The 115,343-nt window shown below is 45.6% G+C and carries 96 protein-coding genes (2 of these 96 running past the window's edge); 67 read left to right on the top strand and 29 right to left on the bottom strand.

The window, feature by feature from the left end; genetic code table 11:
• From V6W81_RS04870 to V6W81_RS04890, 5 genes are all read left to right on the top strand, one after another.
• Positions 1 to 385: the 3' portion of a cache domain-containing sensor histidine kinase gene (locus tag V6W81_RS04870; protein WP_338541848.1), read on the top strand. 1,484 nt of this gene lie to the left of the window's left edge; 385 of the gene's 1,869 nt are visible here — the last part of the coding sequence; the start codon falls outside the window, past its left edge; it ends in the stop codon at positions 383 to 385.
• 5 nt (positions 386 to 390) lie between these two features.
• Positions 391 to 1,491, top strand: coding sequence for a response regulator (locus tag V6W81_RS04875; protein ID WP_338541849.1), 1,101 nt, complete (start codon positions 391 to 393; stop codon positions 1,489 to 1,491).
• A gap of 311 nt (positions 1,492 to 1,802) precedes the next feature.
• Positions 1,803 to 2,678, top strand: a complete 876-nt coding sequence (locus V6W81_RS04880) for an ABC transporter permease (protein WP_338543941.1) — start codon at positions 1,803 to 1,805, stop codon at positions 2,676 to 2,678.
• A 19-nt stretch (positions 2,679 to 2,697) separates the two neighbouring features.
• Positions 2,698 to 3,567 (top strand): carbohydrate ABC transporter permease, encoded by an 870-nt coding sequence (locus tag V6W81_RS04885; protein ID WP_056694637.1) that lies wholly within the window; start codon positions 2,698 to 2,700, stop codon positions 3,565 to 3,567.
• 58 nt (positions 3,568 to 3,625) lie between these two features.
• The gene (locus V6W81_RS04890) at positions 3,626 to 5,281 is read left to right on the top strand and encodes an extracellular solute-binding protein (protein ID WP_338541850.1); all 1,656 of its coding nucleotides are present in this window, start codon (positions 3,626 to 3,628) and stop codon (positions 5,279 to 5,281) included.
• 318 nt (positions 5,282 to 5,599) lie between these two features.
• Here V6W81_RS04890 and V6W81_RS04895 read toward each other — a convergent pair whose 3' ends face one another.
• Positions 5,600 to 6,439 (bottom strand): hypothetical protein, encoded by an 840-nt coding sequence (locus tag V6W81_RS04895; protein WP_338541851.1) that lies wholly within the window; start codon positions 6,437 to 6,439, stop codon positions 5,600 to 5,602.
• Positions 6,440 to 6,781: 342 nt separating this feature from the next.
• Here V6W81_RS04895 and V6W81_RS04900 point away from each other — a divergent pair, with 342 nt between their 5' ends.
• The 5 genes from V6W81_RS04900 to V6W81_RS04920 all read left to right on the top strand — a co-directional run bounded on the left by V6W81_RS04900 (position 6,782) and on the right by V6W81_RS04920 (position 14,148).
• Positions 6,782 to 7,885 (top strand): CotH kinase family protein, encoded by a 1,104-nt coding sequence (locus tag V6W81_RS04900; RefSeq protein ID WP_338541852.1) that lies wholly within the window; start codon positions 6,782 to 6,784, stop codon positions 7,883 to 7,885.
• 246 nt (positions 7,886 to 8,131) lie between these two features.
• On the top strand, positions 8,132 to 9,937 hold the full coding sequence (locus tag V6W81_RS04905) for an ABC transporter ATP-binding protein (RefSeq protein WP_338541853.1): 1,806 nt from the start codon (positions 8,132 to 8,134) through the stop codon (positions 9,935 to 9,937).
• Entirely contained in the window at positions 9,918 to 11,756 is a 1,839-nt protein-coding gene (locus V6W81_RS04910; RefSeq protein WP_338541854.1) for an ABC transporter ATP-binding protein, read from the top strand. The genes V6W81_RS04905 and V6W81_RS04910 overlap by 20 nt, the downstream gene beginning before the upstream one ends.
• Positions 11,757 to 12,184: 428 nt before the next feature.
• The gene (locus tag V6W81_RS04915; RefSeq protein WP_338541855.1) at positions 12,185 to 12,607 is read left to right on the top strand and encodes a MarR family winged helix-turn-helix transcriptional regulator; all 423 of its coding nucleotides are present in this window, start codon (positions 12,185 to 12,187) and stop codon (positions 12,605 to 12,607) included.
• Positions 12,608 to 12,840: 233 nt separating this feature from the next.
• Complete coding sequence (locus tag V6W81_RS04920) at positions 12,841 to 14,148, top strand: MATE family efflux transporter (RefSeq protein ID WP_338543942.1); 1,308 nt, start codon at positions 12,841 to 12,843, stop codon at positions 14,146 to 14,148.
• Positions 14,149 to 14,322: 174 nt separating this feature from the next.
• On the opposite strand, the gene V6W81_RS04925 is transcribed toward V6W81_RS04920, so the two are convergent.
• The 7 genes from V6W81_RS04925 to V6W81_RS04955 all read right to left on the bottom strand — a co-directional run bounded on the left by V6W81_RS04925 (position 14,323) and on the right by V6W81_RS04955 (position 23,115).
• Positions 14,323 to 15,633, bottom strand: coding sequence for a Gfo/Idh/MocA family protein (locus tag V6W81_RS04925; RefSeq protein WP_338541856.1), 1,311 nt, complete (start codon positions 15,631 to 15,633; stop codon positions 14,323 to 14,325).
• A 26-nt stretch (positions 15,634 to 15,659) separates the two neighbouring features.
• Positions 15,660 to 16,490, bottom strand: a complete 831-nt coding sequence (locus tag V6W81_RS04930) for a glycoside hydrolase family 43 protein (protein ID WP_338541857.1) — start codon at positions 16,488 to 16,490, stop codon at positions 15,660 to 15,662.
• Between the two features lie 18 nt (positions 16,491 to 16,508).
• Positions 16,509 to 17,342, bottom strand: a complete 834-nt coding sequence (locus tag V6W81_RS04935; RefSeq protein WP_338541858.1) for a carbohydrate ABC transporter permease — start codon at positions 17,340 to 17,342, stop codon at positions 16,509 to 16,511.
• A complete protein-coding gene (locus V6W81_RS04940; RefSeq protein WP_338541859.1) occupies positions 17,343 to 18,287 on the bottom strand; it encodes a carbohydrate ABC transporter permease in 945 nt (314 codons plus the stop codon).
• A 75-nt stretch (positions 18,288 to 18,362) separates the two neighbouring features.
• The gene (locus V6W81_RS04945; protein ID WP_338541860.1) at positions 18,363 to 19,670 is read right to left on the bottom strand and encodes an ABC transporter substrate-binding protein; all 1,308 of its coding nucleotides are present in this window, start codon (positions 19,668 to 19,670) and stop codon (positions 18,363 to 18,365) included.
• A gap of 129 nt (positions 19,671 to 19,799) precedes the next feature.
• Positions 19,800 to 21,365 (bottom strand): response regulator, encoded by a 1,566-nt coding sequence (locus V6W81_RS04950; protein ID WP_338541861.1) that lies wholly within the window; start codon positions 21,363 to 21,365, stop codon positions 19,800 to 19,802.
• 13 nt (positions 21,366 to 21,378) lie between these two features.
• Positions 21,379 to 23,115, bottom strand: a complete 1,737-nt coding sequence (locus V6W81_RS04955; RefSeq protein ID WP_338541862.1) for a cache domain-containing sensor histidine kinase — start codon at positions 23,113 to 23,115, stop codon at positions 21,379 to 21,381.
• A gap of 278 nt (positions 23,116 to 23,393) precedes the next feature.
• Between V6W81_RS04955 and V6W81_RS04960 the strand changes: the two genes are divergently transcribed.
• Positions 23,394 to 23,708: a hypothetical protein gene (locus tag V6W81_RS04960; RefSeq protein WP_338541863.1), complete on the top strand. Its 315-nt coding sequence runs from the start codon at positions 23,394 to 23,396 to the stop codon at positions 23,706 to 23,708.
• A gap of 156 nt (positions 23,709 to 23,864) precedes the next feature.
• On the opposite strand, the gene V6W81_RS04965 is transcribed toward V6W81_RS04960, so the two are convergent.
• Positions 23,865 to 25,613: a bifunctional metallophosphatase/5'-nucleotidase gene (locus V6W81_RS04965; protein WP_338541865.1), complete on the bottom strand. Its 1,749-nt coding sequence runs from the start codon at positions 25,611 to 25,613 to the stop codon at positions 23,865 to 23,867.
• A gap of 284 nt (positions 25,614 to 25,897) precedes the next feature.
• On the opposite strand from V6W81_RS04965, the gene V6W81_RS04970 reads away from it, so the two are divergent.
• The 6 genes from V6W81_RS04970 (at position 25,898) to V6W81_RS04995 (ending at position 30,856) form a co-directional block, all read left to right on the top strand.
• The gene (locus V6W81_RS04970) at positions 25,898 to 26,884 is read left to right on the top strand and encodes a phosphate/phosphite/phosphonate ABC transporter substrate-binding protein (protein ID WP_307217421.1); all 987 of its coding nucleotides are present in this window, start codon (positions 25,898 to 25,900) and stop codon (positions 26,882 to 26,884) included.
• Between the two features lie 195 nt (positions 26,885 to 27,079).
• A complete protein-coding gene (phnC, locus tag V6W81_RS04975) occupies positions 27,080 to 27,877 on the top strand; it encodes a phosphonate ABC transporter ATP-binding protein (protein ID WP_338541868.1) in 798 nt (265 codons plus the stop codon).
• Complete coding sequence (gene phnE / locus V6W81_RS04980) at positions 27,874 to 28,731, top strand: phosphonate ABC transporter, permease protein PhnE (protein WP_338541869.1); 858 nt, start codon at positions 27,874 to 27,876, stop codon at positions 28,729 to 28,731. Before phnC ends, phnE (V6W81_RS04980) begins: the two co-directional genes overlap by 4 nt.
• Positions 28,728 to 29,534: a phosphonate ABC transporter, permease protein PhnE gene (gene phnE / locus V6W81_RS04985; protein ID WP_145049409.1), complete on the top strand. Its 807-nt coding sequence runs from the start codon at positions 28,728 to 28,730 to the stop codon at positions 29,532 to 29,534. Before phnE (V6W81_RS04980) ends, phnE (V6W81_RS04985) begins: the two co-directional genes overlap by 4 nt.
• 603 nt (positions 29,535 to 30,137) lie before the next feature.
• Positions 30,138 to 30,557, top strand: coding sequence for a hypothetical protein (locus V6W81_RS04990; protein ID WP_338541870.1), 420 nt, complete (start codon positions 30,138 to 30,140; stop codon positions 30,555 to 30,557).
• A 38-nt stretch (positions 30,558 to 30,595) separates the two neighbouring features.
• Positions 30,596 to 30,856: a hypothetical protein gene (locus V6W81_RS04995; protein ID WP_338541872.1), complete on the top strand. Its 261-nt coding sequence runs from the start codon at positions 30,596 to 30,598 to the stop codon at positions 30,854 to 30,856.
• 124 nt (positions 30,857 to 30,980) lie between these two features.
• Here V6W81_RS04995 and V6W81_RS05000 read toward each other — a convergent pair whose 3' ends face one another.
• Both V6W81_RS05000 and V6W81_RS05005 read right to left on the bottom strand, forming a co-directional pair.
• Positions 30,981 to 33,731 (bottom strand): chitinase N-terminal domain-containing protein, encoded by a 2,751-nt coding sequence (locus V6W81_RS05000; RefSeq protein WP_338543943.1) that lies wholly within the window; start codon positions 33,729 to 33,731, stop codon positions 30,981 to 30,983.
• A gap of 262 nt (positions 33,732 to 33,993) precedes the next feature.
• Positions 33,994 to 34,470 (bottom strand): RNA polymerase sigma factor, encoded by a 477-nt coding sequence (locus V6W81_RS05005; RefSeq protein ID WP_145049419.1) that lies wholly within the window; start codon positions 34,468 to 34,470, stop codon positions 33,994 to 33,996.
• 211 nt (positions 34,471 to 34,681) lie between these two features.
• Here V6W81_RS05005 and V6W81_RS05010 point away from each other — a divergent pair, with 211 nt between their 5' ends.
• The 8 genes from V6W81_RS05010 to V6W81_RS05045 all read left to right on the top strand — a co-directional run bounded on the left by V6W81_RS05010 (position 34,682) and on the right by V6W81_RS05045 (position 47,737).
• Positions 34,682 to 35,395, top strand: coding sequence for a response regulator transcription factor (locus tag V6W81_RS05010; protein WP_145049421.1), 714 nt, complete (start codon positions 34,682 to 34,684; stop codon positions 35,393 to 35,395).
• On the top strand, positions 35,392 to 36,858 hold the full coding sequence (locus tag V6W81_RS05015; RefSeq protein ID WP_338541873.1) for a sensor histidine kinase: 1,467 nt from the start codon (positions 35,392 to 35,394) through the stop codon (positions 36,856 to 36,858). The genes V6W81_RS05010 and V6W81_RS05015 overlap by 4 nt, the downstream gene beginning before the upstream one ends.
• Positions 36,855 to 38,012 (top strand): hypothetical protein, encoded by a 1,158-nt coding sequence (locus V6W81_RS05020; RefSeq protein ID WP_338541874.1) that lies wholly within the window; start codon positions 36,855 to 36,857, stop codon positions 38,010 to 38,012. Before V6W81_RS05015 ends, V6W81_RS05020 begins: the two co-directional genes overlap by 4 nt.
• A gap of 467 nt (positions 38,013 to 38,479) precedes the next feature.
• Positions 38,480 to 39,154, top strand: a complete 675-nt coding sequence (locus V6W81_RS05025) for an ABC transporter ATP-binding protein (protein ID WP_056694589.1) — start codon at positions 38,480 to 38,482, stop codon at positions 39,152 to 39,154.
• Between the two features lie 26 nt (positions 39,155 to 39,180).
• Positions 39,181 to 40,548, top strand: coding sequence for an ABC transporter permease (locus tag V6W81_RS05030; RefSeq protein ID WP_338541875.1), 1,368 nt, complete (start codon positions 39,181 to 39,183; stop codon positions 40,546 to 40,548).
• Between the two features lie 64 nt (positions 40,549 to 40,612).
• Positions 40,613 to 41,689 carry an efflux RND transporter periplasmic adaptor subunit gene (locus tag V6W81_RS05035; RefSeq protein ID WP_338541876.1) on the top strand — a complete coding sequence of 359 codons (1,077 nt, stop codon included), beginning with the start codon at positions 40,613 to 40,615 and terminating at the stop codon, positions 41,687 to 41,689.
• A gap of 814 nt (positions 41,690 to 42,503) precedes the next feature.
• Entirely contained in the window at positions 42,504 to 44,951 is a 2,448-nt protein-coding gene (locus V6W81_RS05040) for a glycoside hydrolase family 6 protein (RefSeq protein WP_338541877.1), read from the top strand.
• Between the two features lie 449 nt (positions 44,952 to 45,400).
• The gene (locus V6W81_RS05045; protein ID WP_338543944.1) at positions 45,401 to 47,737 is read left to right on the top strand and encodes a rhamnogalacturonan lyase; all 2,337 of its coding nucleotides are present in this window, start codon (positions 45,401 to 45,403) and stop codon (positions 47,735 to 47,737) included.
• Positions 47,738 to 47,860: 123 nt separating this feature from the next.
• On the opposite strand, the gene V6W81_RS05050 is transcribed toward V6W81_RS05045, so the two are convergent.
• Complete coding sequence (locus V6W81_RS05050; protein WP_338541878.1) at positions 47,861 to 48,505, bottom strand: histidine phosphatase family protein; 645 nt, start codon at positions 48,503 to 48,505, stop codon at positions 47,861 to 47,863.
• A gap of 453 nt (positions 48,506 to 48,958) precedes the next feature.
• On the opposite strand from V6W81_RS05050, the gene V6W81_RS05055 reads away from it, so the two are divergent.
• The 8 genes from V6W81_RS05055 to V6W81_RS05090 all read left to right on the top strand — a co-directional run bounded on the left by V6W81_RS05055 (position 48,959) and on the right by V6W81_RS05090 (position 56,167).
• Positions 48,959 to 49,972 (top strand): AraC family transcriptional regulator, encoded by a 1,014-nt coding sequence (locus V6W81_RS05055; protein ID WP_338543945.1) that lies wholly within the window; start codon positions 48,959 to 48,961, stop codon positions 49,970 to 49,972.
• A gap of 186 nt (positions 49,973 to 50,158) precedes the next feature.
• Complete coding sequence (locus V6W81_RS05060; RefSeq protein ID WP_338541879.1) at positions 50,159 to 51,664, top strand: alpha-glucosidase/alpha-galactosidase; 1,506 nt, start codon at positions 50,159 to 50,161, stop codon at positions 51,662 to 51,664.
• Between the two features lie 322 nt (positions 51,665 to 51,986).
• On the top strand, positions 51,987 to 52,346 hold the full coding sequence (locus V6W81_RS05065) for a PadR family transcriptional regulator (protein ID WP_338541880.1): 360 nt from the start codon (positions 51,987 to 51,989) through the stop codon (positions 52,344 to 52,346).
• A 2-nt stretch (positions 52,347 to 52,348) separates the two neighbouring features.
• Positions 52,349 to 53,047 carry a permease prefix domain 1-containing protein gene (locus tag V6W81_RS05070; protein ID WP_338541882.1) on the top strand — a complete coding sequence of 233 codons (699 nt, stop codon included), beginning with the start codon at positions 52,349 to 52,351 and terminating at the stop codon, positions 53,045 to 53,047.
• Positions 53,044 to 53,598 carry a DUF4825 domain-containing protein gene (locus tag V6W81_RS05075; protein ID WP_338541883.1) on the top strand — a complete coding sequence of 185 codons (555 nt, stop codon included), beginning with the start codon at positions 53,044 to 53,046 and terminating at the stop codon, positions 53,596 to 53,598. The genes V6W81_RS05070 and V6W81_RS05075 overlap by 4 nt, the downstream gene beginning before the upstream one ends.
• 132 nt (positions 53,599 to 53,730) lie before the next feature.
• A complete protein-coding gene (locus V6W81_RS05080; protein ID WP_056694555.1) occupies positions 53,731 to 54,501 on the top strand; it encodes an amino acid ABC transporter substrate-binding protein in 771 nt (256 codons plus the stop codon).
• Between the two features lie 141 nt (positions 54,502 to 54,642).
• Positions 54,643 to 55,302, top strand: a complete 660-nt coding sequence (locus tag V6W81_RS05085) for an amino acid ABC transporter permease (protein WP_338541885.1) — start codon at positions 54,643 to 54,645, stop codon at positions 55,300 to 55,302.
• Positions 55,303 to 55,411: 109 nt separating this feature from the next.
• Positions 55,412 to 56,167, top strand: coding sequence for an amino acid ABC transporter ATP-binding protein (locus V6W81_RS05090; protein ID WP_338541886.1), 756 nt, complete (start codon positions 55,412 to 55,414; stop codon positions 56,165 to 56,167).
• A 135-nt stretch (positions 56,168 to 56,302) separates the two neighbouring features.
• On the opposite strand, the gene V6W81_RS05095 is transcribed toward V6W81_RS05090, so the two are convergent.
• Positions 56,303 to 56,854, bottom strand: coding sequence for a hypothetical protein (locus tag V6W81_RS05095; protein WP_338541888.1), 552 nt, complete (start codon positions 56,852 to 56,854; stop codon positions 56,303 to 56,305).
• Between the two features lie 270 nt (positions 56,855 to 57,124).
• Here V6W81_RS05095 and V6W81_RS05100 point away from each other — a divergent pair, with 270 nt between their 5' ends.
• On the top strand, positions 57,125 to 57,790 hold the full coding sequence (locus tag V6W81_RS05100) for a DUF6709 family protein (protein WP_338541890.1): 666 nt from the start codon (positions 57,125 to 57,127) through the stop codon (positions 57,788 to 57,790).
• 221 nt (positions 57,791 to 58,011) lie between these two features.
• Entirely contained in the window at positions 58,012 to 58,389 is a 378-nt protein-coding gene (locus tag V6W81_RS05105) for a DUF4190 domain-containing protein (RefSeq protein ID WP_397350572.1), read from the top strand.
• Positions 58,390 to 58,663: 274 nt separating this feature from the next.
• On the opposite strand, the gene V6W81_RS05110 is transcribed toward V6W81_RS05105, so the two are convergent.
• Both V6W81_RS05110 and V6W81_RS05115 read right to left on the bottom strand, forming a co-directional pair.
• A complete protein-coding gene (locus V6W81_RS05110) occupies positions 58,664 to 60,850 on the bottom strand; it encodes a YhgE/Pip domain-containing protein (protein WP_338541892.1) in 2,187 nt (728 codons plus the stop codon).
• 74 nt (positions 60,851 to 60,924) lie between these two features.
• A complete protein-coding gene (locus V6W81_RS05115; RefSeq protein ID WP_338541893.1) occupies positions 60,925 to 61,503 on the bottom strand; it encodes a TetR/AcrR family transcriptional regulator in 579 nt (192 codons plus the stop codon).
• Positions 61,504 to 61,817: 314 nt separating this feature from the next.
• Between V6W81_RS05115 and V6W81_RS05120 the strand changes: the two genes are divergently transcribed.
• Both V6W81_RS05120 and V6W81_RS05125 read left to right on the top strand, forming a co-directional pair.
• Complete coding sequence (locus V6W81_RS05120; protein WP_338541895.1) at positions 61,818 to 62,339, top strand: hypothetical protein; 522 nt, start codon at positions 61,818 to 61,820, stop codon at positions 62,337 to 62,339.
• Between the two features lie 173 nt (positions 62,340 to 62,512).
• Positions 62,513 to 64,138 carry a WG repeat-containing protein gene (locus V6W81_RS05125; RefSeq protein WP_338541896.1) on the top strand — a complete coding sequence of 542 codons (1,626 nt, stop codon included), beginning with the start codon at positions 62,513 to 62,515 and terminating at the stop codon, positions 64,136 to 64,138.
• 278 nt (positions 64,139 to 64,416) lie between these two features.
• On the opposite strand, the gene V6W81_RS05130 is transcribed toward V6W81_RS05125, so the two are convergent.
• Positions 64,417 to 66,153, bottom strand: coding sequence for a methyl-accepting chemotaxis protein (locus V6W81_RS05130; RefSeq protein ID WP_338543946.1), 1,737 nt, complete (start codon positions 66,151 to 66,153; stop codon positions 64,417 to 64,419).
• A 490-nt stretch (positions 66,154 to 66,643) separates the two neighbouring features.
• Between V6W81_RS05130 and V6W81_RS05135 the strand changes: the two genes are divergently transcribed.
• A complete protein-coding gene (locus V6W81_RS05135) occupies positions 66,644 to 68,656 on the top strand; it encodes a CotH kinase family protein (protein WP_338541897.1) in 2,013 nt (670 codons plus the stop codon).
• Positions 68,657 to 69,030: 374 nt separating this feature from the next.
• Positions 69,031 to 70,719 (top strand): methyl-accepting chemotaxis protein, encoded by a 1,689-nt coding sequence (locus V6W81_RS05140; protein WP_338541898.1) that lies wholly within the window; start codon positions 69,031 to 69,033, stop codon positions 70,717 to 70,719.
• Between the two features lie 405 nt (positions 70,720 to 71,124).
• Here the strand turns inward: V6W81_RS05140 and V6W81_RS05145 are convergent, their stop codons facing one another.
• Positions 71,125 to 71,325 (bottom strand): cold-shock protein, encoded by a 201-nt coding sequence (locus V6W81_RS05145; RefSeq protein WP_056694522.1) that lies wholly within the window; start codon positions 71,323 to 71,325, stop codon positions 71,125 to 71,127.
• A 286-nt stretch (positions 71,326 to 71,611) separates the two neighbouring features.
• Between V6W81_RS05145 and V6W81_RS05150 the strand changes: the two genes are divergently transcribed.
• The 6 genes from V6W81_RS05150 to mglC all read left to right on the top strand — a co-directional run bounded on the left by V6W81_RS05150 (position 71,612) and on the right by mglC (position 80,212).
• A complete protein-coding gene (locus V6W81_RS05150; protein ID WP_338541900.1) occupies positions 71,612 to 73,258 on the top strand; it encodes a response regulator in 1,647 nt (548 codons plus the stop codon).
• The gene (locus V6W81_RS05155; RefSeq protein WP_338541902.1) at positions 73,255 to 75,066 is read left to right on the top strand and encodes a cache domain-containing sensor histidine kinase; all 1,812 of its coding nucleotides are present in this window, start codon (positions 73,255 to 73,257) and stop codon (positions 75,064 to 75,066) included. The genes V6W81_RS05150 and V6W81_RS05155 overlap by 4 nt, the downstream gene beginning before the upstream one ends.
• A gap of 1 nt (position 75,067) precedes the next feature.
• Entirely contained in the window at positions 75,068 to 76,177 is a 1,110-nt protein-coding gene (locus V6W81_RS05160; RefSeq protein WP_338541903.1) for a substrate-binding domain-containing protein, read from the top strand.
• Between the two features lie 354 nt (positions 76,178 to 76,531).
• A complete protein-coding gene (locus V6W81_RS05165) occupies positions 76,532 to 77,593 on the top strand; it encodes a galactose ABC transporter substrate-binding protein (protein WP_338541905.1) in 1,062 nt (353 codons plus the stop codon).
• A 78-nt stretch (positions 77,594 to 77,671) separates the two neighbouring features.
• Complete coding sequence (locus tag V6W81_RS05170; RefSeq protein WP_338541907.1) at positions 77,672 to 79,177, top strand: sugar ABC transporter ATP-binding protein; 1,506 nt, start codon at positions 77,672 to 77,674, stop codon at positions 79,175 to 79,177.
• 15 nt (positions 79,178 to 79,192) lie between these two features.
• A complete protein-coding gene (gene mglC / locus V6W81_RS05175; RefSeq protein WP_145049483.1) occupies positions 79,193 to 80,212 on the top strand; it encodes a galactose/methyl galactoside ABC transporter permease MglC in 1,020 nt (339 codons plus the stop codon).
• Between the two features lie 63 nt (positions 80,213 to 80,275).
• Here mglC and V6W81_RS05180 read toward each other — a convergent pair whose 3' ends face one another.
• Positions 80,276 to 80,599, bottom strand: coding sequence for a hypothetical protein (locus tag V6W81_RS05180; RefSeq protein ID WP_338541908.1), 324 nt, complete (start codon positions 80,597 to 80,599; stop codon positions 80,276 to 80,278).
• 258 nt (positions 80,600 to 80,857) lie between these two features.
• On the opposite strand from V6W81_RS05180, the gene V6W81_RS05185 reads away from it, so the two are divergent.
• Positions 80,858 to 82,429, top strand: coding sequence for a sensor histidine kinase (locus tag V6W81_RS05185; RefSeq protein WP_338541909.1), 1,572 nt, complete (start codon positions 80,858 to 80,860; stop codon positions 82,427 to 82,429).
• Between the two features lie 79 nt (positions 82,430 to 82,508).
• Here the strand turns inward: V6W81_RS05185 and V6W81_RS05190 are convergent, their stop codons facing one another.
• From V6W81_RS05190 to V6W81_RS05200, 3 genes are all read right to left on the bottom strand, one after another.
• On the bottom strand, positions 82,509 to 84,335 hold the full coding sequence (locus V6W81_RS05190) for an ABC transporter ATP-binding protein (protein WP_338541911.1): 1,827 nt from the start codon (positions 84,333 to 84,335) through the stop codon (positions 82,509 to 82,511).
• Complete coding sequence (locus V6W81_RS05195) at positions 84,328 to 86,079, bottom strand: ABC transporter ATP-binding protein (protein ID WP_338541913.1); 1,752 nt, start codon at positions 86,077 to 86,079, stop codon at positions 84,328 to 84,330. The genes V6W81_RS05190 and V6W81_RS05195 overlap by 8 nt, the downstream gene beginning before the upstream one ends.
• 64 nt (positions 86,080 to 86,143) lie before the next feature.
• Positions 86,144 to 86,578, bottom strand: coding sequence for a MarR family winged helix-turn-helix transcriptional regulator (locus V6W81_RS05200; protein ID WP_056694501.1), 435 nt, complete (start codon positions 86,576 to 86,578; stop codon positions 86,144 to 86,146).
• Between the two features lie 300 nt (positions 86,579 to 86,878).
• On the opposite strand from V6W81_RS05200, the gene V6W81_RS05205 reads away from it, so the two are divergent.
• The 6 genes from V6W81_RS05205 (at position 86,879) to V6W81_RS05230 (ending at position 91,683) form a co-directional block, all read left to right on the top strand.
• A complete protein-coding gene (locus V6W81_RS05205) occupies positions 86,879 to 87,751 on the top strand; it encodes an NUDIX hydrolase (protein WP_338543947.1) in 873 nt (290 codons plus the stop codon).
• Positions 87,752 to 87,801: 50 nt separating this feature from the next.
• On the top strand, positions 87,802 to 88,293 hold the full coding sequence (locus tag V6W81_RS05210) for an NADAR family protein (protein ID WP_056694496.1): 492 nt from the start codon (positions 87,802 to 87,804) through the stop codon (positions 88,291 to 88,293).
• A complete protein-coding gene (locus V6W81_RS05215; protein ID WP_338541916.1) occupies positions 88,286 to 89,230 on the top strand; it encodes a TIGR02452 family protein in 945 nt (314 codons plus the stop codon). The genes V6W81_RS05210 and V6W81_RS05215 overlap by 8 nt, the downstream gene beginning before the upstream one ends.
• A gap of 42 nt (positions 89,231 to 89,272) precedes the next feature.
• Positions 89,273 to 89,680: a macro domain-containing protein gene (locus V6W81_RS05220; RefSeq protein ID WP_338541917.1), complete on the top strand. Its 408-nt coding sequence runs from the start codon at positions 89,273 to 89,275 to the stop codon at positions 89,678 to 89,680.
• A 299-nt stretch (positions 89,681 to 89,979) separates the two neighbouring features.
• The gene (locus V6W81_RS05225) at positions 89,980 to 90,981 is read left to right on the top strand and encodes a Gfo/Idh/MocA family protein (RefSeq protein WP_338541918.1); all 1,002 of its coding nucleotides are present in this window, start codon (positions 89,980 to 89,982) and stop codon (positions 90,979 to 90,981) included.
• 72 nt (positions 90,982 to 91,053) lie between these two features.
• Positions 91,054 to 91,683 carry a pyroglutamyl-peptidase I gene (locus V6W81_RS05230; RefSeq protein ID WP_338541919.1) on the top strand — a complete coding sequence of 210 codons (630 nt, stop codon included), beginning with the start codon at positions 91,054 to 91,056 and terminating at the stop codon, positions 91,681 to 91,683.
• A 201-nt stretch (positions 91,684 to 91,884) separates the two neighbouring features.
• Here the strand turns inward: V6W81_RS05230 and V6W81_RS05235 are convergent, their stop codons facing one another.
• Entirely contained in the window at positions 91,885 to 92,727 is an 843-nt protein-coding gene (locus V6W81_RS05235) for a 1,4-dihydroxy-6-naphthoate synthase (RefSeq protein WP_056694485.1), read from the bottom strand.
• The gene (locus V6W81_RS05240) at positions 92,724 to 93,596 is read right to left on the bottom strand and encodes a futalosine hydrolase (RefSeq protein WP_430701336.1); all 873 of its coding nucleotides are present in this window, start codon (positions 93,594 to 93,596) and stop codon (positions 92,724 to 92,726) included. Before V6W81_RS05240 ends, V6W81_RS05235 begins: the two co-directional genes overlap by 4 nt.
• A 318-nt stretch (positions 93,597 to 93,914) precedes the next feature.
• Between V6W81_RS05240 and V6W81_RS05245 the strand changes: the two genes are divergently transcribed.
• The 4 genes from V6W81_RS05245 to V6W81_RS05260 all read left to right on the top strand — a co-directional run bounded on the left by V6W81_RS05245 (position 93,915) and on the right by V6W81_RS05260 (position 98,787).
• On the top strand, positions 93,915 to 94,304 hold the full coding sequence (locus V6W81_RS05245; protein WP_056694484.1) for a GntR family transcriptional regulator: 390 nt from the start codon (positions 93,915 to 93,917) through the stop codon (positions 94,302 to 94,304).
• Positions 94,297 to 95,199 carry an ABC transporter ATP-binding protein gene (locus tag V6W81_RS05250; RefSeq protein WP_145049497.1) on the top strand — a complete coding sequence of 301 codons (903 nt, stop codon included), beginning with the start codon at positions 94,297 to 94,299 and terminating at the stop codon, positions 95,197 to 95,199. The genes V6W81_RS05245 and V6W81_RS05250 overlap by 8 nt, the downstream gene beginning before the upstream one ends.
• Positions 95,174 to 97,201 carry a hypothetical protein gene (locus V6W81_RS05255; RefSeq protein WP_338541922.1) on the top strand — a complete coding sequence of 676 codons (2,028 nt, stop codon included), beginning with the start codon at positions 95,174 to 95,176 and terminating at the stop codon, positions 97,199 to 97,201. Before V6W81_RS05250 ends, V6W81_RS05255 begins: the two co-directional genes overlap by 26 nt.
• A gap of 668 nt (positions 97,202 to 97,869) precedes the next feature.
• Complete coding sequence (locus V6W81_RS05260) at positions 97,870 to 98,787, top strand: hypothetical protein (protein WP_338541924.1); 918 nt, start codon at positions 97,870 to 97,872, stop codon at positions 98,785 to 98,787.
• Between the two features lie 357 nt (positions 98,788 to 99,144).
• Here V6W81_RS05260 and V6W81_RS05265 read toward each other — a convergent pair whose 3' ends face one another.
• The gene (locus tag V6W81_RS05265; RefSeq protein ID WP_338541926.1) at positions 99,145 to 100,338 is read right to left on the bottom strand and encodes a MalY/PatB family protein; all 1,194 of its coding nucleotides are present in this window, start codon (positions 100,336 to 100,338) and stop codon (positions 99,145 to 99,147) included.
• Positions 100,339 to 100,749: 411 nt separating this feature from the next.
• On the opposite strand from V6W81_RS05265, the gene V6W81_RS05270 reads away from it, so the two are divergent.
• On the top strand, positions 100,750 to 101,436 hold the full coding sequence (locus tag V6W81_RS05270) for a stalk domain-containing protein (RefSeq protein ID WP_338541927.1): 687 nt from the start codon (positions 100,750 to 100,752) through the stop codon (positions 101,434 to 101,436).
• Between the two features lie 315 nt (positions 101,437 to 101,751).
• Here the strand turns inward: V6W81_RS05270 and V6W81_RS05275 are convergent, their stop codons facing one another.
• The 3 genes from V6W81_RS05275 to V6W81_RS05285 form a co-directional block, all read right to left on the bottom strand.
• Complete coding sequence (locus tag V6W81_RS05275) at positions 101,752 to 102,615, bottom strand: IS3 family transposase (RefSeq protein WP_338543928.1); 864 nt, start codon at positions 102,613 to 102,615, stop codon at positions 101,752 to 101,754.
• Positions 102,616 to 102,626: 11 nt separating this feature from the next.
• Positions 102,627 to 102,944 (bottom strand): transposase, encoded by a 318-nt coding sequence (locus V6W81_RS05280; RefSeq protein WP_111270792.1) that lies wholly within the window; start codon positions 102,942 to 102,944, stop codon positions 102,627 to 102,629.
• Between the two features lie 450 nt (positions 102,945 to 103,394).
• Positions 103,395 to 105,398, bottom strand: a complete 2,004-nt coding sequence (locus V6W81_RS05285) for a S9 family peptidase (protein WP_338541929.1) — start codon at positions 105,396 to 105,398, stop codon at positions 103,395 to 103,397.
• 317 nt (positions 105,399 to 105,715) lie between these two features.
• On the opposite strand from V6W81_RS05285, the gene V6W81_RS05290 reads away from it, so the two are divergent.
• The 8 genes from V6W81_RS05290 (at position 105,716) to V6W81_RS05325 (ending at position 111,329) form a co-directional block, all read left to right on the top strand.
• The gene (locus tag V6W81_RS05290) at positions 105,716 to 106,279 is read left to right on the top strand and encodes an STM3941 family protein (protein WP_056694466.1); all 564 of its coding nucleotides are present in this window, start codon (positions 105,716 to 105,718) and stop codon (positions 106,277 to 106,279) included.
• A 37-nt stretch (positions 106,280 to 106,316) separates the two neighbouring features.
• Positions 106,317 to 107,183 (top strand): aldo/keto reductase, encoded by an 867-nt coding sequence (locus tag V6W81_RS05295; RefSeq protein WP_338541931.1) that lies wholly within the window; start codon positions 106,317 to 106,319, stop codon positions 107,181 to 107,183.
• A 230-nt stretch (positions 107,184 to 107,413) separates the two neighbouring features.
• The gene (locus V6W81_RS05300; RefSeq protein ID WP_145049513.1) at positions 107,414 to 107,827 is read left to right on the top strand and encodes a GntR family transcriptional regulator; all 414 of its coding nucleotides are present in this window, start codon (positions 107,414 to 107,416) and stop codon (positions 107,825 to 107,827) included.
• Positions 107,820 to 108,518 carry an ABC transporter ATP-binding protein gene (locus tag V6W81_RS05305; RefSeq protein ID WP_338541932.1) on the top strand — a complete coding sequence of 233 codons (699 nt, stop codon included), beginning with the start codon at positions 107,820 to 107,822 and terminating at the stop codon, positions 108,516 to 108,518. The genes V6W81_RS05300 and V6W81_RS05305 overlap by 8 nt, the downstream gene beginning before the upstream one ends.
• Positions 108,515 to 109,255 (top strand): hypothetical protein, encoded by a 741-nt coding sequence (locus tag V6W81_RS05310; RefSeq protein ID WP_338541933.1) that lies wholly within the window; start codon positions 108,515 to 108,517, stop codon positions 109,253 to 109,255. The genes V6W81_RS05305 and V6W81_RS05310 overlap by 4 nt, the downstream gene beginning before the upstream one ends.
• 162 nt (positions 109,256 to 109,417) lie before the next feature.
• Positions 109,418 to 109,909 (top strand): hypothetical protein, encoded by a 492-nt coding sequence (locus V6W81_RS05315; protein WP_145049518.1) that lies wholly within the window; start codon positions 109,418 to 109,420, stop codon positions 109,907 to 109,909.
• Positions 109,910 to 110,136: 227 nt separating this feature from the next.
• Positions 110,137 to 110,454 (top strand): transposase, encoded by a 318-nt coding sequence (locus tag V6W81_RS05320; RefSeq protein ID WP_111270792.1) that lies wholly within the window; start codon positions 110,137 to 110,139, stop codon positions 110,452 to 110,454.
• Positions 110,455 to 110,465: 11 nt separating this feature from the next.
• Positions 110,466 to 111,329, top strand: a complete 864-nt coding sequence (locus tag V6W81_RS05325) for an IS3 family transposase (RefSeq protein WP_338543928.1) — start codon at positions 110,466 to 110,468, stop codon at positions 111,327 to 111,329.
• Positions 111,330 to 111,682: 353 nt separating this feature from the next.
• On the opposite strand, the gene V6W81_RS05330 is transcribed toward V6W81_RS05325, so the two are convergent.
• Entirely contained in the window at positions 111,683 to 112,537 is an 855-nt protein-coding gene (locus V6W81_RS05330) for a WYL domain-containing protein (protein ID WP_338541935.1), read from the bottom strand.
• A complete protein-coding gene (locus V6W81_RS05335; RefSeq protein WP_338541937.1) occupies positions 112,485 to 113,840 on the bottom strand; it encodes a helix-turn-helix transcriptional regulator in 1,356 nt (451 codons plus the stop codon). Before V6W81_RS05335 ends, V6W81_RS05330 begins: the two co-directional genes overlap by 53 nt.
• Before the next feature lie 324 nt (positions 113,841 to 114,164).
• On the opposite strand from V6W81_RS05335, the gene V6W81_RS05340 reads away from it, so the two are divergent.
• Positions 114,165 to 114,956 carry a nucleotidyltransferase domain-containing protein gene (locus tag V6W81_RS05340; protein ID WP_310145706.1) on the top strand — a complete coding sequence of 264 codons (792 nt, stop codon included), beginning with the start codon at positions 114,165 to 114,167 and terminating at the stop codon, positions 114,954 to 114,956.
• A gap of 74 nt (positions 114,957 to 115,030) precedes the next feature.
• Positions 115,031 to 115,343, top strand: the start of a protein-coding gene (locus V6W81_RS05345) for a 3' terminal RNA ribose 2'-O-methyltransferase Hen1 (RefSeq protein ID WP_338541939.1). The gene runs 1,145 nt beyond the window's last position; 313 of the gene's 1,458 nt are visible here — the first part of the coding sequence; the start codon lies at positions 115,031 to 115,033; its stop codon lies off the right edge, out of view.

Raw genomic sequence — 115,343 nt, forward strand, 5'->3', positions numbered from 1 at the left:
CTTGCTGCTTCAACCGATCGTGGAGAATGTGTTTGTTCATGCCTTTGCAGACAAGAGAGATAACCGTCATCTGGATATTCGTTGCTCATACCAAGATGGACAAGACGCGGTACCAGACATGCTTATCATAGAAGTCTCAGATAATGGCTGCGGCATGAACACATCGGTGATGGAACGCATTATGGAACCTATGGCACCTGCAGATGAGGGGCGTGAACATATAGGCATGCAGAGCGTTCTTCGAAGAATTGAACTGATTCATGGCGAGCCCTATGGTGTGCAGATCGAGTCGGAGTTAGATGAAGGTACGCTTGTACGGCTTCGTTTGCCTTATCAGTTGGGTGATAATTCCCATTCGGAACATTCAGATAACAGAGAGGAGTAGGTGCTGTGAATGGACGTTTGCTTGTAGTGGATGATGAAACGTTATTTCGTCAAGGACTGATCCATCTGATTCGTAACAATCCTCTTGGCTGGGAAGTTGTTGGGGAAGCAGCAGATGGAGAAGAAGCAATACAAGTTGTAGATAACTGCACACCTGATCTGATTATTACGGATATCAACATGCCTATAATGGACGGTCTGGACTTGGCTGAACGTATACACGAGAGTGGACGCGACATCATGATTATTATTTTGACTGGGTATCGGGAATTCGAATATGCGCAGCGTGCCATTCGTTACGGTGCGATCGAATTTTTGCTGAAGCCGTTTTCCCTCGACGAAGCATGTCAGGTGCTGCGTAAGGCACATGAACGATATCGCCAGAAACAGTCCGACAATCGGATCAGGGCACAGTATAGTCAGGTCAACCGAACGGAAAGACTGAGAGAGGAACTGACCTCACTATTGCTCCACCATCAATTCGCAGCGATCATTCAACGTATAGATGGACTCTTGGAACAAGCGTCCCAAATGACTTTGCCACGTGCCAAAGAAGAGGTACATATGCTGATGAAGGTGATGACAGAATTGCTGGCACAGCAGCTTCAACTCCAGGAATCCAGTAGCACGGAGCAATTTGGTCCAGAGCCACTGCTATGGGTTCATCACGTACCGGAAGTCATCGCCTGGGCTCGCTGCAAGAGTGAAGAGTGGTTGGATATGCTGAAACGGCTAACTCAGGAACATCAGGATCATGTTATTACACGAGTGATGCAGTATGTGGAGATGAATTATTTCAGAAGTTGCACGCTGCAATCAGTCTCCACGCATGTTCATGTGACACCCAATTATTTAAGTCATTTGTTCAAAAAAGAGACCGGCCAAGGCTTTAGCCAATATGTTAGCAGACGCCGAATTGAGAAAGCTAAGCTGCTGCTTCACCGCACCCGGCAGAGCATGGCGGATATTGCGGAACAGACGGGGTTTGATAATTCCAGTTATTTCACGACGGTATTCAAACAAATGACAGGTGTCTCACCTCGCGAATACCGCAAGCAAAAAGGTGAACAGGTAGACAAGCAAACAGGCGGAATACCCCATAAGTAGCCTGTAATATACAGTCTGCTTCATCTAATGTATATCGTTTCGAACGAAAACCGCTCCCTTAGCGGCACATATCAAGGATGACCCCATCAGGCCATGTGGGGTTATTTTTGTGTAGAAATTTAAAAAAGAATCGTTAAATATCGAATGTTTACGCTTACATTTTTATCTAAAATACAACTATAGTACATCAGCAGTTGAAGGGAGTGATGCAAATGAAGGGGGAACTGACCGCAGGTTCGCCATCTGGTTTCCAACCACCGGACGATGAAATAAAGCAGCGCATTCGGCAGCAACGGCTGCGACGATTCAAGATGAATATTCCGTTAATCGTAATGTTTGTTCCGGTAATTTTGTTCTATCTGACCTTTCGTTATGCACCCATCGGGGGATTGGTCATGGCCTTCAAGGATTATAATTTTTACGACGGTCTATGGAATAGTCCATGGGTGGGCTTGCAGCATTTCCAGACACTGTTCAGTGATCCACGTACGGTGGAGATTATTCGTAACACCTTGTTCCTCAGTTTATTAAGCATCATTATTGGATTCCCCATTCCGATTATTCTAGCTATTATGCTGAATGAAGTGCGGAACATGGCTTTCAAGCGGACAGTACAGACGGTGGTCTATATGCCGCATTTCTTCTCTTGGGTCATTATTGCGATGATGATCATGACGGTATTCTCCTTGGAGAATGGCATCGTGAACCGCTGGGTCGAAGCCTGGACCGGAGAACCTTATCCGTTTATGTATAACAAGGGTTCATGGATTGCCGTGTTCGTCGGATCTGGCATCTGGAAAGACATGGGCTTTAATGCCATCATTTTTCTCGCAGCACTAACGACTATTGATCCAAGCCAATATGAGGCTGCGCAGATGGATGGAGCCAGTAAGCTACGTCAGATCTGGCATGTGACCATTCCGGGCATCCGCTCCACGATTATCCTCCTGCTGATCTTGTCGATGGGACGGGTGATGGAGGTTGGATTCGACCAAGTGTATATGCTTCAGAACTCGAATGTCAACGAGATTGCGGATGTAATCAGTACGTATATATACCGCACCGGTCTTCAGGGAGCTCAATTCAGTCTGACGACAGCAATGGGGCTATTCGAGTCACTAGTCGCCTTTATCCTCATTTTCAGCGCGAACTATATTGCACGTCGATTTAACGAAGGTTTGTGGTAGGGAGGGGAACAGAAGCGGCATGAGAAAAACTAGAGGAGAAAAAGTCTTTTATCTAATCAATTATGTATTGTTGTCATTGGTAGCGATTAGCTGCATCCTGCCTCTACTGAATATCGTCGCCTTATCGTTCAGTGATGCAAGAGCCGTCGTGTCTGGTCAGGTAGGATTATGGCCGGTTGATTTTACCTGGTTCTCCTATCATAGCTTGATTACGGGAACGCCCATTCTGAATGCATTTTGGAACAGTGTTGAGATTACGTTGATTGGCACCGGGCTCAGTATGGCTGTAACCATTATGGCGGCTTATCCGCTGTCACGCAGACACTTTTATCACAGACGCTTTTTTACGATGGCGATGGTGTTTACGATGATTTTTAACGGTGGACTCATTCCAACGTATCTGGTTGTGCAGAATCTCGGTCTCGTGAACAGTTATGGCGCACTCTGGTTACCGGGTCTTGTGAGCACGTATAACATGTTGATCATGCGATCTTATTTTGAAAATCTGCCAGGGGAAGTGGACGAGGCTGCACGCATCGACGGTTGTGGAGAGCTTGGGCTCTTGTTCCGAATCGTGCTGCCGTTATCCAAACCGTTGCTGGCGACGATTGCTCTCTTTTATGGCGTAGGCTATTGGAACTCATTCATGAGCGTGATGATTTATATCAATGATACGTCGAAATACAACATGACCGTGCTTGTCCAAAACATGATTATGTCCAATCTGAATGTACAGGATTTTACCGATCCAACGATGATTTCGAACCTGACTCCAGAAGGTATCCGAGCAGCCGCTGTCATCGTGATGGTCATACCTATTCTGGCGGTATATCCATTCTTGCAGAAGTACTTTGTCAAAGGGGTCATGCTGGGCTCCATTAAAGGTTAGCAAGGCTGTTGGTCACATTGCATCCGTTCATAATATAGGGAGAAAGAGGGTCTTATCTATGGCATTAACGATGAAGGCATGGATGAAGTCGAGTCTCGTTCTGGGGTTAATTGGCGGGTTATTGGCTGGATGTTCTGGGGGAGGCTCAGGTGAACAGGCAGAGGGGGAGAATAGCAGGGGGAACATCACGTCAACGATCTATGATCGTGGAGCCGTCCCTAGCGGTATGGGTACGATTGAAGATAATATGTGGTCGAAGTGGATTAATGAGAACGGCCCGGCAAATGTAAAATACACGGCAGTTCCCCGCTGGGAATCCCAATCCAAGCTGAATGTATTATTTGCTTCTGGCAGCGCGCCCGACCTTATTTTTGAATTTGGTACACCTGTCCGTAATACTCTGTTCAATCAGAAGCAGCTTATGCCGCTAGATGAGTTGATTGAGAATTCGAGTGTGGAATACAAGGCGTTAATGGAGAAATATCCCCCGCTGAAGAAGGCAGGCATTAAAAGTGATGGTAAGTTATATGAAGTGGGGCGAATGAACGAGGTGTTTCCACTGGTGAGCTTTTTCATTCGAGAAGATTGGCTGGAGAAGCTAAATCTGGAGGTGCCGACCAATGAGGAGGAGATGCTCGCAGTTGCCAAAGCTTTTACGGAGAATGATCCGGACGGCAACGGCGTCGACGACACCTACGGTATTGGTGGATTTCAGTTCGGCGATACGGCAGGTCTGTTCCGGTATATGTACAATGCCAACTTTGTAAACATGGAGGATGGAGAGGTTGTGGTTGGCCCTAACCATTTGAAGGAAGCAACTTCATTCAAACGTGCGCTGTATGAAGCAGGTGTAGTGGACAAAGACCTTCTGACCGATAAGGATGGTGCGAAGGCGAAGCAGGATTTCTTGAATGGCAAAATCGGCATGTATGCCGCCATGACATCCGATTATACGGGGTTTGCAGCCAAGGAACTGGATACATTAATGCAGAATGTTCCTGAGGCAAAATTGAAGGTTATCCCTTTACCATCTACGTCGGTAGGGCAGTATACGATGGTGTGGAACAACCCGGTTCAGATGACCGCAGCCATCAATGCTCGTGCCAAAAATCCCGAAGCGGCCATGCAGTATATTGATTTTCTAACCAAAACAGAAAACGGTCGCACCTTCAAAAACGGATTTGAAGGCACGCATTATACATTGAACGATCAAGGCTGTCCGCGAATTTTGGATGAGGAAAAATACAAACAAGAGGTCAGCTGGGCTGGCGATTATGCTATGCTGTACAGTCGTCTTGAGGAAGGCAAGTGCGGGTATACGGAAATGTTGTTCAGTGAAGAGATTCCATCGCAGAAGGAAGGACTACGTCTCTTCAAGGAAGCACGGGAGGTCTATATGACGGATCTTCCTGTGGGAGAAGGTGTTACCCATTCGGAGCATATGCCGCAATTGCCGAAGGAACTCCAAGTGAAGTTTACAAATGTGAGCACAGCCATCAATGATATATACACTCGTTCCATTATTGGTGGCAGTAAGTATACGGTGGAACAGGCTGCGACGGAAGCGCAGCAGAAGTGGGAGCAAGGAGGCGGCTCGGAGATTGAAGCGTGGTACAAAGACTGGTGGAGTAAGGAAAAGGACAATGTACTAGTGTGGGAAGACTTCTATGAAATCTATGAACAGCAACAGGCAGATTTTGAGAAATCAGAGTAAAAGTACAGTACAGTCTGGACAACATGCCAGACAAGCTTGAAAACGTAAACATACTAGTTGATTTTAATAGGAGCTTAGCTCGAACCAGAACAAGACCTGTTCTGGTTCTTTATATTGATCCGAGATGGAGTATGTGTTGCCTAGTTTACGAACATTTAGGCAGATCATTCCCGTTCATGAAGTGTCATATGTAGTGTAGTATTCATATGTTATTTGTAGATATCTCCCAGAGGGAGAAGAATAGGCGGTGCTTTAAGAACCACCTTAGCATTCTCCCATGTAAACTGGCAGATAACGTTAAGTTTTTGCAGTAGGAATTTATTTTCTACGTCCAGAGACATACCCGATCGATTTATGCCCGGAAGATTTATGCGGATGTTTGTCGCAGCATTTGTGCCCCGAAGATTTATGCGGATGTTTGTCGCAGCATTTATGCCCGGAAGATTTGTGTGGATGCTTGTCACAGCACTTGTGCCCGGAAGATTTATGCGGATGCTTGTCACAGCACTTGTGCCCCGAAGATTTGTGTGGATGTTTGTCACAGCATTTGTGTCCCGGAGATTTGTGTGGATGTTTGTCACAGCATTTGTGCCCAGAAGATTTATGCGGATGCTTGTCGCAGCATTTGTGCCCGGAAGATTTGTGTGGCTGTTTGCCACAGGACTTATGTCCCGAAGATTTATGCCCACTGGATTTGTCAGGGTGTGATGTTGTTCCGCTAGATTTATGTCCGGTAGACGTATGACCGCCACGAACCACGCAGATTGTTTTGACATGATAGATTGGGATTCGAATAACTTCCTGACGGTCGGTTGTAATAATGATCTGACTTTGGTTGACCTCAGCGAGAATGCCCTCAACCTCATCACGGCAGCCCAGATTAATCTGCACACGACGGAAACGAAGTGCTTGTAAGACCTCCATGAAGGAATTGGATGGGATAGGATTACTCAATGGCGTGCTGCTACCGCTGGAACGTCCTGTGTCAGTGATGCTTTTGATATTTAAACCATTTACATAGACGAATCCTTTCTTACAGATCAGTACCATGTAATCACTCCGTGCATCAACCACCTTACCTTGAACAGCTTCAGCACCCCGATTAACTTTAACCTCTCGTCCGATTAAACCTCTCACTCCCTGACCATTAATAGACATTGCACTTACCCCTTCCATCACATAAGTTCAGAACAACTGAAATGACTGATGATTGATGTTGTCTTACTCTCTTAATCTGCATTCAAGTTTATCTGTAATGTAATCATATGTTTCGTGTTTCATAGAGGGTCTAGCCAATCAACCATTTGGTTATGAATTTGGCTATCATCTATTAGATTATTTGTATATTTATAGAGAAGGATCAGGTGTGAATTGAGCTGTGGTCATACAATCTGCAGGAGAGTGCTGTAGCGATTCAGCATAAATTCTTCATGATGTGTAGTTTGGAAATGTGCACCTGCCCGTTCGGTTAACTGTGTGTTTGCATAGGATGCAGGAAGAATGGGATTGAACGACAATCGACAGTCTTCTGAAAGGCGGATGAACATGGGGTTACCTGTTTACCGGATCACCATATCTTCTAACGAATACCAGCAACTAACATCCAATATATGGTCAGAACAATTTGTGAAAGGCTCTATGCAGATGGATGGCAAGCAGATACCGATCCGGATTCGTTATCGGGGAGGGCATACACGCGGTTATGCCAAAAAATCATTTGAGATTCGCACAGCTAGTCGAACGTATCACTTTAATGCAGAGTACGATGATCCTTCGCTCATTCGCAATGCGCTGTCTTTTCGCTTTTTTGAGTCGATCCGGGTGCCTGCGCCATCTACCAAGCACTGCGTTTTATACTTGAACGGACAGCTTCTGGGGGTATACCTAAGAATTGAAGGTGTGAAATCTTTCTTTTTTCGCCAACGGAAAATTCCTGTACGTAGTATCTTTTACGCCATTAACGATCATGCGGGATTTGCAATCCCTTCGGACTCTTCGTCAACCGATACGAGAACGAATCTCTTGTCTGGCTACAGCCTGATCCGTGGCAAGGAAGTGGATAAGGCGAGGCTGCGTATGTTTATCCAACAATTGAATGCAAAGTCCAGATTGGATCTACTTCGATTTTTGCAGACAAGGATGGATACAGACAATTACCTGCGCTGGTTATGCGGGGCTGTATTTACAGGGAACTACGATGGGTTCGATCAGAATTATACGTGGTATGAGAAAACGAAAACTCGCAAATATGGCATTCTTCCATGGGATTATGAAGGAACCTGGGGAAGAGATTGTTATGGTGTTCAAGTGGATGCCAGTCTTGTTCGGATTCAAGGGTATAATAAACTGACCGGGAAAATGTTAGCTTTTCGCCGCTTTCGCGAGCAATATAAAAAACTGATGCGTCATCATCTGAAGACGGCTTTTACAGAGCAGAAGATCATGCCGATCGTGAATCGACTATATCATGAAATCTCCAATGAGGTTGAGCAAGACCCTTATATGAAATGGCCTATGGATGTGTTTGCTGGTGAACCCGAGAGAATTCGTACCTACGTGGCAGAACGCCGGGAATATCTCCATGAGAAGCTACATCAGTTGTGAGCATCCAACAGCTTGGGAAGGGCATACCTTCCTTTTTTTTGCGTTAAAAAAGAGGGGAAGACTATTTCTTGCAGAAAAGTAGGGTAATAAGAATAGAAGCAGGATTGTAAAATACGTTATAATAACCATATATGTACATAGAAAATGATTACATAGTGGGCAAAGTGGAGAGAACAACATGTCTAAGGGAGGCTCTGAACTAGAGTAAAATATACGTTTAGAGCGCTCCGAGCCGGAGGAATGCTTATGATCAAGCTGTTGTACTACTTGAAGAAATACCGAGTCGCCGCCATTGCTGCCCTGGTCATGATGTTGATTGAGCTTGCAGTGGAGCTGGCTCAGCCGTATCTCATCTCGAAGATTATCGATAACGGCATTCAGGAAGGCGATCTGTCCGTCGTCTGGTTATGGGGCGGAGTGCTCGTGGCGAGTGCGGTTGTTGCTTTTGCTGCCGGAATTGCCAGTTCGTTTTTTGCATCCCATGCGAGCTTGGGATTCGGATACGATCTGCGGGAGAAGCTGTATGATAAAGTGCAAGCGTTCTCTTACGCCGTGTTCAATCGTTTCGCCACCTCATCGCTCATTACTCGCTTAACAGGGGATGTTACCCAGGTTCAGGATACCGTTTTCATGAGTCTGCGCTTCATGACACGTGTCCCTCTGGTCGTGATTGGTAGCATGATTATGGCCGTCGTTGTGAATCCGCGATTGGGTCTGCTGCTGGTCGTGATGGTGCCTGTGTTGCTTATTGTCGTGGTCTGGATGATCAAAAAGGCAGCGCTGCTGTTCCGCAATGTGCAGCGCAGGCTGGATGCCGTCAACGGAGTCATCCAGGAGAATCTGACAGGCATTCGGCTGATCCGTGTCTTCGTACGGATGGGCCATGAGATTGAACGCTTTGCCGGCTTCAGCGGCAAGCTAATGAAAGGCACGATCTCCGCGCTACGCTTAACGGAGACGACGATGCCGTTTATGCTGCTCATGATGAACGGCTGCATTATCGCTGTACTATGGTTTGGGCGAGCTGATATTAACTCGGGCAGTGCAACGGTGGGTGAAGTGGTAGCTGTCATTAACTACCTGCTTCGTACCATTGGGGCAATGTCTGCACTATCGTGGATTCTCGTGACGTTCTCCCGAGCAAGCGCTTCAGCGCAGCGGTTGAATGAAGTCTTTGAAACTGAGGACGATTCAGAATCGGCTCAGAAGTCAGCGAATTTATTTTCTACAGAATCAGGACGGTCTGCATCATCAGTAGAACAAGGTACATCCATATTGACTCCAAAACAGCAGTCGATACAAGGTGCGGTTGAGTTCAAGAATGTTGGCTTTCATTATCCGAACAGTGATATTACGGTACTTGAAAATATCTCGTTCTCTGCCCGCCAAGGTGAGCGCATTGCCATTATGGGAGCGACAGGCTCAGGCAAGTCTTCACTCGTACAGTTAATTCCAAGGCTCTACACGGAGGACACAGGTCAGATCCGGATTGACGGTACCAACGCAGAACGTCTGGATACCTCGTTGCTGCGAGGGGCAATCGGTTATGTTCCACAGGAGGTTGTCCTATTCACAGGCTCTGTGCGCGATAACATCGCTTGGGGCCGAGAGGATGCTACGCTGGCTGAGATTCAAGAAGCCGCTAAGCGTGCTCAGATTCATGAAACGATTGAGAAATTGCCGAATGGTTATGATACACAGTTAGGTCAACGCGGCGTTAACCTGTCGGGTGGACAGAAGCAACGTTTATCCATTGCAAGGGCATTAATTCGTCGTCCAAGTATTTTGATTCTGGATGACAGTACAAGTGCACTGGATGTGGCAACCGAAGCAAGGTTATTGGATGCACTGGAGGAACTATCGTGCACAACCTTTATCATTACACAGAAGATTAGCTCCACAACCTCGGCCGATCTAATTCTGCTACTGGATGATGGACGGCTGATCGGGCAAGGTAAACATGAGGATCTGATGGATTCATCGGAATTGTACCGTCGCATCTATCAATCACAATATGGGGAGGGCACGCCGCATGTTCAAAGCATTCATTGAACCCTTCCGTCAACCGCCACCACCGCTTGATCCTGCAACGCTCAAAGGCGGCGGCTCTAAGCCGAAGGCAAGAGCGAAGAATTGGTCAGGTACATTGGGGCGGATCTGGACGTATCTTGCACGCCGCAAAGTGAAGCTCTCACTGGTGCTGCTGATGGTATTTGCAAGCTCAGCACTTGCGCTACTTGGGCCATATATGGTGGGCGTCGCAGTAGATAGCTTTATGGATGGAGAATCAACCAGCGCTAGCTGGACCAGGTTCCTGCTTGGACTGGTTGCGGTGTATGTATTGTTCTCCCTAACATCTTGGCTGCAAAACATTTGGATGATCGAAATCGCACAGGAGACGGTATATCGTATGCGGTATGACCTGTTCTCCCACCTGCACAAATTGCCTATTCCATTCTTCGGCAAGCGCCAGCAGGGTGAGATTATGAGCCGGGTTACGAATGATATCGAGAATGTTAGCGGTACATTGAACAGCTCGGCCATTCAGATTTTCTCAAGTATATTAACGCTACTGGGAACGTTTGGTGTCATGCTCTGGCTGAGTCCATTGCTGACCTTACTTACATTTATCGTTGTGCCGCTTATGGCTCTTGGCATGCGCTGGATTACGCGTCGAACAGGGCCACTCTTCAAGGAGCGGCAGCGTAATTTGGGTGAACTGAATGGATATATTGAAGAGACGTTATCTGGTCAGCGCATCATTAAAGCATTTTCACAAGAGGAACGGGTCATTCGGGGGTTCGAGGAGCGAAATACTCGAATCCGGATTTCCGGCTTCTGGGCGCAGACCATCTCTGGTTTTATACCGAAGCTGATGAACGGACTCAACAACCTGAGCTTCGCCATTGTAGCAGGGATCGGCGGTATCTTGGCGATTCAGGGTACGGTTACGGTGGGGATCATCATCATTTTCGTCGAATATGCTCGTCAATTCACACGTCCGCTGAACGATCTTGCGAATCAGTGGAATACGTTATTGTCGGCAATAGCCGGAGCGGAGCGTGTATTTGAAGTGCTGGATGAAGATGAAGAAGCGAAGGATGAGGGTGCAGCGGTATCGCTTGAGAAGGTAGAGGGAGCGGTGCGCTTTGACCGGGTCTCCTTTGGATACGATGAAGGTCGTGACATTTTGCATGAAATTAGCTTTGAAGCGAAGCCTGGAGAGATGATTGCATTAGTGGGTCCAACTGGGGCAGGCAAAACCACGCTAATTCAGCTATTGTCCCGATTCTATGATCCAACTGCGGGTACGCTGACAGTGGATGGACGGGATCTCACAACCATTCGCCGAGAGAATCTGCGTTCGCATATGGCATTTGTTCTTCAGGATTCATTCCTATTTCAAGGGACGATTCGGGAAAATATCCGCTTCGGCCGTCTGGATGCATCAGACGAAGAGGTGGAGATTGCCTCCAAACTAGCCAATGCGCATTCCTTTATTATGCGAATGAAGGGTGGTTATGACAAAGTGCTTCAGGCCGATGGCAGCGGCATCAGTCAAGGGCAGAAGCAACTGCTTGCCATCGCCCGCGCGATTCTGGCCGACCCGTCCATTCTTGTGTTAGATGAGGCGACAAGTAGTATTGATACCGTTACGGAGATCAAAATTCAGGAAGGGCTGCAACGTCTTATGCAGGGGCGGACCAGCTTTGTCATTGCTCACAGGCTGAACACGATCCGCCAAGCCGACCGGATTCTAGTGCTGAAGGATGGGCATCTGCTAGAACAAGGCTCGCATGACGTCTTGCTGGAACAAGGCGGCTTCTACAGCGAGCTGTATTACAGTCAGCTACGCAAGAAAGCACAGTGATGGCTGGGTGAGTCATTAGCATTCTCGGATGTGGCTCTTCGGTACCACAGGTGCTGAGCGAGATAAATTCATGACCAGGTAAGAGCAACTGAATATAAGAGGAGAGGATATACAGAAAAACGGACATTTATAGGGGTGTCCGTTTTTGCGTGAATTGTATGATGTACTTTGTTGTTATGATACTACCTGACAGGCAGTGCCTGCTTCATGAGAAGGGTGGTTGGACAGCGACTTAATTACATCGATGAGCTGTTGAACTTGACCTTGTCATGTTGTTTACACTCAGGTAGCCATGTCATGAGTAGTGCAGCATTCACGTGATGTAATAAATACGATGCTTGACAGTAAATCCACGTGGATGTATATTTAGCCTACGAACACTTAGACGTCTAACTTTAAGGTGTCATACAAAAGGGAGGAGAGTACTCTTGCGGAAAGATACACCGTATTCGGATCTATTTCAAACGATTGGGATCAAGATCAAGCGCAAAGCCGATGATCAAGTGAACGAGTTAGGGCTTAATGCTCAACAAGGTCGAATCATCGGATATATCTATGAACATCAGGATAACGGATTGATTCAGAAAAACCTAGCTGAGGCATTCAACCGGCGGGATGCAACGATTACAAGTATGCTGAAAGGCTTGGAGAAGAACGGATATATCGAGCGTAAGATTCCTTCGGATAATGAGCGGCAGAAGAACTTATACGTCTTGCCTAAGGGTGAGCAAGTCATTCATGATGTAGCCGAGATGTTTGCCAAGGTGGAGCACGAGATTGTGGCAAGCTTGACGGAAGATGAACAGGCAACATTGATGCAGTTATTGACGAAGGTTAATCAGAACCTCTAAGACGGCTGATGTACTGAGCAGGATTAACTGCTCATATCTAAATAGTTAGAAATCAAACAGTTCATGTTCTACTGATCAGTTTACCAATGTTGGTTGGTAATGAGCGATATTTATTTTTTTGTTCAAAAACTTAGAAGTCTAATTGTTATAACTAAAAGAGAGGCGGAATTCCGTTGAAAGAAAAACATTCAAACTCCTATTATCTGAGCACAGCCCCTGTCCACAAATCCATTATGTATCTGTCTATTCCTATGATGTTGGGCATGTCTGCAGGAACGTTGTATAACCTCATCAATGCTTTTTTCATTGGTCTAGTTCATGATACAGGCATGTTCAGTGCCATTACTCTCGGCTTACCGATTTTTACTGTCTTAATGGCGTTTGGTAATATGTTTGGGGTCGGTGGCGGCACCTTCATTACCCGCCTAACGGCTACGGGTGAAGGGGAGAAAGCGAAGAAGGTTGCAGGTTACTCGCTTTACTTCAGCTTAGCGGCTGGTCTATTCATTGCCCTCATCTCTTGGTTGTTCATCACCCCGATTGTTCATGGGCTTGGCGCCAATCAGGCTGTATATGCATACACGAGTCAGTACGCCATGACCTTATTGGCAGGTGGAGCGATTGTCATCGTGAACTTTGCACTGGAACAGTTGGTTCGGTCAGAAGGTGCATCGAAGGAATCGATGTATGGCATGTTCATTAGCATAATAGCCAGCATCCTATTGGATGTTCTATTTATTCTTATCTTCGATTGGCATGTATTCGGTGCTGCGCTGTCCATCGTATTGGCGAATGCTTGCTCAGCAGCCTATTATACCTGGTATTTATCATATCGCAGTGAGAATCTTAGAGGCTTCTTAAAGCACTGGAAGCTGAACCTGCAAGATCAGTTAGAGGTCTATAAAATTGGCGTATCCGAACTGCTGCAAACGTCATTCCTGATCGTATCGACTCTGCTGTTGAACCACTATGCCATGACATTTGGTGATCATATTGTCGCTGGCTTCGGTATTGCGCTACGGATTGTGCAGTTGCCTGAGTTTCTAACGATGGGGATCTTCATGGGAATTATTCCGCTCGTGGCGCATAATTTTGCAAGTGGGGATTTTGCTCGATTAAAAGCAACGTATAAACAGGCGACGCTGTATATTGCAGGGATCGCGGTGATTTTTATCGGCATCGTATATGTATTTAAGGAACAAGTCATCCGCCTGTTCTCATCTGATTCATCCGTGCTTGAGGCTGGAACCGCTATCCTGATCGCGATGCTGATCTCAGCGCTGTTCACCGGGCTTACTGGACTGTTTACCGGTATTTTCAAAGCTGCTGGAGAAGGGATTCCAACCAATGTGATGGCAATCTGCCAAGGAACCTTGTTCATTCCAGTCATCATTATTTTCCATCAGTACTTTGGTCTTACAGGTGTGATCTGGTCTATGACCATAACTGAAATCGTCACAAGCGTTCTAGGGCTGATCCTATTTGTATTCCATTACAGACGTATTAGTCAAAAAAACAATCGGCTTGTAGTCAATGCTTAAACTTAGCTTAGGCTGAATATAAGAGCGGGTCGGAGGGGTTACGTCCCGCTGTTCCGCTTTCTTTCTATCGACTCATTCCTATAAAAAGGGATTCGCTAAGTAGAAAAAGTGACGCTCTACATGGCGAATCCTTATTATAAATAGCTTATCAGATGAATGAATTTCATAATCTATTCAACTTTTTGTTACCTGAGCTTGTTCCTTATGAAATTTACTGTTTTGTCCCATAAGTAACTCATCGATCCGCACCAACCTATTTTCTGCATTTGACCGCCACATCGCTTCGCCCGCGGCAATAGAGTATGCGCCGGCTTCGGAACCTGCAAGGATGCTGTATTCTCGATGTTGTTTAGAAGATCCGAATAGATCGTTAAGTAAAACGGGATCACCGCCACCATGCCCTCCTTCGCCACGGACGACATGAATGATTTCTTTAGCTCCAAACAATGGGTAATAATCAATGGTCTGTTGTGGAATCGGAAAGGGAACACGGCTCGGTTCATGATATTCGGTACTTTCGATCCGACCTTTCGTACCATTAATGGCTAACCGGTAACCTTCATAAGGCGCAGAGAAATTAATCGAGTAACTCAGGAGTGCACCTTGGTTGTATTTAATAGAAGCAGTATAGGTATCTTCAATCTCAATATCGGAATCGAAAATACACGCGTCTGTTCTATAGTCCGTATATTTAGGCTTCTTATTATCTTCCACACGCAGATGATCGTCTTTTACATTGGCTGCGGACCAACGCATAACATATGCGCAGTCTTCACGAACATCACATGTATCACAATGACGTCCATCCACACGAGCAGGATTGTACTCCGAACGATCGCCATAATAATGAAGAGCACCAAACGCAAATACTTCCTCAGGTTGCTGATCGAGCCACCAATTAACCAGATCAAGGTGATGAGTAGATTTATGGACAGATAGGCCACCCGAGATATCACGATATCTGTTCCAGCGGCGGAAATAGCTTGAGCCGTGGAACGTATCTACATACCAATTAAGGTCAACTGAGGTAACTCGGCCGAGCTTACCATCCTGAATCATTTCTTTAATCCGACGATGGATCGGGTTGTAGCGATAGTTGAACATTACCGTTACTTTGCCCTTACTAAGCATTTCAGCTTCCATTACTTTTGTTGCATCTGCGGCTGTAGTCACCATCGGCTTCTCAGAAAGCACGTTGATGTCTCGTTTGAGACCAGCAAGAATGTAATCCATATGCGTATCATCTCTGCTGGTTACAATAATAGTGTCCGCGTCTGTTTCATCCAGCATCAGGTCAAACGATTCCGGGCTGTAAGTAGGAATATCGTTCAACTCTGGAAACTGAGATTTAGCTATATCAAAGCGTAAGGGATCACTGTCTAGGAGTGCAACAATCTGATGTCCCTTGGCATAAGTAGTGAGTAAAGGTTCAATAAACATGATTAGTGCACGGTTGCTAACGCCGCATAGCGCATATTTTTTCATTTAGGAACGCCTTCTTTCTGGCATATTTAATTCAAACGTAGAACAGAGGCATGTCTAATTCTGGTAGGCAGCTGGATGCTGGATGTGGATAGAATTTCCCACTTCTCCAGATCATTAGAAGCAAACGCCGCGTAATATCCTTCATGAAAACCATCCGCCAGCATAATCCATTTCCAGGGTAACTTCGAATTTGCAGGTAGTTCATAGACCGTTGGACCTTCCATAAGCGGTGGCGTTAGCATGGAAGAGAGAGAACCGAATACGGCTTTATCTGATGTCATCTTCATTATGCAAGAACGGATCGCTTTGAATTCCGTACCAGGCTTATTTTGACCTCGCTCGTCCTTAAACAACAGCAGGTATTCATCGTCTACCGATAGTACTGAAGCGTCAATAACATTAAAACCTGGGTCAAAGAACAGAGCTGCTTCAGTAAAGGATGTAAAGTCACTTGTTGTAGTGGACCAAATGCGGTGATTCCGTGAACCAGGCTGCGTGGTTGAGGACCAAATGATCCGATAAACGTCATGCACTGAATCATAAAAAGCCTCAGGAGCCCATACATTCTGTGTATCGGGGACATGCTCCATCAATGGGATAAGCCGCAGATCTTCCCAGTTAATTAAATCTGTGCTTGTGGCATAGCCAATACTAAGACTTTCCCACCCATCCGTCCAAAGAAGATGAAATCGACCGTGCTTGTCTTGAAGCAGAAATGGATCTCGAATTTGCCTGCTTCCTACAGAAGAAGTTAAGATAGCACAGCCGTTATTTCGTTCTGTCCACATCACACCGTCTGGACTTTCAGCGAGAAAAAAATCCTCCGCGTCTTCCTTAAAGTAACTAAGCAAATACATCAAATTCGCCCCTTTTTTCTATTTAATACCGCTCGTAGCTACGCCTTCAACGAAGTGTTTTTGTGCGATGAAGAAGATTATTACAGGAGGAATGATGGCCACAATTGACATGGCAAACAAGGAGCCCCAATTAATCTGGGCAGCGTTATCCACAAACATTTGTAAAGCCAACGGAACAGTATATTTGCGTACCTCGTTTAAATAAAGCAGTTGATCGAAGTAATCGTCCCAGCTCCACAAAAAAGAAAAAATACCCATGGTATAGAGCACTGGTTTGCAGTTGGGAAGCAGAATACTATAGAATGTGCGGAACAAACCACAGCCGTCCATTAATGCAGCCTCATCTAGCTCACGTGGTAGACCTTTTAGAAACTGGATCATCAGATAAACAAAAAAGGCATTACTAGCTAAGAAGTAGGGTAAGACCAAAGGCAGGATGGTATTGATCCAACCTAGATCAGAAAACATGACATAACGAGGGATGAGTAACACCTGTGTGGGCAACATTAACGTACCGAGTAGAAGCGCAAACCAGAGACCCTTCAATGGAAAATTCATTCGTGCAAACGGAAAAGCAACGAGTGAACTGGAGAGGATACAGCCAATGACTGATAATATTGAAATCGTCAGCGAGTTGATAACGAATTGACCAAAGGTGTAGCCGGGAACCGCATTCCAACCTTCTAAATAGTTACTGAACTGGAATTGCGACGGCCAAAGACTGGTTGCTGTGAAAATTTCGTTATTCGCTTTAAAGCTACCGAGCAGAAGCCATATAACGGGGTAGATCATTGTGAGAGACATCAGGATCAATAACATATTCTTACCGATAACGGCAGGTTTAAAATTCATTCATTTTGCACTTCCTTTCGTATCATTTTCATAGTAAACCCAGCGTTTGGACGTTATGAATATGATGGCTGTCACAACTGCAATCAGTATAAGTAGACTCCATGAGACTGCTGAGGCGTAACCCATACGTTGTTGTTTAAAAGCAAGGTCATAAATATACAAGACAGAAAACAGCGTCTCGTCCATTGGACCACCTTTAGTGATGATGTAACCTTGAGTAAAGACCTGAAAAGAGCTTATAGTCTGTAAAATCAAATTAAATAATAGAATAGGTGAAATCATGGGAAGCGTAATTTTGAAGAAGCGGGATATGGAACTGGCACCATCAATTTCAGCAGCTTCATAGAGGTCTCCAGGCACATTTTTTAGACCAGCCAGGAAAATAACCATTGATGATCCGAACTGCCATACTACAAGTAGGATCAGCACATACAGAGCGTAATCCGGTTGTCCAAGCCACTCTTTACCGGTTATGCCAATTAAACTTAGAAAGCTGTTGAACAGACCATCTAACCCAAAAATATTGCGCCACATGACAGCTACAGCAACACTTCCACCAATAAGTGAAGGCAGATAAAAGAGAGTTCTGTAGATTGACATGCCCAGGGAAGCTTTATACAGCAGAATAGCGACAAACAGTGCCATCGCAAGTTTTAAGGGGACACTCAGCACGACATATGTCAACGTTACTTCAATGGATTTCAGAAAACGTTCATCCTGAAACATCTGTACATAATTTTGCAGACCAATAAAGGTAGAGCTTCGTAGTGTGCTTTCCGTCAACGATAAGTAGAACGAATTAACGAACGGCCAAAGCGTCAGTCCAAAAAAACCGATGAGCCAGGGTAACAAAAATAAGTAGGCAGCCCATGTTTTATTTTTGTTGTTAGATGCATTTTTTCTTTTTTTTATCGGTAGCACCGAAGAAGAGTGCGTGTTTTCCATTGATTCCTACTCCTCTCTAAAGTAAATAAAAGTGGAACGGGAAGGCGGATATCATCCGCTTCCCGAATCCTTTTATTACTTGCTGCCAAAGGCAGCGTTCACTTGATCCATCAATTTTTTGGCACCTTCGTCAACGCTAATTTTGCCAAACGCAATCTCCTGTCCAACTTTCTCGATCAGGCCCTTCCAATTCAGAATCTGAGGTCCGTTCGGTGGGGAAGGTATGGTGACTCCATCGAGCTTGTTAAGCTCTTGAATTAACATGATATTTTTTTCATCGCCCTCAGACAGCTCTGACGTAGATAGCAAAGCTTGCTGCTGTTCTTCAGTAGGGAGGACACCACGAGTTGTTTTCAAGACTTTCGCTGCGTCGGTATCATGAATGAAAAAATTCAGAAATTTCGCAGCTTCCTCGGGGTGTTTAGTTCCTGCACTAATAGACAGTACTTGGCTTGGTCCAGGCATTAATGTTCGTCCAGTCGAAGCACTCTGTGGCATCATGACCATATCTAGTGTATTATTCGTTTGGCTTTGGAAGCGGCTAAATGAGCTAGATGCAATCGGTACGAAAGCGGCTTTACCTTTCACAATTAGGGAATTAGCAGAGTCGTCAGAAGTAGCAGATATATCGGGTGGAGCTACGGCATTTACTGAGCGTAGTTCAGCCCAATATTGATAATAGGCTTTAATTTGATCTTCGTTGAACGTGTAGGACGTAGTGTCGTTTGGAAAGGAGTCGGGTGCGTCGAGCGCCGTTATTCCAAAAGCTTTGAATACATCAAAAGCAACGGAAGAGTCAACCGCTCCGTAAACTTTGCCCCCCGATTTCTCGTAAACCTCTTTAAATTTGGTTGCTAAGTCGTCCCATGTATACGGAGGTGTTGGTGGCTCAATGCCCAGACTATCGAGTAATGTTTTATCATATAGGTAAGCGTCTGTAGCAAGGCCGATGTATGCACCGACTGTTTTTCCTTCCATAGCAACAGATTCCAGAACGGATTCGTTCAGACCTGTCTTGTCCAATACATTATCCAAAGGTAATAAAGCCTCAATTCCAAGTCTGTTGTTGATGTCTCCTCCCGTTTGAAATAAATCAGGGGCACTATTGCCTGCAACCTGAGCCTGAAGCTTGGATTCATAACCATCATAGCCTGAATATTCGGGCAATATTTTGATACCAGGGTTCTTTTCCTCGAAAATCTTAATCGCTTCAAGCGTAGCAGTATGTCGGTCTTCCGATCCCCACCACGCAAAGCGAAGTTCTACTGTTTCAGAGCTGTCATTGTTACTGCTTCCGGCATTTTCTGTGCTGTTGTTCGAACAAGCAGACAACATGATTAATGCGAAGGACAGAACAGCAATGAGGCTTTTTTTCCAATACATATGATTGACCTCCCGTTGAGTGAAGTTCTTAACTACAAGTATTAATTTATAATAAAGCGCTTTCAGAATGTAGGTAACAGAACAACTAAAATGATCATGATTCAACAGAAAAATGGTTTTTATAAGAATTTATTTGAATTGAGATGGTTTGACTCCAGTATATTCTTTAAATAGTTTGCTAAAATAATGAGCACTTTTGTATCCTACCTGCTGTGATACTTCATAAACTCGATTACCAGGAATGCTTAGTAATTTTTTGGCCTTTTCCATTCGCTCTTGGGTTAGATATTCGGAAAAACTAATTCCTACGCGTTCTTTGAAGATAGCTCCTAAATAGTTGGGTGTAAGAAATACCATGTGAGCGAGTTCCTCCAATCGAATTTCAGAGTCCAAATTTTTGTCAATGTAATCAAGACACATACGAATGGCTTGACGATTTTTTTTGTCAGCAGATCCAGTAAGAGAGCCCGCAATCTGTTTATATAGTGATTTAATCTGAGGAAAGACATCTTCCGAGTGACGAGATTTTTGAATTTTTTGGATCGTCTCCGTGTAACTAGTTTCCCAAAATTCGTCCGTTCGATTATGTTCATACTGGATTACAGATAATAGCATAATTAATTCATTGCTTAGCTTATGGAGATAGCCTGCCGGATACAAGGTCTGCGACTTTTCATATTTGGATTGAAGTTGATCCAGATAATGTTCTACTGATTCTATGTTACGGGCAGATAGAGCATTAAACAGTCTTTGACGTTCTTTAGGTGGAAATAATGTTTGGTTATTCTCCAATGGTTCTTCCCACTCATCCGTAGGCGTATTGACTGAGAGGAGATTCAGTCTCATGGCTTCTCTAGCTTCAAGGAACGACTTGGGGATCTGATAAGCAACAGTGCACATCTTGCCCAACGCAAATTTAACTGAAATGTGATGCTTAATCTGTATCTGATGGCTAACCTCATTCAAAACCGACTCAAGTTGGTAGATCGCATTGGTCTCGGAAAAGCTCATAATTACAATGATACCTCGGGTATTATATAGAAAACCGACAGGATCACCACAGATTTCAACTGCATTGCAGACTTCTTCACGAATGATGTGCATGTCTGGGGCGGTAATCAGAGCGGGCCAAACATAGCCAATCAAAGTTTGATAACAAGCGGCATTCATAGGTACGCCAATGAATTCCATAAGCTCTGGCTCATAGCTCCCGTTTAACAGGCTGTATAGTAATTGATCCTGCATAAGAGGCAGGCTTTCCTTTAATTTTTTCTCTACCTGCGCGGTCGCAGTGATTTTTTCCTTTTCATCCACAATTGCTCTAGTCAACTGTTCAAGAACTTTAGTAATTGAATCCAGTTCGACTGGTTTAAGGAGATATTCAAAAACCCCGTAAGTAATTGCCGTCTTGGCAAATTGAAACTCATCATGTCCAGTAAGTACGACAATTTTGCACGGGTAATTTAAGGATTTAATCGCTTCAATGAGCCCAAAACCATCCATAATCGGCATTTTTATATCAGTGATTACAATATCAACCTGCGCTATAGAAGTAGTGAGTATATCAATAGCTTCTTTTCCATTGTTTGCGTATCCAATAATATTCATTCCGTAATGATTCCAGTCTACTGCGTCCCTTAATCCTTCCAGGACAAAGTCCTCATCATCTACAAGAAGTATGTTCAGTACATTCATTGTGTGTCCTCCTCTAGTTGTTCAAAATTTTACGAGGCAGTTTAATTTGTACAAGAGTACCTTGCTCTACAGCTAAATACCTTAAACCGTATAACGAGCCATAATGAAGTCGAATTCGTTCATTAACATTATGAATGCCGTATCCGACAGAACCAAAACCCTGATTTAGGGCATTATTTAACTTCTCGGTATCTACGCCAACCCCATCATCTCTAATTAGAAAAATAAGTTCATCGTCACAGCATTTACCGCTAACCTCAATTTGTCCCGCTCCTTTAGTGCTTGCGAGTCCGTGAACAAAGCAATTTTCAACCAATGGCTGAAGAATGATTTTGAGTGTCTCACATGTTAGTATGTCAGGATCAATATCTTGAATATAGGTGAAACGCCCGCTATATTTGTGTTGCATAATATAAATGTAGGCATCCAGTTGGGAAAGCTCATGGGCTACTGTTGTCAGTTCCATGCCTTTGTTAAGACTTAATCTGAAAAATTGCCCTAAACTTGCTGTCATTTTGCTAATCTCCGGTGCTTTGTGACGAATGGCCATCCAATTGATCGCATCTAAAGTATTGTACAAAAAGTGCGGATTAATTTGAGATTGGAGGGCTCGAAGTTCCATCTCCCGAAGCTGTTTTTGCTCTCGCTTACTATCTTCCATTAATTCGTGGATTTTGGATGACATGTTTAAAAATTTCTCATTTAATTGTCCAATTTCGTTTCTATAATTAGAATCTACTTCAATATTGAAGTTACCCTGACCAACCTTATTCATTTGCCGAATTAACCGTTTAAGTGGCAGAGTAAGCGATCTTGAGAACATTACCGCACCAAATACAGCTAGGATAAAACAGCCAGCAGCAACAAGTAGTAATTGAATAAAGAGGGTAGACATCCCTTCAACGACGTCGGTATAAGGTTTAAAGTGGATCATTCGCCAGTTGAAATCATTGGTAGAACTGAAAACGCTTAAATATTTTTGATTATCTAAATGCGTGATGGTATATCCCTGGCTCTGATTGGAGAAGGAGACCACATTATCTTGCGTTGCTGAGTCTGAAAGCTTTGCACCAGAAGTATCATAGATCTCATTGTTATCATCTGCGAAATATAATAAATCTCCATTGGAGGCACTGCCTCTGGCTAAGTCATGGAAGCTACTAAAGTACAAATTAATAAAAACATAGCCTAGCCGTTCTTCACCATTAGTGATTTCGTGGAAATAAGTTAAAATGTTAGATCCTGTTTTATCGCTTCGCATGTCATTGGCTCGGGGTGGAATAAAGCCTTCTTTGCGAGAAGAGACGTAAGACCAAAAGGGCTTCTCAATAGCTCTGCTTAATTCATAAAAACCATTCGGATTAGAGTAATTGTATATTCCAAGCTGGTCGGTTACTATGATAATTTCACTGATATCATTCCTTGAGTAGGCTGCGTTGGATAATATGCGTGAAGCGGTTTCATTATTGCGGATTTGTTGATACATATCAGCATGTTTAGCGTTGGAGAGCATTGAAGTGATCTCTGGATTAATAACGATGGATAGAGCAGTTGCCCGAATCGAAGTCATTCGTTGGTTTAACTGTGAATTTGTCTGCTCTAGCTCCGATAGTGTAGATTCACTAAGCTTGGAGGATATTAGTTTGGAAGTAGAGTAGTAAACCACGAGGCTAAGCAATGACATTAAAGTCAAAATAAGCAGACTAAACATAACGACCAAGGTAGGTTGAAGTTTTCGCGTCTTGAACATCAGGATTCCCCCCTTTTCAACAAATGTGGATTGTGATGAATTGGATTATAGAATAGCATTCTCGCATGAAGAAATCCATTAATAATGGATTTAATTGTATTTTGTTGTTTTAAATGTAAAAAAATAATAACAAATGCGCTCTCTCTAAATCAAATGAAATAGGTTAATTTGGAAGGGCTAAACATGACGGTATGTAATAAAGTGGATATAATAGAGTTTATTCACAAACCTCGTACACTCGTATAAGGGAAGATAGGTTATGGAGGTCCGCTGGAACATTGAAAAATTCAACAATTGCAACATGGCTTTTTTTATTTAATGGCTTGTACTTATTAACATTATTAGCGTATCCAATCGTGCTGATGATGAGCGTGTTTATGTTTGATGCCCCAACTTCATATGACTATGCATCGAACTATGCTGCCGTTTCTTTACTGATGTCTTATCCGATTGCTGTATTAGGATCACTATCATGTTGGGGATTCTATCATAAACGGAAGTATAAGTGGGCCATCGCTATGGCTAATCTGTTGTTGGTATGGGTTGCTTTGTTTATACTCGTGCTCATTGTGAACAGTATTTTACCTTTTTAGAGGTCCAGGCGAATGACTGGCAGATCATAAAATAAAATAGCCTATGAGAGATTCTGAATGGAGAACCTTTCATAGGCTATTTTATTTGGTAGAGGTTTTTCTAACCTCGGAATAATCTTTGTAATCGTTTCAGATGAAGTTAAGACCTGTTCACTTCTAGCTAATGACCTTCCAATTATTCGCCGGCTGCACCGTCAACGGTTGATGTCTACGAATGTAATCCTCCACCAATGTAGCCATATCCGTGGCGCCTTCATGCAGCACCTTTTTACCTGGATACATAGCATAATCGCCTCCACCTGCTGCACGGTAACTATTCATCACCACAGAAAATGTGCTATCCATCGCAATCGGTGCACCATTGCGCTCTAGCTTCACGACTCGATTCCCTACAGGCTGAGAGATATCCAGCTCGTATTCAATGCCTGCCCACATATCATAATTGTAATGCTGTGGTTTAGGTTCGATGTAGGCCGGATTAACGATAACCTTTCCTGAGGAATCCAGTTCGAAGTAGCGCGCGCTTTGCTCCAACGCTTCTCGAATATCCTGACCACTCAGCTCTAGTACGGTAAGCGTATTAGGATAGATGAAATTCGATAACACATCACGAACCGTGATCTGACTTCCGAATCCGCGAGCTTCTTCACTAAGCATCGCCGTATTCGAGAGCTGTGCTCCCGTTGCTTCCATCTGTACCTGGTGCACAAAATCAATGAATGGATGTGCTTGAAGCCGGAGCGTTGTCGCATCGGAGATTGACAAGTCACCAGATACCTCACCAATCGGTTGATCTAACCAGGATTGAGCCTGAGTCTCCAGTTCATCCGTAAGTCTCATGACCACATCATCGGGTTCCAGGTCTTGTTGTTCATCCAAGCGTAGCAGCTTAGCCTGTTTATCTGTAATCTGCCATGCTCCATCTGGATTTTGCTGTAATTGAACCGATACATGCCCTATACCACTTCCACTGAATCCAGGCTGAATGACGGTTACACCATGGATTACTGTAGCGAGCTGGCGATGCTGATGTCCTGTGAGAAGTACATCAATACCTTCGATATCTCGACAGACCGCATACCCTTGATTCTCTCCAGTCAACCGTTCAGCTGGCTCACCGGTCTCTAGATCACTTTCGAATCCACCGTGATAACTAACCACAAGCACATCTGGCTTCTCCACTTCGCGAATGTAATTAACCCATGCACGGATGGTCTCTAACGCATCAAGGAACTGTAATCCTTCAATATTTTTGGGATGTTCCCAGTTCGGGATGTAGTGTGTAGTCGCACCTAATAAAGCAATTCTGACACCCGAAGACAACGTCTTAACGAGATACGGAGGGCCAAATGCAGGAATGCCAGCTTCCAATGGTGCGATGGGACGATTCCGGTCTTCGGAATCTGTTCCGTATGAATGAACCACAGTGGAGTCATCCCCATACGTCATGTAGCGCGGCTGTTCCCCTGCAGCATCTTGCTCGCTTTCTAGTAATCTTTCATGATCTTCTTGCGGACGAGTCCGCACAATGTTAGCCGATAACCATGGGAATGTGGAGCCTTCAACGGCTCCAGAGAGCAGCTCCTGCCCATAATTGAACTCGTGATTTCCCATGACTGCCGCATCATAGCCGAGTTCATTCAACACAGTAATGAAAGGATGAACTTCACGTTTGGATACGTTGGCAGCCGCGTAGGAGGCCAGGGGCGAGCCTTGTAGCAAGTCACCATTATCTACTAGCAGTAGTTCAGGCGAGCGTTCACGTTCCTTCCGAATGAGTGTAGCTAGCATAGCAAGCCCGGCTGGGCGATAGGCATTGGTGTTGTAATGAATCGGACGGATGGCTCCATGCAGATCACTGGTAAACAAAATATCGAAGGTTGTCGTCGGTTGAGTAGGTTTCATTTTACAATCTCCTCTAATATATAAGTTTATATATATGGAATGACCCCAAAAATGGAACGATAGAAAGAATGGAAGAAATAGATGCATGCCTGATATTCGCGCCATTTCCATGCTTTTCTTCTCCAATTCTCATCCATAATGAGCCTATTCTAACAGATGAAATCGTCCCTGACAGCATGACAAGAAACTTTACAAAACTCCAAATTTCGTTTCACATGGCGCAAATATTTGCCAATTATAGTAGACAAGTATTGAAAAATAGAAATTCTTTGGAGGGTGTTCGTTTGAAGAAGTCCGCTTTATTTTTACCATTGTTGATTTTGGTTCTGTTTCTGAGTGCATGTGGGTCTAATGCTACGACAGGTTCGTCTAACGGGGCTGATACGAGTTCGAATGCGTCCGGTACGTCTACTGAAACGGCAGAAACAGAAAAAGAAGCCGAAGGTTATGTACCAACAGAACTAACGGTTCAATTCGTTCCTTCCCAGAATGCAGACACGCTTGAAGCTAAAGCAAAACCGCTCGAGAAGTTGCTTGGTGACAAACTGGGTATTCCGGTAAAAGTCAGCGTATCCACAGACTACAACACAATTATTGAAGCAATGGCTTCCAACAAAGTAGACGTAGGTTTCTTGCCTCCAACAGCATATGTACTTGCTAAAGAAAAAGGCGCAGCTCAAGTTATTTTGCAAGCTCAACGTTTTGGCGTAAATGATGAGACAGGTGCTCCAACAGAGGAATTGGCTGATTCCTATAAATCCATGTTTATCGTGAAGAAAGATTCACCGATCCAAACGATTGAAGATCTCAAAGGTAAGAAAATTGCTTACCAAAACGTAACGTCTTCCGCTGGTTATGTATGGCCTGCAGGTTTGTTGCTCGACAATGGCATTGACCCATTGAAAGATGTAAGTCCTGTAACATTGAAAGGTCATGACCAAGGTGTTATTGCTGTACTGAACGGTGATGTTGATGCAGCAGCAATTTTCCAAGATGCTCGTAACACTGTAGCTAAAGACTACCCAACGGTATTTGAAGATACACGTGTACTGGCGTTCACTGAGCCAATTCCTAACGATACCATTGCTGTTCGTACAGATATGAATGCAGATTGGACTGCGAAGATCAAACAAGCTTTCATCGATATCGGTAAAGACACAGAAGGCCACCAAATCATTAAAGAAATCTATACGCATGAAGGTTATGTAGAGTCCGATGATAGCAAGTTCGAGATCGTTCGTCAGTATGGCGAAAAAGTAAAAGGCGAGTAATTGTAGCTCAGAAGTGCTACAACTCTAGAAGTCGTTTTACAATCTTGTTGCTTCACGTATCTCTCTTGATGGGACTAGCTATATCGGTTCAGAGTGGGCAGGCCAGTTCAGCGTGATCTACGCTGCGCTGGCTTGTGCCATTATAGCAAGGCTTCGATCGGTATGATCATTACAAATGAAAGAAGGATTATTGCGATGATTGAGCTTCATAACGTCACCAAAACGTATGCAAACGGCACAAAAGGCCTGGATAATATTAATCTGAAGTTTGAACAAGGCGAATTTATTGCGGTCGTTGGTCTGTCTGGAGCAGGGAAATCAACCCTCCTACGTTCCATTAATCGACTGCACGATATTAGTGAAGGTGAGATCAAGATCAACGGAAGTTCGATTACGAAGGCACAGGGCAAACGCCTGCGTATGATCAGACGTGATATCGGTATGATCTTCCAGAGTTTTAACCTGGTGAAACGCTCCAGTGTACTTCGTAATGTGCTCTGTGGACGTGTCGGATATCATTCGACGATGCGTACCATCCTGGGTCGTTTTCCAAAAGAGGATGTTGAATTGGCGTTCACTGCGTTGGAACGGGTTAACATCTCGGAGAAAGCTTACTCCCGTGCAGATCAGTTGTCTGGTGGACAACAACAGCGTGTAGCGATTGCTCGTGTACTTGCCCAAGAAGCTAAAATCATTCTGGCCGATGAGCCAGTCGCATCACTAGATCCACTTACAACAAAGCAGGTTATGGATGACCTGAAGCACATTAATCAGGAGCTAGGCATTACAACCATCGTTAATCTTCACTTTATCGACCTGGCGAGAGAGTATGCGACCCGGATCGTGGGATTGCGGGCAGGTAAAGTTGTATTCGACGGTCCGGTGGAAGAGGCAACGGATGAGCGATTCGCTGAGATTTACGGCAGACCGATTCTAGCTGACGAATTGCTCGATAAGCAGGCGGTGCCTGAGCAGGGAGAAGTTCTGGTATGAAGGGGCAAACCAATGTTTCACTTCAAAATTCAGGCAAGCCAGGCATAGGCAAGGAGCCTGGTTCCAGCCCAAGTCAGGTCGTTAAGCGTCCCAAACCGCCTGGACGGACGAAGCATCTGCTCACGCTGGTCATTATTTTGCTTCTTCTCTGGGCGAGTGCGAAGCAGACCGATGCTAGCTTTACGGAGCTATTTGAAGGCTTCCCGAACATGCTGGATCTGCTAAAGGACATGTTTCCGCCTCGCTGGAGTTATTTTGATAATATCGTTCAAGGTATGCTGGAGACCATTCGTATGGCTCTAATTGGTACAACTATTGGTGCGATCATTGCCATTCCGGTGGCAATTATCTGCGCGGGTAACCTGATGCCTAGCCGGTGGATTTACTACCCAGCACGTTTTGTACTTAACCTGATTCGGACAGTGCCGGATCTGTTGCTTGCTGCTTTGTTTGTCGCGGTGTTTGGCCTAGGGCCGATTCCGGGTATCCTGGCACTGGCTGTGTTCTCCGTAGGTTTAATTGCCAAGCTCACCTATGAGACGCTGGAAACGATTGATCGAGGACCGCTGGAGGCAATGACTGCTGTCGGTATGAACCGTATTCAGCTCATTGTGTATGGCGTTGTGCCACAATTGGCCGCTCAATTCACATCCTATGTCTTGTATGCCTTTGAGATTAATGTACGTGCTGCAGCCATTCTGGGATTGGTGGGAGCCGGAGGTATTGGACTTTATTATGAAGCTACACTTGGATTCCTGGAGTATGACAAAACCAGCGTAATCATTCTATTTACCCTTGCTATTGTTCTGATTATTGATTATGTAAGTACTAAGCTGCGGGAGAAATTGCTATGATGAAAAATGAAACAAGCCGCATCCGGCCGAAACCACGGAAGAACCCGCTTCGCTGGGTTATTGTTATCCTGCTGATTCTGGTATATGCCTGGGCTCTTGCCGGTGTACCGTTTACCGGGTTTAAGGAAACCGCTGGACAGATCATGAAGGCTATTATCGCAGGTATATTCTCACCAGACTGGAACTTCGTTTATCTACCTGAAGGGGAAGACTTACTGCGCGGATTGCTGGATACACTCGCCATCTCCGTACTGGGTACGGTGATCTCAGCTGTATTGTGTATTCCGTTTGCCTTCTGGTCTGCACGTAATATGAGTGGACATCGCTCAATCTCAGGTGCAGGCAAAATGGTACTTAGCTTCATTCGTACGTTTCCTGAGATTATCATGGCCTTGATGTTTATCAAGGCTGTAGGCCCTGGATCGTTCGCAGGGGTACTTGCCCTTGGTTTACACTCCATCGGAATGCTCGGTAAATTGTACGCGGATGAAGTTGAAAATATTGACTACGGTCCGTCTGAGGCGTTGCTTGCTTCTGGAGCTAGTCGCATGCAACAGTTGTGGTTTGCCATCTTGCCGCAGGTCATGCCTGGATTCTTGAACTATACCCTGTATCGCTTCGAGATTAACGTACGGTCTGCGACCATCTTGGGTGTCATTGGGGCCGGGGGGATTGGAACACCGCTGATTTTTGCACTGAGCACCCGGAACTGGCCGCGTGTAGGTATTATCCTGCTGGGAATTATTGTGATGATTACGATCATTGACTTGATCTCGGGATATATTCGGAAGAAGCTGGTGTAATGTGGAGAAGATTATTAAGTGCTAGTATGGATACAGCGCTTAGTGGTCTTCTTTTTTTGTTTGTATCTAGGACGTGATGATGTGCTATCACTTGGTGTTAACGAATCGGAGAGACCTTATTTAGCCGGTTTACGGCGAATGAAGATGGTAACGAATCTGAGAAGCGTTATATTACGAAATGCCACGGTCTAGACCTAATTCTTGCACCCAAAAGGCATATTAACGTGTCAACGATTTGTTAGCATTTCCTGAAAGCAGTTTTCCGCCGAATAAGGCCGACTGAGTTCGTTAGAGAGGTGCGTGATCCAACGTAGTGACTTCAATCGTCAAATGTTGCTTCTCCAGAGATTTTCAGACACCTTTCTTTAGAGTCTTTTCAGACACCTCCAAGTAGAGAATATGATTGAATATTACGGGTGAGAGATTGTATCACGGAGTTTATGCTCATTTTATTATGCAAATTGTGGTATGATTTCTTAATAAATACATGTTCCAATAAGATGGTTCTGATTCTCACCTTTTTAGTGAGAACCTCACTTGGAGGCCACGGAGCTTTCAATTACGAAGAGAATGTTACATTCATGGGAAGATGGGAGGGAATTAATGAGAACTGCGAACATTTTAATCATAATTTTGCTGACATTTGTTACAGGCTGTACAGAGCAGAATCAGCGTATTAGTCCAAACGAGTTTCTACATCAATTCCAAACCTCACTTGAAGAGCAGGGGCTGGAGGTTGAGGTCATGGAGCCTTCATCCAGTGTTGATATGCAGGGTCTGATTCCTCAACAATTCAGTATTTCTTACAATGGGGAGGACAGTGACACCGTATTTATTTTTTTCACGGATTCTATCGAACAAGCAAGGCAAGCGCTGGTAAAAGCGAACTTTACCGTCTCGCTAATAACCAAGGTCGGTGAATATACCAAAAATAATGTCATTATTATTCAATTCGCACATGACGGTAACCTCGATAAGTATCGTTCACAGATTTACACAGCGATATCTAGTGATGAAGAGTGAATAAAAATTAAGGAGAAAGAAGAAAGAAGGTGAAACACATGGAGACATTTACTATCGTCTGGATAGTGTTTGTAATAGCCATATTACTATATCGAATGATTTTTCAGAAGTTTAAGGAGCATAACAGAGAGAATATCGGACTTAGTGCAATCCTGATTATTTTCACGTGGAGTAACTATTCCTCAATACAGATGAACCAGATCGTATTCTTTGCTATTATTGCCATCGCTGCGTATTCTGCTGTAGTGAACGGCATGCTGTTAACCAGAAAGATCAATGAGCCGGAGCGCTTGTCATGAACAAATGAATTGATGAATTAACGAATCAAAGAATTCGTGTAAAAAAAACCGAATCCAGGTAGCTCAACATGGGGATTGACCCCATCCAGGCTACTCGTGGTTTCGGTTTTTTAATTTACTTTTATTAGCTTGCCAATGGTAGAGCTGCTTTACTCACTTGAACCGTAATGGTCTCAGTGCTTGTTACGCCTGCTGCATTGATCAGTTCCGCACGGTACGTGTACGTTCCGTTGGCACGACCAGACAGATCGGTTACAGCACGCTGAGATGCTGGTGTTGCAGCCTTCAATTCCTGTGTATCGATAAGTACATCATTTTCATAAAGGCGGTATTCTGTAGCATTTGTACCCCACCAGAGATTCATCGTTACGCTGTAAATGCCATCGCCATCCCAGTTATCTTGGGAAAGAGTAGCTTTACCTGGTGCTGCATTGGTTACTTGTACCGTCAGCTCGTCACTACGTGTCGTGCCTTTGCTGTTGGTCAGCTCGGCTACATACGTATATGTGCCATTAGCTTTGTCAGTGATTGCTGTTTTGGTTGATTGCGCTTGTGGTGTAGCTTCAGTTAACTTTTGAGTGTCAACAAGTACGCCGTTCTCATACAATTTGTATTCCGAACCATTGTCGCCCCACCACAGATTCATCGTTACGTTATAAGAACCGCCGAACAGCCCTGTTGTATAGCCGTTATCAGAAGAAAGCACCGGTTTACCCGGTGCTCCCACAGCTGGAGTGGAAGGCACTTCGCCTCCACCTTGTTCTTCGGCAGCAACAAAATCGTTCAAGCTTCTAGGCTTCAGTTGATATACATCTCTGAAAATAGCCGATACACCTGTGATATCAATCTTGTCTCCCGCAGCATAAGGGAAGGAAGTTTCAGTTACACCTGTACGTGTATCCACGCGCACATGTGTAGTTGTTCCGTCAGCAGCTACCGCATCGAATTCAAATGATCCAGCAGGCGTAGCGCTAATGATATTTTGAACCGTTACATCTTTCAACTGTACGAGTTGACCTTGGTTACCGTCATTAATGGTTGTAACGAGAGCCGGAGCAGGAACAGAGGCAGTACCGGTTTTCTCAATAGCTACAACATCGGTAAGCTCAAATTCGCTGTTATAGATCGTTGTTGGTGCAGTAACTTTCACTTTGTCGCCAACTTGGAAGCCACTAATATGTTGGAATACATAGATTCCAGCTGTCTCATCTTGAAGATAGAAGGCTTGTCCGCCAAATGCACCCGGCTGAGTTGTAACTACACCTTCAATGGTTACCGTTGAGCCAACTGCTTTGGTACGAGCTTCAGCAACCGTAATTGTTGCTGGGATTGGTCCTTCTTCCTCTGGAAGCGGAACGGCTGGTACATTACCTACAGTCACTGCATTTGTAATCAAGTTGCTGCCGTTCAAGCGTAGGCGCAAGCTTGCATTGCCGTTTGTACCTGGTTTGATGCGAACGTTAAGGTCTTTGATTGCACGACCTTTGCTGTCAGAAGTTACGCTAAATGCAGAACTATAACCGTACGATGTCGGCCATGTGCCGCTGTCATTTTGAATCATAGCTACTTGGGTTCCACCAGTCAGATAGATCCCTGCGCTATAGCCTGATACCGTTGTATTTGGAGGCATGTTCTCTACTACAACACGCACCTGGAAGTCTTCTGCATTAGGAAGTGTATCCTGTTTCACGAAGCTATAGGAAGCATTCGCACTAGATGCAGGTCCGCCGTAAGACCCAGCTTTGAACGTGGAGCGATCATACCACTTGTACCCAGCAGCAGGTGCCGCCCAAGGTTCAGCTTGTGGCTCTGTAGAAGCCGCTGGTTCTTCAAATGGCAACAGGGCAGTAGCGTTATCCAGCTCCAGTCCAGCCACTTCTGTCAGACTAGTATAGTTTTCTTGCGTCGCGAGCCAGTTCACTGTGTTCACAAGCAATACCGCATCGTCAGCTTCTTTGAAGCCGTCATAGGTAGTTTTGCGTGTGCCTGTCTCTTCACGCAAGTATTTAGGCGATGCATCTTCCACTGGGGAAGAGTCACCGATGAAGGCAGCTTTACCTGCACCCAGCTTGGATACAGCCACGTAAGGACCTTCTTCAATGCCACCACCGTTGTAGACACCTTGGTCAACAGCATTGTTCCATTTGGCATTGGTTTTTGGCAGATACACGATACCCTTCGCAAGCGTTGGGTCTGTGATTGCCAGTGTGGAACCCGCGTGCATAGCTACGGATGATACACCTTCCGTGATGCCAAAGGCTTGATCAGCCGGAACGATAATGTTCGCGTCAATATCGCCTAATGCGTTGTAGCGGAAACGGATACCGAAGTTTTCGGACAACCAGTCTGTGCTCGTTACATTCTGCATAGCCTCGGAGTTACGTTCCTCCGTGCTCATGCCTTTGATTGGATCTTCAAATGCCCCACGGCGATAACCGTTAATGGCTTCTGAACCGTCCCAGCGGTTTTTGTTACGATCGGCATTGTAATGATCTCCGATGAAGAAGATACTGCCGCCTTGCTCTACATATTGTTTCATTGCTGCTTGTTCCGAAGTTTTGAAAGGAATCTGAGGTTCTGCAATTACGAATACGTTATACTCTTTCAGATCCTCATAGGTAAATGGGGTTGTCTTGCGCAGTTCCTTTACGTAATATCCATCATTCGCTAACGCATTTCCGAAGTCCGAGAAACCACCATCGATTACCCAATCTGCGGCTCCAGCCGTCTGACCGTGTGAGTTGTCGAACAATACCTTTTTGCCAGCATTTTCGTTAACGACCTTTGCCTGAATGAACGGTGCCGGATCTGTCGGTCCTTCCGCATGTACCGATGCATCTCCGTTCCATAATCCAATCTGTAGCGGCAAAGCCATGGACAATGCCAGGAGTGATTTTAACCAAACTCCCCGCAAACCTGTCAATTTACCCAACCAAATCCCTCCCAAAAATTAGTTGATTCATAAGTTCGTCCATATTCTACCACACCAAAATCTAACATAGTCATATCAAAATGTAAAAATTAACTCGATATTTGTAAAATTGGGTATTATGACATATTCATATAGGCCTTAGGTATATATAATGCCATCTCCGTGTGCTACAATATGTTCATTTTCGTAATAAAAAAGCCATCTCCTAAGAGATGACTTTAGCTCGAATTCGATTGACCGCATGGAAGACAGAGGATTTAATCATGCCTTCACTGCGGTTGACCAGCTCCGCCGTTTCTTTAATGGAATATCCATGGATCAGGCGCAGCTCTAATATTTTACGATGCTCGGTATTGTTAATATGGGAGACAAGATCGTTTACACCTTCATTGATTTCTAAATTTGGTGTGTCTACATGGTGTGTGGGTACCTCTAGTCGGCTGTCACGCCGTAATGTGCGAGTACGTCTGCGGAAGCTATCCATTGCTAGATTACGAGCAATACGCTTGAGATAGTAGAGAAGTCGATCTTCAGGTATGGGATCAGTAACCTTCATGAGCCGAATGAAGCACTCCTGAGCTAGATCCTCGGCATCCTGCGGTTGTTTGAGGATATGTGATAGATACCTTGTAATTTCTGATTTATAGTTGACGTAAGCGTCATTTATCTGTGTGTTGTTCATATGATGTGAATCCCCCTTGGATACAGATCAGGCTTGATTCCGGTCTGGTTACTCTTGCTTATGATGCAAGTATATCGGGCGGTTGTTTCCAAACCGTTCAGAGTTGTATCGGAGTTGTAACATTTCTCGCATTCCTCTGTTCAAGGAGCCAATTTGCGATACAAAATATAAGTAGAAGAAATTCATAGAGCAGGGAGATTACGAGAGGACCATGAGACAAAAAGAGATTTTGATTATTGAGGATGAGGAATCCATTCGAGATATTTTATCGTATTCATTGCGCAAAGAAGGATTTGAGATGAAGGAAGCCGCTTCTGGCAAAGAAGGCCTAGAACTGCTTCGTCAATCGAAGCCCGATCTGATCCTGCTGGATCTGATGCTGCCGGATATGAGCGGGTTTGATGTGTGCAGACAGCTATCTGTGAATTCCAAAATTCCTGTAATCATGATTACAGCGAAGTCCGATATGTTAGATAAGGTGCTCGGCATGGAGCTTGGAGCAGATGATTATATTACTAAACCTTTTGATATCCGTGAGGTTGTTGCACGTATTCGAGCCATCTTTCGCCGGATCGACCTGATTAGTGAGACGCTGGAGAATCAGTCTTATGAGGTTGTAAGGTTAGGCAAACATATCGAGATCCGTAAGGATGAGCGTGAAGTGTGGAAGGACGGGGAACGTGCAGGTCTAACGAATAAAGAATACGATCTGCTGTTATTTCTAGTGAACCATCACCGCAAGGTGCATACACGCTCTGAGCTGCTGGACAAGGTATGGGGGTTTGAATTCGCTGGAGATACCCGAACGGTGGACATTCATGTACAACGAATCCGTAAGAAGCTCGATAGCGGAGCACAAGGAATATCGATGATTGAAACGGTATTTGGCGTAGGATACAAATTGAATATTCAGGTGCAGACATGAAGTGGACGATTCAGTTCAAAATGGTCGTGTTATTCTCAGCAATCGTGTTCATCGGATTCGCTGCTCTCTTGATTCTCTCAAGCAAGGTAGCTGAGGAGAATATGTACCGAGAAGTGCATGAGGATATCGTTCAATCGAAAAAAAACCTAGATATTGCGCTGAATCAGTATTTCTTGATTCATAATAAACGAATGAGCAAGGATACTCTCGAAGCTGGAAGCCGCGAGCTTGCAGAGCAGATCGGTTCTGCGGTTGGCGGAACGATTACAGTATACCGTCCTGATGCGTCGTTATATAGCGCCGCGAACAGCGGGGTTGACGTTGTTAAGCGGACTGACATTCCTGATGTGGAGCAAGCTATGCAGTCTAAGATTGCATACACAACAGTGGTGGATCAAGGTCAAGTGACTGCAAGTTTGTCTTTTCCGATTCAATCAGGTCAGCAAGTGATTGGCATTGTGCAATTGGAGAAGGATTATACCGATCTGTATAAGCGGAACCTCCGTTTCCAAAATACGATTAAGCTATTTGCGGCGGCTATTTTCGTATTTATATTTATCGCATCGATCTTTATTTCCCGGAAAATCACGCAACCGATCCGTGTACTGACGAAACGGTCTGCTGAAGTGGCGCAAGGAAGTCTCCATGCAGATATTCAGATTACTACGAAGGATGAGATTGGTGAGCTTGCCTCAAGCTTTACGGTCATGATTGATCGAGTTCGAGAGCAGATTGATGTCATTGAGCGAGAACGGGACGAAGTGAAACAAGTGCAGGCACGAAGCAAAGTTTTTTTTGATAATGTAACGCATGAATTAAAAACGCCTTTAACGACGATTCTGGGATATGCCCAGATCTTGCGGGATAATGGATTTACGGATCAGGCTTTTTTCGATAAAGGCATGAATTATATCATCAAAGAAAGCCGCCGTCTCAATACGATGGTTGCCGATATTCTGGAGGTGTCTGTGTCATCAGCAGTCATTCAGGCGTACCGGTTCGAGCGCATCGAAGTATCCGATATTATTCGCGAAGCTTGTGAGGACATGTCCATCAAGGCAGGCAAGTACAACATTGGTATCCACTATGAACTGGAGGAAGAGCTCTACCTTCACGGGGATCGCGACAAGCTCAAGGAGGTATTTCTCAACGTTCTGGATAATTCGGTGAAGTACAGCGATGTGAATTCGATTATCGAGGTACAGTCCTCTCGTGCAGGCGACAGTATCGATATTGTCATTCGCGATCAGGGAGAGGGAATTGGTGCGGAAGCGCTCCAGTATGTATTCGAGCCTTTCTATCAGGATAAAGGGATTAATCGCACGGAAAAAGGAAGCGCTGGACTCGGATTATCCATTGTGAAAAACATCGTTGAGCGTCATGGGGGAACAGTAGAGATGAAGAGCATCATACATGAAGGGACACAAGTGCATATCCGTCTTCCGGGGGAAAGGAACGCATGAGGCCTTCAGGATTTTGGCGTAATCAGCGTGATAGATTGATGCTGTTCGGGCTGTTGATTGTATTTGCCTGTGGCATCTTCGGTATCGGCAGTCTGTTTAGCATCGGGAACCTTAAGCCCAGAACGGTAATTCTGCCGAGTGAGCAATTCAATAGTGCCCTGGCACCACCTCCGAGCAGTACTATTCAGATTGAATCTGCAACGAAGATTCCGAATGACTTTGGGATTTATGATTTTGACGTGGTGGATCGTAATACGTTGGTCGTTAATGGTCCGGAGAAGTCCTATACTGGCTTGAAATTGTCTCTCTTATCTCTGGATGATAATAAGGTGAAGGATATTGGCGGCAATACGGATTATGGCGTTTTCCTAAGTCCAGATCGGAAGCAGTTAGTCTATTCACAGTACCGTTCAGGTCAGGTTCAGCGCACTACATTTGGCTATGATCTGAGTACTGGGGAGCGTAGCAAGTTCGGACAGGATAACTCGTACTACAGAACGTTTGTGGGAAACAGCACCTATATTGGTCAGGATGAGCTTGCCTTTAGCCAGATGAATACGAGTACAGGTAAGGCTCGTGTGATATACACTCATCAGGAACTGATGTCCGTGCTCAAGGATGCGAGTGATGTGAAGAATGCAAGTGACACGTTTATCGTGATGGATGTATTCGAAGTGAGTCCGGATTTGAAGCAAGCCTATATCCTCGTTATGCTCAAAGACAGCTTCGCCATCTATCGTATTTCTCTTGAAGATGATCATGAAGTAACCATGGTTATGAAAATGAAAGACATTCAGCAATTTAGGCTGTTGAAAAATGGGGATATGATTGTCCAAGGCGAGGACAACAACGTACAGGGATTGTATCGGTACACCGCAGAGCAAGGTCAATTGCATCTGTTGTTAAAGGGGACGTATTGGAACTTCGATCTGGATGCAGATGAATCCCGTCTAGCCTACGTCATCCCGATGGATAATCAGAACAATGAAGTGCACATCGCTTATCTGAATGATAATGAATTAAGCTCGGATACGGTAATCTACCGTAATATTGAGAACTTTATGAAGCTGAAGTGGAATGATGATGAACTATTCGTAGTAGGCAGCTCGTTAGACAAAAGCGAGTTATATCGGTTTAGCTTCCGGGCTTGGTAGTGTTGAGGGGAATTTGTATGGCCTTGTTCTGCACAGTGGTGGTTGTAGCCACCCTGCGGACAAGGTCTTTTTTGTGTCATATTTTACAACTTAGATACAACTATGGAAGGCTAAGATACATCTCCACCCTATAATTTAAAGGAAGTTCAAAAATTCGCTGCTATATGAATTAAACGAAACCTTTACACCAGAACGGAGAGGACAGAAATAACATGGAGAAGCGGAGCGTTCGCCTGAAAGCTTTCTACAAGAAAGCTACATCGGAAGCATAAGCTATCCCCGGATTTTCCCTTTGAAAAAAGGGAATCAAAAAAATCTGGGGATAAGAGCGATCGGAAAGTTATTCTGTCATCGGAGTGGTAAGTGTAAGTATTCTTTAGTTCAACGTATACGGTACTGAAAACCGACTTTTTGAACATGTACTATAGTCATACATAATCAGCAGCTTGAAAGGAAGACAAGAAGGAATGCTACGAGTTGAACATTTATCCCACTCGTTCCGCAACGCACAGGGAAGCGTGCCGGTGCTTCAAGATATTAATCTGACGATTGGGAAAGGCAAGATGGTTGCTCTGCTAGGCAGCTCAGGTTCAGGAAAGTCCACGCTACTTAATCTAATGGCTGGGCTGATGAAGCCAGATCAAGGCAAAATTCTCATCGCCGATCAGGATATTGTTCGCTTCGGCGAGAATCGTCTGGCGGAGTTCCGGCGCAGCCATATCGGTTTTATTTTTCAATCGTATGAGCTGTTATCCAATCTTACGATTCGGGAAAATGTGGAGCTGCCGCTGGTGTTTATGGGCGTGAGTCCCTCCAAACGTAAGGTCAAAGCGCTACAGTTGCTGGAGCAGGTGGGCTTGGGTGAGAAAGTTAATCTGTTCCCTTCCCAATTATCTGGTGGTCAACAACAACGGGTCAGTATTGCACGCTCCCTCATTACTGAGCCGTCGGTTATTTTCGCGGATGAGCCTACAGGGAATTTGGATACGGAGACGGAGGAAGAGATTATTGCGATTTTGCAGAAGCTTAATCGGGAGATGAACACGACCTTTGTCATTGTGACGCATGAAGCAGAAGTGGCTGAGCAGATGCAGGTTGTACTTACGCTACATAAGGGTGTGTTGGTTGAAGAAACGGCATGAGAAGCTTGAGGTAGAGGAGAGAAATTGTGAGATTACTGGATGTATTACGTATGGCCTGGGGACAGATCATTCGTAGGAAGATGGTAACGCTGCTCTGCATGATCGGTCTGTCCATTGGCTCGGCGGCAATGATTATTGCGCTTAGTGTAGGACAATCCGTACAGACCTTTAGCGAGCAAACGTTAAATGCCAATTATAAGATGGATGAGATTACGATTTCGCCTAATGAAGGTATTCGTACCGGCAGCGGTAGTGGAGGGCAGAAGTCTAATTTTGAACGGGGAGCTCTGACCTTAGAGAAGATTGAGATTATTCAAAGACTTCCGCATGTGGTTGCTGTCGCACCGATGTTGAAGATGGACACATTAGAAATGGTTCTGCCAGACGGACGCAGCACTTATGTTGAAGTCATTGGAACGGAGCTTGAAGCACTGCGAGGATTCGGATACACCTATTCGCAAGGACGCGGGGCAGAGGATGGAAGAATTGCCGTGACGAGTTATGGGGCTGCGTTTGGATTGGTGGATCCCAAGGTAACTCAGAAGTTAATCGAACAATTGAATGCCGATCCGTATAATAACGATCTCTTGCAGCAGTACACGGAGATGTCAGCGAAGCAAGATCAATTAGTACAGCAGCGGGTTCAGTTTCGCTATGAAGATTATACGAATCCAGGCAAAACCAAACTGAGCGGTTCTGTGACCGTGTCTGGAGAATTGACGAAGCCTTCTAATATGGATGATTTTACTGCCCAAAATGATAAAAAAGTATATTTGCCACTGGATACAGTTCGTGCATTGCAGGATGAACTAGGCATACAACAGACAGATCGTTCGGCTGCTAAGCGTCTTAACTCGGCTCTAGTCAAGGTGGAGAATAAGCGCTATGTTTCTCAGGTTGAGGAACAGATCAAAAAACTGACATTAAATACACAGAGTAATCTGTTTCAAGAGGAAGCCATGTCGAGTCAGCTAGCGATGTATCAAAAGGCAGCTATGGGCATTGGCGGTTTTATTATGCTGCTGGCTTCCCTATCCATTATTGTAGCTATGATCATGTCTACGCATCAGCGTCGCAAACAGATCGGTGTCATGAAGGTGCTCGGTGCGAATCTATGGCAGATTCGCCAGATGTTTATTATTGAAGCAGCGATACTTGGACTGATGGGTGGTGTTGCTGGTGTCGGTATTGCCTTTGCTGCCCTGGATGGGGTGAATAGTTTGCTGGCAAGCCAAATGGCAGATCAACAGAACGGGCCAATGACGGTCATTATCGAGCAGTCTGCTCTGCCGCTAGGCATCGTTTTTGCTGTGCTGGTTGGGGTTGTTTCCGGTATCTATCCAGCCATTAGTGCTTCCCGAACGAATGCACTGAGCGTTATCAAATCGATGTAATACACAGCTTGTACAAGGAGAGAGAAACTCCCCAAACTTTATCAGCGAAAGGGAATATGGGCACATGAAGAAATGGTTTAAAATCATCATCACAATCGTACTATTAGCAGGCGTTGGCTACTGGTTATATGAGAAGTACAAGCCTAAACCGGAGTTGCCGGTAGAGATTCCACCGCCAATTACATTTGACGTAACACAGGAAACGATGACGCAGACCATTCAGGTAAAAGGAAAATCCGTGTACACCGACCAGACGGATGTATTTGCTCCTTATGCTTCGAGCATCAAGCAATGGCATGTGAAGAGTGGAGATCAGGTAAAGAAGGGAGATATTCTGTTCACATTAGATACGACAGCGCAACAAACAGAAGTTCAGCAACTGGAAAGCGATCTGGAAAAAGCTCGGTTAGATTATGAACTTAATCAGGTTAGTGTTGAGCAAGCAGGGATGACGGAAACGCTTGGTGTAACTGAGGAAGAACGCAAGAAGGCTTTTGTTGAACGGGAGGGCAAACGTCTGACAAGCGAGTTGAGTCAGAAAGCATTACTTCTCAAGGAGCAGGAGATACAGAAGAAGAAAGAGGAGATGAGTAAAGCCGTTGTCTATGCTTCCGCGTCTGGTATATTCCAGATGAATGACGAGGACAGCAAAACACGTGCAGTGACAGAGGGACAAGTGATCGGGTCTATTACGAACACCAGTAAACTGAAGTTTATGACGATTGTTGGAGAAGAAGAGATGTTCCGGCTCAAGGTCGGGATGCCCGTTCAGGTACGAATGACAGCGCAGAAAGATCTCGAATTTACGGGGAAGGTAAGCAAAGTGTCCAAATTTGCACGCAAGAGTACGGATACAGATCTGAAACAAGCTTCCCAATTCGATGTGGTGATTGACCTGAAGCCAGACGCAAAAATGTTTGGCGGGGTAAGTCTTGAGGGGGATATTGAGACAACGCGTAAAGACAAAGCCACGGTTGTATCCAGCATAGCCGTTATGCGTGATCAGACGGAGCCTTATGTGTTACTCGACAAAGGAAATGGACAGACCGAGCCACTGACGATTAAAGCCGGGATGGAGTCAGGTGACAAAACAGAGGTGCTTAGCGGTTTAAAACCGGGAGATGTTGTAGTCATCCCTTAGGCAGGTTGCTTGCTATTAGACAGGGAGTGTTCCAATGAGAGGTTCATTGTGGCAAAATAGGTCATGATGAGCCTTTTATTGGCTCTGGGAAAGGGATTCTCGAATTCCTGCCAAATTTATGGAAAAAAATATAAATAATTTTAGTTAATTCAATTTACAGTAATATTTACATGTCGTATAATCGAGCTATGAGGAGGTGAACACGCGATGGGAGGTTTGCAGGCGATGCGCCTTTTTTATAACCTCAATAAGTAAGCGCTTACTAAAATGAAGTAGGCACGTTTGTTCGTCAGGCGTCACACCATTTCATCTTCGTTTCTGTTACACACACACAATCAACATCACCCACATGATTACCACATGATCCGACCCCACACATCCTTAGTTACCCACAATTCCAGTCATTCCGACCTACGACCTACACCGTCACTTATCTTATGTTTTGAGTTGGTATGTCCTTCGTTCCTTGGCTATTGTCTTGGTTATTGTTCAACATGAATGAATCCCGCATGGAGGTGTTATTTCAGCTCATCCGAACGTTCTCTACGTGCTATGCACCATGCTAACACAGAGGATCAAAAAATGAGTATAAACCAAATTTGAACAGGTTCAACTAAATTTTTTACAGGCTAATGGAGAGGACAGAAATAACGTGAAGAAGCGAAGTGGTCGCCTTTATCACCGGATTTTCCCTTTAGAAAAGGGAATCAAAAAAATCTGGGGATAACAGCGATCGGAAGGTTATTCTGTCATCGAAATGGTCAGTGTAAATCTTCTTTAGTTGAACAAATCTAACTAAAGGAAAGGTGGAACTATGAAGACTAAATTGAAAGCTAAATCGAGAGGTAAGAACGCGCTGCGCAAAGGTGTAAAACAAATGCTGGCAGCTACGCTGCTGGCGGCGGGCATATTCCCTGGGATGTCTTCGGGTATAGCTCAGGCGGCAGAGGCGCGTGTGGACAACCCGTTTGTTGGAGCAACGGCTTATCTGAATCAGGATTATTCCGCTCTCGTGGATACGTCCATTGCGCTCACCAATGATGCAACGCTAAAAGCGAAGATGGAAACTGTAAAATCATACCCAACGGCTGTCTGGATCGACCGCATTGCTGCCATCTACGGTGGTACGGATAATGCGGGGCGCAAAAGCATCGAGCAGCATCTGGATGCAGTCCTTGCTCAGAAGCAACCTGGCGTACCTATAACGGCATCTTTTGTTATCTATAACCTACCAGGTCGGGATTGTCACGCCCTTGCATCTAACGGAGAACTTCCCCTAACACAGGCTGCACTACAGACATATAAGACGGATTACATTGATGTCATTGCAGATATCTTCGCAGATCCGAAATATCAGGATATTCGAATTGTTGCGATCATTGAACCGGATAGCCTGCCGAACCTTGTAACGAACCTGAGTACACCAGCCTGTGCTCAAGCGAGCTCAACAGGTATCTATGAAGATGGCATCAAATATGCGCTGGACAAGCTGCATGCCGTTCCAAACGTATACAATTATCTGGATATCGGGCACTCCGGCTGGCTTGGATGGGATACCAACCGTGCACCTGCCATCGCTCTGTACACTAGTGTAGTACAAGATACAGCAGCAGGTCTGCAAAGTGCCGATGGTTTCATCACGAATACAGCTAATACGACCCCTCTGCATGAACCAAATCTGCCTAATCCGGATCTGAACATTGGTGGACAACCGATTCGATCCTCCAGTTTCTATGAATGGAACCCGTACTTTGATGAGACGGACTTCACTGCAGCGCTCTATTCTGGATTCGTCCAAGCAGGATGGCCGACCAGCACAGGCTTCCTCATTGATACCAGCCGTAACGGATGGGGCGGGGTGAACCGTCCAACATCGGCTACAGGCAGCAATATTAATGGCTACGTAAATTCTGGACGGATCGATCGTCGTGATCACCGAGGCAACTGGTGTAATAACAGTGGCGCAGGCATAGGGGAAGCACCTAAAGCTGCTCCAGGTCCGGCACATCTGGATGCCTATGTATGGGTGAAACCTCCAGGTGAATCGGATGGCTCCAGCTCCGAAATTCCGAATAATGAAGGCAAAGGCTTCGACCGGATGTGTGATCCTACCTTCATCACGCGGGATGGCGTATTAACAGGTGCACTACCTAATGCTCCAGTATCGGGTCACTGGTTCCATGATCAATTCGTAACCTTGGTGAAAAATTCATTCCCAGTTCTGCCTTCAAGTAATGGTGGAGGCAACCCTCCGGGAGGTGGTGACACAGCTCCGGCAGCGCCAACCGCATTGACTGCTTCTGCGGGTAACGCTCAGGTGTCATTGACTTGGACAGCTTCTGCAGGTGCAACGAGTTATAGTGTGAAGCGTGCGCTAAGTCCTTCTGGACCGTTCACTACCATTGCAGCAAATGTAAGTGTAACATCGTTCAACAATACTGGTTTGATCAACGGCACAACGTATTATTATGTTGTGACCGCCAAGAATGCAGTAGGTGAAAGTGTTAATTCTACGACAGCTACAGCTACTCCGGTAGCGGGTGTGACAACGCCAGCAGCACCGACAGCATTAACTGCAACGGCAGGCAACGCACAAGTTAACCTGACGTGGACGGCCTCGGCAGGAGCGACAAGCTACAATGTGAAACGCGCAACAAGTGCAGCAGGTCCATTCACTACCATTGCGGCCAATGTGAGCGGATCCTCGTTCACCAACACAGGGCTGACGAATGGCACAACGTATCATTATGTAGTATCCGCTGTGAATACAGCAGGTGAAAGTGTTAATTCTGCTGCGGCTTCCGCTACACCTCAGAGTGTAGTTGTGCCAACGAGTGATCTCGTATTGCAATATCGTGCAGGGGATACGAATGCAACAGATAGCCAGATCAAGCCATATTTTAATATCAAAAACGTGGGTACAACCGCTGTGAACTTGAGTGATCTGAAGATCCGTTATTACTTCTCAAAAGAAGGTACAGCCGCGATGGATTCCGCGATTGACTGGGCACAGATCGGTGCATCCAACATTCAACGCACCTTCACGGATTCCTATGTGGAGCTCAGCTTCACATCAGGAGCTGGAAGCATCCAGCCTGGCGGACAATCCGGAGAGATTCAACTTCGGATGTATAAGACGGATTGGTCGAGCTTTGACGAGTCTAACGATTATTCCTTCGATCCTACCAAAACATCGTATCAGGACTGGAGCAAGGTAACGCTCTATCAAGGTGGAAACCTGGTATGGGGAATCGAGCCTTAAGAGATTGTTGAAAAAAGAAAATCCATCTTTATGAACACGCACTTGAACAGCTGTTTTAATCAGGGTAACCGCAATTCTCCGAATGTTGGAGGATTGCGGTTTTCTCTATGTCATACTGGAACGGTCAATACATATGTCCAACTCATTGGTAACAAACACTGAATATTGATCATTTTCAACGGATAATTACCTATGGTGGAAACGGGAGGATGTCTATAATAGTACCCGATGGCAGGATCTTACTGCTCCTGACTGCTGAGATCGAAGGGGGACAGTGCTGAATTAAGTCAGATAAGGGCTAGGTTGATCCGATTTATTGTAAGCGCAATCATTTCTTTGGCGTCACTATTCTGTCTTAAGGAGAGTGAAGGTGGATGAACTCAGAAACAACAACGCAGGTGCAACAGAGAGCAGCTTCTCGGCAATATGGTAATCGTAAAAAAACGGGGATGCCACTCGCAGCAAAGGTGCTCTCTTCTGCACTTAGTGTGGCATTGCTCTTTGCAGGAACAGCCGGAATCGGTGGGGCAACCGCCGCTGCAAACGGAGCAGGTTCAGCAGAGGTAGGTCTGCAATCCAGTAAGGGAGGCGGGCATGTGAAGGACATTCAACTGGAATACTTGGATCGCGGTCTCGTGGCGGCATCGACTTCGGAAGGTGTTTTTCTCAGTTGGCGTTTGCTTGGAGATGAAGCTACCGGTTACAGTGACCAAGGACTGACAGGCACTAATTTCAACGTATATCGGGATGGGAAGAAAATCGCTACCGTTACGGACAGCACCAACTATGTAGATAAGTCGGGCAAAGCTTCTTCTCGTTATGAAGTTGCCGCAGTTAATGCGAAGGGCAAAGAGAGTAAACGCAGTTCATCGGTCAAACCTTGGGCGAACGGTTATGTTGATCTACCTTTGCAAAAACCAGCTGATGGTGTTACTCCTGCTGGAGAAAAATACACGTACTCGGCTAATGATATGAGCGTTGGTGATGTAGACGGGGACGGGCAGTATGAGTTTTTTGTGAAATGGGATCCTTCCAACTCCAAGGACGTATCCCAAAAAGGGTATACAGGTAATACTTACGTAGATTGTTACACGCTCGATGGACAGTTGTTATACCGAATCGACCTTGGGGTCAACATTCGTTCAGGTGCCCATTATACACAGATGCTGGTTTATGATTTTGATGGAGATGGCAAGGCTGAATTGATGTTCAAGACGGCGCCGGGTACCAAAATCGTGAAGTATAACAAAAAAGGAAAAGTAACTTCCGAGAAATATATTACGTTACCTAAAGAGGATCGCAAAGCAGGATACTCCCATGAGGATGACTACCGCATGAGTGCAACGGACTACTACAACCATGTTGTAGATATGTTCAAGAACTGGCACAAGCACGAAGAAGTGGTCAAGGGTAACTGGCCTGCTACGTTGGAAGAAGCATTTGGTATAGAGAAGAAGTATAACTATCCGCTGTCTGAAGCAGATGCAAAGAGTCTAGCTGACTACTTCATCGATGTGTATGCGCCAAGCCGTAGTGACCGTAATGAGCTGCGCAAATTTGAAGGATTCGTGGTGGATGGACCTGAGTATGTGACGGTGTTCGAAGGGAAATCGGGCAAAGAGCTGGAAACGATCCCTTATGAACCGGAACGTCACGATGATGGTCTGATGTGGGGAGATTATGCGATGAACCGCATCGAACCGGCAAACCGCGTAGACCGCTTCCTGGCAGGCGTGGCGTATCTGGATGGGAAGAAGCCTTCCGCGATCTTCGCGCGTGGGTATTATACTCGCACCACGATGGTTGCTTATAACTGGGATGGCAAGAAGCTCAAACGTGAGTGGAAGGTAGATAGTGGCTGGACGCCAATGAAAAATCCATTCAATGATGGACCTCATGGCGTAGACGGTACAGATCCAACGTACGGTGAAATAACGACGCAAGGTGCGCACTATTTCAGTGTGGCTGATGTGGACGGGGATGGCAAACAAGAGATTGTATACGGCTCTGTTACGATAGATCATGACGGTAGCGTGCTGTATAACTCGAAGGATGTCATGCCTGCTGAAAGTGCAGCGCCAGGAACAATAGCACGATTGGGACACGGCGATGCTCTGCATGTAGCAGACATTGACCCGGATCGTCCAGGGCTTGAGATCTTCATGGTACATGAGGGTGGACCATGGGCTCCGTATGGGTATTCTCTGCGTGATGCGAAGACTGGCGAAGTGATCTATGGTGGCTACACTGGTAAAGACACAGGACGCGGAATGATTGGGGATGTTGATCCAACCCGCCGTGGACTGGAGACGTGGGCAGTGGGATTGTGGACAGCCCAAGGTGAGAAAATAAGTGACACAGCACCAGGTACGAATATGAACATTCGCTGGGCTGGAGATATGACGACACAGATCGTGGATGGCGCTATCGATGTCACGCCTACCATTAAAGATTGGAAGCGGGGTACGTTACTAACCGCAACTGGGACGTTGACCAATAACTACACCAAGGGTACACCTGGTCTGGTGGCAGATATTTTCGGAGATTGGCGAGAAGAGATGCTGGTGAGAACAGCGGACAGCTCTGCCATCCGTATCTACTTGAGCACCGAGGAGACGGATCGGAAGCTGTACACGCTCATGCATGATCCAATGTATCGCGTAGGTATTGCTGGACAGAATAGCGGATACAACCAGCCTTCCTATCCATCCTTCTATATGGCTTCGGATATAGACTGGTCGAAAGTGCCACTGCCTAAATTCCATACGGGTAAGGGCGGTAAGTAAGCTGAACCACAAGTGAATCCGGATTAACGGTAGTACCATTGGAGAAGGCTCTGACAGAGTCCTGTGGTTAAACACATGGGGCAGTCAGAGCTTTTTCGTATGATCAGGTTTTATAATTGCTGTTCAATTCTTCTGCTCTTGCTCGCGAACAATATTGGAATGTAAATGCTGCACAGAGGCGAGATCCTTAAGCACAACCTGTCCCTGCTCATAGGCAAGTGTAGTGATGGAGCATTCGGGGATGAGTGTATGTTGTACAGCAACGAAATCAGGAACCCATGTGTGAAGCTCTTGCGTGGGAAGGGTGTGAACGAGGAAATCCGTAATTAACCCGCCATGTGTGACAAGGATATAATGATTAGTCGTAGTCTGCTCAGGTTCAGACAGCGCTAACTCAGATAGAAAATGGGCTAAACGTTCCCCAGCCTGTCTGGCTGAGTCGCCTACGGGTGGGATATAGTCCGGTTCACGCGTACAACGATTCCACATCTCGACGAATTGTTCGAAGGTCTGGTCAGGGGCATCTCCCCAATTGGCACGCTCACGGAGTCGTTGATCCTTCTCTACAGGAATTGCAGTAGCAAGACTGATGTAATTAGCCGTATCCATTGCTCTTCGAAGCGGGCTGGAGAAAATACGGGCATTCGGCAATTTTTTGAAATATTCCGCGGTCTGTTCAGCTTGAACCATACCCATCTCCGTAAGTCCTACATCTCCTATATACTGTTCCTTGATTCCATGTCTAACAAGATAAATCATCATGCTCATGATCACAGACCTCCTAGATAATTTAAATATGGAGTTACTTTTTCTCATTGAAGAGTAGTTTTTGCATCTATCTAATTAGATTATCATCTAATTAAACAATATTATATCAGTTTTTAATTAAGCTACATAGATTGAACTAGACATTTACACTTTAACGGAGAGGACAGATAAAACCTGAAAAAGCGGAGCGTTTGCCTGAAAGCTTTCTGAAAGAAAGCTACATCGGAAGCACAAGCTATCCCCGGATTTTCACCTTTGGAAAAGGGAATTCGAAAAATCTGGGGATAACAGCGATTGGAAGGTTGTTCTGTCATCGGAGTGGACTGTGTAAATATATGTAGTTCAATCTATATAGGTAGTTTAATTTACGCAAGGGCTATTGGTACAATAGGGGAAGTGAGGATTACTGCAGCGAGGAAGGTGTGCAGAATGGAACAAGAGCAAGACGTACCTATGACAGGCAGTTTGTTTCAGGAGCAATTACGAAGCGAGAACTGTGAACCTCGTTTCTATGCCTATTATTATAAGCAGTGGAATAACTACCGGATGAATTATCATGATCATGATTCTACGGAAATTATGTACATTATCTCGGGAATGTGTCGTGTGGATGTGCAGATGCCAGATGGGAGCGAGGAGCAGACCCTGTTGAAAAAAGGTCAGTTCATCCTGATCGATGCCGGTGTCCCGCACCGCTTGTTAGTCGAGGATGGTGCTGCTTGTCGCATGCTGAATGTTGAATTTGGCTTTGCCATCTCTGCATCGTCGGCATTGGGTCAATCTTCTATTCGCCAATTGGCGCTGGAAGAAGAAGAGGTTCAGCAATTCCTTCAGCATGCTTGTGCCTATCTGGTACTGCCTGACCCCGAAGAGGTGTATTACATTATGAAAAGCCTCGTATTAGAGCTGGATCAGCGCGGATTATCAGAGCAAGGGCGAAGCTTCCAGCCGATGAGGGTGATCCCTCAGGAAGAACGGTGGGAGCATCGAGAGGCACGAAACTTGAAAGCGCTGGATCAAGGCATACTGGTGCGTACCCTGTTTATTCAACTGTTGATTCGCGTTGCGCGTCTGCGTGGGGAGATGAGTCGGAGTGCCTCGGATCAGACGGAGCTGTATGTGAAACGAACGGTGGAATTCATGCATCAGAACATGGATCGTAGCATTCAGATGAAGGATATTGCGGCGGCTGTGAATTTACATCCAGGATATCTGCATCGTATTTTCCGTCAGCACACGCAGCGAACACCAACGGATTATCTGACGATGCTTCGAATGGAGAAGGCTAAGATGCTGCTGCAACAGACCGATATTCCTATATCCGAAATTTCCGATTATGTCGGCGTAGGAAGCAGGCAGTATTTTCATATGTTATTCAAAAAGTATACATCACTTACTCCCGTAGCCTTTCGTTCTTCCAAAGACCGTCATGTCAGTCACTACCCAATACATTCAATGGAAGAATAAAGCGACATGCAGAGCTTGCGGACAATCTTCAAAGGTTAGGATTTTTGACAACCTCAACCTGAAACAAGTCATGATTTTGATAACGCTTCCTTCACCGCCGTTGTTACAATGATTTCACGAAGTACATCCACATGAGATGAGATCATGACCGAAGCACATATTTCGGATCACGGGGAGGAATTAGCAATGTCTTTTAAAGTGGCATTTATCGGAGCGGGAAGTATTGGGTTTACACGAGGGCTGTTGCGAGATTTGTTAACTGTTCCAGAGTTCCGCGATATTGAGATCGCGTTCTGTGATATTAATCAGCATAACCTGGACATGGTTACAGAGCTATGTCAGCGGGACATTCGTGAGAATGGACTGAATATTACAATCCGGCCAACGACAGATCGCAGAGAAGCGCTCAAGGATGCAAAGTATGTGCTCTGCACCATTCGTGTAGGTGGACTGGAGGCTTTTGCAACCGATGTGGATATCCCGCTCAAATATGGCGTTGACCAATGTGTAGGCGATACGCTCTGTGCTGGTGGCATCATGTATGGGCAACGTGGGATCGCCGAGATGCTGGACATATGTAAGGATATTCGTGAGCACAGTGCACCAGATGTATTGCTCTTGAACTACTCCAACCCGATGGCGATGTTAACTTGGGCATGTAATAAGTATGGCGGCGTGCGTACGATTGGATTGTGTCATGGTGTGCAGCACGGGCATCATCAGATTGCGGAAGCATTTGGACTGCAAAAGAGTGAAGTCGATATTATCTGTGCCGGAATTAATCATCAGACTTGGTACATTCAGGCCTCTCATGAGGGACGGGATCTCACGGGCGATCTGCTTGAAGCTTTCGAGAAGCATCCAGAGTTTAGCCGTACGGAGAAAGTACGAATTGATATGTTACGCCGGTTTGGCTACTATAGCACGGAATCGAATGGTCATCTTAGTGAGTATGTGCCTTGGTATCGCAAGCGTCCTGAAGAGATCACAGACTGGATTGATCTAGGTAACTGGATTAATGGTGAGACGGGCGGATACTTGCGTGTATGTACAGAGGGAAGAAATTGGTTTGAGACAGATTTCCCGAACTGGATGAAGGATGAGCCGATGCGGTTTGTTCCGGAAAAGCGTGGGGAGGAACATGGTTCCTATATTATCGAAGGACTTGAGACAGGGCGGGTGTATCGTGGACACTTTAACACCGTGAATCATGGAGTCATTTCCAACTTGCCAGATGATGCGATAATCGAAGCTCCGGGGTATGTGGATCGCAATGGGATTTCAATGCCACATGTAGGTGATCTTCCACTCGGGCCAGCAGCCGTATGTAATGTGAGCATTTCAGTGCAGCGGCTTGCCGTTGAGGCGGCTGTGCATGGAGATGACACGTTGCTCCGCCAAGCCTTCATGATGGATCCGCTCGTTGGTGCGGTATGTAATCCGAAGGAAATCTGGCAAATGGTTGATGAGATGCTGGTTGCTCAGGCACAATGGCTACCTCAGTATGGAGAAGCGATTGCTGCCGCTGAAGAGAGACTGGCTGCCGGTAATCTCATTCCAACGAAGGAATATGAGGGTGCTGCGCGTCTCAAGGTGAAGACGGTGGAAGAAATGCAGCAGGATCGGGATGCAGCGAACAAAAATGCAGGTGAGTCCGACAAAGGGAAAGATCGTGAGAAAGTACAACAATAGTGTAAGCGTCGAATATGGGATTCAGCCGAAATAAGTGGAGGCTTACAAGTTTGTTTCCTTCGGAGACCATGTAATTGCTCACGTAGGTTTGCCTACGCTTCGCTACTCCATTTCTAGTTGCATCCTATCTTCTAGGTAACGAAAACCGTCCTTATTGAATAAATACTTCTAGTTTTAAATAGTGATGTGCTCCAGTTCTCGTGCTGGTGTGTATCACTATTTTTTTATTTTTGATTTTATTATGATAAACATATTACCTTTACAGACATAGTAATATGTCTTATAGTATACCCAGGTTAAGGAAAGTCGGTGAGTCGGTCAGATGCAAGAGCAAACCATTAATAGTGATTTGATTCGAGGAAATATTGATCCTATGATTCTGAGTGTGCTTCTGGCGACAGATCATTATGGGTACGGCATTATTAAGGAAATCTACCGCAAGAGTGGAGAACAGTTCGAATTGAAAGAACCAACGCTCTATTCTAGCTTGAAGCGGTTGGAGTCGAATAGATATGTAGAATCGTACTGGGGAGAACAGACGCAGGGCGGGAGACGCAAATATTACCGAATCACTTCAGAGGGTCGGATAGCCTACGAGAGACAGCTTCAGGACTGGCAAGCAGCCAAGACATTGATTGATAGCATGATCATTATATCTAGAGCAGAGGGAGATGAAGGATAGATATGAATCTAGAAGAACGTATTTCAAGGCATATGGAACGACTGTTTGAACATGCGCAGGATACAACAGCGAACAGAGAATTGAAGGAGGAGATACATAGCAACCTTACAGCCCGAGTGGAGGATTATATCGATCAGGGAATGAGTGAGGAACAAGCTTTTGAAAAGGCTATTCAGCATATTGCGGGATTGGATCAGATTATGAGTGATCAACATCAGGTACAACGATTCCCTTATTGGACTGCGGTATTGCAGTCTGCATTGATCTACTGTTTGATCGCGTGGATCATTACCATTCCGATGAGAGTTCTGATGGAGGGTAAGATCGTTAACTTTTGGCTTATGATTGCAAGTGCACTTGTGGGCGGGGCATACCTGCTATACATGTGGAGCAATCGAGAACGTCAACGGAATGCAGAAGCGACGACGACTGTCATTCGATCAACAACATTAAGGAAGTGGACGCGTATCGCCTGGTGGATGTGGGGTGCATTAATCCTAGTTTTGTGGAGCACGCAGGCTGCATTAAGATTCGGAAGTAACATCTGGTATAGCCGACCTGTTCAGGTGGAGGGTCCTTATCAATTTGCTGTACTAGTTATTGCTTTTGTGATCCCTTTGCTGACCATTATCGTGCCGTTGGTTGTGCAAAAGGCAGGACGTTTAGTAAGGGAATTTGAGGTAGGTGAGATCAGAGGATGAGGAAGAATCGTTGGATCATCGTGTTAGTACTCGTCGGACTCGTAGCTCTTACCGTGGTTGAAGGGATCATTAATCCTAGAATTGAAGCGAAGCAGCAGGCTTATGCTGCCGAGCAACAGCATCCGTTAACTCATGATTTTGCCGCCATACAGAATTATCGGAGTGCATACATGGGAGACTTCTCTAATCTTAGTCATCTGAATCAGGGGTTACCTTTGGCTGAATATCTGAATGGTTATCAGCTGTATCCCGATACATTTACGGCGGAAGTGAAGTACAATTTACGTTCGGATGAGTTGCAGGAGGAAGACCTTAAACGGATGCTTGTTTACAATGCAACTGCCAATTTTGTACTGATTGATAATCTGGAGCACATCGTGTACCAGTTGGAGGATACGCGTTATTCTTTGAGTCGTGAGGCTACCAAACAATGGGCTGGACTTGAACTAGGAGCACTTCAGATGCCAGATGATTGGGATTCCCATGTGCGTGAGCAGCTCGTGTCACCCGAGCAGGTGGAGGTCGCTTTTTCACAAATTATTGACAATTAAGCTGTACGATATGAATGGAATTGCACAACATGCTCGACTCTTCTCCCATGCTATGTTATTATAAGTCTCTGATAACGTGGTAACGAACTAAAGCGTTTGGGCTTGGTTTATAGACATGGAGGGGTAAGAGAGATGAGAAAAAAAGCGATTTTACTATTATTCATCAGTATATGTATGATTATTGTGGCTGGATGCTCCAGTTCCGGAAGCAAGGACGATAACACCATTATTGTGGGGATTGATGATAAATTCGCACCGATGGGGTTCCGGGATGAACAGAATGAAATTGTTGGCTTCGATATTGATTATGCGCGGGCAGCAGCGGAGAAAATGGGTAAAGAGGTTACTTTCCAGCCGATTGACTGGTCTTCCAAAGAGTCTGAGCTGAATAGTGGTCGGATCGATATGATCTGGAACGGGTATACGATTACGGATGAGCGTAAAGAGAAAGTGCTGTTTACGAAGCCATATCTTGAAAATAGTCAGGTAGTCATTACGCTTGCAGGTTCACCTATTACGAAGCTTGATGAATTGGACGGAAAAAACGTAGGTTTGCAGGCACTGTCCTCTGCGGCAGATGCACTAGCGGCAAGTCCACTGAACGACAAAGTGAAAGCTTCTGAGTTCAAAGATAACGTACTGGCTCTGACAGATCTGAAAACGACTCGTCTTGACGCGGTTATCATCGATGAAGTAGTTGCTAGATACTACATGGCAAAGGAAGAGGGAACCTACAAACTGCTGGATGAATCCCTTGCTCCAGAGCAATACGGTATTGGTATCAAAAAAGGAAATGAGGCCTTGCTGAACGATCTGCAAAAAGCACTTGATGAGCTGAATGCGGATGGCACAGCAGCTGAAATCTCAACCAAATGGTTGGGTGAAGATAAGGTTTTGAAATAGACAGGCGATGGCCTGACATACCGATGTGATGGATCTGGCTTGTCCAGAATGTTCGCTACCATAATGACCCCGTATTCCGCAATGGAGCATATGATGCTTCCGCGAGGAGTGCGGGGTTAACAGATTAGAGGAGACATATTCATGAGTTGGGATTATATATTAACGGTGATGAAGCCTATGCTTGAAGGGGCTCAGACAACGATTTTGATGTTTTTATTGGCAATTGTTCTATCTATACCGCTTGGATTTGGTATTACTTTACTGATGCGTAGTCAGTTTAAACCGCTAGCCTGGATTGCACACACATACGTCTATGTAATGCGAGGAACACCACTATTGCTGCAAATTTTGTTCTTCTGCTTCGGTCTTCCGCTGTTGCCGGTAATCGGCGAATATCTAGTGTTTGATCGTCTCGTTGCAGCGGCGATGGGATTTGTGCTCAATTATGCAGCATACTTTGCAGAGATCTTCCGAGGTGGCTTGCTCTCCATTGACAAGGGGCAACATGAGGCGGCTAAGGTACTTGGACTATCCAAGAGGCAGACGATGGTGAAGGTCATTATTCCACAGATGATCCGTGTGGTATTGCCTGCGACAGCGAACGAGTCAATTACGTTGATCAAGGATACGGCTCTGTTGTACGCTGTCGCTGTACCGGAGTTGTTGTATTATGCCCAGGCTGCCGCGAATAGGGACTTTCAGTTAACTCCGTTTGTTATCGCGGCAGTGATGTATCTGCTCATGACGCTTGTGCTTACTTTGCTGTTCAAGGCATTGGAGAAGCGTTTCTCGTTCGAGTAATAGTTGAACTTTAAGGATATTTACATCTGTTACTTCGATAACAGAGTCAATCTTCTGACGTGGTGTCGGAATGAATTTTCAAATTATTTAATCAAAGGACTGTGTATGGATGACACATATAATAGAAGTAACTCAGTTAAAAAAATCATTTGGTGCACTGGATGTGCTCAAACAGGTGTCGTTTAACGTTGCACCCGGCGAAGTCATTGCTGTCATCGGTCCGTCTGGTTCGGGTAAAAGTACGATGCTACGCAGCCTCATTCATCTCGAAGAGATTACAAGAGGCACGGTTCGCATTCAAGGACAGAAGCTGGCGGAGAACGGGAGTTATGCAAATGCTGCGGAGATTCGGAAGATCACTGACCGGATGGGCATGGTATTCCAGCATTTTAACCTGTTCCCCCATCTGACTGTGCGTGCGAACCTGGAACTGGCTCCGAAGACGTTAAAAAAAGAAAGCGCGGCAGTGATCAGGCATCGTAGCCAAGAACTGCTCGGCAAAGTAGGGCTATCGGACAAGGCGGATGCTTATCCAGCGAACCTGTCTGGTGGACAGAAGCAGCGGGTGGCGATTGCTCGTGCCTTAATGATGCAGCCGGATATTCTGCTCTTCGATGAGCCGACATCCGCACTTGATCCAGAGCTAACAGGTGAGGTGCTCCGTGTAATTAAGCAGTTAGCACAGGAGAACATAACCATGATGATCGTAACCCATGAGATGAGCTTCGCCCGTGAGGTAGCGGATCGCGTGTTCTTCATGGACAACGGAGAAATTGCTGAGGCCGGCCCACCAGAACAGATCTTTGGTGCACCAAAACTGGAGCGCACACGCACCTTTCTACAACGGGTAGAGGTGGAAGGGTAATTTTAAAAATATGAACACGTAATGAGGTATTTCAAAATACTGTTGTTACGTGTTTTTTTTGTAATCAGACACCGAGATATGTGAAAAAGCCTCTTCACCTATTTGGTAATCAGAGGCCTTTCTATGTTTTCTCACTTAAGAAATATATCCGTCAAACAGCCATTCTCCTTCAGACGAACGGACAAAAGAAAATTCGTACGCGGCATGTCCTTCAGAACCTTCTGTATAATTGTAATGGGCTACGAAGAGCTTAAAATGATTTGAATCCGTCTGATCGTAACCTCTGAATTCGAACTCATTCCACGCTAATCCGCTAATGAAGTTGACCTCATAGGATTGATCTTCCTTTGTAATGATGAATTGCTTGTTATCCTGAGACATCTCCACGTTTGGTGAGGAAATGGAATTCATGTATGCAGTATCCCCTGACTCCATGGCAGCAATGAGCTTGAATGTCATATTCAACGTTTCTCTTAGATTGTTTCTAATCTCTTCACTATTTACATCTACCTGAAGTTGAGTGATCTGTTCCTGAAGTTGTTGGTTTTCCTCTTCAAGCTCCTTGATCGTTTGCGTCTGATCCTGGTTCAGATCCACTTGCTGCAACGTATCGACAGGTGCTTCAGATGGGGTACATCCCGCCATCAAACCAATTATGGATACCAATATAAGAGCAATCTTGTACATATTATACCTCCCATTCCTTAAGTTAGAATAACATATTTTTACTATTGATAAAGGCTTGATTTATTGAAAAGCGGGTGAGTTTACACTAGAGAAATTCATCTATTACGCGTCGTCACTAAACATCAATGTCGGTACGTAGTTACGTCAATTAATCTATTCCATACAGGACTTTAGATGTGTTTGTAGTCTATTACTTCATTTAACTACCATATAGACCGATATACACCTAGGATAAACAGTAGTTGGAATTTTAAGAAAGGATTATAAAATATGCAAACCTTAGATAAGAGAAAGATCATACGAGGAACCGTAATATCATTCCTATTGGTAACCATAGTCTTTGGTGCCGTTCTTGTAATTGGGCTCATTAACAACAAGAAACTTGCAGAAGGATTCATCAACTTGAAGGAACTAGAACCAGAAACAATATCTGCTGGAGATTACGTTGAGATCGAGTTTGAACGAATCCATCCTGTGTTTGCAGAGTTCTACATGCAAAGAGAGGGAGATAAATCCCAAATGAACAAGCATTATTTTTATATGTACCCGTACAAAGGAAAAGGGCTTGTGGTTAAAGTGTTGTGGCCTGATACGAAAAGATACGATTCATTGGCACAGACATCGAATAATGGTGAAAACGCAATAAACTTTCCAATTGTGAGCAATGGCAAGATCGAAAGTATGGATATTGAATTGGTCAAATATGCTAACGAATACATGGAGGAATACGCTAGCAAGTCTGTTGGGACGGCTAATATGGAGAAAGAGATTTGGCCTTACATGGTGAATCTGAACATTCCATCAGGGCTTACTGAGGATCAGTCGGAGCAGATGTATACGATGTTTGGTGGAATCTATCTAGGAATTTTGGCGCTAATCGGCCTGATTATGATTGGAAGATTATCGCAACTGAAGCATCAACAACGCAAGCTTTAGTCAAGATTTATACATAATGTTGATTTTAGAATCGTAAAATAAATACATATCATGCTCCCGATCCTATAAGGTTTTACACTTAGAATAATTTAGTGCAGAGTAATCATTCACTGATATTAACTTTCTTACATAAATACATATATTGGTTTTTCGCATAATCGAGTATAATGATAATACTTCATGAATAGGGAGGATTTACCTTGGATTACCGTCAGAATGATGTGGATCAGAATTATAATCAGAATCAGAATCAGCACCCGAACTATAATGATCCACTACCACCGTTTCCGCCTTATCCACCATATATGGCACCGAAGACCAACGGCAAATCAATCGCAGCACTTGTGCTGGGGATTTTGTCGATTATGCTTCCATATATCGGATTTATCATCGGAATCGTAGCTATTATTTTTGCAGCACTCTCGCTTAAAGAAATCAAGGTTCGAATGGAACAGGGAAAAGGGTTAGCGATTGCAGGTCTGGTCTGTGGAATTGTAGGCACACTGATTTATGCACTGATCATTTTGTTTATTATCGTAGCAGTTGTCCTCTATGGGGATTCGTACTCATCTACGTATTCACTCACGTATCTGTTCTAAGCAGATATTTCAGGCTACATGCATACCACCTGAGGGCGGAGCATGTAGTTTAATTTATAGAATAATCATAAGACGATCTGGAAGGTGTAGTTACCTGAGGATCGTCTTTTTTGTTATCTATTTTGGTAGCCGCAAAATTAAAGAAGATACATACCGCATAATCACCACCGCTTCATCCCAATAAAAAAACAAGACAGATATCTCGCAACCACCTTCGTTCATAAATTGAGGTGAATGCATCCATGATATCCGCCTTGCTAGTTATCTTTTCATTTTACATATGAAGTGCTGCTTCACCTTGAACAAGTTCGGCTTTCTCGGCACGATGCACCATGAAGTAAGTGAACGAACCTGCTAACCCCAGAACAGCAAAGATCAACAGAAGCCCGATCTGATCCCATGCGACACTGAATTGGCCACTTGAGATTACCGCTTTATATCCCGTTACACTGTAGGTCATCGGCAACCATGGGTTGAATACTCTTAGCCAGTTCGGGATAAGTTCCAGTGGGAACGTACCTGCACTTGTCGTCAATTGGAAGATCAGCATGAGAATGGCCAGGAAGCGTCCTGGGTTCTCAAGCCATGTCACGAGAGCCTGGATAATGTACATGAAGCTGAGGCTGGTGACGAAGCTGAATAAGAGAAATAGTGGAACACTTTTCACTTCTAATCCCAGCCCTGACAGAACGAGCCACGAAGCGAGCAAAGATTGAATAGCACTCATTAACGTAAAAGCTAAGGTTCGACTCACAAAACGATTCCAACCACTCGCATCTGTGACTGAGCTATTACGTGTAGGTACAACTAATGTCGCGATTAGAGCCCCGACGAATAAACCTAAGGAAAGGAAATAAGGGGAGAACCCTGTTCCATAGTTAGGTACCTCGTTATGCTTGTGTTCTTCGACTTGAACAGGTTCAGCATACATGGATACAAGTTCATCCGTCTTTTTCACACTGGATGTCTCTTCCGCAGCATCAAGCAGTTTGCTGGCAAGTTCGCCTGATCCGTCGGTTAACTGCGTGGTACCATCCTGCAACTGGGCTGCGCCTGCATCCAGCTGTCTGGAGCCGTCTGCAATCGTAGTGATGCCGCCTGAAAATTCATTCATACCAGCCACTAATTTGCCTGCACCCGTATTCAGTTGATCTGCGCCTACGGCAAGTTTGGCTCCGCCCGCAGTGGCTTCAGATAATTTGGCATTGAACTGTTGTAAGCCTCCAGCTAATTGCTCCTGTCCGGCAGAGAGCTGGGAAGCACCTTGAAGCAATTGTTGCTCACCTTGTACAAGCTGTGTGCTGCCTTGATGTAATTGCTGCTGAGCTGCCTGCAGGTTCTGACTACCCGTGATCAATTGTTGTCCACCTTGCACTAATTGTTCACTACCCGCAGCAACCGCCTGACTTGCAGCAAGCAATTGCTGTATGGCCGGATTGCTGGCAAGCTCTGGGCTTGCCGCTGTTAACTGAGCTAATCCTTGTGCGACAGCTTTTGCTCCTTCGCTTACTTTGCTGCTTCCATCAACAGAAGCCTGAATACCTGTGGTTAACTTCGCACTGCCTTCTTCGGATGCAGCGAGACCAGCTTCCAGCTTAGAAGCACCATCATGGGCAGATTGGATACCTGCTTGTAGTTGCTGACCTCCAGCTTGAGCTTGCGTCGCTCCGTTCTCCAGCTTCTGACCAGCAGCGGCCAGTTGGGAGAGTCCACTGGATAGAGAGTTTGCGCCTTGATGAAGTGTGTCGATCCCATCTGCGAGTGTACCTGTACCATCTTGCAGGGTTGCTGCGCCAGCTTGAAGTTGATCTGTTCCGTCCACGAGTTTGGACAGGTTTTGTTTCAGTTTGCTAGCTCCATCATTCAGCTTCGCTGAGCCCTCATTTAGCTTGCTCGCACCATCGCCAGCGTCAGACAGACCACTGGATATCGTTGCTACCTGATCTAGCAGTGTTTCGGTGTAGGATTCAGTGACCTTCGCAGATACCTTTGCCTTAATCTGTTTGACTGCGGTACCGCCAATCTGCCCTGCCAAGAAGTTGTAACCTTCGTTAGGCTCATATATAAGCTCTGCTGGTGTAGGGTGGTCATCCATTAGCGTTGTTGCTTTTGCGGAAAAGTCCTCTGGAATCACAATCGTCATATAATACGTATTGTCATTCATGCCTTGATCCGCTTGCTCACGACTTACAAACTCCCAGCGGAAATCATCACTTTTTCTCAATTCATCGACGAGATTATTGCCGACTTCTAAGGTTTGGTCATTAAATGTAGCACCTTGGTCGTTATTGACCACAGCTACAGGAAGCTCATTCATCTTGCCATAAGGATCCCAGAATGCATTGAGGAACATGCCGCTGTACAGCACCGGAATAAACAGCACCACAAGGATCGGAATGAAAACTTTAGGTTTCTTGAAGGATGATTTTATATCTTGGAAAAATACTTGTATGGATCTCATTATGCGCTCTCTCCCCATTATCACACTATCGTTATTATTTCTATATTGTTCTGTATGGATTGTGGAGCCAGTCTCTAGGTTGGGGATAGTCCGCTTTGGAGAAACTGACTCACAAATGACTGTATCTGAGCCTTGTGTAAGGCTGGATTCGTTTTGTTCCAATCGGAGGTTAAGGTGACGTACAATTTCAGGAGCACAAAGGACACGATCTTGGGATTGTCTTGGCGAATCTGTCCCAGCTCCATGGCTCTCGTAACCTGACGCTCCATATATTCAAGAATGGCTGATTCTACCTTTTGTAAACCCTCCTTCGCTTGTGGTGTGCCGAACTCATTGACCTCTTGAAACAACTTGATTAACAATTCATGCTTCTGTCTGTACTCCAGTAGGGCATCCATGCTCTGGTGCACATTGTCGAGAAAAGATTGATCGTCTTGCACTGTCTCTTCCGTGATGTGTTTCATGTCTCTTATGATGGAGCGCAGAATCTCCCTGAACAGTTCTTCTTTGTTATCGAAAAAGGTGTAGATCGTGCCTTTGCCTACATTCGCAATGCGAGCGACCTGTTCCATCGTTGTGGCCTTGTAACCAAACAAGGCAAATGATCTTTCTGCCGAATTCATAATTTGCTGCCTTCGATCCATAGCAGCCATAGGTTATGCATCTCCTTTATGATGTGGAATGGTGATCATAGCAGTGAATCCTGTTCAATATGACCGGTTTACTATTTTGGTCAATTGGTCGTTAACAAATGTAGCACCTTCATGGGGGAGGAGAAAGTGATCTATATCATATTTTTAATAAATGTTTTGAGTTATGGAAGTGAGTGTTTAGAAAAAGAACTGAGATCTTGCTTATCTTAAATTTTGATTATATGGATTATTTTGTATGGTAAAATAGCTTTAATCTATAAATAGAGAACAGATTGAGATTGAGATCAAGCATTTCATATATGAGGGTGAATAGAGTGAGAAAAGCAGCTAGTATGCTAGTGTTGTTGTGCCTTGCTACCGGAATGGCGGCATGCAATGACTTGAACAGAGAGGCCAGCTCGTCAGAAGATCAAAGTAAGGAGAATGTAGAAATAGAAACAGTAGCCGCACAGCAGGAGACTGAGTCGGAGGACAGTGAGATCAATTTTGATCAAGGTGTATTTATTGATTGGGAGCAGGAACATGATCCTCTTCTTAATGAGGAGATCCAAGAGGTATTGAAAGAAGCTCTAGAAGCTAACGTGAGATCAGATCAGGCTGCCTTTCGAAGTTTGTTCTTAGATCCAGAAGTAGCTGATCGGCATCGGGGGCAATTCGGAGGCAACGTAAGATATACGGAGATTGGGCATGTTTCCAAGGACACAACGAAAAATCACATTCTTGTAGGTGTGCTCGGTGAAATAATGAGAGATACCAATAATATAGAGAAATATGGGATTACGTATTATTTTGCAGAAGACGAAGGTGGAAAGTGGGGGTTGGTAGCCGTTGATTAATTATGGACTAATGCGGGGGTTGTTTATCATATGATGAGATTTTAAGAGAAATAATTACTGTGAATACATGATAGATTCATTGTGAAATAACACTTGCCCCATTGATAGTTGTCTTTCCTTATGTATTAATGAAAGAGTAAGTCGTTAGATTTAAATTGAGGAGGAGTATGGTAGTGAAGAAAAGGGTAAAGTATCGAAAATTCATGGGGATTTTCGGCGTTTCAATCTTGATGCTCATTGCGGCAATCTCGTTATCACCGAAGGTCGCGCTAGCAGGGAACGAGCCGATATATCATGAGTGGGATAAAGCACAGGAACATGTAGGGTTGAGCCATCTGTGGTTCGCTGACCGAGCAGAGAATGGCCTCATTCCCGTTCGTCAAAACTGGAAGTGGGGATTCATCAATTACCAGGGCAAGTTTGTTATTAAGCCACAGTTTCAATTAGCAAGAGATGCATTCTATCAGGGCGTTGCAGTTGTAAATAGAAATCAGTTAATAAACAGTAAGGGCAAAGTAATATTTCAGGACAAAAGCATTGAATATATCGGTGGGTTTGACAATGGGCTGGCGATCGCCAAGAAAAATGGGAAGATTGGCTACCTAAATACCAAAGGGAAATTCGTTATTTCTCCTACATATGAGGCAGGAACAAGCTTTTACAATCAAGCAGCATTGGTCAAAAAGAATGGTAAGTGGGCACTCATTAATACCAAAGGAAAATTGCTTACGGCGTTTAACATTGAAGACAAGGAATATGGAACAGCTTATCGTAAATCAGGATTATTCCCCGTAAAAATAAATGGACAGTGGGGGAGTATGAACTACAAGGGGCAACTTGTGGTACCTGCTGAATTCCGTAACAAAATTGAATTCAGAGGGAATGCATTAGAGTGGGGGCTCCACCGTGATGCGTACAGTGCTATTGTTCAACAGGATGGTTTGGTTATCCCCTTAGATAAACAATATCACAGTGTAGATGAACCACAGAATGGACTATGGAAAATCCAAGGAAGTGGCGAAGGAGTCGTTGCTGTAACTGGAAAGATAATTGTTGAACCTCAAGATGAGCAAAAAGTTATTCTCTCAGGAGATGGAAGTTATGCTGTGAGAGACATGAAAGATCCAAGTGCCGGTTGGACATTTTATAAAAAGGATCAAACGCTACTATTCGAGTCCAATTATACAGATATTCAAGCTTTTTCAGAGGAACTAGCTGCTGTGAAACTTAATCAAAAATGGGGCTATGTTTCGAAGCAGGGAGACATTAAAATATCCGCTCAATACGAAGAGGCTAACCTGTTCCAAATGGGGAGTGCCGTCATTCGCAAGAATGGTAAGTATGGATTGATTGGAACTCGTGGTGAAATCATTCTGCCTATCAAATACGATGAAATAGTTCCATTGATCGAACGGACAAATTATATGAATAACCAGATTGAGAAAGTGACCACAAAGAATCCGCTATACCGGGTAAAGCTGAAGAAGAGCTATGGGATCGTGGATAGTCGTGGGAAAGTCGTTATGGATGTGAAATACGAAATTCTTGATATCGATCGTACCGACTATTATCACGATATTGATCCGATCGCAACAATTCAATATGCATTAAAAGCGAAGGATGGCTCGATAACCACAGCAATCAATATTGAGACGGGGAAACGGATATTTCCAAAATATGAATTCGTAAATTATCTAGGTGACGGAATGTACAGTGGTATACCGCTAGGGAATAAAAGTAAGTATGTTATTTTCAATGCAAAAGGGAAAGAGGTATTCCGCTCAGGTTTTGATGGTTGAATCGATTGGTATACGTTCGCGTTCAAGAGTGTATACAACGAAATTTCTGACATTCGTATTTGGTTTCGCGTTAAAAATCACCTGAGTTAAGTAAAGATAAATTTAGGGGGTAGTGGGACCAGGCAGGCGAGCAAAAGGTTAAACATCATGCTACCAACTCAAAAAACCAAGATGGGAAGAGGAACACTCACCCATCTTGGTTTTTTCTATTACGTACTTTAACCTATTCCAAATAAAAACGGCTGAACAGCATTTCTGCTATTCAGCCGTTTTTCTGTTTAACTCGCTCGCACTTTGAAGAACGAGATTAGTTCTTGCAATTGTTCAGATACCGCTGACAGTTCATCAGAAGCGGTAACGATGGAAGCCATGGAGGATTCTTGCTCCTCAATGGATTGCTCGATCTGTTTACTGCTGCTAGCCGCTCTGCTGACACTTGAGGATAGCTCGTCGGCAGTAGCAGACATCTCTTGTGTGCTCGCGGATATTTCCTCTGTAGAGCTGGAGATATCTTGGATTTGGTTGGCAACTTTATTCGTTGCTGTAAGAATGTTCTCGAAGAACACGCCCGTCTCTTGCGTTACCTCTAAGCCTTTCTTCACTTCCTGCGAGCCAAGCTGCATCGACTCGGAGGATTGAACGATATCCTGCTGAATCTCTTCGATCAGTTGACGTATTTGTTTCGCGGATTCTTGGGATTGTTCTGCCAGGTTACGAACTTCTCCAGCCACGACGGCGAAGCCTCTGCCTTCCTCGCCTGCACGAGCCGCTTCAATGGAAGCATTGAGCGCGAGTAGATTCGTTTGTCCAGCAATTTCCGTAATCATATTGACAATGTTGCTAATCTGATTCGAGTTATTTTCCAGTGATTGAATCGACTCGGACGTATTCTCCACCGCACCGGCGATGAGGCGCATCTGCTCAACGACCTGTTGCATCACTTCATTACCCGCACTGGAGCGTTGCTCCATACTCAAAGCTTGATCCGCTGCGTCAGATGAACTGCTGGCGATCGTCTGAATAACGGTGGACATCTCCGTCATAGCACGGGCGCTTTCAACCGTTGCTTGATCTTGGGAGCGAAGTCCACTGGAGATATCCTTCATGTGGTTACTGATGCTTTGAATATTTTCATTATTTTTCTCTGAAATATTAAGTAATTTCTTGGATGAATTCGACAGGTGATGCGACGTATTCTGTACCTTGTACATCGTATCGTTGATTCGTTGAATCATCGTATTGAATTTGCTATTGATAACGCCGAGATCGTCTCGGCCTACTTGAATCGTTACATCCAGGTTACCTGTGCTCACTTCCTCAATACCGTGCATGAGGCTACGGATCGGGGCAAGTGTTCGCTTCAGTAGAATGTACTGCAGGATCATGAATAGAAGTAGGAAACCAACCAGACATATCGTGCCGTACAACAGCAGTTCATTCAGACCTTTAGGCACTGCACTTGCATCTACATCAAAAAATAGAGCAGCGTACATGGAACCATCTGCGTTATTGATCGGATAGATCAAGGTTGTCCAAGTGCCATACTCATCCGTGTAGAAATCACTGAACGCAGGCTTTCCGTCCACCTTCATCTGTTCAAGCACCACAACGTTATTCTGAGGCAGTGGATACATATCGCCTGCGGCAAGATTGCTTTCCTCGAAAGGTTCTACCAGGTTCGTAGGGACAGCAATAATGGATGTTCCGTTTCCACCTTCGAGTTCTGAGCCGAAAATATAAGCTTGAGCGATGTTTGGATAGAATTCGTGAATGGAATCAAGGTAGGCTTTCATTTCCTGCTGGGCAGGACCTGTGTAGCTTTTTTCATTCATGGCTTCATTTACTTTGGCCGTGTCCAGATCGACATACGATTTCTCGGTAATGACAGTTGCTTGATCATGCAGTTGTTCAACGAGAATATTCTTTTGTAACTGATACGCGGCAGTAATGAGGATGATACCAATCAACACGATACTACCGAATGAGATGACTAGATTTTTGGCAAAGAAAGGCATAGTACTCCAACGAAGCTTGTTTAACAAAGTGGTTCACTCCTTAAATGATGTTAAAAAATGTGTGGCCTGGACGAAATGCGACGTATGTATGTTCAGGTCATTATTAAAGGAAGTTAATTTTCTTAACCTACGTTTCTTCGGTTCTTTCTTGATGCTTTGCTTCTAACTAATTGCTATAGATCCGTTCTATTGTGTATCACTTATGTCATCGCAGGACCTCCATATAAGTTCTATACCTGTGATATTATCGTAATATAGCCATATTAATGTTAGATTTTGGCGTTTAATTAGTTCTTAAGAACTGGTTCTTAGGTAATATTTTGCGTTTTTTTCATCTTTTTTCTTGTATGACCATGAAAAAATCATCGGTATACATATTATTCAATTTTGCTTCCGTTTCACCATTTAAGATTCACTAAAGGTTCGTCCTCTACGATGGTTCCATAAGCCACAGCTGCTTAACAGAGACTCAAGAAGGAGGAATCATCATTTGAATCATTTACTACGAAAAGTTGCAGTGACAGCCTTGTCTGTGACGATGGTTACGTCATCTTTTGCATGGGTTGGAGGCCAGCAGGCATACGCTGCAGAGAATACAGCTACAACTTCAAGTACAGGCGTTACCCAAGCGTACGAATCCTTGTTCCAAACGGATAATGTAATTGATGTGAAGATTACGATGGAAGATGCCGACTGGCAGAGCATGCTCGAAAGCCCGCTTGATAAAGATTACAAACAGGTTAGCGTGGAAGTGGATGGCAACAAGTTGGATAACGTAGGGTTCTCGACGAAAGGCAATATGACGTTACGCTCCGTTGCTTCCATGGAGGATTCCGACCGTTACAGCTTCAGATTGAAATTCGACAAGTATGACAAGACGCAAACCTTGCTCGGTCTAGATAAAATGGTACTCAATAACAACTATACGGATCCTTCGTATATGCGTGAGATTCTCCATTATGAAGCACTGCGTAGCATTGGCATGGATGTGCCGATGACGAACTACGTCAACCTTTATGTTAACGGTGAGCTGGTTGGTTTCTATACAGGTGTTGAAGCTGTAGATGATAGCTACCTGGAGCGTAACTATGGGGAGGACTACGAAGATGGTGTCCTCTACGATACCGAGGAGAAGACCTACCTTCAATATGAGGAAGATGGTGAATACAGTACACTCTCCAAGGACTTAGGCTCTGATAAAGACAAAACAAAACTCAAAAATTTCATTCAAACATTGAATGAGATGCCAGAAGGTGAAAAGGGCAATATCGAGAGTGTGCTGGACGTTGATTCTGCACTTCAATATATTGCAGGGAATACTGTCCTAGGTAACTACGACAGCTATAACGGAGACAAGGGTCATAACTATATGCTATACAGTGATGCTGCTGGCGAATTTACGGTTGTGCCTTGGGACTTCAATATGTCCTTTAATGGATATTCGGCTGGTGGTGGAGGTCGGGGGGGAGCGACGACAGGCTCAACCACGACAAATACGAACGCGACCAACGTATCTGTAGATGAACCTGTGCTTGGCATTAGCATGGAAAGTGTACCGATGATCAATAATTTGCTTGCCGTTCCGGAGTACAAGGAAAAATATCTGACCTATGTTAACGAGTTAACAGACTATTTGGAAGGTATTCAAGATCGAATTACAGAACTTTCAGCTAAGATTCGCTCTTATGTAGATGCAGATCCAACAAAGTTCTATACGACAGAACAATTTGAATCCAATATTGTGTACTCAGCCAATGGTGATACGGGAAGTGGTATGGGTGGTGGAATGACCCCGCCAGAAGGCTTCGAAGGCATGACTCCACCTGAAGGCATGGAAGGTATGACCCCGCCGGAAGGAATGGAGGGTATGACCCCGCCAGATGGTACCACACCGCCGACACGACCTAGTGGCACAGCAGATGGCGATGGAACAACAGATTCAACAGCTAATTCAGGTGATAACTCGACAAGACCAGGTGGTAACTTCGGTGGGGGTCAGGGCATGGGCTCTATGGCATCCGGATCGTTAACTACGTTTGCACTAAACCGTCTAGCGAACTTACAAGAACAGCTTGGACGCGAAGTGACCCCTTTGCCGGAGACAGATGAACAACAGGATAATACAACGTCAACTGAAACAACAGATCCAGCGGCGATCTCGGTTACGTTGGACGAACAATCTGTGGCTTTCCCTGATCAGGAGCCGCTAGAAGTTAGCGGACGAGTGATGGTACCTGTGAATGCGATTTTTGAGGTATTAGGAGCAGAGGTGACCTGGAACCCAACAGCGAAGACAGTAACCGCAGTATTGAATGATCAGACATTTGTCTTGAAGATTGGCAGCAGCACAGCAACGGTCAATGGTACATCAGTGGAAATTGACAGCTCGGCCATCATCAAGAACAGCCGTACCCTTGTACCCGTGCGCTTTATCTCTGAAGCTTTGGGGTTGAAGGTGGATTGGGATCAATCAACGGCAACTGTTAAGATCACGAGTCAATGATGATCCAGGATGTTTACGAGTAACTATACGTTAATCTAACAATTTCAAACATACAAGCTTAGAGGATTCGGTGATTTCATCGGATCCTTTTGGCATGTAATAAGTTGAGAAATATGTTCTTTGACGGATTGAAAAAGGACTTATGACCTGCTTTTTAGGGAGGGTAATTCCCTTGTTAGAGGTTCTTTTTACACATTTACGGAGAATGAGTAAGTGATTTGATTTTATTGAGCAATTTTTGTGATATATATCACTGAAATATTATACACATTGTTATTATTTCTGCCGATAACTCTATATGTGATAAGTCGAATTCAAGCTTTTCACATCGTAATGCATTAACAATTACTTAGGGAAATGGGTGGCGTACGTACATGCGAAGCATGAGTATTGGTACTAAAATTAGTTTGATTGTGATCGGCATTTTTATTCTTTTTTCCTCCGCCGTGGCAGTTAGCGTAATCATGGAAATGAGGCAGGGAATTACGACATTTGCTACGGAGAAGGCAAAACGGGATTTGCAGATGGCGAATCATATCATTACATACAAGTATCCAGGTGAATGGGAGATCAAGGATGGACAATTGTTCAAGGGTGAAGTAACGATGGAGGGGAACTTTGATCTCGTAGATGAGCTTGGTGAGGCTTCAGGAGATACCGTTACCATCTTTAGAGGAGATGAGCGGGTTGCCACCAATGTGATGGTGGATGGCGAGCGTGCAGTGGGCACGAAGGTATCGGAACAGGTCGCTCAAGCTGTTCTACAGCAAGGGGAACGGTATTATGGGGAAGCTGTTGTCGTAGGACAAACCTATCAGACAGCGTATGAACCGATCCATAACCAAGCAGGGGAGATTATTGGCATACTTTATGTGGGTGCCTCACAATCCTTAATTGATGTCATTATCTCATCATTCCTGAAGACCTTCGCCATTGTCTGTATTGTTGCGATGCTGATCGCTATCACTGTCATCATATGGTACGTCCGTCGAGTCAGAATGCGAATTGGGCGAGTATCCACAGCGATCAAGCTGGCAGGAACAGGCGATTTCACACAGTCGATTGAGGATCATGTGCAGGATGAGATTGGTCAACTCAGCACTGGTTATAACGAGATGCGAAGCAGCTTGAAGCTGATCATTCAAGGCGGACTACAGGCGGCAGAGAAAGCCGAGCATTCGACCGGTCAATTATTGACTATTGCTGAGCGAACAACGACGGAGTCTGAACAGATATCGTCTTCCGTGGAACAGGTGGCACGTGGTGCAGAGAGCCAGATGATCAGTACGGAAGAAAATCTGCAAGCGATGGAAGAAGTAGCTGTAGGTGTTCAGCGGATGGCGGACAAAGCTTCAAGTGTCTCAGAGTCGGCAATATATTCACGCAAGCAGGCTGAGAATGGTGGCGAAACTGTTCAGATGACGGTGGAGCAGATGTCAGCTATACACACTTCAGTTCAGGCAACGGATGAGATCATGCGTATGTTGGAAGCGAAGTCAGCTCAGATTAGTCAGATGGCTTCTACGATTCATGAGGTCGCTAGGCAAACGAACCTACTCGCGCTTAATGCTTCCATTGAAGCAGCTAGAGCTGGGGAGCATGGCAGAGGTTTTGCTGTCGTATCCTCCGAAGTACGTAAGCTTGCAGAACAGGCCGGAGATTCTTCGGAAAAGATTGATGAATTGGTACAAGGTATGGAACAGGATATGCTGCTCTCCATCACAGCTCTATCCAAGGTCAAGGATGAAGTGCAGGAAGGAATTCGCTTGACGCGGGAGACAGAGCTGAATTTCAGTCAGATTCGAGATACGAATGAACAGATTGCCTCAGAGATTGAAGAGATGGCTGCTACAAGTGAAGAGATGTCCGCAGGCGTAGAGCAGGTTGTGGCATCCGTTCATGAGATTGCGCGTCATGCGCATACTGCAAGCGCCAACTCACAACAGGCAGCTGGTTCTGTTCAGGAACAGCTTCAGTCCGTGGAGCAGATTAAATCATCTGCAGCCGTGCTGTCGGATATATCGACAGAGCTTCAGACATCCTTGAGTCCATTCAAGATCTAGTGAAGGTGACCATGAAATAGTTACTGGATAGTAGATGAAAAAGACCCTGATCGCTTCAAGCGAATCAGGGTCTTTTTCTCATCAAGCCCGTTTTAGCGATTAGGTAGTTGTGTTGGGTGTGCAGATGTGGAAGAAGAAGTAGGCAGGGCGGGCAAATGTTCTTTCATTGGATGCTGTGCAGGTTGCTTGTCAGCATAGAAATGGAGAATATCATCTACAGTTGAGAATACGATTGAATCATCTTTCGATTTAGGTTGGTTAGTTAGGATAAAAACCTCGTTTCTTAAGGTGGGTATTACCTTATAAGTTGTATGGTGTTCCATATATGATACGTGTTTTGCTTAGGCAACTTCACGATCAGGTGAATAAACAAAAGCTGCCTTGTACAAGGCAGCTTGATTATAATTAAAGTTTAGTAACGTTCTCAGCTTGTGGTCCACGATTACCTTGAGTTACTTCGAATTGAACGCGTTGCCCTTCATCCAATGATTTGTAACCGTCAGCTTGAATTGCGCTGAAATGAACGAATACGTCTGTTCCATCTTCTGTTTCAATAAAGCCAAATCCTTTTTCTGCATTGAACCATTTAACTGTACCTGTTTGCATGTAATTCCTCCACAAAATATAATTTTAACCGATCTTCGTCGTAAGTGTTCGAAATAATCGATTAATACCATTATACCATGTTTGATATTATAATCAAATATTTGGTTTTTTTTCTATTCGTTTGTTTGCTGATCAAACGAATAGAATCTCTAAGCTCCTTCTTCGTAAAAGAAAGCGATTACATATACGGATTATTATTGTATATTATGATGGCAACCTTGATGTATTACGACATATACATTATTGCTTGGGCAGATGAGCGGCTTAATAAAAGGAGGAATCCGCAGTGTATCGGGTATTGCTGGTGGATGATGAAGAGGATGTACGCGAAGGATTAGTGGTCGAAGTGGATTGGGAAGCACTCGACCTGCGCATTGTCGGTTTGGCAGAGAATGGACGAGAAGCACTGGAGATGGCTGAACGGGTTGAACCAGATATTGTGATCACGGATATCAGCATGCCATTCATGGATGGACTTGAGCTTGCACGAAGGTTACGGGAGCGTAATCCGTTGGTAAAAGTCGTTATTTTGACCGGATATGATGAATTCGATTATGCCAGACAAGCGGTTTCTATCAGTGTAGATGAATATTTGCTAAAGCCTTTCTCGGCAGGACATCTGATGGAGTTGTTAACTCGGTTGCGTGCACAAATGGCTGCTGAGGTGGCTGAACGTGAGGATGTGCAGCATCTACGAGAGCATTATTATTCAAGCTTACCACTACTGCAAGCAGATCTGTTGGCAACCTTGCTTCATCGTCAAAAGTCATCTGCCTATATTCATGGAAAAGCGAAACAGTGTGGTTTGAACTTCGATGGGCAGCGATACGGTGTGTCTGTACTTACACTCCATATGGACGGAGATCGCAGGGCGGCGGCGAAGTCTTGGGGTGAATCGAGTGATGCAGAATTGAAGCAGTTCGCTGCGCTAAATATTGCGGAAGAAATATGGACAGAGCATGAAGCAGGTCATGTATTTCGACATCAGGACACGGTCGTATTGCTCTATGTGGATCGTTGGGGTGGAGTGGACGGAGAGAAGCGACAACAGATGGCACTTCAAAATGTACTTCGCAGCATCAACCACTATCTGCGCATTCCCACCACGGTTGGCTCAGGTGCACTGGTGAGCACCGTTACCGAGGTGAAGCACGCCTATGAAGATGCACTGCTTGCGCTGGATTATCGGCTTGTACCCGGCACGGATTCATTGATATATATTGCCGATGTGGAACGTCATACGGTTGGCAAGCTGCGTTTTGATGAGTTGAAACAGCAGACGTTGACACGTTGCCTCAAGGCAGGAACCGAAACCGAGCTGATCGAGGCATTGGAGATCATTTTCCGGGAAATTACGGTGGAGCATGGGCGAAGTGATATCCAATTATACCTCATCGAGGTGCTGACTGCAGTCTGGAAGGCGGCACAGGCATCAGGGGAGGCGATGGAGGACATCTTCGGAGCAGGCTTTCATCTATATGCGGATATGTTCCGACGGCCTGGTTTAAGTGAGGCGCAAGGTAAAGTCAAAGAAGTCTGTATACTTGTGCAGCAGCGTATTGCGAGTGGACGGCAGCATGTGTACAAAGATATCGTCGAACAGGCTTTAGCCTATACCAAAGAGCATTACGCTGATCCGGAACTGTCGATTCAAAAGGTATGTGGGTATCTGCACATTAGCTCAGGTTATTTTTGCGGTATTTTCAAAAAGGAAGTACAGCTTACATTTCTTCAATATGTAATGCAGATTCGTATGGAAGCGGCAAAGGAACTGCTGCGCAGCTCCGAACTGAAGGCGTTCCAGATTGCGGAGCGGGTTGGATTTGCTGAACCTAATTATTTCAGCTTTTGTTTTAAAAAGCATACAGGGATCTCGCCCAAAGAATATCGCAAACAGATGGTACTTCAGATGCGGGAGGGATCGCCGCAATGAGCGTCTTCACCGGATGGATTAGCGGGCTGGCGGGCTGGTGTAAGAATCGGCTCCGTTCATCTAAAGTCAGCAGTATCCGGTTTATCATCACATGGTCATTTTCTGTCTTTATCGTTCTTGTGCTCACGATTATGGCGATGCTCCTGCATGATAAATTCTCTCAAGCTGCAGAGCGGAGTGCAGAGCTGACAACCAGGCAAATTGTTGATCAGGTCAGCTACAGTCTGGAGGATTATGTGCGTAGTATGTCCCATCTGTATCGGGCGATTGAAGAGCATATGCTGCGGGACGGAACGTGGGAAGGTGACCAAGTGGATAAGCAGCTTGATACACTGCTGAGCAGTAGGGAAGATATTATTTCGATTACATTGCTTGATGCGCAAGGGCATTTACTCAAGAACAGACCTTCTGCCCGGCTAAAGCCAAGTGCGCATGTCACACAGCAGGGGTGGTTTCAATCCGCATTGCGGGTGCCGGATCACCTTAGTTTCTCATTGCCTCATATTCAGAATATGTATGACGGTCCCTACAAATGGGTTGTATCTATGAGCAAAGGCATTACCGTAAGGCAGGATGGTCAAGATCGGCAAGTGATTTTGCTCGTGGACATTAATTTTAAACAAATGGATGAGCTAAGCCGCCGGGTGAGTCTCGGTCAGCGTGGATATGTCTACATCATTGACGAGAGTGCTGGCAATATTGTGTATCATCCGCAGCAACAACTCATGTACATGGGACTCAAGCGTGAAAATATTGAACAGGCATTGGTCGCTACAGGTAGTTATGAGGACGAGTCAGAAGGACAGAAACGGCTGAATACGGTGAAGTCCGTTGCCAATATTGGTTGGAAAATCGTTGGTGTCGCTTATCTGGATGAGATGTTAACCACCCGTCAAGAAGTGAACGGCTATTTGATAAGGGTGCTTATCGTTGTACTCGTGCTAGCTATTATTGTATCGCTAATTCTGTCCTCCAGCCTGACACGTCCTATTCGCCGAATGGAACGGAAAATGAAGGCGGTAGAGCGGGGTGACTTCAGCGTGGAGCTTCCCATCGAAGGGCCACTTGAGGTCGAGCGCTTATCGCGGCGATTCAATCTCATGGTCAACAAAATCCGTGCATTGATGAATGAAATTATTCATGAGCAGGAGCAGAAGCGACGGTATGAGCTGGAGGCATTACAAGCGCAGATTAACCCTCATTTCCTATACAACACATTGAATTCAGTTGTACGTATGGTGGGCATGAGCCGTAATGAAGAAGTCGTTACGATGATCACCTCACTCTCGCGTTTGTTTCGCATTAGTCTCAGCCAGGGCAAAACGATTATCACGGTTCGGGAGGAACTGGAGCATGCACATCATTATTTGACGATCCAGCAGATGCGCTTCAAGCACAAATTCAGATTCAATATGGAAGCGGATGAAGAGACATTGGACTGCCTGACGCTGAAGCTGGTATTACAGCCTTTAATTGAGAATGCAATCGTGCACGGCATTGAGTATGACATGGATGAGGGGCAGATTGAAATCCGGGTGTATCAAGAGGAAGCCAATCTGGTGTTGCGCATTATGGACAACGGAGTAGGTATGACGGAAGAGCAGGTAGCGAGTTTGTTAAACGGCAATGTGATCGTAAAAAGCGGAGCAGGTTCAGGTGTAGCCGTTCGCAATGTACATGACCGAATTCAGCTCTATTATGGGGATGCTTACGGTCTGGAGTTTGCGAGTGAACTGGAGGAAGGTACGACGGTATGGATACGTATTCCGATTCAGTACAAGCGTGACCTAAGGGAGGGGGAGCATTAGAATGAATAACCGTATCAAGCCCAAACGGGCTGTCTCTATCCCAATATTCCGCAGTGTAGGGCTCGCAATCACATGCTGTTTCCTACTGTTATGTATGGCTTGTAGTATTGCAGGAGAGCCTTCGGCTGGCACTTCGCATCGTATCGCATTAATTACGCCAGCAGGAACGGGTGAACTGGCTGAAGCCATTCAGCTAGGGGCGGAAGCTGCCGCCAAAGAACAAGGAGCTGACTTGGTTACAGTGGAAGCGTTCGGTACCGGATCGGTTTCTCGCACACGAGATGGATCTGGAGCAGGACTTCTTTTACGGAAAAATGAAAGAGATCCACAATGGATTAATCTTCCTCAGCGTGAGCGTGAGCAGGCTCAGGTGGATGCGGCTGCTCAGGCACTGCAACACGGAGCAACTGCTCTATTGGTTGATCCACTTAGTGAGGAGACGCTGAGTAACATCCTACACCTGGCTCAAACGAAAAGCCCAACAGGTAACATTGCACCTGTCATTGTGCTGAATGATGAGTTTCCTGTGAAAGGCATCACCAGTGTTATCTCCATGGATAACCTGGAGGCGGGGCGAAAGGCTGGGCATGCTATGGCAGATCTGCTTGGAACCAAGGGGAGGGTGGCTTTACTGGGGCCTGACCTTATGAATCCAGGTTTGGTTCACCGCGAGCAGGGTGTGAAGGAAGCACTGAGCGAATATCCTGACCTGAAAATAGTTCCTTATTCGGTGTGCAGTAATCGGGAGGTCTGCTGGCAAGCGACGAAGCAGTTAATGGATCAGAGGCGGGTGGACGGCATAATTACACTTCAGGAATCGGCCTCTCTTGGAGCAGCAGACGAACTGAATCGCCGTAAGCGCAGCGGGAGCATCAAGCTTGTTGGATTCGGCAGTGAGCAACAACAACTGGAACAACTGCAAGAAGGCGTTATCCAGCAATTGATCGTGCAGAATGGATTCAGCGCAGGATATCTAGGTGTGAATCAGGCAGTCGCACGCCTGAACAGTAGCGATGTAGAGCCAAGAGTGACTTTGGAAACCAAGCTGGTGAGCACAGATAATATGTTCTGGATGGATAATCAGAAGCTGCTGTTTCCTTTTGTACAATGAGGTGGTTATTTGTAATGACTCAAGAGAATTTTCTTTTGATAAATACAACTTTAAATTTACACGAGAACGGAGAGGACAGAAAAAACCTGGAAAAGCGGAGCGTTCGCCTTTATCCACGGATTATTTCCTTATTAAAAATAGGATCAGAAAAATCCGGGGATAACAGCGATTGGAAGGTTATTCTGTCATCGGAGTGGACTGTGTAAACGTGCTCTAGTTTTATTTATGTAAGAATCATTAACTGAGGAAGATTTCGATAAAACAGATGAAGATATTGTATTCGAATTTATTGTAAACCCTTTCATAATAAAGACATCGGTGAAGCCGAATGAACTTGGGGGAGGTCATTAGGATATGAAAAAGACTTGGATGACATTGCTGTTAACGGCATGTATGGTTGCTGCGGCGGGCTGTAGCAGTGGTGGAGACAGTGCAGGTGGAAGTACAGGAACGGACACGGGTGGTCAAGCGGCATCCACTACGGATACCCCTAAGATTGGGGTGGCGATCTACAAATTCGATGATACCTTCATGACCGGAGTACGGAATTCCATGACATCTGCTGCTGAGGGGAAGGCGACACTGGATATTGTCGATAGTCAGAATGCACAGCCAACCCAGAACGAGAAAGTCGACCTGTTTGTATCCAAGAAGTACAATGCCATGGCGGTGAACCCAGTGGATCGAACTGCTGCAGGCGTGATTATCGACAAAGCCAAAGCGGCCAGCATTCCAGTGGTGTTCTTGAACCGTGAACCCGTTGCGGAGGATATGAACAAGTGGGATAAGGTGTACTACATAGGCGCGAAGGCTGAGGAGTCCGGTACCATCTCGGGTCAACTCATTGTGGACTACTGGAAGGCTCATCCGGAGGCAGACAAAAACGGAGATGGCAAACTGCAATACGTCATGCTGAAAGGAGAGCCTGGTCACCAAGATGCGGAGCTTCGAACCAAATATTCCGTGCAGGCGATTCAAGATGCTGGAATTGAAGTGGAAGCCTTAGCAGAGGATACGGCAATGTGGGATCGGGTCAAAGGACAGGAGAAAATGCAGGCATTCCTTGCCTCCCATGGAGACAAAATCGAAGCGGTATTAGCCAATAACGATGATATGGCGCTTGGAGCGATTGAAGCGTTGAAGGCGGCTGGATATTTCAAGGACGGCAAAACGATGCCGGTAGTCGGTGTGGATGCTACAGCACCAGCGATTCAGGCGCTTCAAGATGGCACGATGCTGGGAACGGTGCTGAATGATGCCAAAAATCAGGGTGCCGCGACGGTTGCGCTGGCCTCGGTTTTGGCGAAGGGAGAAACACCTACGAAAGAAAACACCGGCTATGACATCACAGATGGGAAGTACGTCTGGATTGCTTACAAAAAAATTACGAAAGACAACATTGCCGACGCCCAATAAACAACAGCAGATACAGGGACGTCCGCCCGAGCGGTGAGGGCGTCCTTTTTTGACGGCATAAGGAAGGGGAGATGAAGGATGGAATCACCTTACCTATTGGAGATGGAGGGAATATCCAAGGCATTTCCGGGTGTGCAGGCATTAAGTCAAGTTACCTTGAACGTGAAACCGGGAACAGTTCATGCTCTTATGGGGGAAAACGGGGCTGGTAAGTCCACCTTGATGAAATGTTTATTTGGCATGTACCGTCCAGATGAAGGGCGCATCCGAATCGAGGGGAAGGAGGTCGAGATTCCAAGCTCCAAGGCTGCACTACAGCACGGTATCTCGATGATTCATCAGGAATTGAATCCAGTACCCCATCGCCCGGTCATGGAGAATATCTGGCTAGGACGATTTCCTATGAGTGGATTATTCGTTAACGAGAAACGGATGTATAGCGATACGTTGACGTTATTCGGGGATCTGAATCTAGACATTGATCCGAAGGTGAATGCAGGAACGCTATCCGTATCGAAAATTCAATCCATGGAAATTGCCAAGGCGGTTTCTTTTCATTCAAAAGTGATTGTCATGGATGAACCGACATCCTCCCTGACGGGAAAGGAAGTAGAGCAGCTCTTCTCAATCATTAATAAACTTCGCAGCCGCGGTGTATCGATCATCTACATTTCCCACAAAATGGAGGAGATTCTGACCATATCCGATGAAGTCACGATTATGCGTGACGGGTTCGTCGTTGGAACTTGGAATGCAGAGGATCTGACGACAGACCTGATCATCACCCGTATGGTGGGGCGAGATCTGAGTGAACGCTTCCCTGAACGAACGAATGTACCTGGAGATGTTATTTTGAAGGCAGAAGCACTAACGTCCAGCCAGCCGCACTCTTTCCAAGATGTATCGTTTGAGCTAAGAAAGGGCGAGGTGCTCGGTGTTGGTGGACTTGTGGGGGCACAACGAACGGAGCTGATCGAGTCTTTATTCGGACTCCGTGCACTTCGCTCAGGTACGATCTCCATTCATGGACGTAAAGTAAAAATCAACTCACCTGCAGCAGCTAAACGTCACAATATTGCACTGCTGACCGAGGAACGAAGGGTGACTGGAATATTCCCTGTGTTATCTGTGTATGAAAATACGATTATTGCTAGCCTTAGCCGGTACCGTAACCGGATTGGATTGCTCGATGAGGCCAAAGGACGAGAGGTAGCTCGTGAGCAGACAGAGAAGTTCAGAACCAAAACGCCTTCAGTTAACACGCTAATTCGAAACCTTTCGGGTGGGAATCAACAAAAGGTACTGCTTGCCCGCTGGCTTCTGACCGATCCTGAGATTTTGCTCTTAGATGAACCTACTCGTGGCATCGACGTAGGTGCTAAGTTCGAGATATACACGATTATTACGGAGCTGGCTCGTCAGGGCAAAAGTATCATTATGATCAGCTCAGAAATGCCTGAATTACTGGGGATGTCGGATCGCATCATGGTCATGAGTGAGGGACGGCTAACGGGGATCGTAGACGGAGCCGAAGCAACGGAGCAGGATATTATGCGACTGGCCGCGCAGCAGCGGATGGCCTAGTCAGGAGGGGAACACATGAACACGCAGGTCGTCAATCAGGTGAAGCAATATGTAGCGCAGCGCGCGATCTTCATCGTACTCATTCTACTGGTCATTGGCATCGCGATAGCCGATCCGAATTTCCTTGCATTCTCTACTTTGCGGGATATATTACAGCAATCCTCCACCCGAGCGATCATCGCACTTGGAGCTGCTTTTATACTGATCACTGGTGGTGTCGATCTGTCTGCTGGTCGGGTCGTAGGTCTAACGGCTGTTGTCTCGGCCTCGATGTTGCAGATAGACGAATATGCCAATCGCTTCTTTCCCGATCTTGTGCAACTGTGGGTAGCGATACCGATTCTTGTAGGCATTATAGCTGGTTTAGCTGTTGGTTTGGTCAATGGAATCATTGTTGCCAAATTGCATGTTCCTCCATTTATTGCGACATTAGGTACGATGGTTGCGGTATATGGATTGAACTCAATCTATTTCGACACCGAGCCTAACCAATCTCAACCGATCGGTGGTCTGAGACCAGATTTCACAGTCATCGGTTCGGGATACATTGATCTCGGTGGTGGGTATTCGATTCCTTATATCGTGTTAATTGCTATTTTTGTTGCACTCATCTGCTGGGTCGTCTTCAACAAGACACGCCTTGGGAAAAATATGTATGCGATCGGCGGCAACATTCAGGCAGCGCATGTATCTGGTATTCATGTCGCACGTAATCTGGTCGTATTATATGCCATTGCGGGTGCACTGTATGGTCTAGGCGGTGTGCTGGAAGCAGCACGTACAGGCGGAGCAACGAACAATTACGGTAATATGTATGAGCTTGATGCAATTGCTGCATGTGTTGTTGGTGGGGTGTCTACAGCCGGAGGAATCGGTACGGTACCTGGAGTCATGGCGGGTGTATTGATCTTCGGGGTCATTAACTATGGTCTGACCTTTATTGGGGTAAGTCCGTACTGGCAGTTAATTATCAAAGGTCTGATTATCGTGGCAGCCGTTGCATTTGATATTCGTAAGTATATGGCTAAAAAATAAATCATAATCACCTTAGAAGCCAGCTCCTAGGAATAATAGGGGCTGGCTTCTTCATTAGCTCATCTACCGAATATGATCCATATTACCGAAGATCAGCACGCTGAATATGAGCATAAATGAACCGATCCTGTAGGCTAATTTTGCGCCATAGTTCATATGGAACTTTCGTGCAATCATCACAGTGGTTACCCAGAAGACGATCGCTGCAACAAATGTAAGATGAACTCCCTGACTACCATTAGTGTAGATCGGCAAGTTAAAATAATCGAATAGGTAATGGCTGAATTGGAATTGCTCCTTACCCCATTGGAAATTAAAGGCGAACCCCATAGTTAGCACAAGCAGAGCCAGCGTACCTATACCTATTGGTTTGCGTCGTTGTTCCATAAAGAACCTCCTTAATTAAGCATAAATAATCCAAATTAATCCATTAATGTAGTATAACATATTACCCCATATCAAGTTGGGAAAATAAAATAGAATCATGTTGAATTTAGAAGACCCTCCATTAATCGACAACATCAGCTCGTCACAATCGATATAATATATGCAAATCGGGTTGTTAACTACCCGTTCTCATGTAAATGTCTAGTTCAATCGATATGGATAAGGATAGGTGTAATAGGCCAAAGGGGGCGAGGCTGTTTGCTAAGTTACACGATGAAAATGATCATTTTTCCACTGGGAAGTCTGTTGATAATCGTATCTTCTCACATGCTGGAACGTACCTCTTATTTGATGCTAGCCATAGGTGCAGGTGTGTTGTTTGTAGCGAGTATCCTAGCCGAGAGGCGTTATCCTGTTTTGCGCAAGGTACATTGGATCTTCCTCGGGGGATTTCATTATTTAACAGAGCTGAATTGGTGCAATATGCTGTATTATATGCTCATTATGTCCCTGATTCAGAATAAACAGCTTGTAACACAGACACTGCCCATTTCCATTTTTCTCATGTTACAATATACTGCTATTCGGCTCTCGTACGTGCCGATTGATGCTTATACATTGTTGGTATCTTTGTTTGATATGATTACAGCGGTTGTCATCATCTTTTTGTACCATACGCTAATCAACAGTGAGGCTGAGAAGCGTCGACTTCGGGAGAAAAATCAATTCTTAACCCTGCATGATCCATTAACGGGGCTACTGAATTACGAAGGTTATCTGGGAGTAATTAAACAAGTCGTGGAGGAACGTCGTTCCTTTACATTGGTTCTGCTGAGCATTCAAAATTTCAATGGCTTTAGTCAAGAAGTCGAAGCGAATTGGTGTACAGTGATCAAAGATACAGGAAATCGCATACGGGAACGCTTTGCAGATGCTCACGGCATATCACGTTATGCAGGTGATCGATTTGCGATCATACATCCGGAAATAAAGGATGTAGATGAACGTATGCTGTCGTTATTATCCGAGAAGTTACAAGGATTACAAGTCGTATACAGCACATCAACATATCCCGTAGAAGCTGCGTCACATCAGCAATTAATGACGATCGCTGAAGATCGTCTGCTCCGGCAACAACGTAGTAAGTGGCTCAAAAATGAAGAAGAGACGTTTCGTTCTGAAAGGTTGAGATCTGTCGGTGAACTAGCTGCGGGTATGGCACATGAAATTCGTAACCCACTGACAGCTATTCGTGGTTTCTTGCAGCTATCTAAAGGACAAGCCTTCAATATTGCTCCATGGTATGAGGTAATCATGGGAGAGGTGACCCGGGTAACGGATCTCACCGCTGAATTTCTGCAATTTTCTAAACCTCAGGCGAATCATATGAAACCAGAACAGCTGGCTCATTGTTTGGAGCGGGTGATGTCACTAACCGAATCAGATGCTGTATCGCGCGGACATCGAATCACGCTTGAGATGACGGAGCAACCTGTGGTTGTGAACATGGATCGGGACAAAATCGTACAGGTGCTGATTAACCTGATACGTAATGCTTTTGAGGCTATGACTGATCCGGGAGAGGTACATATCGATCTTCTACATGATGGAGATAGAGCGCTCATCTCGATTACGGATACAGGGAGCGGTATTCCAGCACAGACAATCTCCAAAATATTCAACCCATTTTATACAACAAAGGAAGAAGGAACGGGACTGGGTTTAGCTTTATGTCAGAAAATTGTGCAGGATCATCAAGGGAAAATCATTGTAAAAAGCATAGAGGGAAGCGGTTCGACGTTTACGTTATACTTTCCGCTCGTTGCTTGAAATTGAAACACGCCGCAGCATCCTTGGAGAAGGAATGTTACGGCGTGTTTGCTGTTGTGGTGAATAGAGGGCATCGCGACTAGCTGAGATGTCCCTGATGTAACTGGTAGTAGAAGCCTTGCTTCTTCATCAGCGTCTCATGGTTACCTCGTTCCGTGATTTCGCCTGCGTCAATGACAAGAATCTGGTCTGCTTCACGAATCGTGCTGAGCCTGTGGGCGATGACGAAGCTCGTTCGACCTTTCATCAGCGTCCGCATCGCTTGTTGAATATGCATTTCCGTCCGTGTATCTATACTACTCGTGGCTTCATCAAGAATGAGAATAGCGGGATCAGCCAAAATCGCTCTCGCGATCGTTAACAATTGACGTTGACCTTGGCTTAGGTTACTACCACCAGCAATGATTGGTGTATCGTACCCTTGCGGCAACTTACGAATGAATGAGTGTGCATTGGCAAGCTCGGCCGCCTGCCGAATCTGCTCTATTGTTGCATCCGGTTTACCATAAGCAATATTGTCCCGAATGGTGCCTGAGAATAGGTAAGCATCTTGCAGCACAATGCCAAGCTCGCGCCGCAGAGGATCTTTCTCCAATTCGGCAATATCACAATCATCGATCGTAATCCGCCCACCCGTAATGTCGTAGAAGCGGGGCAGCAGATTAATAATCGTTGTTTTACCTGCACCCGTCGGACCAACCAGTGCAATCATCTCGCCTGGCTGTGCGGTAAAGCTGACATCTTTGAGGATAGGTCTTTCGGGTGTATATCCGAAGGATACATGTTCGAATACAACTTTGCCCCGAATCTGATCCAGTTGTTTTTTCTGCTCCTCCACGTACTCGCTTGGTGTATCAATAATATGAAACACACGCTCGGCACCAGCGATCGCAGCTTGGATTAAATTGTACTGATTCGCCAGATCATTAATCGGGCGTTCAATCTGACGGGAATAAGCAAGGAAGCTTACAATCAGACCGATGGACGTTAGATTATGATATGCCATCCAGCCTCCAACAGCAGCCAGAATAGCGAAGCCGATATTGTTCATGACGTTCATGGTAGGACCAACTAATCCGGAAACACTCTGAGCCTGCGTACTGGATACACGTAGCTTCTCATTCAGTCCGACAAAATGCTTATGAGCCTCACCCTGACGATTATAGGCAGTAACGACCTTTTGCCCGGCAATCGTCTCTTGCGCGTAACCATTCAGTTCACCAAGCAACTTCTGCTGTGCTGTGAAATGCTTACGCGTTTTGGAAGCGATCAGCCGTGTGGCAATCGTAATTAACGGCACAGTAACTAAGCTTAGAAGGGTGAGCCGCACATCCAGGGCAAGCATGATAGATAAGGAGCCAACGAGCAGAATGGCACTCGACATCAATTGGGTCACACTTTGGTTCAGTGTGGTGGATACATTATCAATATCATTGGTGGCACGGCTCATGAGATCGCCGCTCTGATTTTTATCAAAAAAGCTGATCGGAAGCTGCTGCAACCGAGAGAAGAGATCTTGACGTAGATCCTTCACCGTAAGCTGAGACACACCGATCATGACGAAGGATTGAGCCCACATCATGAGTGAGCCTAGAACATACACGGCCAGCAACATAAGGCATTCCTTCAGAAGCCCCTCCGTTATTCTGGGGACAATATGTTCGTTCACCGCTCGGCCAAGCAGATAAGGACCAGCAAGATTTAACAACGTACCGATGGCGGTCAAGACCAGTGCGGCAATGACGCCTGCTCGATGTTGCCCCATATAGGACCAAACTCGGAGAATAGCGTGTTTTGCATTATTCGCGCGAACCTTAGGTACTGGCCCTCTGCCAGGTGGCCCCATTCTGCCACCGATTGGAGGCAAGGCAGTTGATGGACTGGAGGACGATATAGGTTTAGCCATAGTGAACATCCTCCTTCCGCTGTTGTGAATCATAGATCGACTGGTAGAGCGGCGAATGTGCCATGAGTTGATCATGTGTGCCGCTAGCTACAATGCGTCCTTCCTCAAGTACATAGATACAATCAGCATCCTGTACGGAAGAGATTCGCTGGGCAATCAATATCGTGGTGCTGTCTTTCATCAACGTATGCAATGCCTTCTGTATGCTCGCTTCAGTTCGAAGATCTACAGCGCTTGTGCTGTCATCGAGAATAAGAACCTCCGGTTGCATGAGAAGTGCACGTGCAATAGAAATCCGCTGTTTCTGACCGCCTGAGAGGTTGACGCCTCGTTGTCCTAGCTCAGTGTCATAACCGTCCTTCAAGTTCATAATGAATTCATGTGCAGCCGCTGCTTGCGCAGCTTGACGAATCTCTTCCTCTGTTGCATTGGGTTTGCCATAACCGATATTGTCCCGAATGCTGCCACTAAACAGGATAGATTCCTGTAAGACGATGGAGACGCGGCTACGAAGGTCATGCAGATCCCATTGTTTTACGTTAACTCCACTGACGAGAACCTCGCCCTGCGAGGCATCATACAATCGAGGGATTAACTGTACTAGTGAGGTTTTGCCTGAGCCGGTAGAGCCGAGTAAAGCTACCTTTTCCCCAGGTTTAGCTATAAAGGTAATTCCATTCAACGCGGGCTCTCCGTCATATCGGAAGGAAACATCTCTGAATTCTACCTGTCCGGAACTACTGCGACTCATATCGCTTAATGTTGTACCTTCACCAACAATAGATCTTCCAGACTGAATATCCGGCTGCGTATGGAGCACCTCGTTAATCCGAGCAGCAGATACCTTAGCACGCGAGAAGCTCATCATCATCATTCCGATCGAGGTAAGTGATGAGAGTACAACCGTTACATAGTTAATAAAAGCAATCAGATCCCCGGCAGCGATGCTACCTCCGACCACCTGATAACCGCCAAACCATAATACCGCTACGATTGTTGCGTTCAGCATGAGGCTCAGAACAGGAGCATTCAATGTTACAATGCGCCATGCTTTCACCGCAGTTTCGGTATAATCTTGATTGGATTGCTTGAAGCGTGAACGCTCCAGGTTCGCACGGGCAAATGCCTTGACGACACGAATGCCAGCAAGATTCTCCTGCAGGACAGCATTAACCTTATCCAGTTTATCCTGAACACTTGCGAACAGGGGATACGAGGCTCGGATGAGTACATAGAGCAGAATAAACAGAACCGGCATCGTCAAGATCAGAATGAGCGCCAGCTTGACACTAATCGTAAAAGCCATAATGACACTTCCGATGATCAGCATCGGAGAGCGGATAAACATGCGCAGAAGCATCTGCACAAAGGTCTGCATCTGTGTAATATCACTCGTGAGCCGAGTGATTAGAGAGCCCTCACGGAACGTATCCAGATTGCGGAAGGAGAAGGTCTGAATATGATCAAACAATTCCTGACGTAGATCTGTACCATATCCGACCGCAGCCTTACTGGAAAATAACGTACAACCCGCTCCTCCAACCCAGCCGATCAGCGCAAATAAAAGCATAAATAATCCTGTCCGTATAATGTGGGACAGGTCTCCTGCAAGCACCCCATCATCAACAATGCTTGACATTAGTTTCGGCTGAAGCAGATCCATGGCCACCTCAAGAACCATGAGCAGCGGGGCGAGGATAGCGGCTGACTTATAAGGGGTTAGAAATCGTTTTAACGACCACAATCGGAAAATCACCTCATCTCATATTGCATTTCATGCTGCATGATTTGTAGAACTAGTAACTACATTAGATATCACGTAAATTCTGCACCATACGCTGCGCGAGCGTGGACATCATCTGTGATTCTTCGGGGGTGAAGCCTTTCTGAGCCTGTTCCTCCAGCTCTTGAAATACCTCTCTTAGGTCATGCAGTGCAGTGCGCCCCAGATCCGTGAGGTACACGCGTAGACTCCGCTGATCCTTCGGATCGGGTTCCCGTCTTACATAGCCCGATGTTTCCATCCTCTTCAGCATCACGGTTACGGTAGCTGGTGTGCGCCGAAGCTGTTCAGCTAGATGTTTCTGAGTCTGGCCGTCTTCACGTTCCAACTGGAATAGAAGGGGAGGCTGACCGGGATACAGCTCGGGGTGATTAACAAGCCTCTCATGAATTTTGTAACGCTGAAGCTTGACGAGTTCGGATAGCTGTCCCATTAGCCGTTCATTACGTGCTGGATTCATACGTTTCCATCCTTTTAGAGGTCGTTCAAAAAGCCCGCTTTTGAACACGAATATTTAGTTAGTCGACTAACTAAATGATAAGTTTGATTTGACATAAGGTCAAGGAGTTTTACTACTTATTTAGGTTCAACGCTTAGGCATGGGAAATATTGACTCGAGCGAGATCGATATGTTAAATTGATATTATCTTATTGTTAATAACAAATTGTTAATAACAAACCGGAGTGGTTTTTTTCAATAAAGTATATGGGGGTTCTTCTGGTGGACGGTTCAAGAGATGATGACCAAAAGCATGATCAAATGAGTGAGCAACAGTTTCTAGCAACCTATAACGTGGGGGATTACGAGCGTCCCTCGGTCACCGTCGATATGCTTGTATTTACGATTCGCAATGAGACACAGTCCAATTATCGTAAACTTGCCGAGCCTGCACTTCAGCTCTTGATGATTCGAAGAGGAGGGCACCCCTATCTGGGGCAGTGGGCACTCCCGGGAGGGTTCGTATCCATGGATGAGTCTCTGGAAGAAGCTGCGCGCAGGGAGCTATACACAGAGACTGGATTAGACAACATCTATTTGGAACAGCTATACACCTGGGGAGATGTCCACCGTGATCCACGTACACGTGTCATCAGTTGTTCCTATCTGGCATTAGTGGATAGCAGTGAGCTAGAGCTGGAAGCTGGTGATGATGCGAGCGAAGCAGACTGGTTCCGAATGGAGCAGCGACTGGTGGAGGAGAAGCGCCATATCTACGAGCATGGGCGAATAACCGAGCGACGGATTCAGTTGATTTTGACGAATGGAACTGAGGAGTTATCAGCTGTGATCGAAACCAAGGAATCGATAGAAGGGCGAGTACGGAGGCATAGCATAAGGGTGATGGAAGCGCGGGGGATTGCCTTTGATCATGCCAAGATTATTCTGTATGCGCTGGAGCGTCTGCGCTCGAAAGTGGAGTATACAGACATTGCATTTAATCTCATGCCCGACACGTTTACACTAACGGCATTACAGAAGGTATACGAAATTATTGGTGGCAAAAAGCTGCTGGCGGCTGCTTTTCGGCGTAAGATTGCGGACTGGGTCGTAGAGACGGGGGAATATACAGGCAGTGCAGGACATCGTCCATCCCGTTTATATCGGTTGAACCCTGATCGACCTGCAACGTAAGTAGGCGGATTTAAGAGGACTATTATATTTAGAGAAAGGAGGAGATTACAATGGAGAAATTTACTTTTTTCTGGCGTACAGCATCGCCGTTCTCCCAGTGGCATCCCGCAGATTTTGTAGTGAACGGTGTACCTTATACCAGCGCGGAGCAATACATGATGCACCAGAAAGCACTATTGTTCGGAGATCAGGCTATTGCAGATAAAATACTGAAATCAAGCTCCGCATCTGTGCAAAAAAAACTGGGCAGACAGGTTGCTAACTTCAACCAGACGGTCTGGGAAGCGGAGTGCAAGCGCATCGTTTATGAGGGGAATGAAGCGAAATTCACGCAGAATGACGTTCTACTGGAAGCGTTGCTGGCTACTCGTGGCACAACCCTTGTAGAAGCAAGTCCAGATGACCGAATCTGGGGAGTAGGCTTAGCGGAAGAAGACCCAAGAATTCGGAATCGCAGAACGTGGAGAGGAACGAACTGGTTAGGCGAGATTCTTACCCAGTTGAGAGAGAACATAGAAAGTGGAAGTGATACACATGAGTGAACATAAAAAGAACTTGAGTACCAACAGCAAAACGAATCCTAGCCAGCATAGTCATACAAAAACGACTCATAACCAACCGAAGAATCAACGCGCAAGCAGATCACGTATTGCGCATGAAACGTTAGCTATTCTCGAGCAGGGAAGCTATGTCAATTCATATGACCGGAACGTAAGGATCGATGAGGATATGCAATATGCCATCCGGCATTCAGTGTTATACCGACCAGCAGAACTGCAAACACTCAAGGATCAGCTGGAACGGGTGTCTCCATCAACTAACCCATCCAGTACTGTCATCGAAGTTACGGGAGAAACAACACTTGCGGCTGCTGCACGTCTAGTGACGGATGAGCAGTTGCAGGATGTTGTCTGCCTGAACTTTGCTTCAGCCAAAAACCCCGGCGGTGGGTTTCTTGGGGGAAGTCAGGCTCAGGAGGAAAGTCTGGCGCGTGCAACAGGGTTGTACCCGTGCATTGTTCAGATGACAGAGATGTACGAACATAACCGGAAGCTGAGAACCTGTCTATATTCGGATCATATGATTTATTCGCCTGAGGTTCCAGTGATTCGTGATGATCAAGATCGATTGTTGGTTAAGCCGTATTGTGCAGCCTTCATTACCGCTCCAGCGGTCAATGCCGGTGTTGTGAGAGCGCGAGAAGAAGCTGATGATCAAGTGATCGAGTCGGTCATGAAGCAACGGATTCGGTACATTTTGGACGTAGCAATCGCACATGGACATCGTACCATTGTACTGGGGGCATTTGGCTGTGGCGTATTTCGGAATGATCCGGTGCAGGTCGCGAAGTTTTTCCATGATGTATTGGTACAAGAACATGATCGAGAGGCATTCGAACGGATCGTATTTGCTATCTTTGATCGAACCAAAGAGCAGTCGACGTTGAATGCATTTCAGCAGCGTTTCGCAGGAGCATAACCTATTATTGGGAGGTAGAGAATCAGTATGGAGTTTAGGGAGATGCAGCAGGATTTATTCGCCATGGATGAAGATTATTCGCTAGCTCATTGTATTTCGGCTGATGCTCGTATGGGGGCAGGGATTGCGGTTCAGTTTAGACAACGATTCGGACTAGAGGTACTACAGGAGCAAGCGAAGCAAGAGCCTCTGGAGATTGGAACCTGTTATCCAGTAGGGCGAACTTTGAACTTGGTTACGAAGGCAAAGTTCTCAAATAAGCCGACATATCAGTCCTTTACCCGTGCAGTAGAATCCATGCATAGCGTATGTGTCGCTCAAGGAATTCTCAAGCTAGCCATGCCACAGATTGGGTGTGGACTGGATCGATTGAAATGGGAGAAGGTACGTACAATCATTCAGGATACATTTGCTGAGACGGATATTGAGATTGTAGTGTGTACGTTATGATCACTTTATGATCCGGAATCGGAGGCTGCAGCATACCGTTGTTTTGATGGGAAATGGAAATGATATCTGTCAAAAAACAAAACAAAAAACCTCGCTAACGCAGGCGGAGTTCACGTTCTGATTCGAACTTTTCCGTGCCTAGCAGAGGTTTTTTTTGTTTAGGTTATAGTCTCTTTACGTGAGAATGAAACCATGTTCTGACGTAGCGGATTCTTTTTGGTAAAATAAAGGAGAGTTAACGTTTCCATTGCATGAAAAAGATCAATTCATACCGAATAGAGTATTAGGGAGGCTTTCATATGACAGGAGTGGCTGAAACGGACAAAGTGAAGTGGGGCATTATGGGCACGGGCTGGATCGCATCGCAATTTGCGAAGGATCTGAATCATGCGGGCAATGCTGTGAAGGCGGCAGTGGGTTCTCGGACGCAGGAAAGCGCAGATTCGTTTGCGGCGGAATATGGGTTTGAACGCAGCTATGGCACCTACCAAGAGATGCTGCAAGATCCGGAGCTGGATATCATTTATGTGGCTACACCGCATCCATTTCATAAGGAGAATGTGCTTGCATGTCTGGAAGCGGGGAAAGCCGTGCTGTGCGAGAAGCCTTTTACAATGAATGGCCGTCAGCTAGAGCAACTGGTTGAGACAGCGCGTGAGAACAAGATTTTCCTAATGGAAGGCATGTGGACACGTTTTCTACCACCGATTGTGCAGGCTAGACAGTGGATTGCGGAAGGACGGATTGGTGAAGTACGTCTGGTAAAAGCAGACTTTGGATTCCGTATTGGCTGGGAGCCAGAGGGCAGATTGCTGAATCCAGAACTTGGCGGTGGAGCACTGCTTGATGCAGGGGTGTACCCTATTTCATTCGCTTCCATGATCTTTGGCGAGCAGCCACAGCATGTGTGGAGTACCGCGAACATTGGAGAGACCGGCGTTGATGAACAATTTTCTGTATTGTTGTCTTATTCCGAGGGACGTTCAGCCTCACTGCATGGAGCTATTCGTTTGAACCTAAGCAATGAAGCAGTCATCTATGGTACAGAAGGATATATCCGGTTACCGTTCTTCCTCGCAGGGAAGGAAGCGTATCTGCATGTGAATGGACAAGATGAGCCGGAGAAGTTCACCGATGAGCGTACAAGCATTGGCTATGCGTTCGAAGCAGAAGAAGCCGGACGTTGCATCTTGGAAGGCAAAACAGAAAGTCCAATCATACCGCTGGACGAGTCACTGGAAATTATGAAACTGATGGATACGATTCGCGCACAGTGGGGATTGCGCTATAAATTTGAATAAGGGTTGATGTGAACGAACCGGAAACGTTTCGTACCAGATAGATAGCGTATAACGAGTAGGAGTGAAGGAATCATGCTGAAAATTTTAATTTCTGGATTTGAACCTTTTGGCGGCGATGCGGTGAATCCCACGTCTGAATTAATGGAAGCTCTTACACAGGAAAAGGTGGAGGATGCAGAGCTGAAGACGGTGCTGCTGCCTGTACACTTTGACGAATGTGCTGATCTTCTGATCGCGGAGATGCAGGCGTATAAGCCGGATGTAGTCATTGCTTGTGGTCTGGCAAAAGGCAGAACAGCGATTACACCAGAACGCATTGCTGTAAACGTTAAGGATATTCCGCCAAGCTCTTACGCTGATAATCAGGGACAGCGCCCTGTGGATGAGCTAATTCGTGAAGGCAGCCCAGATGGGTTATTTTCTACTCTGCCGATTCGTTCGATGGTAAATGACCTAACCGCAGCTGGTATCCCGGCAACCGTGTCCAATACAGCCGGAACTTACATCTGTAACAACACGATGTATCGTGTGCTGGATTGGATTCGTATAGAACAGCTACCAATTCGTGCGGGATTCGTTCATTTTCCTGCTTCAACGGAGATGGCTGTGCTGCAGCCTAGTGTGCCTTCTTTGCCGATAAGTATGATGCTGGACGGGTTACGAGTGATGATCCATACCGTAGTACACACTGCAAAAGCATAGTGAATCCAAGTTTAAGGTGATCCTGATTGAAGCAGCTAAAGATATGATGAACATGGATTCGCATAATGCATAAAAGAAAGGTTCCCAATTCCACGTTGTACGTGAGAGTTGGGAACCTTTTTGCTGAGTGGTTACAGGATGTTCTGTACACAGCCAAATAATTTAATTCATGATGAACTTCAGCGAGCTTGGAGACATTCTCTAGATCCGCAGTAGACTTAGGTCGAATTCAGGTACAAGCCCTTCCTTCATCGCTCTTCCCAGCAGTGCAGTTATTGCACCGTAACCATCATCGCCAAGGTTGGCACTGAACTCATTTACATAAAGATCAATATGCTGTGCAGCTACGTCAGGATCCATTTCTTGAGCATGTTCCATCACGTAGGCTTTGGATGCATCCGGGTGTGCCCAGGCGTATTCCACTGAGGCGCGAGCCCATCCAGCCAGTGCTTGAGCGTCCAGATCACGGCGAGCGATGATTGCTCCAAGTGGAATAGGTAGACCTGTATCTTCTTCCCACCAATTGCCGAGATCGGTCATCAGTTTTAGGTCATAGTTTTGATAAGTGAAGCGCGCTTCATGAATGACCAATCCTGCATCAATGAGGCCATCGCGTACAGCAGGCATAATCTGATCAAATGGCATCACAACGATCTCACCGACTCCACCAGGAACGTTCTGTGCAGCCCAGAGTCTGAATAACATATAGGCGGTTGAGCGTTCGCTAGGTACAGCAACTCGTCTTCCTGAGAGATATGCTGGGTCTGTCGTGCCGCTCGCCGTTAACACAAGCGGGCCACAACCTCTACCGAGTGCACCGCCCGCAGGCAGCAACGCATACTTATCCAGCACATACGGCAAAGCCGCATAGGAAATTTTCATTACATCCGGAATCTCCGGGCCAATCGGGCTCGCAGCGAGACCATTGGTAATGTCGATATCCGCATAGCGAACATCCAACTCAGGTGCTCCTGGAATTAGACCATGCACCCATGCGTGAAAGATAAACGTGTCATTGGGACACGGGGAAAATGCAATTTTCATGATGTAAGTACCTCCCGTAAAATGGAACTTGCCGCCTGGAGCGCATCTAATGCATCCTTGATGCGCCAAGCGTCGCGGTCGCGTGGACCGACCGCGTTGGATATGCCGCGAAGTTCGAGTGCAGGCACACCGAACTGCTGAGCGGCCGTTGCCACGCCGAAGCCTTCCATACCTTCGGCGGCGGCATCCGGCACGCGGCGCAATAGCTCCGCGGCCGTCTCGGCTGTTCCGGTCGCCGTGGACACGGTGACCGCAGTGCCTCCGCTGACAGCGTGCCCAGCTCGCTTCAGCGCATCGCGCAGGCGGACGGCAAGCTCTGCGTCCGCCGCAACCCGGGACGAGCCGAATCCGAGCTCGTCCACAGAGAGGAAGCCGTCTGGCGCTTGCGAGCCCAGATCGGCAGCAACCATGGCGTCGGCTACCACGAGGGAGCCGACGTCCGCCACGCCGGGGAAGCCGCCGCCGATGCCGGCACTGACCACCAGCGTGTACGCTGAGGTCAGGCCGGTTCCGGCAAGCAGCCCCGGCGCTGTTGATGCGGCAGATGCCTGCGCCGCATCGGGTTGCTCTGGCGCGGTGGTACCTTGCGCCAGAGCAGGGTCTACGGCAGCCGCATCGGATGACGGCGCCGTAGCAAGATCAGGCGCCGTGGCAACCGCCGGCGCCTTCAAACGGCTGGCAGACGCGGCCGCTGAGGCGAGCGCTGCAGCCGTTCCTGCCGCTGCGGAGGCGGGGCCGACACCCGCAGCGATCACGTCAAACATGTCCGCGGCCGTATCACCCAGTCCGCGAAGAATAGCTTCTTTCTCTACATCTACGGCAGTGACAATTAATACACGTGGAACTCGAGATGCAGTGGGAACATTCATATGTTCTGTATCGTTTAATGCTGAATTATGCTCATTCATTCAAGTCTTCTCCCTTGTGAAGTGCTGAATATGTCATATGTCTATCTTAACGGAAGGGTGAAGGGCAGGACAAGCTTAGAGTATCTACTCCCGTCATAACGAAATATGCTTTGAAAATAAAATCAATATGTCACTACATCCATATTATCGTATCGTGACTAGGATTATATGTCAAAAATAAGTGTTGACAAGGTGTATTAACTGTATTAATAATGATAGTACAGTTGATACACCTTATTATGGTTACATCACATTATTTTGTTAGAAAGGAGGTGCGGGATGTTCGAATTGGATGTACGCAGCCGTAAGGCGATCTATGAACAACTAGTAGACAAAATCAAAGAAATGATCGTATACGGTGTTCTCCAACCAGATGAGCAGCTTCCTTCCGTTCGCACCCTGTCCGCGCAACTGACGGTGAATCCCAACACCATTCAGAAGGCATACCGGGAACTGGAACGGGAAGGTTACATCTACTCATTACAGGGAAAAGGGAGCTTCGTATCATCTTCCGTGGAACATCCGAATGCAGCCATGAGAGATGAGATTAGAGCAGCTCTGGTGAAGTTAATTGCAGAGGCTTCGTATTCGGGCTTAACCAAAGCCGACATGACGATTTTATTTCAGGAAGCGATGGCCCGTATAGAAAAGGGGGAGCCGAATGATTGAGCTGAAGCAGGTCGTCAAAACATTTCAACAGGAAAAAGCAGTAGATGGTGTCACGATGCAGGTACATAAAGGATCAATCTATGGGTTGCTCGGCTCCAACGGAGCAGGTAAAACGTCGTTGCTCAAAATTATGGCAGGCATTTATCGTCAGGATACCGGCACGGTTCGCATTGACGGAGCTGAAATCGTGGAGAATTTAGACTTGAAGGGTCGCACCATTTTTATGGCAGATGCTCCCTACTTTTTCCCGCAGTCTTCCATTCATCAAATGGCGAATTTCTATCGTTCTGTGTATCCGCGATGGAATGAGGAACGGTTCGTGCAACTAGGCAACGTATTTAAACTCGATATGAAACGTAAGCTTCATCGTATGTCCAAAGGTATGCGTCGTCAGGCAGCTGTATGGCTTGGCTTGAGCTGTATGCCTGAAATATTGTTGATGGATGAGCCGATTGATGGTCTCGATCCCGTCATGAGACAACAGATCAAAAACCTGCTGTTTCAGGAGGCGGCAGATCGTCAGGTAACGATTATCATCTCCTCCCATAATCTCAGGGAAATCGAGGATCTGTGTGACCATGTAGCTATTATGCATAAAGGCCGAATCATTGTAGAGAAGGATCTAGATGACCTGAAGGCAGATACACATAAAATTCAAGTTGCTTTTCGTCATCCTGATCATGCCCAAGCGATAGAGGAACATATCGACATTCTGCATGAAGAGAAGCGGGGCAGTGTATCGCTATTCATCGTCAAAGGCAATCGTGAGACGGTGACACAGCGGTTCCAGTCACAAGATCCTTATCTGCTGGACGTACTACCACTGACGCTGGAAGAGATATTTATCTATGAAATGGAGGACGCAGGGTATGACATTCAGCCGATTATACTTTAACCGGGGCATCCTGTTCCAAAATTTCAGGCAGCATGGGTGGCTAGGCATTTTGTTTCTAATTGTATTGTTATTCTCCCTCCCACTGCCAATCGGTACGGAGTATCGGGAAGACCCTTACGAGATCACAAGTTTGTTTCAGACGAATGGGCAGATGCATCTCTTGCTTGCGCTCGCATTTCCAGTTGCAATAGGGCTCTTTCTATTCCGTTATATGCAATCTGGAGCATCCTCAGATGTATATCATAGTTTGCCGCTTAAACGTAAACATCTATTAACCGCTCATCTGTTCACCGGATTTATGTTAATTCTCATTCCGATCTGGCTGACAACCGCAATTACTGGCTGGGTATGGGGTGTAATGGACGAACCGGCCTACATCTTCACAGGTGATGCGATCTGGATGTGGGGACTGAGCATGAGTATCTACTCGATGTTCATGTTCATGTTGACCGTGGCTGTCGGCATGTGTATAGGTCAATCAATCCTGCAAGGGCTCACGGTGTATGCACTCATTTTGTTACCAATGGTGTTCTGGGCGGGATATGAACTTCACTTACAACAGCACCTATTAGGATTTCCTTATAATCAAGTGGGTAGTGTTCGTACTGATATATCATTGATTACTCGAATGGAATCCATAGGATCAGGAACAATCCTGTGGCCAGAGCTGGTAATATATGCGGCACTTACCGTGGTGTTTATCGCGTTAGCATATGTTATCTATGCGAGAAGAAAAGTCGAGTCGGCTACCGAGGCAGTTACGTTCACAGTGGTCAAACCGATATTCCGATTTGGATTCATGTTTACTATTGTGTTGATTGGTGGAGCTTACTTCACCAGGATTGCTCCACGAGAGTCTCCAGATTGGGGCATCATCGGTTATGTCGTGGGAGCGATCGTTGGTTATATTGGTGCCGAGATGTTGATTCGCAAGACATGGTTAATCTGGAATGGCAAGCTTATACCTCAGATGGCGCTGTACGGAATCGTGGTAGGGTTGGTTCTGTATGTCCCTGTTGCGGACTGGAACGGTTATGCCGCAAGAGTGCCAGCTAAGGAAGATGTTGTTCAAGTTAAGCTTGGTGGAGATGAGTTTGAATATCATAATGGGGTTCGTGTGAAGCGGGATGACAGCAAGCTTTATTCAAATAATCCGGAATTCATTGATGCGATCCTTGCACTTCATCATAAGATCGTAGATTCTGATTTGGATCTATTAGGTAATTTGAATTATATGCAATGGGATGATAGTGAGTTTATTTTCGTGAACTATGAGCTGGCTAACGGTAAAATAATGAAACGAAGATATCAGATTCCTCAATCGGAGTTCATCCAAGAATTGTCGGTACTGAGGGAGATGAAGGATTACAAGGCTATTCAATACAGGACATACAAACTGGACGAGGATGTATTGAGCATTGGCATCCGGTCTTACCTGAGTGGTGCGCGTAAAACATACATTAGCAATCCACAGCATATTCGTGATTTTCTAGATCTGTTGAAGCAGGATATTTTGGATCAGACGTATGATGAACAGACGTCACCATGGGAGTCATGGGCTAGTGCCGAGATTAATCAGGAGTCAGATCTAGACCCGAGGTTTCCGCGAACATCATGGAATTTTGAGATTAAATCTAGTTATGATCGCACATTAACGTGGTTGAAGCAGCAAAAGTTGTATGATCAGCTTAATGTATCCGCCGATGATATTGTGTCAGCACAGTTCGTGAAGCAGGAGTTCGACGGTGGAAGTAATGGAAAGACCTTGTATGCTGACTCACAGTATATTGATGCGAATCTAGATGGACATAAACAGGTCGCTACCCAGAATAAAGAAATTATAAGCGATCTCCTCACACGTCAACGAACTAGCTTTTATACCAAGGAAGCAGTTACCGTTTATCAGATCAAGCTCAACACAGTAAGTGGCGAGAACATCTATATGATGCTGGAAGAGGAAGATTTGACTGAAGCGATGCAAGCCATACTCGTTGATCTGTAGGCAATGACGGGGATCTTAAGGGGAAGGGTTCTCCCCAAGGCTAGTGCTTAGCGTTCAATCTGACTTGACCAGACAGAAATGATGGAATATATTAGAAAAAGGGTTGGGTTCGAGAATGAATGGTATCATTCACCGAACCCAGAGAACGGCTGATGTGGGAAGCACCCGCAGGAATAGGCAGATTGCCTATCTTGCGGGTGCTTTTTTGTCGTTCCAGCCGTTTCATACCAGGCATATATCTGTTGAACGTCATACTTTTTCATTCAACTTATATAGCCGAGATCACACAGAAGTGCGTGTTCAAAAAGGATGGTTTTCAGTACCGAGAAGATGGGATGAAGATAGAAATGGAGTAGCGGAGCGTAGGCAAAACTACGTGAGCAACGGACATTTCGGCTGAATTCCATCTTCGATGCTGAGATGCTGCTCGCGCATCCTTCGTAATCAAAAGCAGACTTTTTGAACAACCTCTAGAAAGGAGTTCATATGTGATGATGCATAGGTTTAAGTCGGAGAGAACGAAGGGGGAGAAGGCAGTGCACGAAGAAAGGCACGAACCGAGGTCAAGGCTGAAGAAGGAAGTTAGATACGAACCCAGGCAAATACTAAAGAGCAAAGCTAGGCACGTAGTAAATCATCAAGTAAATCATGGAGTAAGTCATCGAGCGATGGACAAGGTGCCTGGTGAAACGATGGACAAGCTCCCACAGGGAGCAATCGCAGACATAAGCACTGCTGGTCGTCCGCAGACGAAGCGGATAACTTGCCTGCGTTTAATTGTCCCGCTAGTAATTTTGTTTAGCTTGATCCTAAACCTCAGCTTGCCTGCAACAACCGAGGCGGCAGGGATTGAACTAGGGGTCACTGCACAGAAAGCATGGAACGATGTATTAAACAAAGCAGATCGCCAGATGAAAGCATCCTTGCAACGAGCCTATGAGAATGTGGGGAGCTTGGAAGGACAGGGGAAGACGTGGGAGCAAAAAACGAAAGCACTTCATACGTCCAATATGGCTGAGCTCAAGCGACTGCAAGCCAGCATCCGGCAGACCGATGAGAAGAAGATAGCGTCGTTAACGCAGTCTTTGGAACGTACTCAAGCTCGATACGAGCCGTTATTTGCCCTTTACACCGCGGTGAATAAACAGCTGGATGCAGCCCGAGCGACGAAGAACAAGGAATGGACAGCGGTTGTTCGTGCCCAAGCAGATACATTGAAGCCAGCTGTGCAACTGGCTAGGGAAGAGATCCGAATGAAGAAAAGCGAGCTTGCTGAAGCGCGTAAACGGAAAAACACAGAAATCAAACGTTTGCGTAGTATGTTATCAGGTGCTGATTCGGTAAAAAGGCAAATTCAAACAGCCAAAAAACAAGTTTCGCTAACAAAAGAACGTTACTCAAATGTACTGAAACAATTCAAGCAGAATCTCAAGCAAGCCCAGCCTTCACGTGTGCTAAGTTCATTGAATCAACTCGTCTCGGCGACAGAGAAATGGACAAGTACCAAACAGCACGTGTATACGTTGGAACAGAAAGTCAGTAACCACTATATTAAAGTCAATCAAGAGTTGGCGAAGAGGAAGTAAAGTAAAAGTAAGTGAATAGGAGAAGAGAAAGGCATAAGTAACGCCAACGGTGGCGGGAAAAGCCCATGCAGAGTAGAGCTCAAGTTAAACTCAAATAGAATTCAAATAGAACTCAAGTAGAGCTTGAGCGGCACCATCAGGTGGAGTTGAGATGAAATTCAAATAGCCATCTTCTTCTCTGCAAGCAGATAGAAGATGGCTATCATGAAGATTCATTTTGATCTTCAACATTTATAGTAGTAGCATTCATAGGATTAACAAAAGCAGTAGCTGCTAACTCGACTTATTATTTCTACCGCTACGATTCTGTTATCCTAAGATGATTCACTTCAATAAATACAAGCCCGAATTACAAACTTATAGCGACACTTGGCTAAGTGAATTGACCCAAGCCGTTAGTCTGCGCATAGCTTCTTCAACCGTAGCGCGTGGACATGCAACGTTCATTCGCATAAATCCAGTGCCTTCCGTACCGAAGATAATACCATCGTTAAGGGCAATCTTCGCTTCTTTCAGTAGAGCACTGCTCAGCTCTTCTTGCGTCATGTTCAGCTTACTGAAATCAAGCCATAACAGATACGTTGCTTCTGGCAGATATACCCCAAGTTGAGGGAGATGCTCTGCCGCATATTGCTGTACATATTCCATATTTCCGCGGACATATGCGAGGCATTCATCCAACCAGTCTGCACCACCTCTGTATGCTGCTTCGGCAGCTGTAGCGCCTAACGTGCTGATGCTGGACAGTCCCATAATTTTGACTCCCTGCATAAATGATTCTCTCAGCTTGGCATTTGGAATAATGATATTGGATGTGCAGAGCCCCGGAATATTGAATGTTTTACTTGGTGCCGTGCAGATGATACTTTGCTGGGCAATCGCGTCCGAGATCATGGATAATGGTGTGTGAGCACCTGGCTGATGTACCAGGTCGGCATGAATCTCATCGGAAACGATCAGTACATCATATCTAACACATAGTGCAGCGAGCTCTTCCAACTCATGGCGACTCCATACCGTTCCTAATGGATTATGGGGGCTGCATAGAATTAGCATTTTGACCCGACCTGTCTGGAAGCAGGATTCGAGATGTTCTAGATCCATGGCATAGTGACCATTCGTTCCTTTGAGTGGATTAGTTATGAGCTCTCGGCCTTGTCCACGTACGACTTCATAGAAGGGAGCATATACCGGCGTTTGAATAACGACTGCATCACCTGGTGCGGTGAATCGTTGTACAGCAATGCTTAAGGCTGGCACGATGCCGGGGGTAAACACAATCCATTCCTTCTCGATGCTCCAGTTGTGTCTGCTCTCCATCCATCCAATCACGGCCTCATGATATGAATCCGTACGTACCGTATAACCGAAGACGCCGTGTTCCACACGGGATTGCAGCGCCTGAATTACCGATGGCGGGGCAGCAAAATCCATATCGGCTACCCACATTGGCAGTGCCTCCGTAACACCGAAAATTTCCTCTAGTGCGTCCCACTTTTCCGATCCTGTATCAAGACGATGAATTGACTCATCAAAGCTATATTTTTTCATTACATGTTCCCCCTTTTTGTTCCGTTCAGTTCGACCACATTCGACAGACTATTATCTAATAAAATAAGTATTTCTGCAACTTGAGCTCATGCATCTGATCATGGTCAGCATGTTACGACATCAGTGTTACTCCGCGCAAGGAAAATACACAGTGTAATTAGTATGACCATGGGTATAGTTGCTAATTCGGGACTTTTATCATGGTACATGTTTGCCTAACGAGGGGAGTATATATTGTTAGAAAAGACTATTTTAGTACTCCCGGAGACCTGTTTTAGCGATAATTGAGTTCAAAAGCTGTCATCGGATGGTATTATGATTCCGTTCTTTGGTTTAACAACGTATTAACATCAACCAATGCTATGTATTGGGGAATGGCATGAATACACTCACTTGAGGAGGTCTCACAGGATGAAAAGTAAAAAATGGGCAATCACAGTAGGGGTACTTGGTATGGTGCTAACTGGTTCAGCGGGAGTATATGCAGGTACTCAACTAGAAACGATCAAAGCATACCTGAATCATGGGTTAGCCATTGAGGTGAATGGACAGAAGTTCACGCCGACAGGAGAACAGGGGAAGAAGCTGGCTCCGATCACTTACCAAGGGAGTACATACTTACCGGTACGCTCTATAGCTGAGGCATTGAACACAGAAGTTAAGTATGATTCACAGAACAACAAAGTAGCCATTGGTTCAACTAGTTCATCTGGTGCACCAACAACAGGAAACAGCGGAACAACTGCTCCGTCAACAGGGGCAAATACACAGGCTCAAGGTGTAAAATCCAAATACCTGCCGGCTGATTTCCCATTGCCTAAAGATGCGAAGACCATCTCCCTTGTGGAAAATGTGATGGACGGCAAGAAGAAGGTTAGTCTAACCTATAGCACAAAAGAGACACTAACTGTCCTTGGAGCATCATATCGAGACTACTATCAGAACCAAAATCTTACGCAGAACGTCCAAGACTTAGGTGCTGATGACTTCAGTATCGTAGGACGTGCGGATGAGAAATTTGCTGTATCGATCTCAGGATCATCCTCCAATATTAACGAGGGGTATAACGAGGTCACGGTAGTGTGGGGAGAAGAGTAGAGGAAGTAAAGAGTCGTCGGAAGCAGTATAGCCAGATAATATGTATCGGAAGAACACTGGCGTAGGCTTTAGATTGGGTTAATTTAAGGTGTCGTTTGAAATGGAGTAGGTAAAATAGTTCCATCTACGCGCCCTTCTCTTTACACGGTCGGTGCTAACGAATCTGAGAGAGCTTATTCGACCGTATCACGGCGAATGAGAATGCTAACGAATCCTAGAACCGTTATATCACCAAATACCACGGATTACATCTAATTCTAGTGCCCAAAAGGTATATTAGCGTGTCAACTGGACCTATGTCAAGAAAGTAGACACTTACGCGACGGATTTGTCCGTAAATTTCTTCGCAAAACGAGCAGGGGAAAGATAACCTAGCGCACCATGCATTCGCTTGCGGTTGTAATAGAACTCAATGTACTGGTAAATGGTGTTATAAGCCTCTTCTGGATTCTTAAAACGAGGGTTACAGTGAATGAGTTCTTTCTTCAAAATACTGTGCCAAGACTCGATACATGCGTTATCGTAACAGTTTCCTCGGCGGCTCATACTGAGCTCCATACCATACGATTTCAGTTGCTCCACGTATTCTTTTGACGTGTACTGCGAGCCACGATCCGAGTGATGTAGCAGTCCTGGAGCGGGGCGTTTGGCCCGGTAAGCATCATTCAATGCACCTAGCACCAGACTCGTTTCCATATGGTTGTACAGACGCCAGCCTACAATTTCACGCGTACATAAATCCAGAACACTGGCGAGATATAACCGGCCTCCTCGGCAGGGAATGTAGGTGATATCGGTGACCCATACGGTGTTCGGTTTGGACGTTTGAAATTGCTGGTTCAGCGTATTTGGTGCAATGGGATGATGATGGTTAGAATCCGTCGTTTGGACACGATACCGAGGAGTGTGCACGGAACGAAGATTCATTTGACGCATGTATATACTGACGGTACGGGAAGAGATTCTGTATCCTTCCAGATGGAGCGCATACGTAATTTTCGGACTTCCACACCGCTTCTGGTGGTCGTAGAAATGAAATCGAATACGCTTCATGATCTCAGTTCTCCGGTGCTGCTGTTTACTTGTTCGATCCATCCGCCACTTGTAATATCCGCTCCGTGACACGTGTAACAGAGTGCACATCTTCTCCAAAGAAAACAGGGAGCGATGGTTTTCCAGAAACTGAAACCTTAGCTCTTTGGTTTGCTGAAGATGTGCACTGCTTTTTTTACAATAGCCAGTTCCTCTTGCGTGTCCGCAAGCGTATGCTCTTTCTCTTGAAGTAACCGGCGCATTTCTTTAAGCTCTGCTTCCAGTTCTTTCACTCGATCTACGCTAGCTACGGGCTCATGTTTAAGTTCGCGATACTTGCCCATCCACTGGTGTAATGTACTTTTTGGAATGTTGAGTTCTTCTGCCAAGTCTCCGAGTGTCTTGGTCTGTTCTTGGATAAATTTTACCGTTTGTTTCTTAAATTCTTCATTGTATCGTTGCCGCTGTTCTCCCATGTGGACACACCTCCGTTAGCCTTATTATCCTTCTGTCCGTTATTGGGTGTCCACTTTTTATTCTAGCTCCAAACGATTCCTTACAATTCTCAGAGTGTTATTTTTAAGCTAATAAGGTTCACTGAGTTCGTTAGAGGATGGACAGTTACATTAGAACGAAGGGGACTTTAAGAAAGTGAGGACGCCAAGCATTCGCCTGTAAGCATTTCCGAAGGAGAGTTACACCGGAAGCTTGAGCTATCCGCGGGATGTTCCCTTCAGATAAGGGAGTCCACAATAATAGGGGCAATAGCGACTGCGTTCATTAGTTCTGTTATCCCGGAGTGGTCGAATACTGCCGACATCGAAAAACCACGTAGTGGTCATCACACAGATGACTTTACGTGGTTTTTGGTGAGGGTATTTTTTTTATAGGTAGCATCACTCGTTGCTCGGTGCCGAGCTTACTATTTAGAGGTGCTCGTTAAACCAACCCGCAATATGCTCAAGCCGGCGAACTCTCAGATGTGGGTGTCCTCCTCTGGACAATTCATGATTAGCGCCCGGGAAACGAACGAGACGTGTCGTCTGTCGACGTCGCTTCAAGGCAATATATAATTGTTCAGCTTGTTCAATCGGGCATCGTAAATCCTGCTCTCCATGCAGAATAAGCAGTGGGGTTGTTACATTGCCTACATAGGCTAGTGGCGAGTGCTTCCATAACTTCTCCGTATCCTCCCAAGCGTTGCCGCCAATCTGATCCTCTGTGAAGAAATATCCGATGTCGCTGACGCCGTAGAATGAGAGCCAGTTGGATATGGAGCGTTGTGTGACAGCAGCTGTGAATCGATCTGTATGCCCAACAATCCAGTTGGTCATAAAGCCACCATAACTGCCACCAGTAACACCTAGGCGAGTCTCGTCGATAAAGTCATATTGCCGAAGGGCATAATCGACAGCTTCCATCAGATCACGGTAATCACCGCCGCCATAATCCCCGCGGCAGGCATTCACGAATTGTTGCCCATATCCAAGACCTCCACGAGGGTTAAGATACATTACGGCATACCCTTGTGCGGCAAGGATTTGGAATTCATGCATAAATGTAAAGCCATACATCATATGTGGTCCACCATGGATTTCAAGAATCGTTGGGATTTTGACCCCATCGACCACACCCTGAGGTTTCATGATCCATCCCTGTAGCCGAAGTCCATCCGAAGAGTCAAACCAGAATGTCTCTGGTGAACTAAGTTGGATCTGTTCGGTCAACTGTGGGTTGCTATGTGTCAGTTGAATAGGTTGTGCTTCGGTGTCATCCGGTTCAGGATAGAGAAAGAGATCTCCCGGATTCAACACATCAGCTACGGCTGCAACAATCTGTCCATCTGCAAGCTCGGCAAATTGATAGAATTCTTTTTCGGCCGGTAAAATATAGCGTGACTCGCCGCCGTCTCTTGCGAATTTGGCAATTCGAACACTACCTTCGATTGTTACTAAGCAGAGGATTGACGAACCTTCACGGCTAAATACAGGTCCCGTAGGAGTTAAATGGGAGCGCATATCTCCAACGAGACTATGGCTACACTGCACATCCCAATCTGAATTCAGGCACTCTAGCTCACCGCCCGCGTGGGGGAGTGAATATAATTTAATATGCGTAGCGTTGTGATAGGAACGGTCACTGGCGAGTAGTGCAATGGATTGTCCATCCGGTGCATAGGTAAGACGGTAGAATGAATACCCTTCCGGCGTTAGCTGCTCAAGCGCTGTTCCGTCGGGCTTCGCACGATATACATGGTTGGTTAGACTGTAATCGTTATGATCTTCGCCTTCTTCTGGCATCTGGGTAATCCACGCGATGCTTGTACCATCCGGAGACCAGGCATACTCTCCAACATCATAGTGACCTGAGGTAACTTGCGTAGCCTCTCCACGTTCAAGTGGGATATAGAATAGATGATTGCGTCTGCCATTCCATAATCCACCTTGGTCTGATTTCATCCGAATGCGATCTACGATATGCTCTTGCGGTAATTTGTTTTCTGCGGAATCTTGGTTATCCTTATCGTCCTCAGCTTGCTCATCCACAGAGGATTTAACGAGCAAGGCTTGTCCGTCTGGTGACCAGAGCATCGAACTAATCCCATGCTTGAGATGGCTTACGATTCTAGCCTCTCCACCGTCGGATGCGATGAGCCAAACTTGGGTCTTCCCATCCTGTTCTCGTAAAAAGGCAAGCTGTGATCCGTCCGGAGACCAGACTGGAGAGTGATCCTTCTCCCCGGAAGTAAAAGGACGATCTTGGTGGCTCACGAGATCCAAGAGTCTCAGGTGGGATGAATAACCATCTCGGACGTCATTCGTTTTTCGACTCACATACACCAGTTGTCTGCCTTGTGGAGATGGTGTTGGATCGTTGACCCATGTGATCTGAAACAGGTCTTCCGAAGTCATGCCACGTAAACTATTCATTCTATGTCCTCCCACCCTAATTTGAATGTATTTTCCTAACCTTTCCATTTATATTAACGGAAACAATAGAGTAGGACAACGTCCGTATGCAATCGCAGCTCACTTTTTTCGATTATTCGGCAGTATAAAGGAATTGTCTGAATGGTGACGAATTCTACTGTTGAATAGTCACGAAACTGACAAACAAAAGTCCTAACTTACCGTTTGGACAGGCGCGAATACGTTTAATTAACAGTGCTAATTATGCCATTTGATATAGATATACGACTTATGAACGAGCAACTATTTCTTTGTCGCAATGAAGGGGGAAGACCACATTGTCCACATCCTATGAGCAACAACACGTAGAATACCCTAGCCGTAAACGCCTAGCGTGGCTAACAGCAGGGTCAGCAATATTCATTGCAGCCGGTTTATTCTTAATTCTTAGTGATTCGAAGGAAACTGGTGCTTCTACTATTTCATGTGTGGTTGGTGTTGTTTCTATTTTGTTTTTTGGCTGTTGCCTATGCTACATTCTGATGAAAATGATCAAGAAAGAGCCTTCATTTGTGGTGGATGAGAAGGGCTTTGTTGATTCTTCCTCATATACGTCAGGTGGTTCCATTGCCTGGACAGATGTAGAGAATATTTTTATGTATGAGCTCATGGGACAACCGATGATTGGCATTAAGCTTCGGGATGAGAAGGCCTTTCTGGATCGCCAGATGGGTATTAAACGCAAATTAATGACCGTGAATACGAATATGGTGGATGCCACGATAAGCATAGCGCAGAGTAGTCTCACATTACCGTTAGATCAATTATATGTGATGATGGTGGGACGCTGGAAACGGGCCAATCCGTCCGTTACTAACCAACAACCGCCTGAACAAGTATAGATGACACCACAATGTAATCTAATGGGAGGTAATTCGAATGAATCAGGATCAGATCGCTCGTACAGTTCAATTGCCGGATGGTACAACCTTGCCTGCAATTGGTCAAGGTACATGGTACATGGGTGAAAAGGATTCGAGCCGTACGAAGGAAGTTAGAGCCTTGCGAGATGGAATCGAACTGGGAATGACTCTTATAGATACCGCAGAGATGTATGCAGAAGGCGGGGCAGAAGAGGTGACGGGTGAAGCGATCGAAGGTTGTCGTGATGATGTATTCCTAGTGTCGAAAGTGTATCCACATCATGCAGACCGGCAACAGATGATTACAGCTTGCGAGAACAGCCTCCAGCGTCTAGGTACAGATCGGATAGATCTCTATTTGTTACATTGGCGAGGAAGGGTTCCACTTGAAGAGACCGTCGAAGCTATGGAGCAACTGAAGCAAGCGGGTAAGATTCTGCGCTGGGGTGTATCTAATCTGGATACAGATGATATGCAGGAGTTATGGAATCTGCCGGGCGGTAAACATTGTGCAGTGAATCAAGTGTTGTACCATGCTGCATCACGGGGCATAGAATATGATCTATTGCCTTGGTTACGAGAACGGCATGTTCCTGTGATGGCGTATTGTCCTCTTGCACAAGGGGGCAGACTGCGTAAAGAATTACTCGAACACCCAGTCATCCAAGAGATTGCAGAAGCACGGAATGTGACGACTTCCCAGATTGCATTATCTTGGGTCATCCGTGAAGGCGATGTCATTGCGATACCCAAAGCAGTCCAACTAGAACATGTGGCAGATAATGCGGCCGCAATGAATCTTGTACTGACCCCAGAGGAAGAGGTGCGGCTGAATGAGGTGTTCCCTGCACCGCAACGGAAAGTTCCTTTGGACATTGTATAATTTTTTGTTTGCTACACCGAGTTTGAGATAGCTGAAGTTATCCGCCGAAAATAGCTAGACCTATCTAGAAGTAGCTAAGGGTAGCCTGTTATAAGAAGAGCAGATCGTATAGATCTGCTCTTTTTTGTTTTTTATATCGAACAGAACGACCTTAAATATAGGCTTTACAACACCATATCACTAGTGTACTATTTAACTAACACACTGGTACAGAGAGGAGCGAAAACTTTGTGAGCATAGAATTTGATAATAATTTACCAATTTATATACAGATCATGCAGTACATCAAGAAGCAGATTGTGACCGGAACGCTGCAAGCTGGAGATAAGATTCCTTCGGTACGGGAACTAGCGGCTGAATTACAGATCAATCCCAACACGGTACAACGTACGTTCCAGGAGCTGGAACGAGAAGAAGTGGTGGAAACGAGACGCGGGCTTGGAAGATATGTGACAAGTGAGGAGTCGAAGATTATGACGATCAAAAAAGAAATGGCTGGAGAATTACTGGAGCGCTTCCTGACAGGTATGCAAGAACTCGGTATTGAGGAGCAGGACATTGTCTCGATTGTGGCAGATGCCGTTGCCGAAGGGCAATCGCAACAGAATAATTCGGCTGGGAAGGGAGGAGCGCAGCATGACTAACATTTTGGAGTTGAACCAGATTAGTAAGTTTTATGGCAAAAAGAAGGCTTTGCAGGACATTACACTTGAGATTGCTCCGGGTCGAATTGTCGGATTGCTCGGCAGCAACGGTAGTGGGAAGAGTACTTTGATGAAGCTGGTTGCCGGGTTGCTGCAACCGACCAGTGGTTCCATTCAGGTCGCCGGCATACCGGTTGGGCTGGAGACGAAGTCGCTTGTATCTTTTATGCCAGATCAGCCACTAACGGAGAGCTGGATGAAGGTGCGTGATGCGATTGCTTATTACCGTGATTTCTATGCCGATTTTGATCAAGAAAAAGCGCGGGAAATGCTTGATTTTATGAAGCTAGCAGAGGGGGAACGGGTTAAACATCTCTCGAAAGGCATGAATGAAAGACTACAGCTAACAATGGCTCTATCACGTAAGGCTCGTCTATATTTACTGGATGAACCGATTGGTGGAGTTGACCCTGTCGCTCGCGGCAAAATTCTGGATGCCATCGTTAAATTCTATGATGAAGACAGCAGCCTTATCATCTCAACGCACCTATTGAATGATATTGAACGAATCTTTGACGAGGTCATCTTTATTCGTGAGGGCCAAATGGTACTGCGGGAAGATGTTGAGACACTGCGTCTGCAAAACGGAAAAAGTGTGGATGAGATGTTCAAGGAGGTCTATGCCGAATGATGACATTACTGAAGTATGATTTTAAAAGGAACTGGAACACCTTGTTAGCCAATTTGGTGACTCTGATTTTTTTACAGATTGCGGTAGCGCCTTTTTTACCGTACGGTGGAGAAATCATTCTTGCCATTGTCTCATATACAGCGGTAGGTATAGCGACCTTTGTCAAAGTGATCAAGACGTACTGGGCTAACATTCGCGCCTATAATCGTCGTCTCGTTCCTGTATCCGGGTTGTCGCATGTGTTATCTCCACTGCTCTTTGGAGCGATCTGTGGATTGGTGTTGGCGGTGATTGGTTTGATTCACTTTTTGATCTATGATTCTCTGAACTCAAGGATTGATATCATGTACTTTATCAATCAGAGTGGCATAAACTTTTCAAGTATTGTCGCCCTTATTCTGCTTAGTCTTTGGGTCATCTTGTTTATGTCTATAATCATCTTTCTCTCCATTTCAATTGCAGGTAGCTTCCGCTGGAAAACAGGACCATGGATTGGCATCGTTGCATATTTCGTCATTACTTCATTAATTAGCTGGATTGAGAATATTATTTTTTCCGGTGTGGTTAGCCCATTACAAGTATTTCACTTTACGGAGGAAAGCACTGGAATGACGATCACCTCCAATGGAGTTGTATGGACAGGAGACAGGTGGGGAAGTACGATTTTTGAAGTGATTGTAGCCATTGGATTAGTTGCCTTAACCGTGTATCTGAATAATAAAAAAGTAGAAGTGTAGTCACAAGTAACCTGTGATATGTAATAAATGATGTTCTGTCATTGCTCGTAGAGCGGGCAGAACATTTTTTTGTGTTGAAGCCTCTGCCTCTTCTATGACGTAAATAGATTAATTACGTTATAATGGTAGATTAAGTATAGGCTTGTAAGGAGGAGGGATTCCATGGAGCTGTACTTCAGGGATAATTTTTTCAACGCTGGTTATACGGAAATTATGAATCAAGACCAAGAACAGGTAGGGCATTTGGATCTAAAAAGTGCCTTTGGATCATCGATAGATGTATTTGCCCCGTCAGGCTTAATCTGTAGCGGTAAATTCCGGATGTTAACGAACCGATGGGATGTAACTTCTCAAGATGGAAGCCATTGGGGTGTACTGAGAGCAAGACTTAGCTTCTTCAGTAAAAAGTATGAATATGATGCTGGGCCTCGTGGTGTATATGAGGTGTCCGCACCGGCTTTCTCGCAGGAGTATGAGATTACCGGTATGGGTGGCAGGACGGTAGCCAGCTTCAGACGAACAAGCGGGTGGTTTAGTTCAGGCGCCTTTGTGCTTCACAATGATTCAGAACAGCTCAATACGTATGAGTTGATCGCGGTGGTGATGGGTGTACATGCGATTAATAAGCGACGGAATTCGGCGAACAGTACGTAGGAAAATTAAAAACGCGTATCACTCATAGTGGAACGAGTTAGATCTCGAAGAACAGGGAACTGTCCCAAAAGGAAATCCTCTTCGCTCCAATCGCTAACGAACCTACCGCACCTAATAAGCGGATTATCTTTCGTATTCAAAATTTAACGAACCTCATGGAGCTAGAATAAAAAGTGGACACCCAATAACGGACAGAAGGATAATAAGGCTAACGGAGGTGTGTCCACATGGGAGAACAGCGGCAACGATACAATGAAGAATTTAAGAAACAAACGGTAAAATTTATCCAAGAACAGACCAAGACACTCGGAGACTTGGCAGAAGAACTCAACATTCCAAAAAGTACATTACACCAGTGGATGGGCAAGTATCGCGAACTTAAACATGAGCCCGTAGCTAGCGTAGATCGAGTGAAAGAACTGGAAGCAGAGCTTAAAGAAATGCGCCGGTTACTTCAAGAGAAAGAGCATACGCTTGCGGACACGCAAGAGGAACTGGCTATTGTAAAAAAAGCAGTGCACATCTTCAGCAAACCAAAGAGCTAAGGTTTCAGTTTCTGGAAAACCATCGCTCCCTGTTTTCTTTGGAGAAGATGTGCACTCTGTTACACGTGTCACGGAGCGGATATTACAAGTGGCGGATGGATCGAACAAGTAAACAGCAGCACCGGAGAACTGAGATCATGAAGCGTATTCGATTTCATTTCTACGACCACCAGAAGCGGTGTGGAAGTCCGAAAATTACGTATGCACTCCATCTGGAAGGATACAGAATCTCTTCCCGTACCGTCAGTATATACATGCGTCAAATGAATCTTCGTTCCGTGCACACTCCTCGGTATCGTGTCCAAACGACGGATTCTAACCATCATCATCCCATTGCACCAAATACGCTGAACCAGCAATTTCAAACGTCCAAACCGAACACCGTATGGGTCACCGATATCACCTACATTCCCTGCCGAGGAGGCCGGTTATATCTCGCCAGTGTTCTGGATTTATGTACGCGTGAAATTGTAGGCTGGCGTCTGTACAACCATATGGAAACGAGTCTGGTGCTAGGTGCATTGAATGATGCTTACCGGGCCAAACGCCCCGCTCCAGGACTGCTACATCACTCGGATCGTGGCTCGCAGTACACGTCAAAAGAATACGTGGAGCAACTGAAATCGTATGGTATGGAGCTCAGTATGAGCCGCCGAGGAAACTGTTACGATAACGCATGTATCGAGTCTTGGCACAGTATTTTGAAGAAAGAACTCATTCACTGTAACCCTCGTTTTAAGAATCCAGAAGAGGCTTATAACACCATTTACCAGTACATTGAGTTCTATTACAACCGCAAGCGAATGCATGGTGCGCTAGGTTATCTTTCCCCTGCTCGTTTTGCGAAGAAATTTACGGACAAATCCGTCGCGTAAGTGTCTACTTTCTTGACATAGGTCCATCAGTAACGCTATTCCTTCATAAAATGGCGTTAAAACCTAAAATATGGAGTAAATCGACAAAATAATGCCTCTGTGATTCGTTAGATATAAGATTGGATAAAATGAGCGCAAATAGCATGTGTCAGGTTCGTTAAATCAACATAACGTAAAAGGGGGTGTCCTCGTCATATTGATGACTTATGGGACAGTCCCTTGTTACTGCTAATTAGATGGCTAGCGGCATCTCAGTATTGTATTCAGTTGCATTAGATATGCGTACCAAGGTTGATTTCATCGGGACAATTGTAGTTGCTACGTATTTCTGTCTACGCTCTGCTACCACATTTCTATTTGTTGCGATTATAATTCTGTATACGCTGAGACTCTGATTCACCCTCGGCTTCAGATTCCGCGTAACGCGCTAGCACCTTAGAGGCCGTCTCCGCCATACGCTTGCGGAGCGATGCATTGTCAGTGATCCGAACTCTTTTCCCCAGAAAGCGCATCTTGGATAAAACATAATCCATTTCTCCCCGTGGAATCGTGAGTATAATCCGGTAGGTTTGTTCGCCTTCATCATAGTCGACCTGCTTCTCGAAGCAGGAGAATGCGTACAGGATCCGCGACAGCTCCTGATTAAATTCAGGCAACACTTCAATGGTTACAGTTGTCTTTCGGTGTTCAGTTAATGTGGTAATCTTTTGTGCATACTTGGAAGCGAGAGCTGCTTCAATGGGTTCGGCTTCTACGGCAATGATACTGTGAAGCTTGGTAGCCATGAGCTTGTGAAAGCGCGGGGCATACCAGAGCACATACCATTCTTTTTTGACCATAGAGTATTCCAGCTTGTATGGAAATCCGAACTGGTCGTTGCTGATTCTTCCATTGCGGACACGTCCAGTTAAGCGAAACCCCTGATGATGCAATATCATCTGCCTTAAGGTTTGGAGAAGTGGATGGGAGACGCTGTTCTCTACGCTTTTGGCTTTTTCCGTCAGGTAGTCCTGAAGGTTCAAGTCCTGCTCTGGTTCCAACATCTCCTGCAGTTTCTTAAGGGTCAAGGGACGTAGTGCCTCGAACGCCGCTGGATGCTTCAACATCAACCGCAGCCAAGCGCGTTCTTGCGATGTCCAAGTGAACAGTCCTGTCTCATTCAATCTCGTCATAATCTGGTAATTGAACATTTTCTCGAACAGGTTCATAGTACTGAGCAATCTCCTTCCATTCCTTAATCATTTCTTGGCGTAGCCTGCGGGGAGCAAGCACTTCACAGCTAGAGCCGAAACTCCGCAGCCATGGTTTGATCTCAGTTGTACCGTTCACACGAATCTCATAGAGGAAAGTATCATTACTTTCAGGCGTGATCGTACCCCATTGCCCTTGTAACTTCACACGATCCAATATGAAGTTGCGCTGACCATCGGTGGGGTGGAAGAAACGTGCTTGCACAGTAACGGTATTTCCGGTATCCACGAGCCAGCTGTAACGGCTAAGATCGGCCCATTGTTTTTTCAATTGATTCATGTATGATTCATTCGCCGCGTCTTGCTCTTCGATCTGTGTAATGCCCTCCATTCGAAATTTCACGAAACCACGACGTCCTTGATATCCGACAACATACCAACGTCCATATTGATGGTCATAGACCACCTCCAGGGGAAGGATGCGGTTCAGACGTCCCTCAGCTTCTCGTTCAAATAACGGATTCGTGTTCTGTGAGCTGTAGCTAGATGGCTTCTTAGGGGAATAATAGATAAACTGAACCCATTTCCGCTGCCGAATTGCACCAAGTAATGTGTATAAATGCGCTTCGTCCAAGATGCGTGAGTAGTAGTGGTATTTATAGATGAAAGGCTCGGTTGCCTCTTCTTGCGGATAACTTAGAGCAATTGCCTTTTTGAGGCTATCCCGCAGTAAATATCCTTGAACAGAAGGAACCTGAGTGTTCGCCATGATATCCACAAAATCATATAGTTCCAGTTGTTCCTCAGCCGTGAGTTTCGTCAAGACATCCTGTTGCAGAAGATACCGATAGGGTCTGCCGCCAGGTTCCTTGCGAATAACGCCAACCTCTTCCAGATATTTAAGATCCGAACGAATCGTTTTCTCATCAGGCAATGCCATGTCCTCAGGTAGATCTTCGCAGCAGGCATCGAGAAGTTCCATAGCGGTTAGTGGTGTTTGCTGAAGCGCATGTAAAAGAAGGACAAGCCGCTTAACCTCCGTCTCTTTCATCGACTTGGCGCGAAATAGGAAGAGCAGCATAGGCTCTGCCGACTCACCATATTGGAAGCGAGCCAGGTCATTCATTTCTTTGCCTGGCTCTGAATCCGTGCGTTGTTCTGAGACAGTCTGCATAATCTCTCTTAATCGCCGTGTCGTCTTATCGAAGGTATGTATTGAAATGCCGAGCCGTTCAGCATATTGCTTACGATTATATGCACCACTTGTTAGGGATAACATACGAAGAAACTGAATTTCTTTGTCAAAGCTCTCTTTTGCCATAATACTCACTCCTTGTTGGCCTAGAGCCGGTGAATAGGTGGAGATTCTCCCAGTGTTTGTCTATAAAATCTTATGCAAGTGCGTGTTCCAACAGGGTCAAATGCTAGTGCCGAGAAGACTTCTCGTATCCTCTTATTGTAACAGGAATATAGGTAGCTTTCATTTTATATGTGTCTGTCGCCATACTTTCACCATGTTCCTGACGTCGAAGAAGAGGCATAATCAAACCATAGGTTTGAGCAGACGATTACATGAGAGCAGATAGGATCACAAACCCACGAAGAATCGGAGCTATGCATCGTATCGCCAAAGGAGGGAAATACAATGAACGTAATTAGTGAAGAAATGCGATCCATGATTCATCAGCAATTGGAGCAGATTGAACGGGAAGAGCAGGTTCAGATCCTCTATGCTTGCGAGTCAGGCAGTCGTGCCTGGGGATTCCCCTCACAGGATAGTGATTACGATGTACGCTTTATCTATGTGAGACCGCTGGAATGGTATCTCTCTATTGAAGAGGGACGAGATGTTATTGAACGGCCCATCAATGATCAGCTTGATATTAACGGTTGGGATTTGCGTAAGGCGCTGAAGTTATTCCGTAAATCGAATCCCCCGCTGCTGGAGTGGTTGCAATCGCCGATCCAGTACTTGGAGAAGTCTAGTATAGCAGGGCAGATTCGTGCAAAGTCGCCACTAACGTTCTCGTCTAAATCTTGTATGTTTCATTATCTGAATATGGCAAAAGGAAATTTCCGGGATTACTTGCAGGGGAATCAGGTGAAGATTAAGAAGTATTTCTATGTCCTGCGTCCACTACTTGCCTGTGGCTGGATTGAGCGATATGAGACGATGCCGCCAATGGAGTTCGAACGATTAGTTGAAGATCTGATTCCTGCAGGGGATCCTTTATCTATAGAGATTCATGACCTGCTGCGCCGTAAAAAAGCAGGAGATGAGCTTGATATCGAGCCGCAGTTGCCTGCGATCCAAGCATTTTTGACAGAACAGATCGAGCACTATGAACGGATTGCCTCACAGATGGCAAGAGAGGATGCCGTACAGGTTCAGGAACTGGATCGTATCTTTCGTTTGGCGCTGCAAGAAGTATGGTGAATAGATTAAAGAGCCTGAAAATCGACTTTATGAACACACACTTATAGAACGGATTAACGAAGGAGGAAGCATCGATGCATCTTATTTTACAAGCAAGTGGGGCAGACGCGGCAGTGGTGTCTCATTTGCTCGCGAAGAACCCTAACAATATATACGATCGGACAGACAAAGGCGTGCGGGTCAGAATGGTCTATACCCGCGCAACGTCTAGTGAGACGGAAGTGTTAATTCATGCAGAGCCTGATCCAGTAGATCTGGTGAGAGGTAGCCCCGACGGTTACGATATTACGCAATATATCAATGATCGGGAATTTGTGACAAGCAGTCTATTCTGCTCCTACATACGTTCAGCACTTGGCACAGCTTTGAACGGTAAACCGAAGGAAG

The sequence above is a fragment of the Paenibacillus tundrae genome, assembly GCF_036884255.1.
In the GTDB taxonomy this organism is placed as follows: Bacteria; Bacillota; Bacilli; order Paenibacillales; family Paenibacillaceae; genus Paenibacillus.

Coding starts and splice junctions, on each gene's coding strand:
- V6W81_RS04880 (WP_338543941.1), top strand. CDS start 1,803: ATGAATATTCCGTTAATCGTAATGTTTGTTCCGGTAATTTTGTTCTAT.
- V6W81_RS04885 (WP_056694637.1), top strand. CDS start 2,698: ATGAGAAAAACTAGAGGAGAAAAAGTCTTTTATCTAATCAATTATGTA.
- V6W81_RS04890 (WP_338541850.1), top strand. CDS start 3,626: ATGGCATTAACGATGAAGGCATGGATGAAGTCGAGTCTCGTTCTGGGG.
- V6W81_RS04895 (WP_338541851.1), bottom strand. CDS start 6,439: ATGTCTATTAATGGTCAGGGAGTGAGAGGTTTAATCGGACGAGAGGTT.
- V6W81_RS04900 (WP_338541852.1), top strand. CDS start 6,782: ATGGGATTGAACGACAATCGACAGTCTTCTGAAAGGCGGATGAACATG.
- V6W81_RS04905 (WP_338541853.1), top strand. CDS start 8,132: ATGATCAAGCTGTTGTACTACTTGAAGAAATACCGAGTCGCCGCCATT.
- V6W81_RS04910 (WP_338541854.1), top strand. CDS start 9,918: ATGTTCAAAGCATTCATTGAACCCTTCCGTCAACCGCCACCACCGCTT.
- V6W81_RS04920 (WP_338543942.1), top strand. CDS start 12,841: ATGTATCTGTCTATTCCTATGATGTTGGGCATGTCTGCAGGAACGTTG.
- V6W81_RS04925 (WP_338541856.1), bottom strand. CDS start 15,633: ATGAAAAAATATGCGCTATGCGGCGTTAGCAACCGTGCACTAATCATG.
- V6W81_RS04930 (WP_338541857.1), bottom strand. CDS start 16,490: ATGTATTTGCTTAGTTACTTTAAGGAAGACGCGGAGGATTTTTTTCTC.
- V6W81_RS04935 (WP_338541858.1), bottom strand. CDS start 17,342: ATGAATTTTAAACCTGCCGTTATCGGTAAGAATATGTTATTGATCCTG.
- V6W81_RS04940 (WP_338541859.1), bottom strand. CDS start 18,287: ATGGAAAACACGCACTCTTCTTCGGTGCTACCGATAAAAAAAAGAAAA.
- V6W81_RS04945 (WP_338541860.1), bottom strand. CDS start 19,670: ATGTATTGGAAAAAAAGCCTCATTGCTGTTCTGTCCTTCGCATTAATC.
- V6W81_RS04950 (WP_338541861.1), bottom strand. CDS start 21,365: ATGAATGTACTGAACATACTTCTTGTAGATGATGAGGACTTTGTCCTG.
- V6W81_RS04955 (WP_338541862.1), bottom strand. CDS start 23,115: ATGTTCAAGACGCGAAAACTTCAACCTACCTTGGTCGTTATGTTTAGT.
- V6W81_RS04965 (WP_338541865.1), bottom strand. CDS start 25,613: ATGAAACCTACTCAACCGACGACAACCTTCGATATTTTGTTTACCAGT.
- phnC (WP_338541868.1), top strand. CDS start 27,080: ATGATTGAGCTTCATAACGTCACCAAAACGTATGCAAACGGCACAAAA.
- phnE (WP_338541869.1), top strand. CDS start 27,874: ATGAAGGGGCAAACCAATGTTTCACTTCAAAATTCAGGCAAGCCAGGC.
- phnE (WP_145049409.1), top strand. CDS start 28,728: ATGATGAAAAATGAAACAAGCCGCATCCGGCCGAAACCACGGAAGAAC.
- V6W81_RS04990 (WP_338541870.1), top strand. CDS start 30,138: ATGAGAACTGCGAACATTTTAATCATAATTTTGCTGACATTTGTTACA.
- V6W81_RS04995 (WP_338541872.1), top strand. CDS start 30,596: ATGGAGACATTTACTATCGTCTGGATAGTGTTTGTAATAGCCATATTA.
- V6W81_RS05000 (WP_338543943.1), bottom strand. CDS start 33,731: ATGGCTTTGCCGCTACAGATTGGATTATGGAACGGAGATGCATCGGTA.
- V6W81_RS05005 (WP_145049419.1), bottom strand. CDS start 34,470: ATGAACAACACACAGATAAATGACGCTTACGTCAACTATAAATCAGAA.
- V6W81_RS05010 (WP_145049421.1), top strand. CDS start 34,682: ATGAGACAAAAAGAGATTTTGATTATTGAGGATGAGGAATCCATTCGA.
- V6W81_RS05015 (WP_338541873.1), top strand. CDS start 35,392: ATGAAGTGGACGATTCAGTTCAAAATGGTCGTGTTATTCTCAGCAATC.
- V6W81_RS05020 (WP_338541874.1), top strand. CDS start 36,855: ATGAGGCCTTCAGGATTTTGGCGTAATCAGCGTGATAGATTGATGCTG.
- V6W81_RS05025 (WP_056694589.1), top strand. CDS start 38,480: ATGCTACGAGTTGAACATTTATCCCACTCGTTCCGCAACGCACAGGGA.
- V6W81_RS05035 (WP_338541876.1), top strand. CDS start 40,613: ATGAAGAAATGGTTTAAAATCATCATCACAATCGTACTATTAGCAGGC.
- V6W81_RS05040 (WP_338541877.1), top strand. CDS start 42,504: ATGAAGACTAAATTGAAAGCTAAATCGAGAGGTAAGAACGCGCTGCGC.
- V6W81_RS05045 (WP_338543944.1), top strand. CDS start 45,401: ATGCCACTCGCAGCAAAGGTGCTCTCTTCTGCACTTAGTGTGGCATTG.
- V6W81_RS05050 (WP_338541878.1), bottom strand. CDS start 48,505: ATGAGCATGATGATTTATCTTGTTAGACATGGAATCAAGGAACAGTAT.
- V6W81_RS05055 (WP_338543945.1), top strand. CDS start 48,959: ATGACAGGCAGTTTGTTTCAGGAGCAATTACGAAGCGAGAACTGTGAA.
- V6W81_RS05060 (WP_338541879.1), top strand. CDS start 50,159: ATGTCTTTTAAAGTGGCATTTATCGGAGCGGGAAGTATTGGGTTTACA.
- V6W81_RS05065 (WP_338541880.1), top strand. CDS start 51,987: ATGCAAGAGCAAACCATTAATAGTGATTTGATTCGAGGAAATATTGAT.
- V6W81_RS05070 (WP_338541882.1), top strand. CDS start 52,349: ATGAATCTAGAAGAACGTATTTCAAGGCATATGGAACGACTGTTTGAA.
- V6W81_RS05075 (WP_338541883.1), top strand. CDS start 53,044: ATGAGGAAGAATCGTTGGATCATCGTGTTAGTACTCGTCGGACTCGTA.
- V6W81_RS05080 (WP_056694555.1), top strand. CDS start 53,731: ATGAGAAAAAAAGCGATTTTACTATTATTCATCAGTATATGTATGATT.
- V6W81_RS05085 (WP_338541885.1), top strand. CDS start 54,643: ATGAGTTGGGATTATATATTAACGGTGATGAAGCCTATGCTTGAAGGG.
- V6W81_RS05090 (WP_338541886.1), top strand. CDS start 55,412: ATGACACATATAATAGAAGTAACTCAGTTAAAAAAATCATTTGGTGCA.
- V6W81_RS05095 (WP_338541888.1), bottom strand. CDS start 56,854: ATGTACAAGATTGCTCTTATATTGGTATCCATAATTGGTTTGATGGCG.
- V6W81_RS05100 (WP_338541890.1), top strand. CDS start 57,125: ATGCAAACCTTAGATAAGAGAAAGATCATACGAGGAACCGTAATATCA.
- V6W81_RS05110 (WP_338541892.1), bottom strand. CDS start 60,850: ATGAGATCCATACAAGTATTTTTCCAAGATATAAAATCATCCTTCAAG.
- V6W81_RS05115 (WP_338541893.1), bottom strand. CDS start 61,503: ATGGCTGCTATGGATCGAAGGCAGCAAATTATGAATTCGGCAGAAAGA.
- V6W81_RS05130 (WP_338543946.1), bottom strand. CDS start 66,153: ATGCCTTTCTTTGCCAAAAATCTAGTCATCTCATTCGGTAGTATCGTG.
- V6W81_RS05140 (WP_338541898.1), top strand. CDS start 69,031: ATGCGAAGCATGAGTATTGGTACTAAAATTAGTTTGATTGTGATCGGC.
- V6W81_RS05145 (WP_056694522.1), bottom strand. CDS start 71,325: ATGCAAACAGGTACAGTTAAATGGTTCAATGCAGAAAAAGGATTTGGC.
- V6W81_RS05155 (WP_338541902.1), top strand. CDS start 73,255: ATGAGCGTCTTCACCGGATGGATTAGCGGGCTGGCGGGCTGGTGTAAG.
- V6W81_RS05160 (WP_338541903.1), top strand. CDS start 75,068: ATGAATAACCGTATCAAGCCCAAACGGGCTGTCTCTATCCCAATATTC.
- V6W81_RS05165 (WP_338541905.1), top strand. CDS start 76,532: ATGAAAAAGACTTGGATGACATTGCTGTTAACGGCATGTATGGTTGCT.
- V6W81_RS05170 (WP_338541907.1), top strand. CDS start 77,672: ATGGAATCACCTTACCTATTGGAGATGGAGGGAATATCCAAGGCATTT.
- mglC (WP_145049483.1), top strand. CDS start 79,193: ATGAACACGCAGGTCGTCAATCAGGTGAAGCAATATGTAGCGCAGCGC.
- V6W81_RS05180 (WP_338541908.1), bottom strand. CDS start 80,599: ATGGAACAACGACGCAAACCAATAGGTATAGGTACGCTGGCTCTGCTT.
- V6W81_RS05190 (WP_338541911.1), bottom strand. CDS start 84,335: ATGGCTAAACCTATATCGTCCTCCAGTCCATCAACTGCCTTGCCTCCA.
- V6W81_RS05200 (WP_056694501.1), bottom strand. CDS start 86,578: ATGAATCCAGCACGTAATGAACGGCTAATGGGACAGCTATCCGAACTC.
- V6W81_RS05205 (WP_338543947.1), top strand. CDS start 86,879: ATGAGTGAGCAACAGTTTCTAGCAACCTATAACGTGGGGGATTACGAG.
- V6W81_RS05210 (WP_056694496.1), top strand. CDS start 87,802: ATGGAGAAATTTACTTTTTTCTGGCGTACAGCATCGCCGTTCTCCCAG.
- V6W81_RS05215 (WP_338541916.1), top strand. CDS start 88,286: ATGAGTGAACATAAAAAGAACTTGAGTACCAACAGCAAAACGAATCCT.
- V6W81_RS05220 (WP_338541917.1), top strand. CDS start 89,273: ATGCAGCAGGATTTATTCGCCATGGATGAAGATTATTCGCTAGCTCAT.
- V6W81_RS05225 (WP_338541918.1), top strand. CDS start 89,980: ATGACAGGAGTGGCTGAAACGGACAAAGTGAAGTGGGGCATTATGGGC.
- V6W81_RS05230 (WP_338541919.1), top strand. CDS start 91,054: ATGCTGAAAATTTTAATTTCTGGATTTGAACCTTTTGGCGGCGATGCG.
- V6W81_RS05235 (WP_056694485.1), bottom strand. CDS start 92,727: ATGAAAATTGCATTTTCCCCGTGTCCCAATGACACGTTTATCTTTCAC.
- V6W81_RS05240 (WP_430701336.1), bottom strand. CDS start 93,596: ATGAATGTTCCCACTGCATCTCGAGTTCCACGTGTATTAATTGTCACT.
- V6W81_RS05245 (WP_056694484.1), top strand. CDS start 93,915: ATGTTCGAATTGGATGTACGCAGCCGTAAGGCGATCTATGAACAACTA.
- V6W81_RS05250 (WP_145049497.1), top strand. CDS start 94,297: ATGATTGAGCTGAAGCAGGTCGTCAAAACATTTCAACAGGAAAAAGCA.
- V6W81_RS05255 (WP_338541922.1), top strand. CDS start 95,174: ATGACATTCAGCCGATTATACTTTAACCGGGGCATCCTGTTCCAAAAT.
- V6W81_RS05260 (WP_338541924.1), top strand. CDS start 97,870: ATGGACAAGGTGCCTGGTGAAACGATGGACAAGCTCCCACAGGGAGCA.
- V6W81_RS05265 (WP_338541926.1), bottom strand. CDS start 100,338: ATGAAAAAATATAGCTTTGATGAGTCAATTCATCGTCTTGATACAGGA.
- V6W81_RS05270 (WP_338541927.1), top strand. CDS start 100,750: ATGAAAAGTAAAAAATGGGCAATCACAGTAGGGGTACTTGGTATGGTG.
- V6W81_RS05280 (WP_111270792.1), bottom strand. CDS start 102,944: ATGGGAGAACAGCGGCAACGATACAATGAAGAATTTAAGAAACAAACG.
- V6W81_RS05285 (WP_338541929.1), bottom strand. CDS start 105,398: ATGAATAGTTTACGTGGCATGACTTCGGAAGACCTGTTTCAGATCACA.
- V6W81_RS05295 (WP_338541931.1), top strand. CDS start 106,317: ATGAATCAGGATCAGATCGCTCGTACAGTTCAATTGCCGGATGGTACA.
- V6W81_RS05305 (WP_338541932.1), top strand. CDS start 107,820: ATGACTAACATTTTGGAGTTGAACCAGATTAGTAAGTTTTATGGCAAA.
- V6W81_RS05310 (WP_338541933.1), top strand. CDS start 108,515: ATGATGACATTACTGAAGTATGATTTTAAAAGGAACTGGAACACCTTG.
- V6W81_RS05315 (WP_145049518.1), top strand. CDS start 109,418: ATGGAGCTGTACTTCAGGGATAATTTTTTCAACGCTGGTTATACGGAA.
- V6W81_RS05320 (WP_111270792.1), top strand. CDS start 110,137: ATGGGAGAACAGCGGCAACGATACAATGAAGAATTTAAGAAACAAACG.
- V6W81_RS05330 (WP_338541935.1), bottom strand. CDS start 112,537: ATGAACCTGTTCGAGAAAATGTTCAATTACCAGATTATGACGAGATTG.
- V6W81_RS05335 (WP_338541937.1), bottom strand. CDS start 113,840: ATGGCAAAAGAGAGCTTTGACAAAGAAATTCAGTTTCTTCGTATGTTA.
- V6W81_RS05340 (WP_310145706.1), top strand. CDS start 114,165: ATGAACGTAATTAGTGAAGAAATGCGATCCATGATTCATCAGCAATTG.